This window comes from Aeromonas sp. (assembly GCF_050252055.1).
GTDB lineage: Bacteria > Pseudomonadota > Gammaproteobacteria > Enterobacterales > Aeromonadaceae > Aeromonas > Aeromonas caviae.
Window position 1 is genome coordinate 228,124 of record NZ_JBFWLQ010000006.1, and the last position, 88,439, is coordinate 316,562.

Below are 88,439 nucleotides of genomic sequence, written 5' to 3' on the forward strand. Positions count from 1 at the left end.
CGGAGAAGTAGTCGATCAGGATGTGGGCCTTGGCGGAGATTTCGGGCGCGGCAGGCACCACCATGGGGGCGCTGTTCAAAGTGGGGACCGGCTGGGCACTCGGCAGGGCCGAATCCGGGGTCGGAACAGGCTGGTTGGCCTGAGCGGTGGCGCTTAACAGGGAGGCCAGAATAACGGAGCGGGCAAATTTGGACATCTTGAAATTCCTGGTGCCTGGATGGGATGTACCCAAGTTGAAAAAAAGCGGGCCCCACTATACCAGATGTGCGTGTCGGTCATAGTCCGAGATGCGACCTGGACGGGATTTTATGGGATGGTCCCCGACCTCGCGTCGTATCCCGGCGCGAGGTCGGGGCGGGTATCAGGGCACGATGAAGGCCTGCTCCAACCCACCCTGGCGGATCTGCTCGAGCAGAGGGGCCTGCTTGTCGCTGGCCACGGGTCCGAGCAGGACGCGGAAGACGGCGCCATGTGCCACCACCTGGTACGGCACGCCATAGCGCTGGGTCATCACCTTGCCCATGGCCTCGGCCCGCGCCTGCGAGCCGCTGGCGAGCACCTGGATCATCTTGCCCTGGGTCGCACCGGCCTTGGGGGGGGAGACGGTGGTGGTTGCCGTGGCGGCAGGAGCAGGAGCAGGCGCGGCCTTGGCCGGTGCCGTGGGGGCCGGCGTCTCGTTCACGAAGGAATTGGCTGCTGGCGCCGCAGGCTCCATGGGCGTCATCGGGGTCATGGGCACCATTTCCACCATCTGATCCGGCTGATCGGTGATGAGTTCGAGGCGCACCCGGGCCTCACCCCCTTCCACCATCTCCAGTTGCGCGGCGGCGGCGTGAGAGAGATCGATGAGGCGATCGCTGCCGAAGGGGCCGCGATCATTGACGCGTACTATGGTCTCCAGACCGTTGTCCAGATTGGTGACCCGCACGTAGCTTGGCAGGGGCAGGTTGCGGTGGGCGGCGCTGAACAGGGTGCTGTCCTGCACGTCGCCGTTGGCAGTCTTGTTGCCGTCCAGATCCCGGGAGAGCCAGCTGGCAGTGCCTTCCTCGCTGTAGTGCTTGATGTCGCGCCACACCTCAAACTTCTGCTTTCCGATCCAGTAGTCCCGGTTGCCGCTCTCGCTCATGGGTTCGGGGCGGGGAATGGCGCCGGTCGCCTGGGGGATCTCGATGACCTGGGGCTTCTCCTGGGGGACGGGCTCCGGGGGCAGCGGCTGGGGTTCGGGTTGGCTGCTACAGGCGGCCAGCAACAAGGTCAGGCTGAGGGGAAGAAGTTTGTGGCTGTAATGCATAAGCGTCCTGGATTGCTTGACTGAGTTGATGCACCGCCATCGCATAGAGAGGGCTGCGATTGTAGCGGGTGATCACGTAAAAATTGTGGCGCGCGACCCAGTATTCCGGTCCTTCGGCCTGCTCCATCGCCAGCAGTTTTACCGGCGTCTCGGGTGACGGCGGTGTGGCGACTTCTATGCCCGCAGCGGCCAGCTCTGCCCAGCGGTGTCTTAGCTCGGGCTCGGGTGCAAGCAGGGTACCTACTGGCGCCAATCCGATCAAGGCGGGCTCCACCACCGGCTCGCCCCAGCGCCAGTGGTGCAGGGCGAAGTAGTTGGCCACGCTGCCGATGGCATCTGCCGGGTTGGCGAAGAGATCCCGCTTGCCGTCTTCGTCGAAGTCGACCGCGTAGTGGCGGTAGCTGGAGGGCATGAACTGGCCCATGCCCATGGCGCCGGCATAGGAGCCCTTGAGATTGGTGAGCGGCCACTTCTCTTCCCGGGCAAGCAGCACCAGCTGGGCAAACTCCTTGGCGAAGAAATCCGCCCGTTCGGGGTAGTGGAATCCCAGGGTGTAAAGGCTGTCGAGCACCGGATGGCGGCCCATCTGTCGACCGTAAAAGGTCTCGATGCCGATGATGGCGACGATGAGGGAGGCGGGGACCTGGTAGGTCTGCTCGGCCCGTGCCAGGGTGGCGGCATGGCGCTGCCAGAATCCCACTCCGTCCCGGATGCGCTCCGGGGTGACGAACAGCGGCCTGTAGCGGTGCCAGGGCTTGGCTTCCCAGGGGCGGCGGATGGTGTCCAGCACCTCCTGGCGCAGGCTGGCCTGGGCGGCGGCGGCCTGCAACTCTGCCAGCGGCACCTGCTGCTGCTCGGCCAGCAGGCTGAGCCGGGCCGGCGAGACGGCAGCACTCGCCGTCAGGGTGCACAGAGATAGAGCCAGCCAGCCGAGCCGCATCAGGCGAGCAGCCGCCTGTGGGTCTGGATGGACATCAGAACGCCGAAGCCCGCCATCAGGGTCACCATGGAGGTGCCGCCGTAGCTCACCAGTGGCAGGGGAACCCCTACCACCGGCAGGATGCCGCTTACCATGCCCATGTTGACGAACACATAGACGAAGAAGGTCAGGGTGAGGGCGCCCCCCAGCAGGCGTTCGAAGCTGTTCTGGGCCTGCATGGAGATAAACAGGCAGCGGCTGATGATGTAGAGGTAGATGACCAGCAAGAGGGCCACTCCCACCAGACCGAACTCCTCGCTGAAGACGGCGAAAATGAAGTCGGTGTGGCGCTCTGGCAGGAATTCGAGCTGGGACTGGGTGCCTTGCAGCCACCCCTTGCCGAACACGCCGCCGGAGCCGATCGCAATCTTGGACTGGATGATGTGATAGCCGCGACCGAGTGGGTCCTTCTCCGGGTCCAGCAGCATCAGCACCCGCTGGCGCTGGTAGTCGTGCATCAGGAAGAACCAGAGTACCGGCATGAAGGCGCAGATGAGCAAGACCGCGAGCCCGATGAGCCACCAGCTGATCCCCGCCAGGAAGATGACGAAGAAGCCGGAAGCGGCCACCAGGATGGAGGTGCCGAGATCGGGTTGGGCCGCGATCAGCAGGGTGGGCAGCAGCACCATCACCAGGGCGATCATCACATGGCTGAACTTTGGCGGCAGGGAGTGCCGGCTGAGCCAGGCGGCCACCATGATGGGCATGGAGAGTTTCATCACCTCGGAGGGCTGGAACTTCATGAAGCCGAGATCGAGCCAGCGCTGGGCCCCCTTTCCGATATGGCCGAACACGTCCACCGCGATGAGCAGCAGCACCACCACCGCAAACAGGGGCACCGACCAGCGGGCATAGAGGGAGGGCGGCAGCTGTGCCATGCCGATCATCAGACCGAAGGCCAGGGCGCCGCGCACCAGCTGGCGCACGATGGAGTCGAGATCCTGGCCCGAGGCGGAGTAGAGCACCACCATGGAGAGGGCCATCAGGGTCAGCAGGCCGAGCAGCAGCGGCAGGTCGATGTGCAGCTTGTACCAGATGCTCTGCTGGCGGGCAGAATTACTCATTGGGAAACGACCTCACTCGGTTGGGACGGCTTTTCCGGTGCCGGTGGCAACTGGGGTTCCGGCGGCAGCAGATAGGCATCCAGCATGTGGCGGGCGACCGGTGCCGCCATGGCGCTGCCGCCCCCGGCGTTCTCCAGCACCAGGGCGACCACCGCCTTGGGTGCCTCGAAGGGGGCGAAGGCGACGAACAGGGCGTTGTCGCGGTGCTCCACCTTGGTGGTGGCCGCGTTGTAGACCTGGTTCTCCTTGAGGCCCACCACCTGGGCGGTGCCGGACTTGCCCGCCGCCTTGTAGGGGGTATTGGCGAAGGCGCGGCGCCCCGTCCCTTCGTGGCCGTTGATGACGCGCCACATGCCGTCCTTGGCCACCTGCCAGTAGGTATCGCTCTTGGCGGCGATGGCCACGTTCGGGTTGATGGGGGCGTTGACCACGCCATCGGAGGAGGCGGTGCTCTTGAGGAGGTGCGGCGTCACGTCGTGACCGTTCTGGGTCAGGATGCTGATGGCCTTGGCGAGCTGGATCGGGGTGGCGCTCCAGTAGCCCTGGCCGATGCCGATGGAGATGGTGTCCCCCTGGTACCAGGGTTGACGCCAGCGGGCCATCTTCCAGTCCCGGGAGGGCATGACACCCCGGGTCTCTTCATAGAGGTCCACGCCGCTGTACTGGCCGAAGCCGAACTTGGTCATGTAGCTGTTGATCTTGTCGATGCCGACCCGGTAGGCGAGATCGTAGAAATAAGTATCCGCCGACACTTCGATGGCGCGATAGACGTCGAGCCAGCCGTGGCCCCAGCGGCGCCAGTCACGGAACTTCTTGGTGGTGCCCGGGATGGAGAAGCTGGGCCCGCCGAAGTAGCGGTAATTGGGGGTGATCGCCCCCTCGTTGAGCCCCATCACCGCCATCATGGGCTTGACGGTGGAGGCGGGGGCATAGATGCCCTGGGTGGTGCGGTTGACCAGCGGCCGGGCGGGATCGTTGAGCAGCGCCGAGTAGTTGGCGCTGGAGATGCCGGTCACGAACAGGTTGGGGTCGTAGCTCGGGCTCGACTCCATGGCCAGGATGGCGCCGGTGTTGGGCTCCATCATCACGATGGCGCCCCGGCGGCCGGCCAGCAGCTCCTGGGCTTTCAACTGCAGGCGGATGTCGATGTTGAGGTAGATGTCCTTGCCGGGCTCGGGGGGCTGGAATTTCAGGGTGCGCACCACCCGGCCGCGGTTGTTCACCTCGACCTCCTGATAACCCGCCACGCCGTGCAGCTGATCCTCGTAGTACTTCTCTACCCCCTGTTTGCCGATGTCCTTGGTGGCGGCATAGTTGGCGAGCTTCTCCTCCTTCTCGAGGCGCTCCACGTCACGGGTGTTGATCTTGGCCACGTAGCCCAGGGCATGGGTGAGGGTGTCGCCGAACGGGTAGTAGCGCTTGAGGTAGGCCTCGATGCTGGCCCCCGGGTAGTTATGCTGGTTGACCGAGAAGAGGGCGACCTGGTATTCGGTCAGCTTCTCGAACAGGGGCACGGGCTTGAAGCGGCGCTGACGTTTGACCTCGGCCAGGAACTTCTCCTTGGTCCCTTCCGGCAGGGCCAGCAGGGTGATGAGGTCGTCCGCGGTCTTCTCCAGGTTCTCGGTCTCTTCGGGCACGATCTCCAGGCTGTAGACAGGGCGGTTTTCCGCCAGCAGGACACCGTTGGCGTCGTAGATGAGGCCACGGGGCGGCGCCACCGGCACCACACGGATGCGGTTGTCGTTGGAGCGGGTCTGGTAGGTTTCGTAAGACTCTACTTGCAGGTAGTAGAGGTTAGCCAGCAGCACCAGCATGAGGGTGACCATGCCGATGTAGGCGACCAGGGTGCGCCGGAAGAACAGACGTCCCTCGGCACTGTGATCGCGCATTTCAATGCGATTCTTCAGCATGCCGTTACCTTGTGGCTGACGTGCGGGTGAGAGAGGAGAAATGCATGCTCAGGGTCGGCATGGGTCACTCTCTGTGATAAGGGTGATTGGTAGTGATGCTCCAGGCGCGGTAGAGGCTCTCGGCCACCAGCACCCGCACCAGGGGATGGGGCAGGGTCAGGGGCGAGAGCGACCAGCTCTGTTCCGCGGCAGTCTTGCACTCGGGGGAGAGCCCCTCCGGGCCACCCACCAGCAGCGCCACGTCCCGGCCATCCAGCTTCCAGGCTTCCAGTTGCACGGCGAGCTGCTCCGTGGTCCAGGGCTTGCCCGGAATGTCCAGGGTCACGATGCGGGAGCGGCCGGCGGCGGCCAGCATGGCTTCCCCTTCCTTTTGCAGGATGCGGGGAATGTCGGCATTCTTGCCGCGCTTGCCTGCGCCGATCTCGACCAGCTCGAACGGCATGTCTTTGGGGAAGCGGCGACGGTACTCTTCGAAGCCATGCTCTACCCAGGCAGGCATCTTGGTGCCCACGGCAATCAACTGGATCTTCATCTTTGGTTACGCTGTCGCCCTTTATTGCGAATTGACCTGGGCGGCGCCGCTCCAGAGTTTTTCCAGCTGGTAGAAGTCGCGGTACTCATCCTGCATCACGTGGACGATGACCGACCCCATGTCCACCAGCACCCACTCACCGGTGAGTTCCCCTTCCACGCTCAGCAGGTCAAGCCCCGCATGACGGGCCTCGCTGGCGAGGTTGTGGGCGATGGCACTGACGTGACGATTGGAGTTGCCGGAGCAGATGATCATGGTGTCCGTGATGCTGGATTTGCCGCGCACATCGAGGGTGATGATGTCGCGGCCTTTCATGTCATCGATCTTGTCGACGATAAAGGCGAGCAATTCTTGGCCTTGCAATGTCTTCTCCTATCTTCCGGCGCCAGAGGGCGGCGGATTATATCATGGTCACTCCCGTTTCCCAGCCTGGCAAAGGGAGCGTCGCCCGGGGAGCCGTCCCGTGGGGGAGGGGCCCTTGACGATCACTATAGTGTGCAACCCGGCCTGGCAATAGTCAGGGCCGGGCCCGGTGCGCCCGGACGTGTCGGCTGACCAGCCTGCGTGACGCCGTTTACTGCGTTGCCGATGAGCGGTAGAGCCCGTGGCGCCGGATATAGTCGGCGACCGGGTTGGGCAGCAGGTATTTGGGATCCTGGCCTGCCGCGAGCAGGGCACGCAGCCGTGTGGCCGACAGCTCGACGGGCAGGTTGTCACAAAGCCAGACATGACCGTGGCGCTGGCGATGGAGATCCTGAATGTCCCGGGTCTGGTGGTGGGCCAGCAGCTCGGCCACCTGGACGGGATAATCCGGTTGCCAGCCTGGGCGGCAGCTCACCACCAGGTGGGCGTAATCGAGCAGCTCCTGCCAGCGGTGCCAGCTCGGCAGGCCGAGCAGGGAATCCATCCCCATCAAAAAGCAGAGCGGGGTGTCCGGCAGCTCGCTCCTCAACTCGACAAGGGTGTCGATGGTCCAGGAGGGAGTGTCGCGCCTGAGCTCCCGCTCATCCACCACGAATCCCGGGTTGTCCGCTGCAGCGAGCCGGACCATGGCGAGTCGCTGCTCGCTCGAGCAGAGCGGATTGGCCCGGTGGGGCGGGATATGGTTCGGGAGCAGGCGCACCTCGGCCAGACCCAGGGCGTCCCGGGCCTCGATGGCGGGCCTCAGGTGGCCGATGTGAATGGGATCGAAGGTGCCGCCGAGGATCCCGATGGGCGGTGTCAGCATGATTCCGTCTCCAGCAGGGGGAGCGGGGTACCGTCACGAAAGCCGAGGGCGATGGTTTGCAGCATCAGCCAGGCCTGCTCGGTGTCGAAATGGCGCTGGGCATCGTCCAGCCGGGCCATCAGTTGCCAGAGCTGCCGGATCTTGGGGAAGGGGAGCCGGGTCAGCGCCTGCTGGATGAGCTGCTGGCGACTCTGCCAGATGCGCAGGCGGCTGAAATGCTCCACCAGGGGCTGTCCGGCGCGGGCGGCCAGCGCCAGCTCGGTGAGCTGCTCCAGTTCGCGGCACAGGGTCCAAGCCAGCATGCCGGGTTCGGTGCCTTCGGCGCGCAGGGCCAGCAGGATGCGCTGGGCCCGGTTCACCTTTCCTTCCAGCAGGGTATCGACGAGCTGGAAGGGGGTGAAGTGGGCGTGGCGGATGATGGTCTCTTGCAGATAGGCGACGCTGATGGGCTGGGGCGGCGAGAGCAGGGTCAGCTTCTCGATCTCCTGGCTCGCGGCCAGCAGGTTGCCCTCGTAGGCGTGGCACATGAAGTTGACCGCATCCGGCAGTGCCTTGAGGCCGAAGCGCTGAAAACGGGCGCTCATCCAGCGCGGGAAGAAGCGGGGCTCGGGGTGGTTGACCGGCACATAGGTGCCGTTCTGGCTCAGCTTGTCGAACCAGGCTGCCTTCATCTGGGTCTGGTTTAGGCGATTACCACTCAGGACCAGCAGCAGGTCGGGGTGGAGCTGCTTGCCAATGTCGCTGATGCGGGCGGCGAGATCCTTGTCGATCTTGGCGGGCAGCTCCAGCTCGATGATCTGGCGGGCCGAGAACAGGCTCATGGCCTGGCAGGCATCGTAGACCTGGTTCCAGTCCAGCCCCTGTTCCACCACGAAGCTGTGGCGTTCATCGAAGCCCTGTTTGCGTGCCACCTGACGCACGGCGTCGATGGCTTCCAGCTTGAGCAGGGGCTCGTCCCCAAAAATGAGATAGCAGGGCTTGAGCCCTGCCTTGAGATGGTCCGCAAACTGCTCGGGATAGACTCTCATCAACACCCTCTCATCAAGATACGCGCATCAGAACTTGACCTGACTGAGCTGGCGAATAACCAGGTTGGCGGCCTGCTCCTGCATCTCCTTGCCCAGCTGCTCCTGCTCGCGGGAGGAGGCGAGTGCCGCATCCGGCTTGTTCAGGAAGCTGCGGTTGAAGGTGATGGGGAAGACCTGGGTCGGTTTGCCCGGCATGACCACGGTGAACTGGGTGCTGTAACTGAGCAGGTATTCGCGGTCCTGGCCGATGGAGTCGACGGAGGCGACCTGGCTGCGGCTACGTACCCCGGCCAGGGTCAGCACCGGGATGCCCTCCTTGTCGGCGAGTTCGACGCCAGCGGCCTTGAGACGGGTGGTGACCAGTCGGTAGAAGTCGCTCTTGTTGTCACCGACCACTTTCATGGTCATCAGCTCTGGGGGAATGGCGGTGCCCCGCATCTGAAAACCGCAGGCCTGCAGCAGCAGTCCTGCCAGCACGATGGCCATCCAGCGCGTGAAGATGGTGCCCATAAAAAATCCTCTTTGCATGAAGGGAAGAGCGGCGGGCGCAGGGCCCGCCGTCATCATCCGTGTGTCGTCAGCCCCTGGCCCGGACCGTCGGCCGCCGCCAGGGGAGGCGTCATCAGTTGGCCACGATGTTGAGCAGCTTGCCCGGCACGTACACGACTTTGCGCACGGTCAGACCGTCAGTGAACTTCTGTACGGACGCATCGGCCATGGCCAGCTTCTCGACGTCGGCCTGGCTTATCTCGGCCGGTACGGTCAGTTTGCCGCGCATCTTGCCGTTGATCTGTACCACCACCAGCTTCTCGGTCTCGACCATGGCCGCTTCGTCAGCCACCGGCCAGGCCGCGACATCGATGTCCCCTTCCTTGCCCAGCATCTTCCACAGCTCGAAGCCGATGTGCGGGGTGATGGGGTAGAGCATGACCACGACCGCTTCCAGCGCTTCCTGCATCAGGGCGCGATCCTGAGCGTCGCTGCCCAGTTTTGCCAGGTTGTTCATCAGCTCCATGATGGCTGCGATGGCGGTGTTGAAGGTCTGACGGCGACCCACGTCGTCGCTCACCTTGGCGATGGTCTTGTGCAGCTCGCGGCGCACGGCTTTCTGGTCGCTGGTGAGGGCTGCGACGTCCAGTGCGGCAACGGCGCCACCGGATACGTGCTCGAAGGTGATGCGCCACAGGCGACGCAGGAAGCGCTGGGCACCTTCCACGCCGGAGTCGGACCACTCCAGGGTCATCTCGGCCGGAGAGGCGAACATCATGAACAGACGGACGGTATCGGCGCCGTAACGCTCCACCATCAGCTGCGGGTCGATGCCGTTGTTCTTGGACTTGGACATCTTGGTCATGCCGGAGTGCATCACTTCACGACCCTCAAGGTCGACAGCCTTGGTGATGCGGCCCTTGTCGTCACGTTCCACCTTGACGTCGAGGGGGCTGACCCAGACGTTGCCGCCCTTCTCATCCTTGTAGTAGAAGGCGTCGGCCAGCACCATGCCCTGGCAGAGCAGGCGCTTGAACGGCTCGTCGCTGTTCACGAGGCCCGCATCACGCAGCAGCTTGTGGAAGAAGCGGGCATAGAGCAGGTGCATACAGGCGTGCTCGATGCCGCCGATGTATTGATCCACCGGCAGCCAGTGGTTGGCAGCCGCCGGATCCAGCATGCCCTTGTCGTAGTCCGGGGAGCAGTAGCGGGCGTAGTACCAGGAGGACTCCATGAAGGTGTCGAAGGTATCGGTCTCGCGGAACGCTTCCTGGCCGTTGTAGGTGGTCTTGGCCCACTCGGGGTCGGCCTTGATGGGGCTCTGGATGCCGTCCATCACCACGTCTTCCGGCAGCAGTACCGGCAGTTGATCTTCCGGGGTCGGCACCACGGTACCGTCCGCCAGGGTCAGCATGGGGATGGGTGCGCCCCAGTAGCGCTGACGGGAGACACCCCAGTCGCGCAGACGGTAGTTGACGGTGCGCTTGCCCTTGCCGAGCCCTTCCAGCTTGTTGGCGATGGCATCGAAGGCACCCTGGAAGTCGAGACCGTCGAATTCGCCGGAGTTGAACAGCACGCCCTTCTCGGTATAAGCCGCTTCGCTCACGTCGACGTCGCCATCAACCGGCTTGATCACCGCCTTGATCTCGAGGCCGTACTTGGTGGCGAATTCGTGGTCACGCAGGTCGTGACCCGGTACTGCCATCACGGCGCCGGTGCCATAGTTCATCAGCACGAAGTTGGCGACCCAGACCGGCACCTTGCGGCCATCCAGCGGGTGAATGGCGTAGAGGCCGGTGGCCATGCCCTTCTTCTCCATGGTGGCCAGTTCAGCTTCGGCTACCTTGGTGTTCTTGCACTCTTCGATGAAGGCGGCCAGCTCCGGATTGTTCTGGGCTGCTTGCAGCGCCAGCGGGTGACCGGCGGCGATGCCCACATAGGTCACACCCATGAAGGTGTCCGGACGGGTGGTGTAGACCTCGAGGTGCTCGGCCTGACCGTCGATATTGAAGCTGATGTTGACCCCTTCGGAGCGGCCAATCCAGTTGCGCTGCATGGTCTTGACCATTTCCGGCCAGCCTTCCAGATTGTCGATGTCGTTCAACAGCTCTTCGGCGTAGTCGGTGATCTTGATGAACCACTGGGGGATCTCTTTCTGTTCCACCGGGGTATCACAGCGCCAGCAGCAGTTGTCCACTACCTGCTCGTTGGCCAGTACGGTCATGTCGTTCGGGCACCAGTTGACGGAGGAAGTCTTCTTGTAGACCAGGCCCTTTTCGTAGAGCTTGGTGAAGAACCACTGCTCCCAGCGGTAGTAGTCCGGCTTGCAGGTGGCCAGCTCCCGATCCCAGTCATAGCCCAGACCCAGCATCTTCAGCTGGTTCTTCATGTATTCGATGTTTTCGTAGGTCCAGGGGGCCGGCGCCGTGTTGTTCTTGATGGCGGCGTTTTCTGCCGGCAGGCCGAAGGCGTCCCAACCGATGGGTTGCAGCACGTTCTTGCCATTGAGCCGTTGATAACGGGAGATCACATCACCTATGGTGTAGTTGCGAACGTGCCCCATGTGTAGACGACCAGACGGATAGGGGAACATGGAGAGGCAGTAGAACTTTTCCTTGTCTACTTTCTCCACCGCCTTGAAGGTTTTCTTGGCATCCCAGTGCTTCTGCACTGCTGGTTCTATGGATTGGGGAACGTATTGCTCTTGCATTGGTGACATCCGGATCTGTGAAATGAATAGATAAAACGGCTGGGAAATCCCGATAGAATACCCATATCCTGCGGCGGCAACAACCGCCAGCATCCGCCCGGTCTCGGGCCTGGTCAGGTACCCGCGAGGATTTGCAGCGCCGCAAGAGCCGCAAGAGCCGCAACGAAGTGAGAATGGCAACCGCCGCCCGTATCCGCCGAGCCCGAGGTCAGGGTCTGGCTCGATCGGGATTCAGCAGAGGAGTGATGGCCATGGACAAACGTCGACAAGGGTATGAAGCCTTTATCGCCCAGCTCAAGAAGCAGTGGGAAGAGACGGAAGCGTTTCAGGGAGAGCGCCTCAACCGGATGATCGCCAAGGTGCAGGCCTATCTGGAGGCGGCCGGGGATCTGACCCAGGACGAGCTGGCGCTGATCGCCGAGTATGTGAAGCGGGATCTGGGCAACTATGACGAAGGGCGCAAGGATGAGCAGGTGGAGGAGTCCGCCTTCATGCTGGCGCTCAAGGACACCGCCTGGTCCTGGCTGGCGGACGTGACCGACCGAACCCAGGTGGAGTGGCAGGAGTTGGCGGACGAGCTGGAACACAAGGGGGTCTACCGGGCGGGGGACTGGGTGGGACTCGGGGTGCTGGTGTGCGATCACTGCGAGTGGCGCCATACCGTGCTGCACCCGGAGCAGCTTGCCACCTGCCCCGAGTGCGGGGCCGATGAATATCATCGCGAGCCGCTGTCTCCTTGAGCCGCCAGACTGTGCCAAGCCATAAGCCAAACCATGAAAAGAGGCGCCCAAGGGCGCCTCTTTTGTTTATCGGCGTTGTGTGGTCTTAGCCCTTGCGTGCCCAGGGGTGGGCACGTGGGCGCAGCCACAGGGCCAGCCCCAGCAGGGCGGCGGCCAGGCCATACATGGGCCAGCTGCCAAAACGCAGATAGGGGGTCTGGCCGTGGGCGGGGCGTACCTCGGCACGCAATACTCCAGCCTCGAACTGCGGGATCTGGGCGATGATGCTGCCGTCTATCTCGGTGACGATGGTGATGCCGGTGTTGGTGTCGCGCAGCAGCGGGCGGGCCAGCTCGAGGGCGCGCATGCGGGCGATCTCCATGTGCTGCCAGGGGCCGATGCTGGTGCCGAACCAGGCGTCGTTGGAGACGGTCAGCAGAAAGTCGGTATCCGGCTGCACATTGCGGCGCACCTCGTCCGGGAAGATGATCTCGTAACAGATGGCGGCGGCAAACTTGAGCCCCTTGGCGATCAGGTTCGGCTGCACCTCGTCACCCCGGCTGAAGGAGGACATGGGGAGGTTGAAGAAGGGGGCGATGGGACGCAGCAGATCTTCAAAGGGCACGAACTCGCCGATGGGCAGCAGGTGGTACTTGTAGTAGCGGTTCTTGTGCTCGTAGTAGTAGGACTCCTTGCCTTCTGCATCCTGCACCCCCATGCCGAGCACGGTATTGAAGAAGCGCTGCTGTTTCAGATCGTAATGGATGATCCCCGCCAGCAGGCCGGTGTCGTTCACCTTCATCGCCTTGTCCAGGCTCTCCAGATAGGTACCCATCTCCTTCTCGATGGCCGGGATGGCGGACTCCGGCCAGACGATGATGTCGGCATCCTGGTTCTCGCGGCTGAGATCCTGATACTTGCGCACGGTCGGCACCAGGGCCTCCGGATCCCACTTGAGGGACTGCTCGATGTTGCCCTGCACCAGCGCGACCTTGACCGGCTCACCCCGGGTCACCCAGTTGAGCTGCATCAGCCCCTGGGCGGCGCCCACCAGGGCGACGGGGAGCAGCAGCCAGGCCGGCTTGCGGTGTTGCCATACCAGCCAGAGGGCGGAGGCGGTGAGCAGCAGGGCAAGGGTGATGCCCTGCACCCCGAGAAGGGGAGCGAAGCCCTTGAGGGGGCCGTCTATCTGGGTGTAGCCGAACCAGAGCCAGGGGTAGCCGGTCATCACCCAGCCCCGCAGCCAGTCGGCCATCAGCCAGAGCGCCGGGAAGGCGAGCAGCCAGCGGCTCCAGTGGCGGCCGACAAAGAAGCGAGCGAAGAGCCAGCAAGCCAGGGTCGGGTAGAGGGAGAGATAGGCGCAGAGCCCGGCCAGCAGCACGAAGGCGGCCGGCAGCGGAATGCCGCCAAACTCCGTCATGCTGACGTGGATCCACCACTGCCCGGGCAGGAACAGACCCATGGCGTAGCCGAAGCCGCGCCAGGCTGCCTGTTTGGGGGTGGCCTTGTCCAGCAGGGCGTAAAGGCCGAGCAGGGAGGGGATCACCAGGGGCCAGTAGCCGAAAGGGGAGAAGGCCAACACGGCGATGGCGCCGCTGGCAATGGCAAACAGGCTGGTCAGGAGTTTCGATTTCACGGGGGATCGGGGCTCGAATTGGACTGAATGGAAACACAATGGCCGACATCTTAACCGCAAACCGGGTCAACGGCGAGCCTCGCGGTCGGCGTGGGTCCAGGGGCGGTCGCGCGGCGGGAGAGAGGCAAAAAAAGCGCCCCTGACGAGAGGGGCGCGGGATGTGCGTGGTGCTGGGCGGGATCAGGACTCCGGCTGCGCCGCCGCATGATGCTCGGGGATCTTCACCTGCAACTGTTGCAGGCGACGGCGATCGGCGTGCATCACCTTGAACAGGTAGCCGTCGAGTTCGATCTCTTCACCCTTCTTGGGCAGGTGGCTGAAGGCGTGCATCACCAGACCGCCGACGGTGTCCACCTCTTCATCGCTGAACTGGGTGCCGAAGAAGTCGTTGAAGTCCTCGATCTCGGTCAGCGCGCTCACCGAGAAGACCCGCTTGCTGATGCGGCGGATCTCTTCCGGCTCGTCCTCGATGTCGTCGAACTCGTCGTCTATCTCGCCGACGATGAGCTCCAGAATGTCCTCGATGGTCACGAGGCCAGAGACACCGCCAAATTCGTCCACCACGATGGCCATGTGGTAGCGCTCTTCCCGGAACTCCTTGAGCAGGCGATCGACCCGCTTGCTCTCCGGCACGATCACCGTGGGACGCAGGATCTTCTCCAGCTGGAGCGGCTCGCTGGCATGCTGGCCGCCAAAACCGAACGGCAACAGATCCTTGGCGAGCAAGATGCCCTCCACGTGATCCTTGTCTTCGTTGATCACCGGGAAGCGGGAGTGGCCGGATTCGATGATGACCGGCAGGAACTCGTCCACCGGCTGGGACTTCTCGATGGTCACCATCTGGGAGCGGGGGATCATGATGTCACGCACGCGCAGCTCGGCAATTTCGAGCACGCCCTCGATCATGTCCTTGGTGTCCTGATCGATGAGGTCCCGCTCTTCGGCATCGGCGATGACCTCTACCAGATCATTGCGGTCTTTTGGCTCGCCCTGGAAGAGTTGGCTGAGTTTGTCGAGCCAGGTTTTCTTCGGCGAGCCGGTACTAGGGTGATCGTCGGTCATTTTCTCTCTTGGTTACTCGTATGAACACACTTGAAATCGTTGTGGCTATATGAGGATGGGCATCGGCTGTTTCAAGACGATGACCATCCGGTTCGTTACTCTTCGTCGTTCAGATAAGGATCGGCGAAGCCCAGTTCCTGCATGATGTCGCGCTCGAGCTGCTCCATCTCCTCGGCTTCCTCGTCCTCGATATGGTCATAACCTAGCAGATGCAGACTGCCATGCACAACCATGTGAGCCCAGTGGGCCATCAGGGGCTTGCCCTGTTCGACGGCTTCGGCCTCGACCACCTGGCGGCAGATCACCAGATCCCCGAGCAGGGGCAGCTCGAGACCCGGTGGCGCTTCGAAGGGGAAGGAGAGCACGTTGGTGGGCTTGTCCTTGCCGCGATAGGTGTGGTTGAGCTCGCGGCTCTCCGCCTCGTCCACCAGACGCACCGTCACCTCGGCCTCGGGCTGGAAGCCCAGAATGGTGCCGTCGAGCCAGCCTTGCAGCTGGGCCTCGGTCGGCAGGCCGTCGGGGCTGGCGCAGGCCAGTTGCAGATCCAGGGTCACGCTCATTGGGCACTCTCTTTGCTGGTGTTCTCGTTGCGGGTATTGGATGCGCTCTTCTCGGCCGCCTGCTGGGCGTCGAACGCCTCGTAGGCCTGCACGATGCGGACCACTACGGGGTGGCGCACCACGTCCTTGGACTCGAAGAAGTTGAAGGAGAGGCCATCGACCCCCTGCAACACCTCCAGGGCGTGGCGCAGACCGGATTTGGTGCTGCGGGGCAAGTCCACCTGGGTGATGTCGCCGGTCACCACCGCCTTGGAGTTGAAGCCGATGCGGGTCAGGAACATCTTCATCTGCTCCGTGGTGGTATTCTGGGCCTCGTCCAGGATGATGAAGGCGTCGTTGAGGGTGCGGCCGCGCATGTAGGCAAGCGGCGCCACCTCGATGACGTTGCGCTCCATCAGCTTCTCCACCCGCTCGAAGCCCAGCATCTCGAACAGGGCGTCGTAGAGGGGGCGCAGGTAGGGGTCCACCTTCTGGGAAAGATCGCCGGGCAGAAAGCCGAGCTTCTCACCGGCTTCCACCGCCGGGCGGGTCAGCAGGATGCGGCGGATTTCCTGGCGCTCCAGGGCATCCACGGCGGCGGCCACGGCGAGATAGGTCTTGCCGGTCCCGGCGGGCCCGATGCCGAAGCTGATGTCGTGGCGCACGATATTGGCGATGTACTGGGCCTGGTTCGGGCTGCGGGGCTTGATGAGACCGCGCTTGGTCTTGACCGTGACCTCCTTGCCGTAGGGCAGGGAAGGGGCGGGTTCGTCGTCCTGCTCCAGCACGCGGGACTCCTGCAGCGCCAGGTGCACCATCTCGGGGGTGATGTCGCTCACCTTGCTCCCCTTGAGGGGCTGGGTTTCCACATAGAGGTGCTTGAGGATGACGGCAGCCGCCTCCACCTGGGCCTGCTTGCCGATCACTTGGAAGTGGTTGTCCCGGTAGCTTATCTCGATGCCGAGACGTCGCTCCAGCTGCTTGAGGTTGTCGTCAAAGGGTCCGCACAGGCTGGCGAGGCGCTGGTTGTCGGCAGGTTCCAGATGCAGATTCAGGGTGGAGATGTGTCGGCTCAAGGTGTCCTCTTATCGGTTGTTCCCCCGCCACGGGGCGGGGGAGAGAGTCATCAATGGGGTCTGAAGGCCGCAACGCCCAGATCATCGGGCACGTTGTCAGGACGACGGGCGAGGATCTCGCTCGGGGCCGTGGCGATGCGCAGGTTCATTTCGTCCTCGCCGCGGATGAAGCGGCCGCGCAGGGAGTAGGGGCGTACGTCGGTGATCTCCACGTCGGCGAAGCCGCCGATGAGGCGGTGCGGCCCTTCGAAGTTGACCACCCGGTTGTTCTCGGTGCGGCCACTGAGCTGCATGGGATCCATCTTGGAGGGCCCCTCCACCAGGATGCGCTGCACCGAGCCCAGCATGGCGCGGCCTATGAGCATGGACTGGTGATTGATGCGGTTTTGCAGTCGGGTCAGGCGGGCCTTCTTCACTTCCATGTCGACGTCATCGGGCAGGTCCGCGGCCGGGGTGCCGGGGCGCGGGCTGTAGATGAAGCTGAAGCTCATGTCGAAGTTGATCTCCTCGATGAGTTTCATGGTGGCCTCGAAGTCTTCGTCCGTCTCGTTCGGGAAGCCGACGATGAAGTCGGAGCTCATGGTGATGTCGGGACGCACGGCGCGCAGGCGGCGGATCTTGGACTTGTATTCCAGCACGGTGTGCGGGCGCTTCATCATGGTCAGGATGCGATCCGAGCCGCTCTGGATGGGCAAGTGCAGGAAGCTGACCACCTCGGGGGTATCACGATAGACCTCGATGATGTCGTCGGTGAACTCGACCGGGTGGCTGGTGGTGTAGCGAATGCGGTCGATGCCGTCGATGGCGGCCACCAGGCGCAGCAGCTCGGCGAAGGTGCAGACCTCCCCGTCGAAGGTCGGCCCCCGGTAGGCGTTGACGTTCTGGCCGAGCAGGTTCACTTCGCGCACCCCTTGCTGGGCGAGCTGGGCGATTTCATAGAGCACGTCATCCAGCGGTCGGCTCACCTCCTCGCCACGGGTGTAGGGCACCACGCAGAAGGAGCAGTACTTGGAGCAGCCTTCCATGATGGAAACGAAGGCGGTCGCCCCCTCGGCACGGGGTTCGGGCAGGTTGTCGAACTTCTCGATTTCGGGGAAGGCGATGTCCACCTGGGCACCGCGCCCCTCCTGCACCTGCTTGATCATGGTCGGCAGGCGGTGCAGGGTCTGGGGTCCGAAGACGATGTCCACATAGGGCGCCCGGCTGCGCAGGTTCTCCCCTTCCTGGGAGGCGACGCAGCCGCCCACCCCGATCACCAGCCCCGGTTTTTTCGCCTTGAGCTTCTTCCAGCGACCGAGCTGGTGGAACACCTTCTCCTGGGCCTTCTCGCGGATGGAACAGGTGTTGAGCAGCAGCACATCTGCCTCTTCCGGCTCCTCGGTAAGCGTGTAGCCATTGCTGGCATCCAGCAGGTCCGCCATCTTGGACGAGTCGTACTCGTTCATCTGGCAGCCCCAGGTCTTGATATGAAGTTTCTTGCTCATTGCTTCTCGTGACTGGTTTTGAAATCGGCAGGGTCAAAGGACCGGCCATTTTACTCCGCAATCCCGGTGCTGACCAGTCTGGGGCCGCCCGTCGCCATCAGGGCCGGCTTGTCGTCGGCAATTGCGCATCCCCCTCACTGTTTCTGCCGCCTCCTTGCGTTATCATGCCCCATTCGGTTCGGCCCTTGCCCCTTATCGCGGGGACTCCTTGCAGGAATCAAGTTATGGAACAGTGTGATATCGCCATCGTCGGCGCCGGCATGGTGGGCGCCGCCACCGCCTGCCTGCTGGCGGCAGAGGGGCTCTCGGTACGGGTCATCGAGACCCGGTTGCCCGAGCCCTATGCCCCCGAGCAGCCGCTGGATCTGCGGGTTTCCGCCATCAGTCAGGCCTCGGTGGCGCTGCTGACCCGGGCCGGTGCCTGGCAATATCTGCAGCAGATGCGGCTGTGCCCTTATCGCCGGCTGGAGACCTGGGAGCTGGACGGCTTCGCTACCCGCTTCGACGCGGTGGATCTCGGGCTGCCCCAGCTCGGCTACATCATCGAAAACCGGCTGATCCAGCTCGCGCTCCTGAAAAGGATGGAGGATTTCCCGACCATCCAGACCCATACCCCGGCGGCGGTGACGAGCCTGCGCCAGAGTGCGGATGACGCGGTGCTGACCCTGGATGACGGCACCGAGCTGCAGGCGCACTGGGTGCTGGCCTGCGACGGTGCCGAATCCCACACCCGGCGATTGGCCGGCATCGGGGTGTCGCGTTTCGAGTACCGCCAGCACTGCATGCTGATCAACATCGACACCGATTTTGCCCAGGAAGACATCACCTGGCAGCAGTTCACCCCGAGTGGCCCGCGCGCCTTCCTGCCGCTGCCGGGCCGCCATGGCTCCCTGGTCTGGTATGACAGCCCGGCCCGCATCCGGGCGCTGGCCGCCATGAGCAACGAGGCCCTGGCCGTCGAGGTGCGCCGCCACTTCCCGAGCCGCCTTGGCGGTTTCACCGTGACGGACAAGGGGAGCTTCCCCCTGGTGCGCCGCCACGCCAACGACTATCACGCCGGGCGAGTGGTGCTGCTCGGGGATGCGGCCCACACCATCAATCCGCTGGCGGGGCAGGGGGTGAACCTCGGTTTCAAGGACGTGGCCTGCTGGACCGGGTTGCTCGGCAAGGCGGGGGCACAGTGGCACGATCTGTCGCTGGCCGGGCGTTACGAGGGACGACGCCGCCCTGACAACCTGCTGATGCAGTCGGGGATGGATCTCTTCTACGGGGTCTTCAGCAACGAGATAGGCCCCCTCAGGCTTGCCCGCAACCTGGCGCTGAATCTGGCGGACAAGGCGGGCCCCCTCAAGGAGATGGCGCTACGCTATGCGCTTGGGCTGGTATGAGGCAGTGCGTGGCACTGCCAGGTGCCAATCGGGTGGCATATCAATCCGTGTGATGGTGCCAGCCGGTTTTTTATATGGCCGCGAGGAGTGATCCAGGCGGCGCAGGGGCAAAACGGCCTCAGGCAAGGGGGGAGCACACCATGAACAAGGCATTGCTGGTGATCGATTTCATCAACGACATCGCCCACCCGGACGGGCGCATCGCCGCCTCGGCGGCCCAGGTGATCGAGCAGAACGCCATTGTGCACGCCAATCAGGCGCTGGTTCATGCCCGCGCTCACGGCTGGCTGGTGGTGCTCATCAAGGTGGGGTTTGACGAGGGCTATCTGCTGCAACCCAGGGGTTCCCCCATGTTTGGCCGTGCCCGGCAGTTCGGGGCCCTCTCCCTGGCGGACAGCGGCACCGACTTTCACCCGGATCTCGATGTACAACCCGGGGATCTGGTGCTGACCAAACCCAGGGTCAGCCCCTTCTACGGCACGGCGCTGGAGCCCGCGCTACGGGCCAATCGCATCGAGCATCTCTATGTGTGCGGCGTGAGCACCAGCTGGGCCATTCAGGGGGCGGTGCGAGATGGCCACGATCGGGACTACGCCATCACCATCCTGGAAGATGCCTGTGCGGCGGCGGATGCCGCAGAACACCAGGCTTCCCTGCGCATGCTCGGTCGCATTGCCGAGATCATCAAGGTCGCGGAGCTGGCGGAACGGGACTGAGCCCGGCCATCCTCTCCTGCAGGCATCTCATGCACCTCATGCGGGCTCGGGGTGCGTCTCTCTCACCATGGCGAGGAAGCGATCCCGAATGGGATCGGCAAATTCCGGGTTCCACACCAGGCTGATTTCCCATTCCGACCAGGGGCCGGAGAGAGGGTAGAGGGTCACCTCCTTGCCCGCGATGAACCCTACGCTGCGCGGCAGGATGGCGTTGCCGATACCGGCGGCCACCAGGGCGACCAGGGTCTGGATGTCTTCCGCCTCCTGGATGAGACCGGTCAGCCGGTTGGCGCCGAGAAAGCGGGCGATCTGCTGGCTGAGACCCGGACAGCGATGGCCCACCATCTGCAGCAAGGGATCGCGGATCAGCGCCCGCTCCAGGTCGAAGTCCGGCCCTGCCACCTGGGTGGGGACGGCCAGCACCAGTCTGTCCGTCAGCAACCTGTGTTCCCTCAGCTGCGGCGCATCAGGCCGTCGCATGAAGCCCAGTTGCAGCCTACCCGCCAGCAAGTGCTCCTGCTGGATGGCGGAGGTGGTGTCCCGCAGGTGAACCAGCACGTCGGGGACCTGCTGCTTGAAACGGGCCACCAGGGAGGGGGCCAGTGCGAAGCTGGAGAGCCCGAACCCGATGTTGAGGCGTCCGGCGGCACCGCTTGCCAGCGCCAGGGCATGCCGCTCGAATCCCTTGCCGTGATCCACCAGAGCCCTGGCCTGGGGCAGCAACTGGAGGCCGATGGCGGTCAGCTCGGCCCCGTGGCGGCCCCGGTTGAACAGGGTGCTGCCGAGGGCCTGCTCCAGCCCCTGGATCTGCTTGGTCAGGGCCGGTTGCGTCACAAAAAGCCGGCTGGCCGCCTCCCGGTAGTTGGCACTCTCGGCCAGCATGACGAAGGCCTGCAATTGTCTCAGGTCGAATCTCATTCCATTTGGTTATCCAATGTGGCGATTTATTGATTATAAATTATCTAATCTCCTTGTTCTAATGGTCTCGAAACGGGCCTGCTTGCCCGCTGTTCAGCCACAAGGAGTCATGTCATGTCGAGCGAACGCTATCTGTTTTTGATCAAGGGGAGCCTGGTGATGGCTCAGCCACTGGCCGCACCGGAGACCGGGGAGCTGCTGACCAGCCTGTTGCAGCAGGGGTTCGTCGTCGCCCCCTTGCCGGTGTGGGCCAGCAATGCGGAGCAGGCGCTCGCCTGTTACGAGGCCGCTGCCCAGCGGCAGGTCTTCTCCGATGCGCTGGCGGGGAGAGCCCTGTGAGCGCGGTGCGCGTGAGGGCCGCGGCCCTGCTGCTGGACATGGACGGGACCCTGGTCCACTCCACCGGCGACGTGGAAGTCGTGTGGCGGCGCTGGTGTCAGCACCATGGGCTGGATCCCGCTCCCGTGCTCGCCATGTGTCACGGCGTGCGCTCACGGGAGGTGATAGGGGCCCTGGCTCCCCAGTTGGACATGGCGGTGGAGGTGGCCCTGCTCGACGATCTGGAGATGGAATACGCTGCGGCGCCGATGCCCCTGGACGGTGCCCGCCGACTGCTCGAACAGCTGCCGCCGACGCGCTGGGCGCTGGTGACCTCCGCAAGCCGGAGGGTGGCAGAGCACCGGCTGCTGCACGCCGGATTGCCGCTGCCCCGTCTCCTGGTGTGCGCCGGGGATGTGGTACGGGGCAAGCCGGATCCCGAGCCTTATTTGCTGACTGCCAGCCGGTTGGGACTGGCTCCGGCCGATTGCCTGGTGTTCGAGGATGCGCCAGCGGGCATCGCCAGCGCCCTGCAGGCGGGTTGCCAGGTGGTGCAGATGGGGGGAACAAGGCGGTATGACGACAGGCTCAAGGGCTGGCTGCGGGACTGGCGCGAGATCGAGATCGAGGTGGCATCGGACGGGCTCCATCTTCATCTGCCCGCCCCGCTGCCAGCAGAGGCCGGATGATGACAACAAGAGCCACGCCATTCAGGTGCCGCAAGATTGCCCGACGCTGGGGGAAGCCTGCTCAGGCGAGTAGCGTTCCACCCGGTTGCGGCCATTGTGCTTGGCCAGATAGAGCGCCTGATCGGCGCGAGAGAGCAGCTCGTCCAGATTGAAGGGGCCCTCTCTCTGGGAGGCGATACCGATGCTGACCGTGATGCAGACGGCGGGCTCGGCTCCCTTTTCTTCCCCTGGCTGCGCGACGATTTTTCGCAGCCGCTCGGCCACCGCCATGGCCTGCTCCTCGCTGAGGCCGGGCCAGATGGCCACGAACTCCTCTCCCCCCAGGCGACAGAAGAGATCCCCCGGTCGAAGCTGGTCGCGCACCCGGGCCGCGAAGTTGCTCAACTGGTTGTCACCCTCTTCGTGGCCGTGACGATCATTGATGCGTTTGAAATGATCGATGTCCAGCATGCAGATCGCCACAGGGTAGCGCTGCACCGTGAGGTGCTGGAGCAGTTCATTGGCGGCCGACCAGAAGCCGGCCCGGTTCAGCGCACCGGTCAGGTGATCGTGGTGGGCCAGGTGTTTCATCTCCCGCAGCAGGCTGTTGCGGGCCGCCATGATGCTGGCGGCGGTCAGGGGGGTGAGAGCGATCAACATGACCCCTATCCGGACGGAGAACATCCAGTACTGGGTCTGGACATCGTGATTGATGACGAGGTGGCCGTTTGAGAGGGCGATCAGGATCAGGGTGCTGTAACTCAGGGTCAGCAGGCTGGTGGCGAAGACGGAGTAGGTGACTGCGCACCAGAGCAGCGCCGGTACCGGGAAGGCGATGGATCCCGGCCCCTCGACGAGCAGGGTGAGCAGCAGGGAGGCCACCAGGCTCAGCAGCGGCATCAATCTGGTCCAGGAGAACTCGGTGCGGTAGAGGAGGGTGCGCCAGGGGGGCACGCTGTCATGGGGAGGCAGTGTCAGGAGCACCGGCAGTATGGTCATGTAGTTCACCAGCTCGCTGGCAAACCAGAAGCCCAGCCCGTAGAGCGGGGGGCCCAGAGACAGGATGGGATTGATGATGGCGCCGACCACGCCGGCGGCGAGGGAGGCGGCCAGGGTGTTTCGCAGCAGGAGCACGAGGGAGGTGGGGCGCCTGAGGAGCTTGTCGGCAGGCGCGAGCCGATGCATCAGCAGATACCCGACGCCGATGCCGGCCAGGTTGCCGCAGGTCAGCAGGATGGTTTTGAACAGGGGCTCGCCGGTGAAGAGGGCGGCGAGAAAAAAGCCCAGTATGCCGCCGGCCCAGCCCGCCGGGGTGGCCAGGCGTGGATAGCGCACCATGCAGCCGAGCAGGACCGCATTGGCAGGCCAGAAGGCCGCCAGCAGGTTGGGGGGGCGGGTGAAGATGCCGATCAGCGAGAACAGCAGTACCAGGGCGGCGACACACAACAGAGCGGACAAGGGCGTCAATGTGCATGAGGTACGTTGGCGTGCGATGTCCCCCATGGGGACCTCCTGACAAGAGAGCGTTTGTTCAGAGTATGGCTGGCACGTGACAAGGGTGAACGAGGGGGAGAGAAGAAAACGCCCCCTGGTGGAGGGGGCGTGAAGGCTTACTTGAAGACCCGGAAACGCACGTCGTCGTCGATGAAGGTCTTGTCGCCGGCAGGTTGCTCTATGCTGCCAAAAGGCATCTGGGCACGAAGCAGCCAGCTGGCGGGCAGGTTCCACTCCTTGCGCACCGCATCGTCGATGAGCGGGTTGTAGTGTTGCAGGGAGGCGCCGATGCCCTCCTGGGCCAGGGTGGTCCAGACCGCGAACTGGGCGATCCCGGTGGCATGTTCGGACCAGATGGGGAAGTTGTCGGCATAGAGAGCGAATTTCTGCTGAAGATCCTCGATGACGGCGGTGTCTTCGAAGAAGAGCACGGTGCCAGCCCCGGCGCGGAAGCTGCCGTTGATCTTGGCTTCACTCTGGGGATAGGCCTCCGGCGGCACTATCTTCTTGAGCTCCGCCTTGACGATGTCCCACAGCTTGTGGTGCTGCTCGCCGAACAGGATGACGGCGCGGGAACTCTGGGAGTTGAACGAAGAGGGGCTGTGCTTGACGGCATCCTTAATGAGGGCGGTCAGCTGGGCCTCGGAGTGGGTCACCCGGTTGCCCAGGGCATAGATGGTACGACGTGCTTTGATCTGTTCGATAAACGGACTGCTCATAACATCTCCTTGGTTGATGAATCATCACCGCCAGCGTTGCCGACAAAGGTCATCTGGCTCCGATTTCTCGAGTCATCGACTATAGCACCTTGCGGGCAATAAACCGTCAACGACGAGTAATGACTGTTTCTACTTTTTATGGATATTCACATGACGGATGTGAATATGGCCGTGAGACACCTTGATATCTTTTTTATCATTAGCAGTGGATGTTAATGACTTCAATCAATATCTTTTGCAGATTTTTAATCTATAAAATTCATCCAATATGACATTTTATAGAGAGTGACATGACGGCGGCGCTGATCAAGGAACGCTATTACATACTGACTCCGCTGTCGTTTCTCCTGGGAGGGCTGGTGCTGATCGCCACCCTGTTGCTGGCGGCAGCCAGCTACCTGAGCAGCATCGACAAGACAGTGGCGGGTTACGGTCACATGCTGGCCGCCCTCGACGCCACCCTGCTCCAGGACATGGCGCAGGACAACCGCCGCCAGCTTGGCGTACTGGAGGCGTCCCTGGACAAGCAGGCCATCGCTGCCGGGGCATCGGCCATCAATCCCATCTGGGCCATTGCCCATCAGTTCAAGTACGACGCCCACTTCCTCTATTTCTACAACGCGCGCACCCATCGGCTCGACGGCTATCCCGACTGGCAGCAACCAGAGGGCTACCGGGCACAGGCGCGGCCCTGGTACCAGACCCTGTCCGGTGAGGGCGATGATCTCGTCTGGTTCGGTCCCTACCCGGAGTTCGATTCGGTCCGGCAGGTACTGACCCTCATCAAGCGGGTCAAGGATGATGAGGGGCAACTGCTTGGACTGCTGATGGTGGACATGTCGTTCAGCGCCTTGCAGAGGGCGTTGCACCGGGCGGTGGGTGAGGATCCGGTGGCCCTCTACATCACCGAGCGCAAGGGCGGCAAGCTGGTGGTGGGGCACAATTTGTCGCTGTTGCCGCCCCGTCTCGAGCGGGAGACGCAGGCGGCCGGCCTGGACGGGTTCTGGGAAGGACGCCACCTGCAACACGCTCTGGAGGGGATGGAGTGGGATCTCAACGTCTATCTCCCCCCCTCCCATTTTCATGAAAACCTGCAAGACACCCTGCTGATGGTGGTGCTGCCCGCCCTGGCATTGCTCTGCATCTGGCTGTGCAGCCTGTGGTTTCTGGTGCGGATCTTTCGTCAGGAGCAGGCGCTGGTGCAGGGCTCGCTCAGCGGCCTCATCCGGGATGAGGCGAGAAAGGAGATCCAGCGGCGTCAGCGAACCTGGTTCGTGCACGGCAGCCTGGGGGAGATAGAACAGGTGCGAAACAGCCTGCTGCAAGGGCAGGATGCCCTGCTCCACGACCCTCTCACCGGCATCCTGAACCGGCGAGCCTTCGATCAGCAGCGGGCGGGGCTGGAGCAGGCGGGGAGGCCCTACTGGCTGGTGCTGTTCGATGTGGACAACTTCAAGCGCGTCAACGACAGCTGGGGACACGGTGTGGGGGATGCGGTGCTGTTTCGGGTGGCCACCATCATGGCGAGAACCCTGGGGGATGAGCAGGTCTACCGCATCGGGGGCGATGAATTTGCGGCCTTGCTGCCCTGGGAGCAGGCGGAGGTGGAATGCCGCCTGACCCACCTGCTCGGTCGGGTGAAGGCTCTGAAATGGCGGGAGTTCGCCGACGCCATCACCCTGAGCGCCGGCGGAGCGCGCTATCCGGATGATGCCCTGACGCTGCTTGAGCGGGCGGATGCCTGCCTGTACGAGAGCAAGCACCAGGGGCGGGATTGCTGGCATCTGGCGGCGTCGTCGCCCGTTGACGGGGAGGTTGTGACAGTATCTGTCTGACGGTGATCGCTGCAAAAAAGGGCCTTTGGGCCTAGAAAAGGGTCATGACGGGGATGATTTCTCGTGTGACCTTTTTTTTTGATGTGGTTTCAGGTGGTTAGCCTGCTTTCTTGCATTGTGTCGCGAACCGGAGACAGGGAGGGCTGGCCGTGAGGTGCCCCTTGCGGCAGTGGCGCAGGTCAGGGGGCTTTGTATAGTGCAGGGAAAAATAATCAATCATCAGGTTTGACAGGAGTACCCCATGAAAATGAAACCGTTTGGCATGAGCGCACTGGCGCTGCTGGGGGCGTTGCTGTTGGGCACAGGACAGGTGCAGGCATCCGAGACCCTCAATACCATTCTCGGCGGCGGAGCCGGCGGGGTGGCGGGCACCATGATCGGCAAGGAGCTGGGTGGCGACACCGGCGCCCTGGTGGGGGCAGCCTTGGGGGGCGCGGCCGGTGGTGCGGCCACGGCCAATAGGGGCAACAAGAACGAAGCTGCGCTCGGCGGCGCCGTTGGTGCCCTGGGCGGGGCTGCCATCGGCAAGAGCGTCGGTGGCAGCACGGGCCAGCTGATCGGCGCCGGTATCGGTGGTGCCGGTGGCTCCGCCATCGGAGCCAGGACTGGGGATGGTCACGAGAGCCGCGGCGATCGCTATTACGATGACAGGCGCTATCACAAGCACCACAAGAAACACAAAAAGCACCGCAAGCACAGATGGCATGACGACTGATGCCGCGGCAAGCTGATCGACAAAAAGGGGCCTTTGGCCCCTTTTTTGATCCCGCTGCCGGCCCGTGAGGGGCGGCGAGCGGCCTCTTACACCAGCCGGTGCTGACGCCTGCCAAGGGAGAAGGCGTTGATGTTGTCGATGAGCTGATCCGCGAGGCGCTGCATCGACTCTTCGCTGGCCCAGGCCACGTGGGGAGTCAGGATGAAATTGGGGTAACGCAGGGCCTGCATCAGGGGGTGATCCGGAGGCGGCGGCTCGACGCTCGCCACATCGAAGCCGGCGCCCCCCAGACGGCCGTTGCCGAGGGCTTCGAGCAGCGCCTGCTCGTCCACCAGGCCGCCACGGCCCACGTTGATGAGCAGGGCACCCGGTTTCATCAGGGCCAGCTCCCGCTCCCCGATGAGATGGCGGGTGTAGGGGGTGAGCGGGCAGTGCAGGCTGATCACATCCGAACTTTGCAGCAGGGCATCCAGGGGCAGCCTGTCGTCATCCCCCGGGGAGCCGACCTGGCTCTGGGCATAGTAAACCTCCATCCCGATGGCGTTGGCCCGCTGTCCCAGCGCCTGTCCCAGGGTTCCCTTGCCGATGATCCCGAGGCGCTTGCCATGCAGATCCGTGATGGGGTGGTCGAAGAAGCAGAACTGGCCGCTTTGTTGCCAGCGCCCCTCCAGCAGGGACTGGCGCCAGGCGAACAGGTTGCGCGACAGGGCGAGCATCAGGGCCATGGCGTGCTCGGGGACGGAAGGGCCCGAGTAGTTGCGGATATTGCACACGGCGACATTGGCGGCGCGGCACGCCTCCAGGTCCAGGTTGTCGCTGCCGGTGGCGGCCAGGGCGATCAGGCGCAGTTCGGGCAGCTGGGCCAGTTCATCGGCCCCGATGCGCACCTTGTTGATGATGGCGATGCTGGCGCACTTGAGCCGCTCCACCACCTGATCCGGCGCCGTGGTCGGGTAGCTTTGCCAGTGATGGGGAAAATCGGGGCGGCGCAGATTGATGCCGGTGTCCAGGGTGTCGCTGTCGAGAAACACGATTTGCTGCATGAAGCCTCCTGCCATTGATGAGGCCATCATGCCAAAGATGGGGGCGGGATGACCAGTCCGCTGGCCTGGGGGGCAACTTTGGTTTGGCCCAATCCTTTTGATACTCAGTGATTGGGTCAGATCCAGCCGAGGTGGGTCAGCCAGCCCTGGATGCGGCCCGGCGTCTCCTCCAGATCCATCAGGGCATAGGGGCGGTAGTTGAGCTTGTGGCTGCGGCGGCTCTCGCTTCTGCGGGCTTCGGCCGCCAGCAGGGGCCAGCGTCCTCCCTCCTCCTGATAGAGATCCAGGGTAGGGATGCTGCCCTGGGCTATCTGCTTGGCGAGGGTCTGGTTGCTCAGCTGGTTGGGGAAGAAGCCGTCGAGCAGCACCAAGGCATCGGGGGCGGGCAACTGTTCGCTGGCGATGAGGTTGGCGGCCCAGGCGGCGCTGGTACCCTGGGCCAGCAGCAGCTTGAAGCCCCCCTCCTGCAGCTTGGCATCCCCCAGCTTGCTGATGCGGGAGGCAAACTGCTTGCGAAAATCGTCGATGACCTGCTGTTTCTTCTCGGCGGCGGGGTCGAGCTCGGTCTGCTGCGGCGAGGGGAGCAGCAGCAGGGTATCGAAACCGAGGCGCCCCAGCTCCCGGGTCAGTTGCCACAGCTGGCCGCTGCGCTGCCAGTCGGGCAGCAGGATGACCAGACCCACGTAGTTGTCGCTGTCGTGCTTGGCAAACAGTACCTGTTGCTTGTCCACCCTGGTGCTGTCGGGTATTCCCTGCCAGTCGCTGCTCTGCCAGTAGTCGGGGGGAACCAGGGGGGCTGGATCCGGGGCGGCGCCTGACGGTGCCTGCCCGGCGCCGTGGGCGGCAAAAGCAAGCAGGGTCAGCAGCAGATAGGGGCGAAATGTCATGGGGGATCCTCCAGCACTCCCTCATAGCGGCCTCGCCGGGGGTTTCTTTAGGGCAAGGGGGCACATCGGCATCGGCGGTGGCGAAGAGGGTCTGACCGGCGGGCCGGACACGGGGCCGGGATTGTTCCAAATGGCAAAGCATTCCCGGTTTTGATTGTTCCATCCTGTGACCCATACATGGTTCAGTAAGGGCAGGCAGACAGGGGGGCCGGGGCATGTCGTCACTGGCCGCAGGCGGAGAATTCTCCCCCCTGTCTCGTCAGAACGAGAGATTCACCCTCACTTTCCATCGACAGGGAGCGTTATCGCCATGAGCACCTTGGTTCACTTGCCCATCCTCGACCTGAGGCAGCTGGATGCCTCGCCCGACGCCCGGGCCGATTTTCTGGCATCGTTGCGCGATGCCGCGAGAGAGACGGGATTTTTCTACCTGACCGGCCACGGCATCGATCCCGAGCTGCAGCAGGAGGTGCAGCAGCTGTCGCGGGCCTTCTTTGCGCTGCCTCTGGCGGCCAAGCAGCAGGTCGCCATGATCTACTCTCCCCATTTTCGTGGCTACAACCGACCGGGGGCAGAGCTGACCCGGGGTCAACCCGACTGGCGAGAACAGTTTGATATCGGTGCCGATCGCCCTGCCTTGCCGCGCGCGGCGGGCGACCCGCCCTGGTGGCGGTTGCAGGGGCCGAATCAGTGGCCGGAGGCGCTGCCGACACTGCAACCCGTGCTGACGCGCTGGCGTGGGCAGATGACCCGCATGTCCCGTACCCTGCTCGGGGCTTTTGCCGAGGCGCTCGCACTGTCGCCAGATGCCTTCGATGCCCTGCACGGAGAGCGTCCCAACGAACATATCAAGCTGATCCGCTATCCCGGTGAGCGGGGCGCCACCCAGGGGGTCGGTCCCCACAAGGATTCGGGCTTCCTAAGCTTCCTGCTGCAGGATGACCAGCCCGGCCTGCAGGTGGAGGTGGCGCCGGATCACTGGATCGATGCGCTCCCGCTCCCCGGCACCTTCGTGGTCAACATCGGTGAGCTGCTGGAGCTCGCCAGCAACGGCTACCTGCGGGCGACCGTGCACCGGGTGGTGCCGTCGGCGCCGGGGCAGGAGCGTCTCTCCATCGCCTTCTTCCTGGGGGCCCAGCTCGACGCAGTGGTGCCCGTCTATCCGCTGCCCGAGGCACTGGCCCGTGAAGCCAGGGGGCCTGCCACCGACCCGCACAATCCGCTGCTGCGGGAGGTGGGCTGGAACTACCTCAAGGGGCGGCTGCGTTCCCACCCTGATGTGGCATTGCGCCACCATGCCGATCTGTTGCCGGCGCCGCGGGCGCTGGCGGTCGGCGAAACCACCCATTGATTGCATGGCAAGGAGCACAAGATGAACAAGCACGGACTGTTTTCCCTGAGCGGCCTGGTATTGGCCCTCGGACTCTCTCTCTCCGCCCAGGCAGCCCAGGCGCTGCGGGTTGCCGCGGATCCACTGCCCCATGCGGATATCCTCGGCGAGGTGAAACGCCAGGACCCTTCGCTGGATCTGCAGGTGATCGAGCTCAGCGGCGGCATCAATGCCAATGCCCTGCTGGTGGCGGGTGATGTGGATGCCAACTACTTCCAGCACGTCCCTTACCTGCGGGATCAGGAGAAGGCGCTCGGCACCGAGCTGGTGGTGGCCGCGACCGTACACGTGGAGCCTCTTGGCATCTATTCGAAGAAGTTCAAGCATTTGAAGGAGGTACCGGAAAAGGCGGTGATCGCCCTGCCCAACAATGTCACCAACCTGAGCCGGGCCCTCTATCTGTTGCAGCACGAGGGGCTCATCACCCTCAAGGCCGGCCATGAAGATCCGGCGCGGGATCTGGCGACGGTGCACGACATCGCCACCAACCCCAAGGCGCTCAAGATCCTGGAAATCGAGGCGCCGCAGCTGCCGCGCTCCCTCGACGACGTGGATCTGGCGGTGATCAATGGCAACTATGCCCTGGAGGCGGGGCTGGAGCCTGCTCGCGATGCCCTGGGGCTGGAGAGCGCCCAGAACAATCCCTACGCCAACATCCTGGTGACCACCCCGGCGCTCAAGGATGATCCGCGGATCCGCCAGTTGGCGCGGGATCTGGAGTCCAGGGCGATCGCCGACTTCATTCGCAAGAGCTACAAGGGGTCGGTGATCCCGGTGGCCGGGCGGCAGTCATGATAGTGCTGGAGGGGCTCGGCAAGCAGTACCCGGGGCACGGGCAACCCGCTCTGGAGGGGGTGTCGCTCGAGATTCCGGATGGGGCCATCTACGGCATTCTCGGGCGCAGCGGCGCGGGCAAGAGCACGCTCATTCGTTGCCTCAATCTGCTGGAGAGGCCAAGCCGGGGCCGCATCCTGTTCGATGGCCGCGACATCACGGCCCTGGAGGGGGCGGCCTTGCGCCGCCACCGTCAGGGGACCGGCATGATTTTCCAGCACTTCAATCTGCTGCACGCCCGCAGCGTGGAGGAGAACGTGGCAGTCCCGCTGGAAATCGCCGGAGTGGCGCGCCGGGAGCGGGCTGCCCGGGTCAGCGAGCTGCTGGAACTGGTGGGGCTTGGCGAGCACCGTCGCGCCTTTCCCTCCCAGTTGTCGGGGGGGCAGAAGCAACGAGTGGGCATCGCCCGCGCCCTGGCCGCCAATCCGCGCCACTTGCTCTGTGACGAGGCGACCAGTGCCCTGGATCCGGAGACCACGGAGTCGGTGCTGGCGCTGCTTGCCGACATCAACCGCCGCCTCGGGATCACCATAGTGCTCATCACCCACGAGCTGGAGGTGGTCAGGGCCATCTGCGATCACGCAGCATTGCTTGAACAGGGTCAGCTGGTGGAAAGCGGCGCTCTGGGCACCCTGCTGGCCAACCCCGACTCCCGCGTGCGGCAGGCCTTGTTGCCGGATCCCGAGATCCTGCGGCGTTTCATGGCGCGTCACGGAGTCACAGAGGAGGTGCGTTTATGCAGAGTCGCCTGAGTGCCGATGCCTTGCTCGAACTGATGTATCAGGGGTCGCTCGAAACGCTCTACATGGTGGGAGTGGCGGCCGTGTTCACCCTGCTGCTGGGGCTGCCTACCGGGGTGCTGCTGGTGGTGACCCGTCCCGGGGGCGTGCTGCCCTTGCCCCGTCTCAACATGGTGCTGGGGATCGGTATCAACATCGGGCGGTCGCTCCCCTTCGTGGTGCTCCTGATCGCCCTGATCCCCCTGACCCGGCTGGTGGTCGGCACCTCACTGGGCAGCACCGCCGCCATCGTCCCCATCACCCTGGGGGCCTTCCCCTTCTTTGCCCGGGTGGTGGAGAGCGCCCTCGATGAGGTGGACAAGGGGCGCGTCGAAGCCGTGCTCGCCATGGGGGGCAGCGGCTGGCACGTGGTCGTCAAGGCGCTGCTGCCCGAGGCCTTGCCGGCGCTGCTGGCCGGACTCACCCTGACGGTGGTGATGCTCATTGGCTTCTCCTCCATGGCGGGGGTGGTCGGTGGCGGCGGGCTCGGGGATCTGGCGATCCGCTACGGCTACCAGCGCTTTGACGACAAGGTGATGGCAGGGACAGTGGTCATGTTGCTGCTGCTGGTGCAACTGGTACAGGGGGTGGGGGACAGGCTGGTGCGGGCACTGGCCCATCGCCGCTAGGGGCACGGCTTCTCATCAGGCCGGCCGTGAGGTGCCAGCCAATAAAAAAGCGAGCCTTGGCTCGCTTTTTTTGCAATCACATCAAGGGGTCAACTTAGTTGACGCGACGCTTGAATTCACCGGTACGGGTGTCGATTTCGATCTTGTCACCGATCTCCACGAAGGCGGCAACGGCCAGCTCGTAGGAGGTGCCCTTCAGGCGGGCAGGCTTGGTCACTTTACCGGAGGTGTCGCCACGGGCGGCCGGCTCGGTGTACTCGACTTCACGCACGATGGTGGTCGGCAGTTCTACGGAGATGGCTTTCTCGTTGTAGAAAGTCACTTCGCAGAGGTCTTCCATGCCGTCTACCAGGTAGTTCAGGGCATCACCCAGGTTGTCTTTCTCGACGTCGTACTGGTTGTACTCGGTGTCCATGAAGACATACAGCGGGTCGGAGTAGTAGGAGTAGGTGCACTCTTTACGCTCCAGCTGAACGACTTCCAGCTTGTCGTCGGCCTTGAAGACGGTCTCGGTGGCGCTGCCGTTCAGCAGACCCTTCAGCTTCATCTTGACCACGGCGGAGTTACGGCCGGATTTGTTGAATTCAGCCTTCTGGACCACCATCGGCTCGGTGCCGATCATGACTACGTTACCAGCGCGGATTTCCTGTGCGGTTTTCATGTAAAAAATTCCTGTTCGTGAAACGGACGGATAAAAACTGCCAGATTATATACGGCTTTCTAAAAATTTCACCAACCTCGTGACGAGATCCCCGTCCGCCAGCAGCCTCTGTGGCCAGGTGCGCCCATGTTGCTGCCATATGGCCGCGTATTGCGGCCATTGTGCCCAGAGTTCACCGGTGTGTTCCCCCCGGTTGAGGGCATGGTTGAAGCGGCGCAGCCACTGACCGGCCGGCGCTGGCAAGGGGGAGAGGTAGTGGTCGAGAAAACCGTCCAGCTTGACCATGTGGGCATCCTCTTCCTGCTGGTAGATGTGCCAGAGGAAGGGGCGCCCTGCCCACTGGGCCCGCACGAAGGAGTCCTCCCCGCGCACCAGGTTGAGATCGCAGCTCCACAGCAGGCGATCGTAGCCCCTCTGATCGGTCATCGGCAGCAGCTTGACGGTGAGGTTGCCCGCCTGGAGCAGCGCGCCTGCCTTGGCCGTCGGAATGGCCTCTACCAGCCCTGCGCCGATGAGCACATCGTCGAGGGAGCGCCCCAGCGGCAGCAGCAGGGTGACGGGGGTGACGCTCTGGCGCCAGCCCTCGACCAGGCTCCTGAGCGCCTCGCTCTCGTAGGTAAAGAGGCTGACCCGCAGCTCGTCTTCTCGTTGGGGTGGCAAGCCGAGGCTGGCCCAGTAGGCGGTCAGTCCCGCTTCATCCTGTTGCCAGCGCTCGCGCTCGACGATGAGGCCGTGCTCGCACAAGAGGCCGCCGGTTCTGGCGGTGAAACCCGGGAAGAAGAAGTACTTGTCGAGGCGCCGGCTGCCGACCTGCTGGGGCGAGGCGAGGCCATGGCAATCCTCGACCCAGCTCTCGGCCGAGAGGTATTCGAGGTTGATCCAGCAGGGGGGCGTGGTCTGCTCGGCCATGCGTTCGATAAAGGGGGCGGGCAGCTCGCAGGCAAACGCCTCGATGACCACCCTGGCCGGTGTCATGTCGGCGGGGAGGCGCTCGTGCCAGTGCTGGACATAGATGCCATCGACCCACTGACCGTCCTGTGCGGGGTCGAGCGCCGGGCAGATGCGGGCGAAGCTAGCCAGATCGTCCACCCAGAGCCGCACCTGCACCTCACTCTTCTGCGCCGGGAGCGCGCCTTCCTGTTTGAGCTGGCGGGCGAGTCGCCAGGTGACGCCGATGTCACCGAAGTTGTCGACGACGCAGCAGAAGATGTCCCAGTCGAAGGGGGGGAGAGGGCTTGTCATGGCGCGGGATCCCAGATGCAAAAAAACCGGTGCGCAGGGTAGCACACCGGTTGGTCGGCTTCTAACCGTCAGCGCGTGACGGGGTCTGTGGCAGGTTACTCCTTGCCGTAGACGTTGTTCTCCTGCTCGCGCACCCGGATGAAGGTGGTGCGTTTGGTGAGCTCTTTCAGCTGGCTGGCCCCCACATAGGTGCAGGTGGAGCGCACCCCGCCCAGGATGTCGCGCACCGTGTTCTCCACCGGACCGCGGTAGGGCAGCAGCACGGTTTTGCCTTCGGAGGCGCGATACTCGGCGACACCGCCGGCGTGCTTGTCCATGGCGCTGGCCGAGCTCATGCCGTAGAACTTCATGAAGGGCTCGCCATCGACCTCGACGATTTCACCGCCGCACTCTTCGTGAGCGGCCAGCATGCCTCCCAGCATCACGAAGTCGGCGCCGCCGCCGAACGCCTTGGCCACATCCCCCGGGCAGGTGCAGCCGCCGTCGCCGACGATCTGGCCGCCCAGACCGTGGGCCGCATCGGCACACTCGATGATGGCGGAGAGCTGCGGGTAGCCGACCCCGGTCTTGACCCGGGTGGTGCAGACCGAGCCCGGGCCTATGCCCACCTTGACGATGTCGGCGCCGGAGAGGATCAGCTCCTCCACCATCTCGCCGGTCACCACGTTGCCCGCCAGGATGACGTGGTTGGGGCAGGCGTCACGAATTTTGCGCAAAAACTCGACGAAGTGCTGGGAGTAGCCGTTGGCCACGTCCACGCAGATGAAGCGCAGGGCGCTGGACATCGCGAGGATCTGGCGGGTCTTGGTGAAGTCCTCCTCCGAGGTGCCGGTGGAGACCATTACGTGGCCCAGCAGGGCCGGGTCGGTCTCATTGACGAAGGTTTGCCACTGCGCAAGGCTGTAGTGCTTGTGCACCGCCGTCATCATCTCGAAGCTGGCCAGGGTACGCGCCATGACGAAGCTGCCGACGGTATCCATGTTGGCGGCGATGACGGGCACGCCCTGCCATTGGGTCTGGGTGTGCTTGAAGGTGAACTGGCGGGTCAGGCTGACTTGGGAACGGCTCTTGAGAGTAGAGCGCTTGGGGCGAAACAGGACATCCTTGAAACCGAGCTTCAAGTCTTCTTCGATACGCATTGCGAATTCCTTATTGAGCCTTGTGTGAGAGCTCACTTTGCAGTGGCAACTTTTCGGCAGGCGCAAAAAAACCGGTGGTTTTCAGGCCCTCCGGTTTACAGCAGTGTAGGCAAAAATCCCGTCAGAACAAGACTGATAATTCACGCACCGCTGTGGTAGCCTTTGGCGTCACAACCTGAGGATGGCCGCCAGCGTCATCCAGCACCCTGTTCTCCCCTCGTTTTCCTGCTGCATTCCCCACTCACGCGCCGTGCCCGGCATGGATTGTCGCCTGTTGGCACCGCGTCCAGAGCCAGCTCCCCTGCGCGCCAGAATCCGGTTGACCCGGCAGTTGGCTGTGATACATCTGGGCGCAAGACTGACAAGGCGAGAGAGCATGATGGGCAAGAGAATGGTGGCGGCGGCCATGATGTGGGCGCTGTGCGGCAGTGCGATGGCGGCCCAGACCAGCTATGGCTGGATCGAGAAGGGGGTGCTGATGCCCTACGGGGTGGCGGTCAAGATGAAGCTCGATACCGGTGCCCTCACTTCGTCGCTGGATGCCCGCGACCTGAAGCATTTCAAGAAGGATGGCAAGCCCTGGGTGCGCTTCAACCTGGTGCTGACCGATGCCAATACCGACAAGGTGGTGCGCCGGAGCGTGGAGCGACCGGTGGAGCGCAGCGTGACGGTGCGCGGGGCGGGCGGCATGGAGCAGCGCCCGACGGTGACCATGTCCGTCTGCGTCGGGGACCAGGTCTACAAGGAGTGGTTCACCCTGCGGGATCGCAGCAAGATGATCTACCCGGTGCTGCTGGGGCGCCGTCTGCTGGCGGAGCTGGGACCGGTGGATTCGAGCCGGACCTTCACGGTACAGCCCACCTGCGACTAGGGTGGTGCAGCCATGAAAAACGGGGGCCTGGCCCCCGCTTTTCATGGCGTGCGCAAAGGCTGACCCCTCATGCCTGGCGCGAGGCGGGCAGCAGCACGCTCACTTCGAGCCCCCCTTCAGGCCGATTGTGGATGTCGAGATCCGCTCCGTGAAGCTGGGCGATGCGCGAAACGATGGCCATGCCAAGGCCCACGCCATCCCCCTGCTGGGGATTGACCCGGAAGAAGCGCTCGCACAACCGGGAGAGGGCGGCGGTGGGGATGCCGGGGCCGTTGTCCCGCACATCCACCCGGATCCGGTTGCCCACCTGGTTCACCACCACGGCGACCTCGCCGCCCACCTGGGTGTAGCGCAGCGCATTGTCGATGAGGTTGCCGAACATCAGCTCCAGCAACATCGCCTGTCCCATTACCTGCACCTGTTCGGCGCCCTCCAGGGACAGCTGCTGATCCTTTTTCAGGGCGATGGGGGCCAGGGTCGCCAGGGTGCCCTGCAACAAGGGGAACAAGGGAAGGGCGGTGAGGGCCGGGCTCTGCTGGTTGTCGATGCGGGCCTGGGTCAGCAACTGGCGGATAAGCCGGTCGCTGCGATCGAGGGCCAGGAGCATCTTGCGCAGGGCCTGCTCCCGGCTCTGATCATCCTCGGCCGTCATGGCGTTCTCGCTGTGGATGCGCAGCACCGCGAGGGGCGTGCGCAGCTCGTGGGCGGCCTCGTTGGTGAACTGTTTCTCCCGATCCAGGGTGTCAGCGAGGGCGTGCATCAGCCGGTTGATCTCCCCCACCAGCGGCGTCAGTTCCTCGGCCTTGATGGCGAGATTGAGGGGGCTCAGGTTGGCAGGATGACGCTCGCCGATGGCTTGCGCCAGCTGGTGCAGCGGTGACAGTCCCCGGGTGATCAGCCACCACAGCAGACCGAGCAGGAAGGGCAGGGTGATGAAGAGGGGCAGCATGGTGAGGGTGGCCATCTTGCTGGCCAGCTCGCTGCGTTCGTCATCCCGCTCCGCCACGATGAGCCAGGTCTGTTCACCTTCGTTGTAGAGGGTAAAGGTGCGCCACTCGTGGTGATCCTTGGTCTCGCTGTTGAAGCCCCGCTCCAGGGTGGTCAACGGTTGGGCCGGGGCATTGGGCGAGCGCAGCAGCACGGCGCCCTGCTCGCTCAGCAACTGGAAGTAGAGGTTGTGTTCGAATTCATGGCCATAGGGGGTGAACTCGTTGTCCTGGCCGAACTGGAAGAAGCCGCCCTTCTCGATGTGGGGCGTCTCGGGGACGGCCTGCACCCACTCCTGGTACACGGTGCCGTTGCGCGGCAGCTCGCCGCTCTGCTTGAGATAGCGGCTGAGCAACTGGTTGGTGATGCGGGCGGACTGGGCGAGACGGGCATCAAACAGCTCTTCCATTTCGTGGTTGGCCTGCAGGTAGCCGATAAGGCCGCTGATGGCGAGGCTGAGGCTGACCAGGGCCAGGATGCCGGAGAGCAGGAAACGGCGGATGGAACGGACACGGCTCATGGGGCTGAGGCTCCTCTTGCGCCCTGGACGTCGAGCTGGGGCACGATGTAACCGACGCCGCGAATGTTGCGGATGAGCTCGGGGAAGAATTTCTTGCGCAGGTGATGAATGTGCACCTCCACCGCGTTGCTCTCTGCCCCCTCGTCCCAGCCGTAGAGGCTCTGTTGCAGTTGATCCCGGCTCAATACCCGGCCGCTCTGGGTGATGAGCTCCTGCAACAGCTTGTACTCATGGGGGGTGAGCTTGACCGGCTCGCCCCGATAGGTGACCTGTTGTGACGCGGGGAAGAGCTGCAGCTCCCCGTACTCCAGCACCGCCTGGGCCTGCCCCTTGCTGCGCCGCACTAGGGCGCGCAGCCGGGCGTTGAGCTCCTGCAGGGCGAAGGGTTTGACCATGTAGTCGTCGGAGCCTGCATCCAGCCCCAGCACCCGGTCGTCCAGGGCATCACGGGCGGTCAGGATGAGCACGGGCAGGGTCTGCCCCTCCCGGCGCAACTTGCGCAGCAGGCTGATGCCGTCGATGTCCGGCAGGTTGAGATCCAGGACAAGGGCGGCAAACTCCTCGCTCTTGAGCGCCGAGAGGGCCGGCATCCCCTGCTGGAGCCAGTCCACCGTGTAGCCGCTGCTGCGCAGGGCATCCACCATGCCGTCTCCCAGCATCACATCATCTTCCACCAACAGGATCCGCATTGTTCTCTCCCTCAAACGACACTGCCCACCAGTATGCAAGCTGGTGGGCAGAGTTGAAATAGCGCACTGTGCTGCTTGTGTTTACAGCTTGGCGAGACGCTCGCGAATTTCCATTCTGCGGCCCTCGTCCGCCACCTCGCGACCAGGGCGGGCCGGGGCGGCTAGGGCCTTGTCCAGATAGACCTTCGCCTGTGCCTTGTCACCCTGATCCAGCAGGAAGTCGCCGTAGAAGAAGTTGGGGTCGATGCCGGTGGGATTGATGGCCAGCGCCTGCTTGAGCAGCTTCTCCGCCTTCTCGTCGTCTCCAAAGCCCACCGGCCAGCCCGGCACCTGGTAGTAGAGGGAGCCCAGGCTGGTGTACGCCGAGCCTTCCAGCGCCTTGGGATCCTGCTTGATGGCGATCTCGAGCTTGGCCTTGGCCTCCTTCACCAGGCTCAGGGCGCCGAGGCCGCCCTTGGCCCCCGCCCAGGTGCTCTTGACGATGGCGGACCAGATCAGCAGATCGGTGCGAAATGCCTCCTTGGCGCTCGCCTCATCGGCCTTGGCACTCAGGCTCTCCAGGCAGCTCTCCTTGGCGTTGCCGGTCTGCTGGTACTGACAGTGGGCCCACTCCTGCTGAATGGTGGGCAGGGCATCGGCGGCCTGGGCCAGACCGCTTGCCAGCAGGCCCCCCAGGGCGAGCAACAGGGGGCCGTGACCAAATCGGGGACGGAAAGTGGCGTGCTTCATCTCAATGTTCCTTCTCGTTTGTCGCACAGGCGGGATCGCTCCTGTGATCGGGGGCTGGGGAGGCGGTGCGGCGGGCGTGGCGCTCGATGATCGGGCGCTGTTTGGCCAGGGCCCTGTCCACCAAGGCGGGCAGCAGGCCGTTGAGCCGCACAAAGAGCTTTTCCGGCCAGCCGAGCCAGCGGCGGCGTGTCTCGTTGCACAGGGCGATGACGGCCTCCTCGGCCACGTCCTGCGGGCTGTCGGTCCGGGTGCCGAGCTCGGCATTCATGGCATAAGCCGCCTCGGAGTTGAGGTGGGTACGGGTGGCGCGGGGGGCAAAGTGCAGCACCTTGATGCCGGTTCCCTCCAGCTCCCGCCCTAGGGACTCGCTGAAGCCGCGCATGGCGAACTTGCTGGCGCAATAGACGCTGTAGCCGGCAAAACCGATGGCCCCGAGGCTGGAGCCGATGTTCATGATGATGGCGGGCTTGCGCAGCCGGGGCAGCAGGGCTCGGGTGAGCTGGATGGGCGCCTCGACGTTGAGCAGCAACTGGCGTGTCACCTGCTCGCTGCTCTGATCCTCCAGCCAGGCGAACTGGTTGCAGCCCGCACTGTTGATGAGCACGTCCAGCCCCTCGTCCAGGGCCGGGTGTTGCAGCAGCTGTGCCCGCTCATGGGGAGAGCCGAGATCGGCCGTCACCGTCTGGTGGCGATCCGGATGAGGCAGCTCCCGGCGCAGGCGCTCCAGGGCGCTGGCCCGACGACCGTGCAGTAGCAGATGGGCACCCTGGGCCGCCAGTTCATGGGCCAGGGCTTCACCAATGCCGCCACTGGCGCCAGTCAGCAGTATGCGTTTGCCTTCAAGCTTCATTGGCAGGATCCCGTGAGCTGATAGAGCATGTCGCCATAGAGGCGGTAGACCACCTTGGCGGCGTGAATGATGGCGGCCTGATCGGCGGCATCTTCCACCCGGTTCATCAGGGATTCGAAGAACTTGAGGTGCTCCTGGTCCAGGGCCCCGTGTGAGCTCAGGTAGCTCATGGCCTGGGGCGGCAGACCCAGACCGCTCTTGAGCTGGTCGGCGACGGTCAGGGCGATGGCGACGCTGGTGCCTTCCAGCACCTGCACCATGCCGAAGAAGCCCATGGGGTTGCCGCGCTGGATCTGGTCGTAGAGGAAGGCCACCATCAACTCGATGGGCAGGCCCGGCTGGCCGTGGCGCACCTCCTCGGCATCACCGCCGCAGGCACGGATGTCGTTCAGGATCCACTCCTGATGGCCGTACTCCTCGTCGATGTACTCCCTGATGGCGCCACGCACCCATTCGTACTCCTGCCCCAGCTTGCCGCCGGTGGCCATCAGGAGCGGCACCGTGTGGCGCACGTGGTAGTAGGCCTGTGCCAGGAAGGCGAGGTAGGTGTCACGGCTGATGTCGCCGCGGCGGCAGGCCTCGATGATGGGGGCGTTGAACAGGCGTTCGCGCTCGCAGGCGGTGGCTTGTTGCAGGGTCTGGTAGAAGCTCATGAGGTCTCTCCTGTGAGGCATTGGCTGATCTGCCGGGAAAAATGGTGATAAATCTCGTTGCGACGGGGGCGCCCGTTGGCCGTCAGGAGGCCGGGGAGCTGATCCAGGGCGACCGGCAACCAGTGATGGATGCGGGCGTAATCGGGCAACTGCTGGTTGAGCCGGGCAATCTGCTCTGGCAATTGGGACTGGCTGCCCGGCAGCGGCTGGATAAGGGCCACGTTGGCGGGCTGACCATCACCGAAGATGACGATGCGGGCGATGGCCGGGCAGAGCTGGGCCTGGGCTTCCACCCACTCCGGGGAGAAGTTGCGGCCAAAGGCGGTGATCTGCACGTTCTTCTTGCGCCCCGTGATATGGAGATAGCCCTCCTCGTCGATCCGACCCAGATCCCCTGTGGCGATCTGGCTGCCCGTCTCGCCCTCTTCCCCCAGGTAGCCCAACATGGCGCTGCCGCTGACCATGACTTCGCCGTCTGCGGCGATCGTCACCTGGCAGTGGGGCAGAGGCAGGCCGACGCTGCCGGGACGATCCCCGTGGGGGCCGTTCAGGGCGACCACGGAGCCGCATTCGGAGAGACCGTATCCCTCGTAGACCGGCAGCCCCGCCGCACGGGCGTGAGCGATGAGTTCGGGGGCGACCTTGCCGCCGCCCACGGCGACGAAGCGCAGGGTGCCGAGCTGTGTCGCCAGGGCAGGGGTATTGAGGCACAGGGCCAGCAGCAGGCGCAGCAACTCGGGTACCAGCACCAGGCTGTGGCTGGGCCAGCGCAGCAGTGCCTGGGCCAGGGCTGCAGGATCCAGCTTGCTGGAGCCCGAGAAGCCGAGTTCCCCCAGGGAGGGGATGCGGCTGCAGGCGCCGGTCAGCAGCGGTACATACAAGCCGGTCAGGTTCTCCAGCAAGGTGGTGAGGGGCAGCAGGGTCAGGTGCTTCTCAACCCGGGCAGGGGCCACCCGCAGGGCAAGGGATCCGCAGACCGCCGTCATCTGTTCCAGCGACAGGCAGACGCCCTTGGGTTGCCCCGTGGTGCCCGAGGTATAGGTGATCTTGGCGGTGCCCGCAGGCAGCTCGGGGAGGCGGGCCGGGATGCGGCGCCACAGGGGCACGGCCTGCTCATCGGGCCTGCCTGCCATGAGCACGAGGGGCGAGGCGGCTTGCCACCCCTGGTGCTCCGGGCCGACCAGGGCGTCTGCTCCGCTGCTGTCCAGCAGCCACGTCTGCTGCGCCGGACTGAAGAAGTGGGGAACCGGGATGACCACGATGCCGGCCCAGGTGGAGGCAAGATCGATCAGCGCCCAGGGCAGGCCGTTGTCGAGTTGCAGGGCCAGGCGGCGGATGCCGGCCCCTTGCAGCACTCCTGCCAGTTGCTGGATCTGCTGCCACAGGCTCTGGTAATCCAGCTCACCCTGGCTGCCTAGCAGCGCAGGCTGGCGCGGGGTCTGGCTGGCATGGTGGGCGATGGTGTCGAACAGCGTCATTGCGCGCACCTCCTGTCGATGTCGGCATGGTTAAAAAGGCGGGGCATGGGCCCCAGCAGGTTGAGCAGCAGGCTGCTCTGTGCGAGCACCTCGCGCCCCTGGTTGATGTCGCCTGCCATCACCTTGGGCTGGCAGCGGTAGTATTCGCCCCAGGCGCTGGCATCCTCTCCCACCTGATGGGCCTGGGCGGGGGCCAGCTCCACCGGGTTGAGACGCAGGCGGGTAAAGCTGTTGCGCAGCTTGGCGGTGCCGGTGAACACCACGTAGTCCAGGGCGTTGTCACACAGCAGACGGCACAGCGCGGCAAACATCAGGCGGGCGTGACCCGGTTCGCTGCAGGCAAGATTGCCCACTTCGATGATGCGGTGGCGGGCCGGACGGACCCCGAGACGGGTCTCGATGGCGGCCTCGACAGGCTGCTCCAGATATTGCTCCAGATAGAGCGGTTGCTCGTGCTCGCCATGGCAGGCCTGATTGAGGCCGCAGGCACCGACCAGCACGCCATCTGCCCGGTAGAGCCCGAGCAGGCAGGGCAGAAAATGGGGAATGCGGGCGTTGAACTCGAGGGTGTAGGCGGCCTGGATATAGGTTTGCAGCGCCATGACCTGCTGCGGGGATTCGGCCAGGATCAACCGGTAGGGGGCTTGGATCTCGATGGTCATGGTTGGCTCCTTCTCTTGCGATGGGATGAGAGTAAAAGGGCAAACTTAAGAAACCCTTAAGGCGCAAAAAAAGACGAAAAAAACTGGCGGGGGGTGAACGGGGGTCGATGGGGGCACCAGACAAAACAGTTGCCAGCAGCGGGCGTGGCAGGCAATCTGCCCCGCTGTCGCCACCCGAGGAGCTGCCATGTCATCCCCTGTTCACTGTCCCCTGTGTCTCTCCCCTCGGCACCATGCCCTGCCGGTGGCGGGCAAGGGCTATTACCGCTGCCTGGCGTGCGAGCTGGTCTGGATGGACGAGGCGGACCACCTGGACGAGGGGGCCGAGAAGGCGGTCTATGACGGGCACGACAACCGGGTGGACGATCCCCGCTACCGGGCCTTTCTGATGCGTGCCTTTGGCGAGGTGCTGGCCCGGGTGTCGCCTCCTGCCTGCGGCCTCGATTTTGGCTGCGGCCCCGGGCCTGCCCTCATCGCCATGGGGCGGGAGGCGGGCTTCGAGATGGCGGGCTACGACAAGTTCTATGCCGACGACCCCGAGTGCCTGACAAGGCAATACGACTTCATCACCAGCACCGAGGTGATAGAGCACATCGCCACCCCCCGCGCCGTGCTGGACACGCTCTGGGGCTGTCTCAAGCCCGGCGGGGTGCTGGTGTTGCAGACCCAGCGGGTGCTGGGGGACGAGCGCTTCAAGACCTGGCGCTATCGCCACGATCCCACCCACATCGTCTTCTTCGCCGAGGCCTCGTTCCGTGCCCTGGCGGTCCGCTGGCAGGCAGAGGTCGAGTTTCCTCATGCGGATGTGGCGGTGTTCACCAAACCCTGAGCCGGGCGTTTTCATTTGGCCATGAGTTGGGCATGCTGGTGGCCTGATACCCAGGAACGGATGCCCCTATCTCCATGTCGATCCCCCACCTCTCATTGCAAGACGCCCGCCACCTGCAACTGGCGGCCCAGGGGCTGCTGACCCCGCGCCGCGCCAGAGCAACCCCCGCCGACCTGCTTGCCTGCATTCGCGGCATGGCGTTGCTGCAGATAGACACCATCTCCGTTGTGGCCCGCAGCCCCTATCTGGTGCTGTTCAGCCGCCTTGGCCACTACGATCCGCGCTGGCTGGAACAACTGCTGGCCGATGGTGACCTCTTCGAATATTGGGCCCATGAGGCCTGTTTCGTCCCCCGGGAAGATTTCCGGCTGCTGCGCCATCGCATGCTGGATCCCGCCGCCATGGGCTGGAAGTTCTCCGCCCAGTGGCTCAAGACCCACGGCGGCGAGATAGCGCAGATAGTCGAGCGCATACGCCAGAATGGCCCGGTGCGGGCGGCAGACTTCGAGCGCAAGGGGGACAAGGGCAACGGCTGGTGGGACTGGAAGCCGGAGAAGCGCCATCTGGAGGTGCTGTTTACCGCAGGTCAGCTGATGGTGCGCGAACGGCGCAATTTCCAGCGGGTCTACGATCTCGCCGAGCGGGTCATGCCGGAGTGGAACGACGAGCGGGATCTGCCGAGTCCTGATCTCGCCCGGCGGGACATGGTGCGAGCCAGTTGCCGGGCGCTGGGGCTGGTCAAGACCGGCTGGGTGGCGGATTACTATCGCCTTAAACGGGGGAAATACGACGCCCTGCTCCACCAGATGGCGGATGAGGGGGAGCTGTTGCCGGTTCGAGTGGAGGGGTGGCAGCACGGAGCCTTCGTTCACGCCTCCCTGGCCGATGAGCTGGTCCGGGCCCAGGCGGGCACCCTCAAGGCGAGCCACACCGCCGTGCTCTCGCCCTTTGACCCGCTGGTGTGGGATCGCAAGCGGGCCAGCGAGTTGTTTGGCTTTGACTATCGCATCGAGTGCTATACCCCGGCCCCCAAGCGCCAGTACGGTTATTTCGTGCTGCCGTTGCTGCATCGCGGCAAGCTGGTGGGCAGGATGGACGCCAAGGCCCATCGCAAGGAGGGGGTGTTCGAGGTCAAGAGCCTCTATCTGGAGCAAGGGGTCAGGATCACCCAGAGCCTGGCCCAGGATCTGGGCAAGGCCATCCAGAAGCTGGCGGAGTGGCACCAGACCCCGCTGCTGCGTTATGGCAACGTTCCTGCTCCCTTGTTGGCTCAATGGCAGGAGGTGGCACGCTGAGGAAGGACGCCTACCCTCGCATCAAGCCGGGCAGGACCAGGGCTACGGCGGCGGCGATGCGCGCGCGGATGTCGCTGCCCGGCGCCAGCAAGCCGAGCGCCATCTGGCGCAGCGGCTCCGCCATGGTCATCGCCAGCAGCAGGTCGCTGGTTTGGGCGGTGTCCAGCTCGCGCAGCCAGCCCAGTTGCTGCTGGCGCTGTAGCCACGCCGCCAGCGTCGCTCTGCCGCGGGCAATGCCGTTCTCCTGATAGGCCGCCAGCAGGGCATCGCGCCCCGCGAACTCATGCTGCAGCAGTCGGAACATGCCCACCGCCGGTGCGCTCAGCACCTGGCTGGCAATGGCTTGCAAGCCCTGCACCAGCATCTCTCCCAGTACCTCGGGGTGGGTTGCATCCTGCTCGAAGGCCGGTTGAAAGGCATCGGTCCAGCTGCGCACCGCCTGCGCTACCAGCTCGTCGCGATTGGCGGCGAAGCGGTAGAGGGTCTTCTTGGCAACCCCCGCCTCTTTGGCCACCGCATCCACGGTCGCAGCGCCGTAGCCCCCCTTGAGCAACAAGGTCAGCGTCGCCTCGGCGAGGGCGGCGCGAAGGTCGGCTTCCGGGGTGACCGGACGGCCTCGTGAGCGTGTTTCTTCATCGTTCTGGTGCGACATATGGGCTCCTGGAAAGCATTGACAGACCCAGCATACAGGCATAGCGTAATTTAAGAAACGAACTTCGTTTCCTAAATTTATGGGAGTCATATCATGCATCCTTCTGCCCTGTTTGCCCCTTGGGGCGTCAATGACATCAATGAGTTGCTCAGTCCGCAACCCCTTCGCCTGGAAATGGGTCTGACCCGCAGCACCGACGGCCTGCTGACGGTCGCCATCCGCACCGATCTGCACGGTTGCAAGGGGCGCATGCTGGATTGGTGGTTCACCTTCTTCGAGACGACCCAGCACATCAGGTGGTGGCACCCCCACGATCATGTCGAGCACCGGGGCTGGGATCATCACTGGAAAAAAGGGGAGCGCTATGTGGGAGCCAGCATAGAGGCGGTGGAGTGGCTTGCCGAGCTGCCGCCGGTGGCAGCTCGCCTCAAGTTCCACGGTGCCGAAGAGGTGTTCGCCCCGCAATCGCTACACGAGGCGCGGGAGACGCAGGCTCTCTCTGCCGCCATCTGCGCCCGTATCGGCTTTGGCAACGAGGTGGCGCTGGATGACAACGGTGCGCCGCTGGATGGCGAGATGCTGCACCTGGCGCGCGATACCCCCTATGGCTGTGTGCTGCGCAGTCGTTTTCTGCTGGGCAAAGCCTGCGCCAACCCGTTTGACGAGGTGCCGGACGAGATAGGCTTCAACCTGATGCGCCACTGCTACAGCGAGTTCAGTTATCTGGCGCAGTTTCTGCCGTCGCTCTACTACGCGGAAAACGGCCGTGAACCGGCACCGCGACTCTGGTGACGGATGCCGAACGAGCGCGCAGGCCAGCTGCCGGGTGGAGATGAACCGCGGAAGATGGTCATAAAAAAACCGGGCACTGGGCCCGGTTTGTCATGCAGTCAGGATGTGCTTACTGGAGCACCAGTACCATCAGCAGGCCGACGGTGATGGCGGACACCAGGAAGGCGAAGCCATAGAACACATAGTGGTGCAGCTTGGTGGTGTGGATCCCCAAGTCATGCAGGCCGTGGTAGATGCGGTGCATGCCGTGCCAGACGGGCAGGGCGATGATGACCAGCAGGATGCAGGCACCCCACCAGGAGCTGGCGAATGCCAGCACGCGCTCGTAGCTCATGGTCTCCACGTCCATGATGCCCATGGGCACCAGCAGACCGGTGATGAGGACAATGACCGGCAGCAGCATGGCAACCACCATGCCACCCGCACCAAACAGACCCCAGTAAATTGGCTCGTCAGAACGTCTCATATTTTTTCCTCAAATCATGATTGAGTGATCGTGGCCAACGTTTCTGAGTGAGAGCCCGGTACCAAACAGACACCAATAACCGGGTTCGTCAGAACGTCTTATGGTTTTCTCCTCAGGCCACGATGATCAGGACAAGCAGGGATACCGCCGCCAGCGCCACATACTGGGCGATGACGATCGGCTTCTCCGGCACCAGGTCTTCGCCACGGAAGATGCGCATGGCTTTCGGGGCCAGGGCGAACCAGGTCTTGGCGTGGAACAGGCAGGCAGCCAGGGCGATGACGTGAAACAGGATGGCAATGGGGCTCTGCAGGGATTCCAGCCAGCCGTTGAATGCCTCCTGACCCTGTACCAGGCGCAGCAGACCCCACATCAGCACGACGGCGTAGATGGAGACGAAGATGCTGGTGCCTTCGCGGATCATGTAACCGGTGTAGAAGGCATTCTTCAGCCACCAGTCTTTCTTCATCTCGCGCACGTAAGGCTTACGTTTGCTTTGGGTGTTGTTCATGGTCTCACTCCTGGTCTCAATCCGGCTTGAACATGGCGATCATGTAGTCCTTGGCGCTCTCGACCTTGCCAAGCTGGATGGCGGCGGCCGGATCCACGCCTTTCGGGCACACTTCGGAGCAGTAGCCCACGAAGGTACAGCCCCAGACGCCTTCGTCCTGGCTGATGATCTTCATCCGCTCCCTGGACGCGCTGTCGCGGTTGTCGGCGTTGTAGCGATAGGCCAGCGCCAGTGCTGCCGGACCGGTGAACTTCTTGTTGATGCCATATTGCGGGCAGGCCGCGTAGCACAGACCGCAGTTGATGCACATGGAGAACTGGTGATACTTCGCCATGTCAGCCGGCGTCTGGGTGTACTCGCCATCACACAGGCTGCGCGGCTCGGACGGGATGATGTAGGGCTTGATGCTCTCCAGCTTCTCGATGAAGTCGGACATGTCGACCACCAGATCGCGCTCGATGGGGAAGTTGTTGAGCGGTTCGATAGTCATCTTGCCCGGCAGGTAATCCCGCAGGAAGGTCTTGCAACCGAGTTTCGGAATGCCGTTGACCATCATGCCGCAGGAGCCGCAGATCGCCATCCGGCAGGACCAGCGGAAGCTCAAGGTAGAGTCCAGATGATCCTTGATGTATTGCAGCGCATCCAGCAGGGACATCTCTTTGAGGTAGGGCACCTGGAAGGTCTGCATCCAGGGCTCGTTATCCTGCTCGGGACGGTAGCGCAGGATTTCAATTTCGATCATCTCAGCCATTCTTCTTAGCCTCGTCTTGTTTCTCACCCTCGGAACCGTACACGCGCTTGGCCGGTTGGGATTTAGTGATCTTCACATCGGAATAGTCGATGGTCGGGGCCCCTTCGTCGTTGTAGAAGGAGAGAGTGTGCTTGAGGAAGTTGACGTCATCGCGCTCCTCGTAACCGTCCAGACGCTGGTGGGAACCGCGGGACTCTTTGCGGTTGATTGCGGAGTGCGCCATGGCTTCCGCCACGTCCAGCATGTAGCCCAGCTCGATGGCGTACAGCAGGTCGGTGTTGAAGACCGAGGACTTGTCGTTGATCTTGATCTTTTTGTAACGGGCTTTCAGCTCGTTGATCTTGTCGATGGTGCCCTGCATCAGCTCTTCGGTACGGTAGATACCGACACCGGCTTCCATGGACATGCCCAGTTCGTTGCGGATATCCGCCGGGTTTTCGGTGCCGTCGATGTCCAGCAGGGAGAGGTGCTGCTTGATGAGCGCCTCGGCCTTGGCGACCAGCGCCTGGGTGTTGCCGTGTTGCTGAGTGGCGGCAAACTCGGCTGCCTGCTCACCGGCCACCTTGCCGAAGACCACGATCTCGGACAGGGAGTTGGAACCCAGACGGTTGGCGCCGTGCAGACCGACGGAGGCACATTCGCCAGCGGCATAGAGACCGGCCAGACGAGTGGCGCACTTGCCGTCAGTTTCTATGCCACCCATGGTGTAGTGGGCGGTCGGACGTACCGGAATCGGCTCTTTCACCGGATCCACACCCACATAGGCCTTGGCCAGTTCGCAGATGAAGGGCAGACGCTCTTTCAGGTACTTCTCTCCAAGGTGGCGCAGGTCGAGGTGAACCACGTCGCCCATCGGGCCCTGGATCACGCGGCCTTTTTGCTGCTCCTGCCAGAAGGCCTGGGAGAGACGGTCGCGCGGACCCAGCTCCATGTGCTTGTTCTTCGGCTGGCCGACCGGGGTTTCCGGGCCCAGACCGTAATCTTGCAGGTAGCGATAGCCATCCTTGTTGAGCAGGATGCCACCCTCACCACGACAACCTTCGGTCATCAGGATGCCGGTGCCCGGCAGACCGGTCGGGTGATACTGGACGAACTCCATGTCCCGCAGCGGTACGCCGTGGCGGTAGGCCAGGGCCATGCCGTCACCGGTGACGATGCCACCGTTGGTGTTGTAGCGATAGACACGACCAGCGCCGCCGGTGGCCAGCACCACGGACTTGGCCTGGATGAAGCGGGTGATGCCGTTCTGGATGTCAAAGGTGACGACACCCTGGACGCGGCCATCTTCCACGATGAGATCCAGACAGAAGTGCTCGTCGAAGCGCTTGATGGTCGGGTACTTGATGGAGGTCTGGAACAGGGTGTGCAGGATGTGGAAGCCGGACTTGTCGGCGGCGAACCAGGTGCGGGGGATCTTCATCCCGCCGAAACGGCGCACGTTGGCCTTGCCATCCGGTTTGCGGCTCCAGGGGCAACCCCAGTGCTCCAGCTGGATCATCTCGTTGGTGGCGTTGTTGACGAAGTACTCGACCACGTCCTGCTCACACAACCAGTCACCACCGGAGACGGTGTCGTTGAAGTGGTTTTCCAGGGAGTCGTCATCACGGACGACGCCTGCGGCGCCACCTTCGGCGGCCACTGTGTGGCTGCGCATCGGATAGACCTTGGAGATCAGGGCGATCTCCAGCTCCGGGTGGGCTTCTGCAATGGCGATTGCGGCACGCAGGCCACCGCCACCGGCACCGATGATGGCAACATCGGTCTTGATAATATCCACATCTGCCTCCTTAGGGATAGATTTGCTGGGCACGATTTTGCTCTATGAAAAAAATTCAGGCTTGATGCAAGTCAAACTGCTTTGTTTTAGTGCTTGGCAACGGTGATTTTTATTACAACCACCCCATTCCTTGGATGAAAATGCCGTCATTATCGCCATCCATCAGTGATCTGGATCAGCCGTACTCGCTACTCTGGTGATTTTAACTCCAAGATTATACGTAGTTTTCTTTCAAAAAAATGAGAAATGCCTCTCTTTTTGGGTATTACCCATAAAGTTTTTAAGTTTTTTATCAAAACAGTTTAATGATAACTATTATCACGATGACATATCGAGGTTAGGCATCAAAAAAGTAATGCGAATATAGCCATGACAGACTGGGCCCGTCTCCCACACATGGGAAAAAAGAGATGTCGATCACAGGGTTGAGGGTCTCGAAAGGGGATTATAACCGTTGAAACAAAAAGGGTTTATAAAAAAAGGGGCCTGAACGGCCCCTTTCTTCCCATGGTCGATCAGATGCGGAACATGCCGACCTGATTATTCAATTCACCTGAAATATTTTTAAGCTGGGCCGACAGATTGCGGGAGCTGTCCGCATCCACTGCCAGCTCGTCCGAGACATCCTTGACCGCCTGGATGTTGCGGCTCACCTCGTCGGTGACGGCACGCTGTTCCTCGGCGGCGCTGGAGATCTGGGTCGCCATGTCGGAGATCTGGTTGATGGAGGTGGTGATCTGCTCCAGCGCCTGGGTCGCATCGTTGGCATCTTCCACGCTGTTCTGGGCCAGCAGCTGACCCTCGTGCATGGTACTGACGGCGCCCTGGGTGTTGCGCTGCAGGGTCTCGATCATGCTGCGGATCTCGACGGTGGAGCTGTGGGTGCGCTGGGAAAGCACCCGCACCTCGTCGGCCACCACGGCAAAGCCGCGTCCCTGCTCGCCAGCCCGGGCGGCCTCGATGGCGGCGTTGAGCGCCAGCAGGTTGGTCTGCTCGGCGATGCCCTGGATGGTGGAGAGGATGGTGTTGATCTCCTGGGCGTTCTTCTCCAGTTCCTGAATGATGCCGGAGGCCTGCTTGACCTGGGTGGCGAGATCCGTGATGGAGCGCTGGTTGCGGGCAATCACCTGCTTGCCGTGCTCGCAACTGCTGGAGGAGCTGCGGGCCGCTTCCGCGGTCTGCTCGGCGTTGCTGGCCACTTCGACGGCGGTGGCGGACATCTCGTGCACTGCGGTCGCAATCTGGGAGATCTCGTTTTGCTGGCGGGCCAGCCCCTGGTTGGATTTCTCCGCCATGTCGTGGGAAGACCTGGCCTGCTGGTTGAGCTGGGTGGAGGAGTTGGAGATGTCCTGCACCATGACGTGGATGCGCTCGATGAAGGTGTTGACGTGCTTGGCGACGGTACCGACCTCGTCTTCACGCTCGATCTTGATGCGACGGGTGAGATCGCCGTTGCCGCGGGAGAGATCGGCAATTGCCTCGCCCAGGGTTTTCAGCGGCGCCAGGGAGCCGTTGATGGCGACATAGGAGAAGCCCGCCACGATGAGGATGGTCAGCAATCCCTGAATGAGGGCGGAGGTGACCATGCGGGAGACGGACTGGTAGGCGACCGCTTCATCCACCACGATGCCGAAATACCAGTTGGTGTTGGGGATCTCGGTGAGGTCGAACACGCTCGCCTTGCCGCTGATATCCATCTCGGAGATGGTGTTGTCATGGGCCAGCTCGTTGACCTTGGCTGCCGTCAGTTCCGGAGAGATGGCGGTGGCGGGTTTGAGGGTCAGATCCTTGTCCGGGTGGGCGATGATGGTGCCGTTGCTGTCCACCAGAATGGCATAGGTGCCTTCCGAGTTCATGGCAAGCACGTCTTTCACCAGACCGTCGATGGAGACGTCACCGGCGATGACGCCGTCGGTGTTGCCGCGACTGAAGGGCTCGGCGATGGTGATGATGAGCTGGCCGGTGGTGATGTCGGCATAGGGAGCCGTGATGGCGAGCTTGCCGGCGGCCATGGCGTCCTTGTACCAGGGGCGCTGACGCGGATCATAGCCGGCCGGCAGATCGGTCGGCTTGCTCTGGATCATCCGGCCATCCTTGGTGCCCACGTAGACGAGATCGAAGTTGCCCGCATTCATGGACTGGGCCAGGTGGCTGAGGGGCTCGTCTTCCTTGGCGAAGGCTTCCTTGGTGGCGGTGACGAGATTGATGCGGGCGTCGAGCCAGCGGGAGATCCCCTTGACGTTGGCGACCGAGCTGTCGTCGATGAAGCTCCAGATCAGCCGCTGGGTTTCACTGCGCAACTGGGAGGTGTTGTACCAGACCTGCAGGCCGGTGATGACCAGAATGATGGCCCCGATGGAGAGGACCAGCTTGTTCTTGATGGATAGGTTCATGTTTACATCCTTGTGAGCGTCAGTCAGAGATCCATGGTGTTTGTTATTGTTATGAGCCAACTCTGTATCGGCTGGCTATGGACTTTATGTATCCCGGTGCACCGCATTTTTTCAATTCTTTTCACCTCCTTGTGGCCTGCCAGGCCGCGCCGATACTCAGCTGAATCGATCTGGCCGGTTGGTGAAGATGCCATCGACACCCATGCTGGCGAGGGCGCTCCCATCACTCACTTCGTCGACCGTGTAGACCAGGATCTTGAGCCCCCGGCGATGGGCATCCGCCACCAGGGTCTCGTCGACGAAATCCACGTCGCAGTTCAGTGACCAGGCCCCCAGCGTCTCGGCGAAGGCGGCGCCGTCGAGGGGCAGGCTGGCCGTGAGGGCGCCGATCCTGATTTCCGGTCGCAGTCCTTTGAAGCGTAACAGCTCGGGATGATGAAAGGAGGAAACGATCCAGTGCGCCTGGGTAAAGCCAAGCTCGGCCTCGGCCCGCCTGGTCAGGGCGGCCACCGGCTCGGCGGTGTGGGCACCCTTGAGCTCGATGTGCAGTTCGCAGCGCCCCGCCACCAGTGCCATCACCTGCCACAGGGTCGGGATCCGCTCCTCGTCCCCCGCATCCAGGCTCGCCAGGTACTCCCGGGATTGCCCGGTCAGCACACCCTGGCCGTTGGTGCAGCGCTCCAGTCGCCGGTCGTGGAAGACCCAGAGCTCTCCGTCGGCCCACTGCACGTCCAGCTCGATGGCTTTGGCACCCAGATCCAGCGCCAGGCTCATCGCCTTGAGGGTATTCTCCGGGGCCTGGCCGCTGGCACCGCGATGGGCAATGATCTGCATGATGGCTCCTGTTGTCGTCTTTGGGGGCTTCATCCCCGGCTCATCCGGATGTCGATCTGCTGATGTGGCAGATGCATGCCGACCTGGCCGAGTTTCTCCAGGATCAGAGAATGTACCTCGTGCGTAATGGGCATCCGGTGATCCATGTTGTTGACGTAGAGCCGGATCTCGTAGATGAGGGCCGAGTCGGTGAACTCGATGAGGAACACCTCCGGGGCGGGCGTATCCAGCACCAGGGTGGACTCGCGCACGCTCTGCTCCAGCAGTTGCTGTACCTGCTTGGGATTCTGGGTCAGGCCGATGCGAATGCGCAAGCGGACCCGGGTGATGGCATCGGACAGGGACCAGTTGATGAACTGCTCGGTGATGAAGGCCTTATTGGGGACGATGATCTCTTTCCTGTCCCAGTCCACTATGGTGGTGGCGCGGGTTTTGATCTTGGTGACGGTGCCGGTGAGATCCCGGATGGTGACGGTGTCACCCAGGCGGATCGGTTTTTCGAACAGGATGATGAGGCCGGAGACGAAGTTGGCGAAGATCTCCTGCAAGCCGAAGCCCAGCCCCACGGAGAGTGCCGCCACCAGCCACTGGGTCTTGGACCAGTCGATGCCGAGCATGGAGAAGCCGGTGAGAGCGCCAATCAGCAGTACCAGGTACTTGCTCACCGTGGTGAGGGCGAAGCCGGTGCCGGGGGAGAGGCTCAGATGCTGGAGCAGGGTGAGCTCCATCAACCCTGGCAGGTTGCGGGCGGTGACCACCGTCAGGATGAAGGCGAAGACGGTCAGCATCAGATCCTGCAGGGTGATGGCGGAGAGCTGCTCGATGCCGGCCACCTTGCTGCTCACCTGCCACACCTCGATGCTGCTGAGGAAGCTGAATGCCGAGTTGAGATCCGACCATTGCACCACCACCAGCATGGTGAAGCCCAGCATCAGCAGGGTGCGCACCAGGCCGAGGGACTGGGCGCTGATGGTATCCAGATCCAGCTCGGGCTCCTCCACCACATCGGGGATCTCGGAGCTGAGATCGTCCTCTTCCCGCTCCCGCTGCGCCAGGATCTCGGCCCGCTTCTGCTTGGCGCGATCGAAGGCGAGTCGGCGGCGCTGGATCAGCATCCAGCGGTGGGCCAGATAGTAGACGAGCAGGCAGCCGAGCCCCGCCAGCAGGCTCAGCTCCAGCTGGCGCAGCAGGGTGCGGGAGGTGTAGAAGTAGCCGAACAGGGCGCCCAACACAGCCAGCAGCGGGGCCAGCATCAGGCTGTTCCAGATGAAGTGGTGCAGCAGATGGGGCTTGGTCATGTCTGCCTGACCCCAGGTGAGGGGCAGTTTTTCCCGGTTGAGGCGGGCAAAGAAGAGCAGCAGCCAGAGGGCCCCGATGATGAAGGCGAGGCGTCCCAGGGAGTCGTAGAAGGCGTGCTCCTGATAGCTGCTCGCCATGCCCTGCACGAAGAAGCTCGGGATCAGCACCAGCAGCAGGGTACGAAATTGTCCCCATACTCGCTGCACCCGCTCCTTCTGCCAGCGGAAGTGGAGGATGAGGATCCCCTTCTCCAGAGTGAGGTGGCGCGCCACCAGCAGGGCCAGCAGCAGGAACCAGATTTCACCCAGGCCCCGGGCCACCGCCACCGCGAAGGGATATTGCCAGGCGCCGTCCAGCAGGCCGTGCACCATGAGCACCATGGCGGGCAGCGGCAGGGCGGCGAGCACGGAGCGCACCAGCAACCGGCTAGTGAGGCTGAACTTGTCCTGGGTTACCTTGCCGATGCGCGGGGCAATGTACTGGCTGTATTGAATGAGGTGGCGGGCCAGTTTCAGCCAGCACCAGGCCAGCCCCAGCAGCCCGAGGCCAGCCAGGGTCAGGCTCAGGGGGTTGTTCTCGGCGATGGCCCTGGGCAGTTGCAGCCAGTTGGCCGGGTTGAAGGCAAGGCCGAGGGCGGCCGGGACGCCGAGCAGCACCGCCGGGCTCAGGGGGCGCACGTCCGGCATCCAGAACAGATGGCTGGCGCTGAGTTCGCGGATCTCGTCGATCTTGCTGTTCTGACGGCTGTAGAGCAGCTTGAGGCGGGTCTGCTCCTGAATGAGGGTGTCGGAGGCATCGTTGAGCCGGGTCAGCAGTTGCCGCCTTGCCTTGAGCAGGTTGTCCAGCACGGCGCGCTGGGCCCTGTCCAGGGTGATGCCGTCTCCACTGAGCAGGCTGTTGCGCAGCTGGACCGGATCCTTCAGGGCATCCTGCTCGGTCTCGTACTGGTATTTGGCCATACGCGCCTTGACGATGGCTGACTCCAGCCGCTCCAGCGGGAAGTAGGCGGGCAGATCGGCCAGCTTGCTGCGCAGGTTCTCGCCGTAGGCGTTGCTTATCTGCAACCACTCCAGCTGTTCGCGCACCGAATTGACCAGCTCGTTGAGCCCGGAGAGGGAGGTGTCCACCCCCCGCTGCTCGTCCTGCACCCGTTCAATCTGGTCCTCGAGGGCCCCCAGTTGGAGGGAGAGGGCCTGGTTTTGCTGCTGTTGCTCCTGCAAGAGGGGGAGGTCAGAGGTGAGCTGGCGGCGCAGGCGTTCACTCTCGGCCAGGGCCTGCTCGGTCTTGTCCCGGCGCAGCTGGTTCTGCTGGGCAAGCAGACTGGTCTGCCACTCATCCTCGTCGGTGATGGCGAGGTTGAGCTCCTGCAGCTTGAGCTTGCCCAGATCGTTGCGCTGCTGGGCGGAGAGCTGCTCCAGCTCCAGCATCTGGATCCGGTCGGAGAGGCTCTGCTCTTTGAGTCGGGTGGCCAGTTGCTGGGCCTCCTGCAACCTGTCCGACTCGTTGCTGAAGCTCAGGCGATCGAGCAGGGAGCGGGTCTGGAGCAACTGCTTGCGCAACTCGTCGACCCGCAGGTGATATTCCTGGCCCGTGCTCTCAAGCTGGTTGAGGCTGTCGGTCACCGCCTGACGCTCCTTGCGCAGGTTGAGCTGGCGGTTGCTGCTCAGGCTGATGGCCTGGCGCAGGGCATCCTCTTTGAGGGAGGAGAGGGACGGGCGGGACTGGGGCTGATAGTTGTGCAGCCCCTCCTTGAGACGGGCGGACTCCTTGGGGTAGTCGATGAGGATCTGCTGGTAGGCCTTGCCCTGTTCCCGGTAGCGCTGGGCATCCCGGGCATATTGCAGCGCCTGCTGGTAGCTCTCCCGCAGTTGCTGGTTTTCCGGGGTATCCGTCTTGGGGATGCTTTGCAGCAGCTCCTCTACCTGAGTGATGGCATCATCAGCCTGGACAGCGGAGAAGGGGAACAGGCTGAGACAGAGCATCAGACAGAGCAGGCGTTGCAACATGGCGCACGTTTCCGTTCAGGAGAAGTCGCCCTAGCCTAAAGCAGGGGCCGGGGCGGGTAAAGCCCTCAAGATGAATGATCCACGGCACAAATAACGGGTGATCTGGGTCTTGTTTGGCTATTATTCTGGCCGTTCCCCTTCATTGAGCAATTTATGTCCTCCGTCGATCTGGGCACGGCCCCCCTTTCCCGCCTCTTCTTGCGTTACGTCACCCCCACGGTGGCCGCCATGCTGGTCACCGGCATCTATGTCACCATAGACGGCATCTTCGTCGGCCATATCCTGGGCCAGGACGGGCTGGCCGGCATGATGCTGGCGTACCCCATCTGCGCCGTGCTCTACGCGGTGGGTGCCCTGATCGGCATGGGATCCTCGTCGCTGGCCTCCTTCTATCTGGGCAAGGGGGAGCAGGCCAGGGCGCGCCACATCGTCGGCAATGCCCTGGTGATGGTGCTCATCGCTTCTGCGCTGCTCGCCTTCATTGGCATTCGTTACGGCAAGGCCATGCTTGTCTGGATGGGGGCGCAGGGGGTCATCTTCGACGCAGGCTTCGCCTATCTGCAGTGGTACGCCTGGCTCGGGGTGTTCGCGGTGCTCTCCATGGCCTTTACCGCCCTGCTGCGCAACGACGGGCGACCCGGCCTCACCACCTGGATCCTGGTGGGGGGCGGCGTGCTCAACGTGCTGCTCGACTACCTGCTGATGGCGGTGATCCCCTGGGGGCTGGCGGGGGCCGCCATCGCGACCATGCTCTCCCAGGCGGTCACCGGAGGCCTGTGCCTGTGGCACTTCTTTACCCCCCGCAGCCAGTTGCGCATTCGCTGGGATACCCTGGTGCCCGACTGGCGGCTGATGGGGGAGACATTGCGACTCGGGGTGTCGAGTTTTCTGATGTACCTCTACCTCTCGGTGGTGCTGGCGCTGCACAACAAGGCGCTGCTCTCGGTGGGCACTTCGCTGCACGTTGCCGCCTATGGGGTCATCAGCTACAGCGAGGCCTTCTTCTATCTCATCTTCGAGGGGATCGCCATGGGCATCCAGCCCATCGCCAGCTTCAATGCCGGGGCGGGCAACTGGTCGCGAGTGCTGCGGGTGCGCAACCTGGCATTGGGAGTGACCATGGCGGTGGCACTGTGCGGGATGATCCCGCTGTATCTGTGGCCAGAGGCAGTGGTTTATCTGTTTGCGGGGGACAATGCTGCCCTGTTGCCGGTGGCGACCCTCGGTATCTGGCTCTACTTCTGGGGGCTGCCCATGGAAGGCTTGCTGCTGGTGGGGGCCACCTACTTCCAGGCCATCAACCGGGCCCGCATCGCTTCCCTGCTCACCGGCGGCAAGCTGGTGCTGATCGGCGGTTTCCTGTGGGGCTTCTCCTCCCTGTGGGGAGTGGCCGGTGTCTGGCTGGCGCTGCCCACTTGCAGCACTCTGCTGGTCCTGGTGATGTGGCGGGCGATGAACAGGGAGGGGCGCCAGCACAGCGCTGCCTGAGATGTGGTCATGCGTCCATGAAAAAGGCAGCCTTGGCTGCCTTTTTCATTTTGAGTGCCCCTGCCTGTGGGCGGCAGGTCGCCGGCCTCAGGGCTTGAAGGCGCCGATAAAGATGGCGGGGTCGACGCGGGCGTCGTTGAGGCTGACGTTCCAGTGCATGTGGGGACCGGTGGCGCGGCCGGTGGCGCCGACCCGGCCGACGATGCCGCCGCGGGGCAGGCTCTGGCCCAGCTTCACGTCCACTTTCGACATGTGACAGAACATGCTGATGAGGCCCTGGCCGTGGTCGACGAACACCGTATTGCCGTTGAAGAAGTAGTTGCCGATGAGGATGACCTTGCCAGCGGCTGGTGCCTTGATGGGAGTGCCGGCTCCGACCGCGAAGTCGAGGCCGGAGTGGGGATTGCGCTCCTCGCCGTTGAAGAAGCGGCGCAGCCCGAAGGGGCTGGAGAGCGGGCCCTGGACCGGCTTGTCAAACAGCAGGTTGCTCGGCTGAGCCGGGCTGAAGGTCTGGTAGGCGCGGGTCTGTTCGGCAAGCTCCCGGTTGATGCGGGTCATGTCTTCGGCCAGCGGATTGACCTGGCGGCTGTTCTTGAGCTTGATGTGCTGCTCACGGTAGTGCTTGGTGCCGACCGTGAAACTCAAGGTGCGGCCATCGCTGGTGGTTACCTGATGGGGGCCGGGCGCGCTCTTGAGCGGGATGCCGACGATGGCGATCCACGTCTTCCCGTCTTCCTGTACCACCAGCACAGGCTTGTCCTGATAGCGCACTGCGGGTGCCTTGGCCCCGCTTCCCAGTGGTACCACGGCCACGCCCCCCGGCACCGGGTGGTTGAGCAGGCGGCTGATAAACCCCGGTTCGGCGTGAAGCGCAGGGCTGCCGAGCAGCAGGAGAAGAAAGAAGAGGCGGCGCATGATGACTCCATCGGATCAGGGGGAAAGCAAGAGGGGGGAGATGATGCCACATTCTGGCGGTGCTGTCCGTCAACCGTGGCCGATAAACTCGTCGGCTGCGGCCCAGAAGGACGCAACGGACACGCCATTGCAGCGAGGTGAATGCTCTGGTTGCGGGGATCCGCTTTCCCTTCGACCTTGCCAGCCTGAGCAGGGGGCCGCTGCGCTACCGCATCTTGGGGGCGCTCGCGAGCGACAACCGTTTCATCACCACCAGCCTGGTCGGGGTCGGGGTGGGCATGGCCGGACAGGGGCCCTGACCCCTATTCCATTCGATACCGCCATCGCGGTACCCTACTCGGCGGCGACCCAGGTCACCGACTGTAAGATGAGGCTCTCCCCGACCCGGTTGCCGGGCCAGGTAGTACGCACCGGCCCCATCATGGTCACGGTGAGCGTGTCCTGAGGAGACGCCGCTTCGCCCCTATTTTTCGACGAGGTCAATGATGAACAGTGACAGGGCCCTGCGCCGCGAACCCAAACGCCATGGCATAGGACAGGGCTGGATCTGGATCCGCACCGGATTCGACATCTTCAACAAGGGGATGGGTGCCAGCGTGGCCATGATAGTGCTCTGGTTTGTGGTGGGCATCGTGCTGGATCAGCTGCCGGCGGGGGGCTTGATCTCCCAGTTGCTCTATATGGTGTGGGGGGCTGGCTGGGTGGCGGTGGCGCGGCGGGGTCACCATGGGGAGGCGCTGCAATTTGGCGACTTCTTTGCCGGTTTCCGCCATCGGTTGACCCCCTTGATGCTGGGGGGCCTGATGGTGCTCGGCCTCATCATGGGGATCCTGATGATCTGCGTGTTCCTGCTGCACCAGTGGGGACTCACCGGCCTGTTGTCCGCGGATCCGGGCTCCCTGGCGCTGACCCCGGAGCAGGCACAGGGCTTCCTCGTCTGCGCCCTGGTGGGATTGGCACTGTTCGTTCCCGTGCTGATGGCCATCACCTTCGCCCCCGCCCTTATCCTCTTCCATCAGGTCGGGGTCTGGCAGGCAGCCAGGCTCAGCTTCAAGGGATGTCTGCGCAACATGTGGCCCTTCCTCTGGTGGGGGCTGCTCGGGGCTGTGCTGATCTTCTTTGGCGCACTCCTGATGCTGGTGGGCTTGCTGGTGGTGCTGCCTGCCATCAACTACTCCATCTATGCCGCCTATCACGACATCTATCTGGAGGATCAGGAGGCCGAGGAGGGAGAGACCCCGGTCAAGGCATTCGGTTTCGAAGCCTGACCGGGCACAGGATGGAGCAAAGAGGGGCCGCGAGGCCCCTTTTTTGTGCGGCTCGCAGGGATCAGAGAGGGGGAGGGGCTTCTTGCCACAGGGGATCGTCCGCCATTCGCTCCACGAGAAAGTCGAGGAAGCTGCGCAGCAAGGGGGACATCTGTTTGCGGGTGCCATAAACGGCATAGACGCCGAGGCGCTTGGGCTGCCACGGGGTGAGCAGGGGGACCAGGGCGCCGCTTGCCAGATGGGGCTGAACCGAGTAGGCGGGTTGCAGGCTGATCCCCGCCCCGTCCAGGGTGGCGGCCAGCAGCAGGTTGGAGATGTTGGCGCTGAGGTTGCCGCTCACCGGGACGGATTCGGGACCATCGGGCCCCAGAAACTCCCACAGGCTCTTGCCGAAATAGGTGTAGGTGAGGCAGTTGTGCAGTGCCAGATCCTGCACCTGCTGCGGCGGAGCATGGCGGGCCAGGTAGGCTGGGCTGGCGCACACCACCGAGTGGCAGGTGCCGAGCCTGCGGGCCACCAGGTTGGGATCGAGGTCGTTGGTGATGCGCAGGGCGAGATCGATTCGCTCCTCCACCAGATTGACCGTCCGGTCCAGCAGCAGGATGTCGATCGCCGTGCCGGGGTAACGGGCCAGGTAGTCGTTCGCCGCCCCGACCAGCAGGGCTTCGGAGAGAGAGTAGCTGCTGGTTATGCGCAGTTGCCCCTTGGGGGCCTCGTCATGGCGGATGGCCAGGTGTTCCATCTCTTCCCCCAGGGCCAGCATGGCTCTGGCCCGGTTCAGCGCCTCTTCTCCCGGCCCGGTCAGGCTCAGCCGGCGGGTGGTGCGGTGCAGCAATCTGGCCCCCATCCAGCGTTCCAACTCGGCCAGGTAGCGCGACACCATGGCGCGGGACATCTCCAGTTTCTCCCCGGCGCCGCTCAGGCTGCCCTGTTCCACTACGCAGACAAAGACCCGCAATGCGGTCAGCCTATCCATCTTGTGCCCCTATATGCTCGATTTGTGCAACAGTGATGCGCCCATTATGCGGTATTTGTATCGATGGTGATGCAATAAACTGCGCTCATTCCATTAATCCACACCGATGAGCGTTATCTGATGAACAACACACTGCGTACCCTGACCCTGACCAGCCTCCTGATGACGGGTTCCGCCCTGGCGGCCCCCCTGACCGTGACCGTCTACAACCCCGGCGAGAAGGCCATCTTCCCCGTCTCCTCCTCACTGGTAACCGGTGACAAAGAGGCCATCCTGATCGATGCCCAGTTCGATGTGCAACATGGTCAGGCGCTGGTGGACATGATCAAGAAGAGCGGCAAGAAGCTGACCACTGTCTATATCAGTGCCGGTGACCCCGACTTCTACTTCGGTCTGGAACCCGTCATGGCTGCGTTCCCGGATGTCAAGGTGCTGGCCGACCAGCATGTGGTCGACCATATCAAGCAGACCAAGGATGCCAAGCTGAGCTACTGGGGCCCGATCCTGGGCAAGGATGCGCCCAAGAGCCTGAGCGTGCCGCAAGTGATGACGGCCAGCCACCTGACCCTGGATGGCGAGAAGATTGAAATCAAAGAGATGAACACCCCGAATGCCTACCTCTGGGCCCCTTCCATCAAGACGGCCTTTGGCGGTGTGCCGGTCTACAGCGGCGTGCACGTCTGGATGGCGGACAGCCAGTCCAAGGCCGCTCGCAGCCACTGGGTCAAGGCGCTGAACAATCTGCTGGCGCTGAAACCCGAGCGCGTGGTGCCGGGTCACTTCCTGGGGACTGCGCCCAAGGGTACCGAAGCCGTGACCTTCACCCGTGACTACGTGCAGCGCTTTGAGCAAGAGCTGGCCAAGACCAAGCACTCCGGCCAGCTGATTGAAGCGCTGAAGAAGGCTTACCCCTCCCTGCCGGTCGACGATGGCCTGGCCATCGGTGCCAAGGTCAATACCGGCGAGATGAAGTGGTAACTCCCTGACGCCTACATCCCTGTGTTTTTTTCCGGGCCCGAGGGCCCGGTTTTTTATCCAGCATTGAAGCGAGAATGATGATGAACGAAGCGCAAACAACCCTCCATTATGTCTATGACCCCCTCTGTGGTTGGTGCTATGGCGCCGCCCCCCTGCTGAAAGCCGCTGCCGAGATCCCGGGCCTTCGTATCGAACTGCATGGGGGGGGCCTCTGGATGGGCGCCAGGCGCCAGGCCATGGGACAGCCCCTGCGGGACTATGTGCGCCCCCATGACGAGCGCATCCATGCCCTCACCGGACAGCGCTTTGGTGAGCGCTACTTCAACGAGCTTCTGCTCAACGAGTCACTGCTCCTCGACTCCGAGCCGCCCATACGCGCCGTTCTGGCGGTGAGCGAGCTTGGCGGCGACGGCCTTGCCTTGTTGCACCGCATCCAGGAAACCCACTACCGGGATGGGGAATGGGTCGGTTCCCCGACACGGCTGGCGGCGCTCGCGCGGGAGCAGGGGCTGACACCGGAAGCATTCGCCCTGGCCTTTGGTCGGGTCGATCTTGTGGGCCATCTGGCCACAAGCCAGGCGTGGCTGCGCCGGCTCGGCGGGCAGGGGTTCCCGACCCTGGGATTGATGCAAGGGGAGCGCGTCGTTGCGCTGCCTGTCTCCTCCTATCTGGGAGAGCCAGCGGCGTTCGCGGATCACATCACCTCCCTGATGGGGTGAGTCTCTCGCCCATCGCCTGCGGCTTGTCAAAGGAGAGGGAGAGGGCAGACCCGTCTGCGCGCCTCCCTTGTCCCCCGCACCGTTCTTGTGCATGCTATCGGCCTCATTGAACGGCAGGATGCAGTACCTATGAACCTTCGCGATCTCGAATATCTGGTAGCGCTGGAAGAGGAGAAACACTTTCGCAAGGCAGCGGAGCGCTGCTTTGTCAGCCAGCCGACCCTGAGTGGCCAGCTGCGCAAGCTGGAAGATGAACTGGGAGTGATCCTCATCGAGCGCACCTCCCGCAAGGTGCTGTTCACGCCCGCCGGCGATGCCATGGCCCGTCAGGCGCGCAAGGTGCTCAAAGAGGCGCGAGAGCTCAAGAGCATAGGCCAGCACTTCGCCGAGCCCATGTCCGGCGAGATCCACATCGGTTTCATTCCCACCGTGGGCCCCTACCTGCTGCCCCACATCATCCAGGATCTGCGTGAACACTTCCCCAAGCTGGAGTTCTACCTCTACGAAGATCAGACCCAAGTGCTGCTCAAGCGGCTGGAGGAGGGGGAGCTGGATTGCCTCGTGCTGGCGGAGCTGGAAGGGATGGAGGGGTTTGGCGCCATCCCCCTCTATCAGGAGCCCATGTGGCTGGCCGTGCCTCAGCATCACCCGGAGGCGAGCGCCAAGGCGGTGCCCCTGCACAATCTCAAGGGCAAGAAATTGCTGATGCTGGCCGACGGTCACTGCCTGCGGGATCAGGCGATGGGTTTCTGTTTTGCCGCGGGCATCGGTGAGGATCAGCGCTTCAAGGGTACCAGTCTGGAGACCTTGCGCAACATGGTCGCCGCTGGCAGCGGTATGACGCTGGTGCCCAGGCTCGCCGTGCCCGCCAACCCGGAGGAGGGGGGCGTCAGCTATCGCCCGGTGATCAACCCCGTGCCGGGGCGCACCATCTCCCTGCTCTATCGTCACTACTCGGTTCGCCGCCCCTGCTTCAATGAGCTGGCGGCCCGCATCTCGAGTCTGATGAAAGCCCTGCTGGGCTGACGCAGCCCGCTCGTCATCCCGAAACAAAAACCGGCGCCTGGGCGCCGGTTTTTGTTGTTTCCAGGGGGACCTAGAAGATGTCGTCGGTGGAGACGGGACCGTCTGTGGTCGCATCGTCACCGCCATACACCTGGTTGCCATCGGAGATCTGGCTCGCGTAGCGGGTGGGCTCTGTGCCCTCTTTGAAGAACTCCTCTGTGGTACTGCCATCGGCGCGATTGGTCAGCAGACCGGTTTCACGATCGATGCGGACCTGCATGATCCCTTCGGGGACCGGCATCTTGCGCTCGGGCACCTGTTGCAGAGCCGTCTTCATGAAGTCAATCCAGATGGGCTGGGCGGCACCGCCGCCAAACTCGGCCCGGCCCAGACCGCGCTGGTGGTTGTCAAAACCGATCCAGGAGGTGGCCACCAGATTTGGGGTATAGCCGGAGAACCAGGCATCCCGGGATTCGTTGGTGGTCCCCGTCTTGCCCGAGATGTCGTGACGCTTGAGGTCACGGGCTGCCCGCCAGCCGGTACCACGCCAGCCATTGCCACCCCAGATGGCGGTGGTCAGGGTGTCGGTGATGAGGAAGGCGCTCTGGGCACTGATGGTCTGCGGTGCCATGTTGTTGGGCACGACAGGATCGATGGGGCACTGGGCCTTCCAGTCTGCCGTGGTATTGGCATAGGCATCCGCGCTGTCGAGACCGGCGGCGGCCAGCACGCCGCAGTCGCGGCAGGCGGCGGCCGGGTTGGCCTCGAACAGGGGGGTGCCGAAGCTGTCGGTCACTTCGGTGATGAAGTAGGGGGTGACCTGGAAGCCGCCATTGGCCAGCACCGAGTAGCCGCGCACCACTTCCAGCGGGGTGAACTCCGCCGCACCCAGCGCCAGGGATTCGTTGGCAGAAATGTGATCACGGGCGAAGCCGAAGCGGGTCAGGCCGTCGATATAGGTATCCAGCCCGATGGCGCGCATCAGGCGGACCGACATCACGTTCTTGGACTTGGCAAGGCCGAGGCGCAAGGTGGTCGGCCCTTCATAGATGGCGGGCGAGTTCTTGGGCTGCCACATGGGGCCCTTGGCAGGATCCCACTGGTTGATCGGTGCATCGTTGATGAGGGACGCCAGGGTATAGCCCTGCTCCAGCGCGGTGGCATAGAGGAACGGTTTGATGTTGGAGCCGACCTGACGACGGGCCTGATCGACCCGGTTGAACTTGGAGAGCTCGAAGCTGAAGCCGCCGACCAGGGCCTCGATGGCGCCGTCTTGCGGGTTCATGGCCACCAGGGCGGCGTTGACGTCGGGGATCTGGGAGAGCAGCAACTCTTCCCCTTTCTCCCTGACCCAGATCTGGGCGCCGACTTTGAGTACATCCCGCGCCGATTTCGGGGCAAAGCCCTGGCGATCGTCGGTGATGAAGGCACGCGCCCACTTGATGCCATTCCAGCCCAGTTCGGCCTGTTTGCCATTCTTGAGCACCAGGGTGGCGCTCTTGTCGCCTAGCTGGGTGACCACGGCGGCCATCAGGGGCTGATAGGTCGGCTGCTTGGCCAGATGGGCCATGATCTGCTCGTAGTCCCAGGCTGTTTCACCGGCTTTCCACAGCAAGGCGGTCGGGCCACGGTAGCCGTGGCGGGTGTCGTAGTCGAAGACACCGTCCAGCAGCGCCTGATGGGCGGCGCGCTGACGCTTGGCGGTGACAGTGGTATAGACGTGCAGCCCCATGGTGTAGGCATCTTCACCAAACTGCTCCACCATCTTCTGGCGCACCATCTCGCTCAGATAAGGGGCGTTCAGCGTGGTCTCGGCACCGTGAAAACGGGCCTTGACCGGCATCTTGGAGGCTTCGTCATACTGGGCCTGGGTGATTTTGCCGGTTTCCAGCATGCGACCCAGCACCACGTTGCGGCGGGCGAAGGCGCGCTCCGGGGAACGGATCGGGTTCAGCATGGAGGGTGCCTTGGGGAGACCCGCGATGATGGCGATCTCGTCCAGGGTCAGATCCTTGACCTCCTTGCCGAAGTAGACCTGGGCGGCCGCGCCGACCCCGAATGCCCGGTAGCCGAGGGGGATCTTGTTGAGATAGAGGGTGAGGATCTCGTCCTTGGAGAGGTTCTGCTCGATGCGCCAGGCGAGGAACACTTCCTTGATCTTGCGTACCAGGGTCTTCTCGTTGCTCAGGAAGAAGTTGCGGGCCACCTGCTGGGTAATGGTACTGGCGCCCTGACGCGCCTGGCCGGAGACGGCCCAGACGGTGGCGGCACGGATGATGCCGATGGGATCTATGCCCGGGTGCTCATAGAAGCGGGCATCTTCGGTGGCGAGTACGGCATCGATCATGGACTGGGGAATTTCGTCCAGCCGCAGAGGGATGCGACGAATTTCGCCAAACTGGGAGATCAATTCCCCGTCCCGGCTGTAGACCTTCATGGGGGTAGCCAGTTTGACATCGCGCAGGGCGCTGACGTCCGGCAACTGGGGCTTGATGTAGAAGTAGATGCCGATGAGGCTGGCAACGCCCAGCACAGCACCCAGCATCATGACAATAAACAGGCGAACGAGCCATTTCAGCATGGAAGAACTACCAATCGTCTTAAAATTAGCCAACGGGCGCAGAGTATAGCCTTTTTACCCTCGCGGATTCGAGGTTTTCCTGTCCGCAAACAGGCGACCCCGAGAAGAGGCGGGAGGGTAGCACTCCAGGGCACAATTACCAAGGGGGCCGCAATCAAGGCCGAAAGGAGAGGGGCGTCAACTTTTGACACAAACTTTATGACATTGATAGATAGAGCATTATATTGAGTTAAGCCGTCACATCATGACGCGCTGTCCTACAATAAGTCCGAAAACCCAATAACGCATGGATGTGTATATGTTTGGGCTATTAAGTAAGGGATCCCTCGTCTCCATGGCGGGCATTGATTTTGGCAGTCAAACCATCAAGGCCGTCACCATCAGCGGACGTCCCGGCAAGGTGCACCTCGGTTCGGTTGCCGAGATCCCCATGCCAAGAGGAACGCTGGTCGACTATCAACTTCAGGACATTGAACGGGTCAGTCAGTCCCTCAAGTCGCTCAAGCGGCTCGTGCAGGGGGATTGCCAGAACGTGGCCACGGCCGTGACCGGTTCCAACGTCATCACCAAGATCATTCAGGTCGATACCAACATCAACGAGAGCGAGCTGGAGAACCAGGTTCACCTGGAGGCAGAGCAGCTCATCCCCTTTCCCCTCGATGAAGTGAGCCTGGATTTTGAAATCCTCGGCATGGCGGGCGACAACGGGCGTCAGGAGGTCCTGCTCAGTGCCGCGCGGACCGAGAGCGTCAGTGGCCGGGTCAGTGCCCTGACGGAGGCAGGCATGACGACCATGGTGGTGGATGTGGGGGCCCATGCGCTCGGACGCGCCGTGCTGGCCTGCCTGCCCGACCTGCAAACCTCGGAGAAACCGGTTGGCATCGTCGACATCGGTGCCAGCGCCCTGACTTTCGCCGCCCTGCTACGGGGCCAGGTCATCTATTCCCGGTTGCAGAATTTTGGTGGTGATCAATACAGCCAGGCATTGGCCTCTTTTTACAGCATGAGTATGGAAGAGGCGGAACTGGCCAAGCTCCAGGGCTCCCTGCCTGCGGATCATGAGGTGGATGTCCTATTGCCTCATCTCAGCACCCTGGTGTTGCAGATACGGCGCAACGTGCAGCTGTTTTGCAGCTCTTCGGGGAACAAGGAGCTCTCCAGGCTGGTGCTGACCGGGGGGGGGAGCCTGCTGCCGGGGCTGGCCGGACAAATCGGCAGCGAGCTCAACTGCGAGGTGCTGCATCCCGATCCCTTTGCACTCTTTGGTAAGCCGCAGGGAGAGGGAGGGCTGACTCATGGGGCCAAGTACATGACGGCGCTCGGGCTGGCACTGAGGAGCTTCACACCATGTCAAATATAAACCTTCTGCCTTGGCGGCAGGCTCGGGCGCAGCGTCAGAAGAAACAATTCGGTATCCTGTTCGGTCTGTTCCTGGCGGGGACGGCAGCCATCGCCTTTGCTGCAGACTGGCTGGTGCAGCAGCAGATCGGCTACCAGCAGCAGCGCAATCAGCGGTTGCAGCAGGAGATGGCAACCCTGGACACCCAGCTTGGGGAGATCAGGCTTCTCAAGGAGCGGCGCAAGGAGTTGATTGACCGCATGCAACTCATCGAGCAGTTGCAGATGCGCCGCAACATCCCTGTGCGTCTGTTCAATCAGCTGCCGGTGCTGGTCCCCAATGGGGTGTATCTTGATAGCCTTGCCTTGCAAAACAACAAGATAGACGTGAAGGGAAAGACCGAAGCCTATGGCAGGGTGGCCAGCATGATGCGCCGAATCGACGGGTCCGGCTGGCTGACACAATCCCAGCTCAGCACCATTTTCACGGCCGAGGTGGCCCCCATCGCCCTGAGCCAGTTCTCCATGATGTTCCAGATTGCCACGGCGCTACCCAACGTGGCTAAGGGGCAAAAATGAACCTGCAACAACTCAACGACCTGGATCTCAATGACATTGCCCGCTGGCCGCCGATCGCCAAGGGCATCTTTGTCTTCTTCTGCTGTGCTCTGCTTGGCGGGGCACTCTATTACTACGTGATTGCCAATTCCCTGGCGGCCCTGGGTCGTGAAGCCGCAAAAGAGACTGAGCTCAAGGGACAATTCGAGAGCAAGGCCATGCTGGCCGCGAACCTGGAAGCATACAGAAAGCAGATGGTCCAGCTGGAACATCTGGTCGACACCCAGCTCAAGCAGCTGCCCAACACCCACGAAGTCGCCGGTTTGCTGGATGACATCAGCTTCATTGCCACCGACAACGGTTTGACATTGAACAGGATCAACTGGGAGCCAGAGGTGAAACACGAGTTCTCCACCGAGCTGCCTATGCGCATCGAGGTCGTGGGCACCTATCACGAACTTGGCAAGTTCACGGCGGACATGGCTGCCCTGCCCCGTATCGTGATCCTGGATTCTTTCCAGCTCAGCCAGGGGAAGGGCGGTGAGCTGATCGGTATGTCCATGCAGGCCAAGACCTACAAGTACAACGGCAAAACCGTGGAGAAAAAGCCATGAGCATGAGAGCGGGCGTACTTCTCTTGTCGGCACTGCTGTTGACGGCCTGTGGGGGACAGGAGGACATGGATGAGTATGTCAAACAGACCAAGGCCAGAAAGCCGGTACCGATCGAATCTTTGCCGGAGATAAAGCCCTTCTCTCCCATGGTCTATCAACGCAGCGATCAGCGCAGTCCGTTCATTGCACCCCAGCCGGAAACCAGTTCCAGGCTGGATGCCAAGGCCAAGCCGGACTGTGCCCAGATAGTGGCCAATCGGGAAAAGGAGGTGCTGGAACGCTACTCGCTTGCCAGCCTGAGCATGAAAGGCTCCATCGGCAAGCAGGGGCAGTTGTGGGCATTGATCAAAACCCCGGACGGGCAAGCCGTGCGCGTCGGGCTCAACCAGCACATGGGGCTGGATCAGGGCAGGGTCATCAAGATAACGAACACGCATGTTGACTTGATGGAGACGGTACCGGATGGCAAAGGATGCTGGGTCACCCGAGAAACCCAGCTGGCCATGGCCAATCTCGACGCAAAACTATGATCAGGGATGAGCAGAGATGAGAACAACAATAAGAAGGATGACCGGTGTGGCGCTGCTGTGGCTGGGCGGATGCACTCAGGTGTGGGCAGTACCCGCGTTGCAGGAGGTCAAGGTGAATCCCCTGCTGGCCGATCAACTCCTGCTGGAGCTCAGCTTCAGCGAACCGGTCAGCGGTTTTACGGACAGGTTGACCTATGAACCCAATCAGCTTCTGCTGCACGTACCCGGGGCCATCGGTGCCCTGACGGTCAATCCCCTGCCCATCAAGCAGCAAGGGGTGAACAACCTCCTGGTGGAGGGGAAGGGGCAGGGGCTCGACATCAAGATCGCCCTCGATCAGCTCACCCCCTATCAGGTCCATCAGCAGGGCAATAAATTGCTGGTGGCGTTGGGAGACAAGGCAGGGCAGCCGGTCGCTTCCTCGGCGGCGCTTGTTGCAGCCAGCCAGTCTGCGCTCGTCAGAAGCCAGCCGGTGACTCAGTCTGCATTGATTGACACCCAGCGAGTTGCCCAGAACCAGTCCCAGTATCAGGCTCAGCCGGCCATGGTTTCCACACCTACTGTGGCTCCTTCGCCCGTTGCCCCCGGCAAGCCGGTGTTGTCCGTGTCTCAGGCAAACATGGGGGGCGCCTACTTCAACTCGGTCAAGGGCGTGGATTTTCGCCGTGGCAAGGAGGGGCAGGGGGAGTTCCTCGTGACGCTGGACAACAGTTCGGCGGCGGTGGATGTCAGCAGCCGTGGTCAGAAAGTGCTGGCCAAGTTCCACGGTACCCGGGTGCCTGATGATCAGCTCAACCTCATCAATGTGCAGGACTTTGCTACCCCGGTCTCCCAGGTGGAGGTGTTCCGCCAGGGCAATGACACCCTGTTCGAGCTCTCGGTGAACGGTCAGTTTGACTACCGTTACGATCAGGCCGACAAGATGTTCATCATCGAGGTGAAAAAACGGGTGGCCACCACGGCGGCGAAGCAGTACCAAGGCAAGCCCATCTCATTGAACTTCCAGGATATTCCTGTTCGTACCGTGTTGCAGATCATCGCCGATTTCAACAATCTGAACCTGGTGACCACGGACTCGGTCTCTGGCAACATCACGCTGCGTCTCGATGGCGTGCCCTGGGAACAGGCGCTGGACATCATCCTCAAGGTCAGAGGGCTGGACAAACGGCTGGACAACAACATCCTGCTGGTGGCGCCGGCGGACGAGATTGCCGCTCGCGAGAAACAGCAGATGGAGAGCCGCAACCAGGTGGCGGATCTCGCCCCCCTCTACACCGAGTATCTGCAGATCAACTATGCCAAGGCATCGGAAGTGGCGGCCCTGCTCTCCTCCGAGAGTACCAAGCTGCTCTCCCCCAGAGGGGCGGTCAGCGTGGATGAACGTACCAACGTGCTGGTGGTCAAGGACACGGCGGATGTCATCAGCAACGTCAAGCGGATGCTGGATATCCTCGATATCCCGGTCAAGCAGGTGGTGATCGAGGCGCGCATGGTGACCATTGATGATGGCTTCGATGAGGCTCTGGGGGTGCGCTGGGGGGTGACCAAGACAGACGGTCATGGCAACGGCACCTCGGGCACCATAGAGGGTAATGATGGCGCCGGAAACAATGATGGCAGTTCCACCATCACTCGCCCCAACGTAGAAGACAGACTCAACGTTAACCTGCCGGTGACCAACGCGGCCGGCACGCTGGCGTTCCAGGTCGCCCGTCTTGCCAATGGTACTCTGCTGGATCTTGAACTCTCGGCTCTGGAAAAGGAGAGTAAGGCCGAGATCATCGCCAGTCCGCGTGTCACCACGGCCAACCAGAAGCCGGCCCTGATCGAGCAGGGGACCGAGATCCCCTATGTGGAGTCCTCTTCCAGCGGGGCGACCTCGGTCACCTTTAAGAAGGCGGTACTGAGCCTCAAGGTCACGCCGCAGATCACCCCGGACAACAGGGTGATCCTGGACTTGACCGTGACTCAGGATACCAAGGGGGAAACCGTGCCGACCGGGACCGGGGATGCGGTGTCCATCAACGCCCAGTCCATCACCACCCAGGTGTTGGTCAACAACGGTGAAACTCTGGTGCTTGGCGGCATCTATCAACAGACCATCAAGAGTGATGTCAGTAAGGTGCCGCTGCTGGGGGATATCCCCGGGTTGGGCTATCTGTTCAAGAAAACCACCAGTGAAAACAAGAAGCGTGAACTGCTGATCTTCGTGACCCCGAGGATAGTGACCGACGCCCTCTGAAAACTTTACTTGTGAGAGTAAAACACATATAACCTTACGCCCCGATGAGGCTGGGGCGTAAGGGCTGCGGTTGCCAGTCCTGGTTTCTACTGAGATAATCCCCCTCCTGATCCATCGCAAGATAAGGTTCATAGGTACCCCGGTCGAGTGTTTACCGGGGCCATACAGTTTGTAATTACTAACGAAAAGACATGGCTGAGAAACGCAATATTTTCCTGATAGGTCCCATGGGTGCGGGCAAGAGCACCATAGGTAGACATCTGGCAGAACAACTGCACATGGAGTTTTTCGACTCAGATCATGAGATTGAGCGCCGCAGTGGTGCCGATATCGGCTGGGTGTTCGATGTTGAAGGCGAAGAAGGCTTCCGGATCCGCGAAGAGAAGGTGATCGGTGAGCTCGCCGAACAGCAGGGTATCGTGCTGGCAACGGGTGGCGGTGCCATCAAGAGCCGTGAAACCCGCAACAAACTCTCCGCACGCGGCATCGTGGTCTACCTCGAAACCACCATTGAAAAGCAATTGGCGCGAACCCAGAGAGACAAGCGTCGTCCCTTGCTGCAAACCGAAGAGCCGCCCCGTGAAGTGCTTGAGCGTCTTGCGCAAGAGCGCAACGCCCTGTACGAAGAGGTTGCCGATTTTGTCATCCAGACGGATGACCAGAGTGCCAAAGTTGTCGCTAATCAAATCGTCAAGTTGATTGGTATGTAATTCATTAGAGGACATCCATGGAAAGGTTGAAGGTCGAACTGGGTGAACGCAGCTACCCGATAGAGATAGCTGCCGGTCTGTTGCAACGCCCCGAGGTACTGGCGCAGACGATCAAGGGCAAGCGGGTCATGATTGTGACCAATACCGTGGTCGCGCCCCTGTATCTTGAACAGATCATTCAGTTGCTGTCCGGTTTTCAGGTGGAACACCTGATCCTGCCCGATGGCGAGGCCTACAAAACCCTGGCGACCTTCGAGCGGATCATGTCTGCTCTGCTGGAAACCAGCCATGGCCGTGATACCACTCTGATCGCTCTGGGGGGCGGTGTGATAGGTGATGTTGTCGGCTTTGCTGCGGCAAGCTACCAACGAGGCATTCCGTTTATTCAGGTGCCTACCACGCTGCTCTCCCAGGTTGACTCTTCCGTCGGCGGCAAAACCGCCGTCAACCATCCCCTCGGCAAGAACATGGTGGGTGCCTTCTATCAGCCCAAGCATGTGATCATCGATACCGACTGCCTCAAGACCCTGCCTGCCCGGGAATTTGCCGCCGGCATGGCCGAGGTGATCAAATACGGCATCATCTGGGATGCCGCCTTCTTCTCCTGGCTTGAAACCAACATGACCCGCCTGCAGCGCCTCGACGGTGATGCACTCTCCTATGCCATTCGCCGCTGCTGCGAGATCAAGGCCGATGTGGTCGGTCAGGACGAGACCGAGCACGGCGTGCGCGCCTTGCTGAACCTGGGACATACCTTCGGCCATGCCATCGAGGCGGAGAAGGGTTATGGCAACTGGCTGCACGGTGAAGCCGTGGCGGCGGGAACCATGCTGGCGGCCGAGACGGCCCTGGCCCGTGGCGACATGACGGCGCAAGAGGTGGCACGAGTCCGCGATCTGCTGTTGGCCGCCGATTTGCCGGTCAAGGCACCGTCCGATATGGATTTTGCCGCCTTCATTCGCCATATGCGCCGTGACAAGAAGGTGCTGGAAGGCAAACTGAGGCTGGTGCTGCCGATCGGGATCGGACAGGCCCAGGTCGTGGCCGATGTGACAGACGAGCAATTGATGGCGGTGATCGAGTCTGGTCGTGACCACTAATAAATTGCTCAAACTGCCTTCTCAGCGGCAGTTGGTTGACCGGCTGCTGCACCTGATCGAGTTCAACCACCCCTTTGTTTTTCTCTCCGGCAAGCCAGGCAGTGGCCGTGGCACACTGTGCGAGTCGCTGCTTGCCCAACTGCCCGATGCGGTGCGGGTGGCCAGCCTCATCGGCAGCCCGTCCATGAAGATGGCGGATGTGCGCCAGTTGCTGTTGCAGCAGGTGGTGGCACGTCCCCTGTTCAACGCGCAGGATGCCCTGGCGGACAGCTTCTTTCGCATGGTGGGTGACAAGCCTGCCAGACTGCTGCTCATCATCGAACGTGCCGATACCTTGCCTGCCGAGCTAGTGGGGGAGTTGTGGGCGCTCTGTCGTCACAACGATACCCTGGCATCTCCTCATAAACTGGCCATCCTGCTCTCGGGTGATGACGCCTGGTGTCGCAACCAGAAGGCGCTCCTCAAGGGACGAGCCATGCCAGCCCTCGAGCTGGAAGTCGCGCCACTGAGCGCTCCTGAGCAACGTATCTTCTTGTATGAGAAGGCCAAAGAGCTCAAGATCCCGACTGCCCTCTTGCCCAAGCCGAAAGTGGAAGAGATCCTGAATGGGGCGGGCGGACATCCGTCAGCCATCATGCAGTTACTGGAGGATACCATGACCGACAGAAGGCCCAAGAAACGTCAGGCCGAGTTGCCCGTCAAGAAGATAGCGATCGTGCTTGCCCTGGTGGCGGGCGGGTTGCTGGCCCTGAGCTATCTGCCCCTGTTCGACAGTGCAGGCCAGGACCCCGCCCAGGCTCCGTCCCAGGGGATGGCGTTGCCCGATCCCGTCTCAAGCGATCCTGTGAACGTCGGTGCGGCGAGCGGGGCTTTGGGTACTCAGGCGAACAGTGGCGCCGCTGCCATCCCGTCAGGGAATCAGGTTGCCCGCGATTGGCAGTCCGATGCCAAGCCCTTGCCCAAGAAGGTCGAGAGCGAGACGGTCACCACGGAGTCAACCAACTATGAGGGGCGCCGGGTCGTCATCTCCGACGAAGTGGTCGAGAAATTGATGAACCAGCCGAACGTCAGCGGCGCCTTGCCCACGGCCGTGGTGGATGAGCTGGTGGGGAGCGGTTCCCGTGCGGTCCCGACCGGAACGACGGCCCAGGTCAAGAATCCGGCCCCGAACAGTGTCCCGGCCCGGACAGAGGCTCAACCGGCCAGTGGCGCGCAGACAGCACCGGTCGCGGCACCGGCGGCCAAGGTGGCGTTGACGCCGGTGGCGACTCTCAACAAGAAGCCGAAGAATCACTACAGCATCCAGTTGATGGGGGCGAGCAATACCAAGGCGGTAGACAGCTTTGTGGCCGAGCATGGCTTGGCGGGCAAGGTGTGGGTTTACAAGACCCGCTTCCGTGGCAGTCCCTGGTATGTGGTGGTGCAGGGAGACTACGCCAGCAGTGCCCAGGCCAAGGCGGCCATTCGCAAGCTGTCGCCTGCCTTGCTCAAGGGACAACCCTGGCCCAAGTCATTCGCCCAGATACAAAAAGAATTGAAGCAATAGCCAGCCACCCGAAGAAGGGGGTAGAATCACCCCCCTTTTTTGGGCATAGCCTTGTCAACACCGGACTTCCATGAAAAAAACACGCGCGTTTTTAAAATGGGCCGGGGGAAAATACTCCCTGGTCGAAGAGATCGCCGAGCGTTTGCCGGCCGGGCGTGTGTTGCTGGAGCCCTTCGTCGGGGCGGGATCCGTGTTTCTCAACACGGATTACGACGCTTATGTGCTCAACGACATCAATCCGGATCTCATTGGCCTCTACAACCACCTCAAGCAGCAGCCGGACAGCTTCATCAGCGAGGCCCGCAAGCTGTTCGTGGCCGAGCACAACCACAAGACCGCCTATTATCGGCTGCGTACCCAGTTCAACCAGACCGCGGTCGGGTTTGAACGGGCTCAGTTGTTCCTGTTTTTGAATCGCCATGGTTTCAACGGCTTGTGCCGTTACAACAAGAAGGGGGGGTTCAACGTTCCCTTCGGTTCCTACAAGAAACCCTACTTCCCGGAGAAAGAGCTGTGGGCGTTTGCCGAGAAGGCGCAGAAGGCGACGTTCATCTGTGAAAGCTATGCCGACGCCATGGCCCGTGCAGAGGAAGACTGGGTGATCTACTGCGATCCGCCCTATGCCCCCCTCTCCACCACGGCGAGTTTTACCACCTATTCGGCAGGCGGTTTCACCCTGGACGATCAGGCGCTGCTGGCCAGGCTGGCTCGCCACACCGCCGCCCATAAAGGGGTGCCCGTGCTCATCAGCAACCATGACATCGAGTTGACCCGCGAGCTCTATCGTGGCGCCCGGCTCGACGAGATCCTGGTCAAGCGCACCATCAGCCGCAACGGCGGTGGTCGCAACAAGGTGGCCGAGCTGCTGGCGCTCTATCCGCCCGGCATCGAGCCCGAACAGGGCTATTATCCCGGTGAGGCGGAGCTGGTTGCCGTCGGCTGAGTGAACAACGGTCCCTGAGGGGCCGTTGTCATTTCTGATGCGGCCTCTGGCGATCCCGCTGGCATTCTGTGAGACGGGCCTGGCATCGTGTGCCAGCCATGGTGCCGGAGCGGCGTGTTCTGTAGATGCGGGTCGTTTTCATCGCCCTTTTGCGATAAAATTGCGCCGTTTTTTCTGCCACGCTGCCAATGGATGACGCTGATGAAAGACTTTCTGATTGCCCCTTCTATCCTCTCCGCCGACTTTGCCCGTCTGGGTGAGGATGTGGCCAAGGTGCTGGCCGCCGGGGCCGACGTGGTCCATTTCGATGTGATGGACAACCATTATGTCCCCAACCTGACCATAGGCCCCATGGTTTGTCAGGCGCTGCGCGATTACGGCATCGAAGCGCTCATCGACGTGCACCTGATGGTCAAGCCGGTGGATCGCATCGTGCCTGATTTTGCCAAGGCCGGTGCCAGCCTGATCACCTTCCACCCGGAAGCCTCCGATCACGTGGATCGCACCCTGGGCCTCATCAAGGAGCAGGGTTGCCAGGCCGGTCTGGTGCTGAACCCCGCGACCCCGCTCACCTGCCTGGAGTACGTGATGGACAAGCTGGACGTGATCCTGCTGATGTCGGTCAACCCGGGTTTTGGCGGTCAGAGCTTCATCCCCGGCACCCTCGACAAGCTGCGCCAGGTGCGTCGCCTGATCGACGAGAGCGGCCGCGACATTCGCCTGGAAATCGATGGCGGGGTCAAGGTCGACAACATTCGCGAGATTGCCGAGGCGGGTGCCGACATGTTCGTGGCGGGCTCTGCCATCTTCGGCAAGCCGGATTACAAGGCGGTGATCGACCAGATGCGCGCGGAGCTTGCCCATGTCCGTCGCTGATCGCCCCTTTGACCTGGTGCTGTTCGATCTGGATGGCACCCTGATTGACAGCGCCCCGCAACTGGCGCTGGCGGTCAACCGTACCCTGGCGGAGCTGGGGTTGGCCGAGGCCGACGAGTCCGTGGTGCGTACCTGGGTCGGCAACGGCGCCGACAAGCTGATCCAGCGGGCTCTCGATTACCGCGACGCCCCGGAGCAGTTTGCCAAGGCCCGCCCCCTGTTCGACCGTCACTATCAGGCCTGTCTGCTGGAAGGCCTGGCCATGTATGACGGAGTGGCCCGTAGCCTGCGCCGTCTGCAGGGGCTGGGTTACCAGCAGGCCGTGGTGACCAACAAACCGAGTCACTTCGTGCAACCCATTCTGGAGGCCCTCGGCATCAGCGACTGTTTCGCACTCTGGCTCGGGGGCAACTGCGTACCCGTCAAGAAACCGAGCCCGGAGCCGCTGTTGCACGCCTGCCACGAGCTGGGTGTCAGCCCGTCCCGCACCCTGATGGTGGGGGATTCCGAAAATGACGTGCTGGCCGCCCAGGCCGCCGGCATGAAGGTGGTGGGGCTCACCTATGGCTACAACTATGGCCGTCCTATCGCAGACTCCCGCCCCGACTGGGTTTGCGAGCAGTTTGCCGAACTCGACGCCCTGCTGGTCTGATCCCGACCGGGCTGGCGGATAACAAGGATTACTACTCTGATGACTAAACCAATCGTATTGAGCGGTGCCCAACCCTCGGGCCAGCTGACCATCGGCAACTACATGGGAGCCCTGCGTCAGTGGGTCAGCATGCAGGATGACTTCGACTGCCTCTATTGCATCGTCGATCTGCACGCCATCACCACCCGCCAGGATCCGGCCGCCTTGCGCAAGGCGTGCCTCGACGCCGCCGCCCTCTATCTGGCGGTGGGCATTGACCCGGCCAAGAGCACCGTCTTCATCCAGTCCCACGTGCCCCAGCACGCCGAGCTCGGCTGGATCCTGAACTGCTACACCCAGATGGGCGAGCTGTCGCGTATGACCCAGTTCAAGGACAAGTCCGCCCGTTTCGAGAACAACGTCAACGTCGGCCTGTTCGGTTATCCGGTGCTGATGGCGGCCGACATTCTGCTTTATCAGGCCAATCAGGTGCCGGTTGGCAATGACCAGAAGCAGCATCTGGAGCTGACCCGCGACATCTGCACCCGCTTCAACAACCTCTATGGCGAAGTCTTCACCCTGCCGGAACCCTTCATTCCGACCGAAGGGGCCCGGGTGATGAGCCTGCAGGACCCGACCAAGAAGATGTCCAAGTCCGACGACAACGAGGCCAACTTCATCGGCTTGCTGGAAGATCCCAAGCAGATCGTCAAGAAGATCAAGCGGGCGATGACCGACTCCGACGAGCCGGCCGTGGTGCGTTTCGATCCCGAAAACAAGCCGGGGGTCTCCAATCTGCTGACCCTGATGTCCGGTGTGACCGGCCGCTCCATCCCGGAGCTGGAGCAGCACTTCGAAGGCAAGATGTACGGCCACCTCAAGAGTGAAACGGCCGATGCCGTGGTCGCCTTGCTGGAACCCATCCAGGCGCGCTTCCGTGAGCTGCGTCAGGATGAGGCCCATCTGCAGGCCATTTTGGCGGCTGGCGCACAAAAGGCGCGTGAAAGGGCTGAAAAAACCCTGATCAGCGTATATGATGTCGTCGGCTTCGTTCCTCGAGCCTGACATACTGGGAAGGTGTAGTAGAAGAGAGCTGGGTGGATGCCTGGCTTTCTTTGTTTTACACCTTCCGGTTTGTCGCAACCTCCCCCAATGTCAAACACGGGCTTTGCCCCAAGAGAAAGCATGTCTGTCGAATCACAAACCCTGAGTGAAGAGTTGGGTGACAAGGGTCACTGGCTGCGCAAGTTTCGCAAGGCCAAGAGCCTCAATACCTTGCAGTTGATGGTCTCCAACGCCATTGACAAGCACCACAAGACTCCGGCCATCGCGGCTGCCATCTATCTGGCCGAGTGCCAGCGGGAACGGGAACTGGAACAGGGCCGTTATCTGGACCGCTGAGGTCCGTTGCCAGCCCTTGCCAAGGTGACTCCTTCCCATCTGCCTGTCACGTCCTGTGCCCTTTTCCCGGTCGCCTCCCGTCTCTTTTACCTTGCCATCCTGACATGGAGCGGTTGATGCTGCCCGGTCGGGGACAGGCCCACCGCGGGGTGGGGTCGACAGGCCCGGATCGCCATTGAAGAGCGAACAGACTGCACAGCAGGTGAGGTGATCGCCGGTTTATTAACGCAAAGAGACATGCCAGAATGCGCGGCGTTTGTCTGCCCGCGCTCGCAACGGGCTGTCCGATCACCGTCTCTGTCTTATTCCCAGGGTTTTTGCATGCTGCTACTCATCGACAACTACGACTCCTTTACCTGGAACCTGGTGCAATACTTCGGCGCTCTGGGGCAAGAGGTGGTGGTCAGGCGCAACGATGAGCTGAGCCTGGAGGAGATAGCCCGGCTTGCCCCCCGCCATCTGGTGATCTCTCCCGGCCCCTGCACGCCAAACGAGGCGGGCATCTCTTTGGCCGCCATCTCCCGTTTTGCCGGCGAGATCCCCATCCTCGGCGTCTGTCTCGGCCATCAGTCGCTGGCACAGGCCTTTGGTGCCCGGGTGGTGCGTGCCCGTCAGGTGATGCACGGCAAGACTTCTCTCATTCGTCACAAAGGGGAGGGGGTGTTCAAGGGGCTCAACAACCCGCTGCGGGTGACCCGCTATCATTCTCTGGTGGTGGAGGCGGCGTCGCTGCCCGACTGTTTTGAGGTCACCGCCTGGAGCGAACATGCCGACGGCAGCCAGGACGAGATCATGGGGCTGCGGCATAAAACGCTGGCACTGGAGGGAGTGCAGTTCCATCCGGAGAGTATTCTGAGCGAACAAGGGCACCAGTTGCTGGCCAACTTTTTGGCCGTTTCCTGAAAAAATTGCGATGTTTGTCTCAAAACCGTCATGAGGCAAAAAAAAATTTCCCTGAGACTTTATTCACCCTCCTCCCTGTCCAAATTATCTCTTGCCAACACCCCCTGAGCCGTTATGCAATGCGGTTGCCTAAAATCTCAAAGGCAATCGAACATTGTTCCTTATAGGCGGTTAAGTTACAGACTTTTTACTTTTTTTCTGTGATAATTCCGCCACGTTTACACGGATTTAACTTTTGGGCGGTGGATTATTCTGCCGCGAGATAGCAGGAGAGCAATATGTCAGAGTTGTTGGCAGTGACACGTGAAGTGTTTGATGAAGTGATGGTTCCCAACTATGCGCCGGCCAAAATCATCCCGGTGCGCGGCGAGGGGTCACGTGTCTGGGATCAGGAAGGCCGCGAGTATGTGGATTTCGCGGGCGGGATCGCGGTCAATGGCCTGGGCCATTGCCATCCCAAACTGGTCGAGGCCCTGAAATCCCAGGGTGAGAAGCTGTGGCACCTCTCCAACGTGATGACCAACGAGCCGGCCCTGCGCCTGGCCAAGAAACTGGTCGCCGCCACCTTCGCCGAGAAGGTCTATTTCTGCAACTCCGGTGCCGAAGCGAACGAAGCGGCCCTCAAGCTGGCCCGCCGCTACGCCATCGAGAAGTTCGGGGCCCACAAGACCCAGATCATCGCCTTCCACCAGGGCTTCCACGGCCGTACCTTCTTTACCGTCAGCGTCGGCGGCCAGGCTGCCTACTCCGATGGCTTCGGTCCCAAGCCTGCCGACATCACCCATGTCGCCTACAACAACCTGGAGGAGCTGGCTGCCGTCATCTCCGACAACACCTGCGCCGTGGTGATGGAGCCGCTGCAGGGCGAGGGTGGCATCATCAGCCCCACCGACGAGTTTGCCAAGGGGGTGCGCGAGTTGTGCGACAAGCACAACGCCCTGCTGGTTTATGACGAGGTGCAATCCGGTGTCGGTCGAACCGGCGAGCTGTTTGCCTATATGGGCCTGGGCATCACCCCGGACATCCTCACCAGCGCCAAGGCGCTGGGCGGCGGCTTCCCCATCGGGGCCATGCTGACCACCACCGAGATCGCCTCCCACCTGAAAGTGGGCACTCACGGCTCCACCTACGGCGGCAACCCGCTGGCGTGTGCCGTGGCCGAGGCGGTGATTGACGTGGTCAACACCCCGGCAGTGCTGAGCGGCATCAAGCAGCGCGAGCAGCTGTTCCGCGAAGGGCTGGAAGCCATCAACGCCAAGTACCACTGCTTCAGCGAAGTGCGCGGCAAGGGCCTGCTGCTGGGCGCCGTGCTCAACGATGACTTCAAGGGCCGCTCCCGCGACTTCCTGCTGGCCTCCATCGATCAGGGTCTGATGGCGCTGGTTGCCGGTACCAACGTGGTGCGTTTTGCTCCCTCCCTGGTGATCCCGGAAGCGGACATCAAGGAAGGGCTGGCCCGGTTCGAGAAAGCGGTCGCTCAGGTGGTCAACGCCTGATCCAAATTGAGGTGGGGAGCCCTCCCGGCAGGAGCCGGGACCCCACCTGTCGTCAATGAAAGGGAGTTGTCATTTATGTTGGTTATCCGTCCTATCGAGCAGCGCGACTTCGCCGGCCTCAAGACCTGTGCCATCGAATCCGGCACCGGCATGACATCCTTGCCGGTCAACGACGAGCTGCTGCAACGCAAGATCGATGCCTCGACTCAGACCTTCCTGGACAAGCCCGCCGGCAAGGGCGAGTGCCTCTATTTCTTCGTGGCCGAGGATCTGGAGACCGGGGAGATGGTCGGTACCTGCGCCATCGACGCGGCGGTCGGCCTGTCCCAGGCGTTCTACAACTATCACATCGGCAAGGTGGTGCACTCCTCCCCCAAGCTCGGCATCTACAATGTCGTGGAAACCCTCACACTCTCCAACGACTACACCGGCAATTCCGAGCTCTGCACCCTGTTTCTGCGTGAATGCGCCCGCGAGGGGCTCAACGGCCGTCTGCTCTCCAAGCACCGTTTCCTGTTCATGGCCGAACACCCCGAGCTGTTTGACAGTACCGTCTTTGCCGAGATGCGTGGTGTCTCCGATGGCAACGGCCACAGCCCCTTCTACGAGTGGCTGCAAAAACATTTCTTCTCGATGGATTTTCCCACCGTCGACTATCTGACCGGCATCGGCAAGAAGCGCTTCATCGCCGAGCTGATGCCCAAGTACCCCATCTACGTCAATCTGCTGAGCAACGAGGCGCGCGCCGTCATTGGCAAGACCCACGAAAAGACCCGGCCTGCCCTCAAGATGCTGCAGGATGAGGGGTTCGTGAATCGCGGTTATGTCGACATCTTCGACGCCGGCCCCACCGTCGAATGCGAGGTGAAGAACATTCGCAGCGTGCGCCGCAGCCAGAAGCTGGCGGTGCTGGTGGGTGAACCCATCGGCGGCCATACCTACCTCATCTGCAACGCCAGGTTCGAGCAATACCGCGCCTGCTACGGCAACATCCGGGTCGATCTGGACAAGCACGAAGCCATCATTCCGCCCAAGATGGCGGCCGCCCTCAAGGTGGAAAATGGCGACATGGTGCGCGTCGTCGATCTGGATTGACCCGCCCCGCAGCACAGCATTGAGACAGGCTGCCGAGGTGGCCTGCGTACCCACAGGGAGTGAATTGATGATGTCTTTAGTCCAGTGTATCGATGGCCAGTGGCTGGCCGGTGAAGGCAAGCCGTTCGAATCCATCGACCCGGCCAAAAACGAGGTGATCTGGCGTGGTGAGGCGGCAAGCCAGTCCCAGGTGGATGCGGCCGTCAAGGCGGCCCGCACGGCCTTCTACCATTGGTCCGATCTGGCCCTTGAAGAGCGCCTTGCCATCGTGCGCCGCTATGCCGACCTGCTCGGCGAGCACAAGGAGGCGCTGGCCCTGACCATCGCCCGTGAAACCGGCAAGCCCCTGTGGGAGACCCGCACTGAAGTGGCGGCCATGCAGGGCAAGATTGCCATCTCCATCCGTGCCCATGACGAGCGTACCGGCACGGTGGAAAACCCCATGCCGGGCGCCAAGGCGTTCGTGCGCCACAAGCCCCATGGCGTCGTGGCCGTGTTCGGCCCCTACAACTTCCCGGGCCACCTGCCCAACGGCCACATTGTGCCGGCGCTCATCGCCGGCAATGCGGTCGTGTTCAAGCCTTCCGAGCTGACTCCCATGGTGGCTGAAGCCATGGTCAAGGTGTGGCAGGAGGCGGGGCTGCCCAAGGGGGTGCTCAACCTGGTGCAGGGGGAGGTCGACACCGGCAAGGCGCTGGCCGGCAACCCGGACATCGACGGCCTCTTCTTCACCGGCTCCTCCCGTACCGGCCACTTCCTGCATCAGCAGTTTGCCGGCCAGCCGGGCAAGATCCTGGCACTGGAGATGGGGGGCAACAACCCGCTGATCGTGAAAGATGTGAGCGACGTCGACGGCGCCGTCCATGCCATCGTGCAGTCCGCCTTCATTACCTCCGGCCAGCGCTGCACCTGCTCGCGCCGTCTGTTTGTCGAGCGCGGCGAGCGGGGCGATGCCCTGGTCAAGCGCCTGGTGGAGGTGGTCGGCAAGATCAAGGTCGGCCTCTATGACGCCGCCGAGCAGCCGTTCATGGGCGCCATGATCAGCGAGAAGGCCGCACTGGGTATGGTCGAGGCGCAAGCAAACCTGCAGCGCCTCGGTGGTGAAAGCCTGCTTGCCCTCAAGCACCTGGAAGCGGGCACCGGCTTTGTCTCCCCGGGCATCATCGACGTGACCGCGGTCAGTGCGCTGCCGGATGAAGAGTACTTCGGCCCGCTGCTGCAACTCGTCCGCTACGACGACTTCGATGTGGCCATCGAGAAGGCGAACGCCACCAGTTTCGGTCTCTCGGCCGGTCTGCTCGGTGACAACGAAGCGGACTGGAACCACTTCTTCAAGCGGATCCGTGCCGGTATCGTCAACTGGAACAAGCCCATTACCGGCGCCTCCAGTGCCGCCCCCTTCGGCGGCATCGGTGCCTCCGGCAACCACAGGGCGAGCGCCTACTACGCCGCCGACTACTGTGCTTACCCGGTCGCCTCCGTCGAAGACAGCAAGGCTGCTATGCCGGATCAGCTGTCTCCCGGTCTGACCTTCTGATAACAAGAAAATAAAAGAGGGGCACTGAACAGGTGCCCCTGTCTGTACCCGCAATCAAAGGAAAGAGAGATGCAAAAGGATATCGACACCCTGTTTGGCCATCTGTGGGACAACTACATTCAGGTCACCCCCAGTGCTCACAAGGTTCATCAACTGCTGGGCGGCGGTGCCCCCATCATCAACGATCACGTGGCGTTTCGGACCTACAACCTGCCCAAGCTCGGTCTCGAGAAACTGGCGGCCCACTTCCGCGCCCTGGGGTACGAAGAGAAGGGCGAGTATGTATTCAAGGCCAAGAAGCTCTATGCCAAACACTTCGAGCATAAAGATCCTGATGCGCCCAAGGTGTTCATCAGCGAGCTGAAGGTGGAAGAGCTCTCCGAAGGTGCCCAGGCCATCATCCACAAGCTGGTGGATCAGGTACCCGATCACCTCACCGACACCCCGGCCTTCCTCTACGCCGGCGCGCCCTGGCAGGTCTCTCACACCGACTACCAGACCCTGCTGGCAGAGAGCGAGTATGCCGCCTGGATGGCCGCCTGGGGTTATCGTGCCAACCACTTCACCGTCAACATCAACCGCCTGAAGGACTTCGACACCATCCAGCAGGTGAATGCGGCGCTCAAGGCGGCAGGCTTCGTGCTCAACACCGTTGGCGGCGAGGTGAAGGGCGATCCCGAGGTGATGCTGGAGCAATCCTCCACCATGGCAGACAAGGCCGAGGTGCCCTTCAGCGACGGCGTGCGCACCATCCCGAGCTGCTTTTACGAGTTTGCCCTGCGCTACCCGCAGGCCGACGGCGTGCTCTACCCTGGCTTCGTCGAAGCGTCGGCCGACAAGATCTTCGAATCCACCAACGCCATGTAATGGCCGCCATGAAAACAACGCCCCGCCTGGGGCGTTTTTATTTTGGATTAAATACGGTCAAATTATTGCTGTGGTGTAGTGCCCTGTCGGGCTAAGCGCTTGCCCAAAAGAATGAATAAAGTCATTTGATATACATCATTGAAATATTCCATTAAAGAGATGATGCCAAAACGAAATGCTGAAATGTGTCTGTAGCATGTGACTGATTTTTAAGTGAGAGTATTTTATGCGATTTTTAATTTCCCCCTTTGTGGGGGCAGGGAAAATCAAGTTTGGCATGACTCCTGACCAAGTGAGATTATTATTAGGGGAAGTATTTGATTCTTTTAAAAGAACGGAGGAGTCTGTGTTCCCATGTGATTACTTTGAGAATTTAGGCGTGTTCGCATATTACAACGCCTCTGGCGTTTTGGAGGCGATAGAGTTTACTGAACCAGCGGTTCCAGAGTTCGAAGAAATGGACTTGCTAAAAATTCATTTCAAGGACTTGATCACGTATCTTTCAGATAAAGACAAAGGCCTAGAAGTAGAGTCTGCATCGCTAACATCCCATGTGTTGGGTATAGGTGCATACGCTCCTGATTCAGATGACAATACACCATCATCTGCCGAAAGTATTATTGTCTTTGAAAATGGCTATTGTGATTGATTAGAGTCAGTTGATATTTCGATAAGCATTTGTTTAATCCTATGATTATTAAGATAAGTGTAAAAGTTAGCTAGGCTGTAATCAATATGTTCATGTTACAGAATTTTACTTGGAAGATAGATGAAGAGTCGGTGGAGGAACATCGAATTAAGAACCGTGGGTGGTATGCTTGCCCATTTCTCTAAAACGTATCAAACAAAATCTATCCCATTGTCATAAACAGGAACTAATTCTTTGATAAATAATGAAAAATATTTTATCGATGAGGTTGAAAATGGAATGGGACGTTGCCTTGTCTTGGCAGCTCCTTGGTCGGATAGTTTTAAATCAATAATCGATAAAGAAAATATTTCAGTGCTCCGTTTAAGTCAATCCGCAGGCTGGAATGGAAATGACATTTCATTTATAAATTACTTGCCTTCTCTTTCTGGTGTTGAAATTTATTCTTGGGGTGTCAAGGATATCACTCCATTAGAGTCTATCAGTAATCTTGAATATTTAGGATTACAGTGTGAGTTTACGAAGGCCCCTGATTTTTCCAAACTAAAAAAATTAAAAGTACTTAAGATGCTGTGGAGGCCTGAAGCGAAGACGATTTTCTCTTGTGATGAATTGAATCTGCTAAATATTGTTAACTATCCTTCAGAGAACTTGAAAGAGCTTAATAAAATGTCTTTATTAAGACATCTACAACTAACCTCCAAAAAAATAAAATCATTGTCAGGAATAGAGGAACTTAGCTCGTTATCCATTCTAGATTTGGCCGACTGTCCTAAGCTAGAAGATCTTTCAGGCATAGATAAGTGTCAGCAGATAGAGATTGTAGAAATTGAAAACTGTAAAAGAGTTTATGATATAGCTATTTTGAGTGAGCTAAAAAACCTCAAAGAGATTGTATTAACTGACTGTGGGACAGTTAAATCTTTGAGGCCACTTGCACACAGCCAATCATTAGAAAGTATCATCTTTATAGGGGACACAACCATTGAAGATGGAGATCTGACTTCCTTATTGGATATTCCAACGCTAAAGAAAATGTGGTTTGCTAATAAACGTCACTACACCCATACCCGAGAACAGGTGATGGAAGTGTTATCTTGAGTAATCAATCATGAATGATATTCATGCATTTTTTTGAGGGTAGCTTACAACCCGGAAGAAAAGTTATGTATGTCAAGATTGCTCACAATCTTATCTTGCCGATTATCTGCTGAGCATGTTGCCAACACTCGAACTGGTATCAGAAATCTTGTCAATGACGTTGTTCGGAAAATAAGAATAACCGTGATGATGCCAGCCCCCTTCGTACCTGCTTGCTGGGGAGGCTACTAGTGTTGCAGTCAAGGAAGAGAAATCAGCTGAGTTGAAAAGAAGTACACTGAGATGCGATTATGAGTACTTAAAATCAGTTTCTCTATCTGATTCAGAATGCGGACACCGATAGTGAAAAGAAAGACATCATCGGTCAGTGACTTAATGAAAGTAGTGCTTCCCATGGAGTCAATTATCAACTTGAAGATGATGGCTCATCAACTGAATTTGGAGCAATATCCAGGGAAGGAAAAATCCACTTTGAAGAAGGCATTCGCCAACCAGAGTATGAACTGCCAGATCAAAAAAGGCCAAACAATATAGGTTTGTATGGATATGAAACTGACAGAATTTAGTTTGTGGGCATTTAAACTTGAACTTGGTTTGGCACGAAAATTCACGCTGTTCAGCAGATGTGTTTTTGCCCATTTTGAGCGCCACTTTGATCCTATAGAAACAGATGGTGTTTATAGGGTTGTTGTGAAACTTTGTGGGCTAGATGAAAGAGTTGGTACCACTGAGTTAAGTAGTTCAGTGATTAAGTATTATAAGACGTTCGATTTTGACTATTTTGAGGGGTTGAATATAATCGCCAAGAAAAGGTTTCTTCTTGATGCACTATACAGCTCACTTATTTCATTGTGCGATATGGAAGGATGGCCGAAGAGCCCCTTTCATGATGCGTACGAGATGGTTGTTCGAGAAAACTTTGTCAATGTATACACAATCAAACGTAAGTTAAGTCGGAATAAAAGCATGTCAGCTGAGTTGGTTGGAAGTCATGATGAAGAAGCGTTTAACTGTTTCATTGTGATAAAAGATAATGTTGGTAAAGAGCTTCTTAATGAACACCTTTTCTCTGAAGAACCGGATGAGTTTTTATTTAATGCTCGTATTGGTGATATTAGATGGGTTGACAAAACGACTGTTCGATATCAATCAAAGGATAAGCAGGAATTAGGTCTGTTTGATATTGGAGATGTAACATCCGATTAAATGACATTGCAAAGAGTTACGATGATTGTGCAGATATAGTTATCACTAAAGTAATTCACGAAAAGAAAGATCACTGTGATTATGGCAAGATGCCTCCATTTCCTATTCTAGGAAGCGAGAATCGAGTTGGTTGGGTGTAGTTGAAAATCTGGTTGATGCCTGACTCTATAGCATTCAACGTGATATATGAGTCACTGCTCTTGAGTAGTATCGGCAGAGCTTCTCTCCCGCAGGGCTGGATTCAGGAGCCAAAATGCTTCATATTGGTTTCATCGATAAAGGCTACCGAATCAACGGTGAGTGCTGTTAAAGTTACCACCAAGGCAGAGGAGACTCTGGGGGGTTGTAAAGGGGGAAGACGAAATTGGAACAATCTCCACTCGCACCACAAAAAATACATTCTATTAGGTGGTCAACCAGGTGAGTTTGGAGTTAAGATTACATAAAAAGATGGCTCTGAGTTCGATATGACAAAAACTCGTGTTAAAGAAACGGAAGTAAATCCCTAAAAACCAGATCGTACGAGACCTAAACGGAATTAAGATGTTTTAGTACGAAAATAGCCCCAGCCCAGGAAGAACTAGGTTGGTTTAAGAGTATTGATTGGTAAGGCTATGATTGATTCAAAAACAGGTGAGCGAATAGTTGTATTGATCAACGATGATTCAGGTCCATACATCAGAGTATCAACTTGGAATGATGCCGATGGGTTGGAGGATTTATTGTCAGGAAAATATGATGTCCTTTATGAAATGAAAACTCCTGAAGAATTTAAAGCTGACGGAGGAAAAGAGTATTATTTTGGTAATGCTGCTGATCCCGATAAGCTTCAAAGAATTCTTGATGATATTAACCTGTAGTTATTAAAGCTCATATGTACAGATCTAGTTATCACCTGACACCGGCCTCAAACCGGTGTCTTGTTTACGCTACTTTAGTGCGCACTTCCTTCGGTATCAATTTCAGACCCTTTTTGAACATGCTGTAGGGAGTCTGTCCT

The 88,439-nt window shown here is 61.6% G+C and carries 85 protein-coding genes (1 of these 85 running past the window's edge); 43 read left to right on the forward strand and 42 right to left on the reverse strand.

What is annotated here, in order from left to right; all coding sequences use genetic code 11:
- The 11 genes from AB7E19_RS12970 to leuS all read right to left on the reverse strand — a co-directional run.
- Nucleotides 1-196 carry the beginning of a serine hydrolase gene (locus tag AB7E19_RS12970; protein ID WP_427935530.1) on the reverse strand. It extends 1,034 nt beyond the left edge of the window, so only the first 196 of its 1,230 coding nucleotides appear in the window; it begins with the start codon at nucleotides 194-196; its stop codon lies beyond the left edge, outside the window.
- Between the two features lie 165 nt (nucleotides 197-361).
- A complete protein-coding gene (locus tag AB7E19_RS12975) occupies nucleotides 362-1,291 on the reverse strand; it encodes a septal ring lytic transglycosylase RlpA family protein (RefSeq protein ID WP_219596688.1) in 930 nt (309 codons plus the stop codon).
- Nucleotides 1,233-2,231: a lytic murein transglycosylase B gene (mltB, locus tag AB7E19_RS12980; protein WP_427935532.1), complete on the reverse strand. Its 999-nt coding sequence runs from the start codon at nucleotides 2,229-2,231 to the stop codon at nucleotides 1,233-1,235. Before mltB ends, AB7E19_RS12975 begins: the two co-directional genes overlap by 59 nt.
- On the reverse strand, nucleotides 2,231-3,334 hold the full coding sequence (rodA, locus tag AB7E19_RS12985) for a rod shape-determining protein RodA (protein WP_010673760.1): 1,104 nt from the start codon (nucleotides 3,332-3,334) through the stop codon (nucleotides 2,231-2,233). Before rodA ends, mltB begins: the two co-directional genes overlap by 1 nt.
- Complete coding sequence (mrdA, locus tag AB7E19_RS12990; RefSeq protein ID WP_010673761.1) at nucleotides 3,331-5,244, reverse strand: penicillin-binding protein 2; 1,914 nt, start codon at nucleotides 5,242-5,244, stop codon at nucleotides 3,331-3,333. Before mrdA ends, rodA begins: the two co-directional genes overlap by 4 nt.
- 64 nt (nucleotides 5,245-5,308) lie before the next feature.
- Nucleotides 5,309-5,776, reverse strand: a complete 468-nt coding sequence (gene rlmH / locus AB7E19_RS12995) for a 23S rRNA (pseudouridine(1915)-N(3))-methyltransferase RlmH (RefSeq protein ID WP_042078906.1) — start codon at nucleotides 5,774-5,776, stop codon at nucleotides 5,309-5,311.
- Nucleotides 5,777-5,797: 21 nt separating this feature from the next.
- The gene (gene rsfS / locus AB7E19_RS13000; protein WP_010673762.1) at nucleotides 5,798-6,139 is read right to left on the reverse strand and encodes a ribosome silencing factor; all 342 of its coding nucleotides are present in this window, start codon (nucleotides 6,137-6,139) and stop codon (nucleotides 5,798-5,800) included.
- A gap of 211 nt (nucleotides 6,140-6,350) precedes the next feature.
- Nucleotides 6,351-7,004, reverse strand: a complete 654-nt coding sequence (gene nadD, locus AB7E19_RS13005; RefSeq protein WP_427935536.1) for a nicotinate-nucleotide adenylyltransferase — start codon at nucleotides 7,002-7,004, stop codon at nucleotides 6,351-6,353.
- A complete protein-coding gene (gene holA / locus AB7E19_RS13010; protein WP_322131782.1) occupies nucleotides 6,998-8,032 on the reverse strand; it encodes a DNA polymerase III subunit delta in 1,035 nt (344 codons plus the stop codon). Before holA ends, nadD begins: the two co-directional genes overlap by 7 nt.
- Nucleotides 8,033-8,059: 27 nt before the next feature.
- A complete protein-coding gene (gene lptE / locus AB7E19_RS13015; protein WP_043153202.1) occupies nucleotides 8,060-8,542 on the reverse strand; it encodes an LPS assembly lipoprotein LptE in 483 nt (160 codons plus the stop codon).
- A gap of 112 nt (nucleotides 8,543-8,654) precedes the next feature.
- Complete coding sequence (gene leuS / locus AB7E19_RS13020) at nucleotides 8,655-11,231, reverse strand: leucine--tRNA ligase (RefSeq protein WP_322131783.1); 2,577 nt, start codon at nucleotides 11,229-11,231, stop codon at nucleotides 8,655-8,657.
- 251 nt (nucleotides 11,232-11,482) lie between these two features.
- On the opposite strand from leuS, the gene AB7E19_RS13025 reads away from it, so the two are divergent.
- Entirely contained in the window at nucleotides 11,483-11,971 is a 489-nt protein-coding gene (locus AB7E19_RS13025) for a zinc ribbon-containing protein (protein WP_160838694.1), read from the forward strand.
- Nucleotides 11,972-12,056: 85 nt separating this feature from the next.
- Here AB7E19_RS13025 and lnt read toward each other — a convergent pair whose 3' ends face one another.
- The 5 genes from lnt to miaB form a co-directional block, all read right to left on the reverse strand.
- The gene (gene lnt, locus AB7E19_RS13030; protein WP_160837071.1) at nucleotides 12,057-13,586 is read right to left on the reverse strand and encodes an apolipoprotein N-acyltransferase; all 1,530 of its coding nucleotides are present in this window, start codon (nucleotides 13,584-13,586) and stop codon (nucleotides 12,057-12,059) included.
- 180 nt (nucleotides 13,587-13,766) lie between these two features.
- Nucleotides 13,767-14,648, reverse strand: a complete 882-nt coding sequence (corC, locus tag AB7E19_RS13035; RefSeq protein ID WP_010673769.1) for a CNNM family magnesium/cobalt transport protein CorC — start codon at nucleotides 14,646-14,648, stop codon at nucleotides 13,767-13,769.
- Nucleotides 14,649-14,743: 95 nt separating this feature from the next.
- Nucleotides 14,744-15,208 carry an rRNA maturation RNase YbeY gene (gene ybeY, locus AB7E19_RS13040; protein WP_039041101.1) on the reverse strand — a complete coding sequence of 155 codons (465 nt, stop codon included), beginning with the start codon at nucleotides 15,206-15,208 and terminating at the stop codon, nucleotides 14,744-14,746.
- Nucleotides 15,205-16,263 carry a PhoH family protein gene (locus tag AB7E19_RS13045; protein ID WP_319896411.1) on the reverse strand — a complete coding sequence of 353 codons (1,059 nt, stop codon included), beginning with the start codon at nucleotides 16,261-16,263 and terminating at the stop codon, nucleotides 15,205-15,207. The genes ybeY and AB7E19_RS13045 overlap by 4 nt, the downstream gene beginning before the upstream one ends.
- 50 nt (nucleotides 16,264-16,313) lie before the next feature.
- Nucleotides 16,314-17,747: a tRNA (N6-isopentenyl adenosine(37)-C2)-methylthiotransferase MiaB gene (gene miaB, locus AB7E19_RS13050; protein WP_010673772.1), complete on the reverse strand. Its 1,434-nt coding sequence runs from the start codon at nucleotides 17,745-17,747 to the stop codon at nucleotides 16,314-16,316.
- A gap of 224 nt (nucleotides 17,748-17,971) precedes the next feature.
- Between miaB and AB7E19_RS13055 the strand changes: the two genes are divergently transcribed.
- Together AB7E19_RS13055 and AB7E19_RS13060 are read left to right on the forward strand one after the other, a co-directional pair.
- Nucleotides 17,972-19,135, forward strand: a complete 1,164-nt coding sequence (locus AB7E19_RS13055; protein WP_043153194.1) for an FAD-dependent monooxygenase — start codon at nucleotides 17,972-17,974, stop codon at nucleotides 19,133-19,135.
- 140 nt (nucleotides 19,136-19,275) lie between these two features.
- The gene (locus tag AB7E19_RS13060; protein WP_427935542.1) at nucleotides 19,276-19,851 is read left to right on the forward strand and encodes a cysteine hydrolase family protein; all 576 of its coding nucleotides are present in this window, start codon (nucleotides 19,276-19,278) and stop codon (nucleotides 19,849-19,851) included.
- 36 nt (nucleotides 19,852-19,887) lie between these two features.
- On the opposite strand, the gene AB7E19_RS13065 is transcribed toward AB7E19_RS13060, so the two are convergent.
- Nucleotides 19,888-20,769, reverse strand: a complete 882-nt coding sequence (locus AB7E19_RS13065; protein ID WP_427935544.1) for a LysR family transcriptional regulator — start codon at nucleotides 20,767-20,769, stop codon at nucleotides 19,888-19,890.
- Nucleotides 20,770-20,883: 114 nt separating this feature from the next.
- Here AB7E19_RS13065 and AB7E19_RS13070 point away from each other — a divergent pair, with 114 nt between their 5' ends.
- Together AB7E19_RS13070 and AB7E19_RS13075 are read left to right on the forward strand one after the other, a co-directional pair.
- Nucleotides 20,884-21,108 carry a hypothetical protein gene (locus AB7E19_RS13070; RefSeq protein WP_302097669.1) on the forward strand — a complete coding sequence of 75 codons (225 nt, stop codon included), beginning with the start codon at nucleotides 20,884-20,886 and terminating at the stop codon, nucleotides 21,106-21,108.
- Complete coding sequence (locus AB7E19_RS13075) at nucleotides 21,105-21,776, forward strand: HAD-IA family hydrolase (protein WP_322131784.1); 672 nt, start codon at nucleotides 21,105-21,107, stop codon at nucleotides 21,774-21,776. Before AB7E19_RS13070 ends, AB7E19_RS13075 begins: the two co-directional genes overlap by 4 nt.
- Nucleotides 21,777-21,797: 21 nt before the next feature.
- Here AB7E19_RS13075 and AB7E19_RS13080 read toward each other — a convergent pair whose 3' ends face one another.
- Together AB7E19_RS13080 and AB7E19_RS13085 are read right to left on the reverse strand one after the other, a co-directional pair.
- A complete protein-coding gene (locus tag AB7E19_RS13080; RefSeq protein ID WP_322131785.1) occupies nucleotides 21,798-23,258 on the reverse strand; it encodes a diguanylate cyclase in 1,461 nt (486 codons plus the stop codon).
- Between the two features lie 107 nt (nucleotides 23,259-23,365).
- Nucleotides 23,366-23,968, reverse strand: coding sequence for a nitroreductase family protein (locus AB7E19_RS13085; RefSeq protein WP_322131786.1), 603 nt, complete (start codon nucleotides 23,966-23,968; stop codon nucleotides 23,366-23,368).
- A gap of 290 nt (nucleotides 23,969-24,258) precedes the next feature.
- On the opposite strand from AB7E19_RS13085, the gene AB7E19_RS13090 reads away from it, so the two are divergent.
- Together AB7E19_RS13090 and AB7E19_RS13095 are read left to right on the forward strand one after the other, a co-directional pair.
- The gene (locus tag AB7E19_RS13090; protein WP_322131787.1) at nucleotides 24,259-25,803 is read left to right on the forward strand and encodes a diguanylate cyclase domain-containing protein; all 1,545 of its coding nucleotides are present in this window, start codon (nucleotides 24,259-24,261) and stop codon (nucleotides 25,801-25,803) included.
- Nucleotides 25,804-26,044: 241 nt separating this feature from the next.
- Nucleotides 26,045-26,518, forward strand: coding sequence for a YMGG-like glycine zipper-containing protein (locus tag AB7E19_RS13095; protein ID WP_039041096.1), 474 nt, complete (start codon nucleotides 26,045-26,047; stop codon nucleotides 26,516-26,518).
- Nucleotides 26,519-26,604: 86 nt separating this feature from the next.
- On the opposite strand, the gene AB7E19_RS13100 is transcribed toward AB7E19_RS13095, so the two are convergent.
- Both AB7E19_RS13100 and AB7E19_RS13105 read right to left on the reverse strand, forming a co-directional pair.
- On the reverse strand, nucleotides 26,605-27,561 hold the full coding sequence (locus tag AB7E19_RS13100) for a D-2-hydroxyacid dehydrogenase (protein WP_322131788.1): 957 nt from the start codon (nucleotides 27,559-27,561) through the stop codon (nucleotides 26,605-26,607).
- Nucleotides 27,562-27,677: 116 nt separating this feature from the next.
- A complete protein-coding gene (locus AB7E19_RS13105; RefSeq protein ID WP_039041094.1) occupies nucleotides 27,678-28,448 on the reverse strand; it encodes a DUF3530 family protein in 771 nt (256 codons plus the stop codon).
- Nucleotides 28,449-28,758: 310 nt separating this feature from the next.
- On the opposite strand from AB7E19_RS13105, the gene AB7E19_RS13110 reads away from it, so the two are divergent.
- Genes AB7E19_RS13110 through AB7E19_RS13125 form a run of 4 tightly spaced genes read left to right on the forward strand, consistent with a single transcriptional unit; the run spans nucleotide 28,759 to nucleotide 32,080 of the window.
- Nucleotides 28,759-29,799, forward strand: a complete 1,041-nt coding sequence (locus AB7E19_RS13110; protein WP_322131789.1) for an isopenicillin N synthase family dioxygenase — start codon at nucleotides 28,759-28,761, stop codon at nucleotides 29,797-29,799.
- A 21-nt stretch (nucleotides 29,800-29,820) separates the two neighbouring features.
- Complete coding sequence (locus AB7E19_RS13115) at nucleotides 29,821-30,633, forward strand: MetQ/NlpA family ABC transporter substrate-binding protein (protein WP_143237191.1); 813 nt, start codon at nucleotides 29,821-29,823, stop codon at nucleotides 30,631-30,633.
- On the forward strand, nucleotides 30,630-31,424 hold the full coding sequence (locus AB7E19_RS13120; protein ID WP_128273433.1) for a methionine ABC transporter ATP-binding protein: 795 nt from the start codon (nucleotides 30,630-30,632) through the stop codon (nucleotides 31,422-31,424). The genes AB7E19_RS13115 and AB7E19_RS13120 overlap by 4 nt, the downstream gene beginning before the upstream one ends.
- Nucleotides 31,409-32,080: a methionine ABC transporter permease gene (locus AB7E19_RS13125; protein WP_041212539.1), complete on the forward strand. Its 672-nt coding sequence runs from the start codon at nucleotides 31,409-31,411 to the stop codon at nucleotides 32,078-32,080. The genes AB7E19_RS13120 and AB7E19_RS13125 overlap by 16 nt, the downstream gene beginning before the upstream one ends.
- 94 nt (nucleotides 32,081-32,174) lie before the next feature.
- Here AB7E19_RS13125 and efp read toward each other — a convergent pair whose 3' ends face one another.
- From efp to AB7E19_RS13140, 3 genes are all read right to left on the reverse strand, one after another.
- Nucleotides 32,175-32,741 (reverse strand): elongation factor P, encoded by a 567-nt coding sequence (gene efp / locus AB7E19_RS13130; RefSeq protein ID WP_010673788.1) that lies wholly within the window; start codon nucleotides 32,739-32,741, stop codon nucleotides 32,175-32,177.
- Between the two features lie 45 nt (nucleotides 32,742-32,786).
- On the reverse strand, nucleotides 32,787-33,983 hold the full coding sequence (gene earP / locus AB7E19_RS13135; protein WP_319910389.1) for an elongation factor P maturation arginine rhamnosyltransferase EarP: 1,197 nt from the start codon (nucleotides 33,981-33,983) through the stop codon (nucleotides 32,787-32,789).
- Between the two features lie 95 nt (nucleotides 33,984-34,078).
- Nucleotides 34,079-35,122, reverse strand: coding sequence for a GMP reductase (locus AB7E19_RS13140; RefSeq protein ID WP_427935551.1), 1,044 nt, complete (start codon nucleotides 35,120-35,122; stop codon nucleotides 34,079-34,081).
- Nucleotides 35,123-35,498: 376 nt separating this feature from the next.
- On the opposite strand from AB7E19_RS13140, the gene AB7E19_RS13145 reads away from it, so the two are divergent.
- Nucleotides 35,499-35,993, forward strand: a complete 495-nt coding sequence (locus AB7E19_RS13145) for an ATP-dependent zinc protease family protein (protein ID WP_010673791.1) — start codon at nucleotides 35,499-35,501, stop codon at nucleotides 35,991-35,993.
- Nucleotides 35,994-36,060: 67 nt separating this feature from the next.
- On the opposite strand, the gene AB7E19_RS13150 is transcribed toward AB7E19_RS13145, so the two are convergent.
- The 7 genes from AB7E19_RS13150 to AB7E19_RS13180 all read right to left on the reverse strand — a co-directional run bounded on the left by AB7E19_RS13150 (nucleotide 36,061) and on the right by AB7E19_RS13180 (nucleotide 42,561).
- Nucleotides 36,061-37,500, reverse strand: coding sequence for an ATP-binding protein (locus AB7E19_RS13150; RefSeq protein ID WP_221436666.1), 1,440 nt, complete (start codon nucleotides 37,498-37,500; stop codon nucleotides 36,061-36,063).
- Entirely contained in the window at nucleotides 37,497-38,189 is a 693-nt protein-coding gene (locus AB7E19_RS13155) for a response regulator (RefSeq protein ID WP_041215642.1), read from the reverse strand. Before AB7E19_RS13155 ends, AB7E19_RS13150 begins: the two co-directional genes overlap by 4 nt.
- Nucleotides 38,190-38,270: 81 nt before the next feature.
- Nucleotides 38,271-38,918 carry a tetratricopeptide repeat protein gene (locus tag AB7E19_RS13160; protein ID WP_266109727.1) on the reverse strand — a complete coding sequence of 216 codons (648 nt, stop codon included), beginning with the start codon at nucleotides 38,916-38,918 and terminating at the stop codon, nucleotides 38,271-38,273.
- Between the two features lies 1 nt (nucleotide 38,919).
- Complete coding sequence (locus AB7E19_RS13165) at nucleotides 38,920-39,768, reverse strand: SDR family oxidoreductase (RefSeq protein ID WP_427935554.1); 849 nt, start codon at nucleotides 39,766-39,768, stop codon at nucleotides 38,920-38,922.
- Entirely contained in the window at nucleotides 39,765-40,421 is a 657-nt protein-coding gene (locus AB7E19_RS13170; protein WP_042865119.1) for a TenA family transcriptional regulator, read from the reverse strand. Before AB7E19_RS13170 ends, AB7E19_RS13165 begins: the two co-directional genes overlap by 4 nt.
- The gene (locus AB7E19_RS13175; protein ID WP_427935557.1) at nucleotides 40,418-41,899 is read right to left on the reverse strand and encodes an AMP-binding protein; all 1,482 of its coding nucleotides are present in this window, start codon (nucleotides 41,897-41,899) and stop codon (nucleotides 40,418-40,420) included. Before AB7E19_RS13175 ends, AB7E19_RS13170 begins: the two co-directional genes overlap by 4 nt.
- Entirely contained in the window at nucleotides 41,896-42,561 is a 666-nt protein-coding gene (locus AB7E19_RS13180) for a thermostable hemolysin (RefSeq protein WP_042014526.1), read from the reverse strand. Before AB7E19_RS13180 ends, AB7E19_RS13175 begins: the two co-directional genes overlap by 4 nt.
- A gap of 187 nt (nucleotides 42,562-42,748) precedes the next feature.
- Here AB7E19_RS13180 and AB7E19_RS13185 point away from each other — a divergent pair, with 187 nt between their 5' ends.
- Nucleotides 42,749-43,390 carry a class I SAM-dependent methyltransferase gene (locus AB7E19_RS13185; RefSeq protein WP_221436672.1) on the forward strand — a complete coding sequence of 214 codons (642 nt, stop codon included), beginning with the start codon at nucleotides 42,749-42,751 and terminating at the stop codon, nucleotides 43,388-43,390.
- 74 nt (nucleotides 43,391-43,464) lie between these two features.
- Nucleotides 43,465-44,685: a winged helix-turn-helix domain-containing protein gene (locus AB7E19_RS13190; RefSeq protein WP_427935560.1), complete on the forward strand. Its 1,221-nt coding sequence runs from the start codon at nucleotides 43,465-43,467 to the stop codon at nucleotides 44,683-44,685.
- A 10-nt stretch (nucleotides 44,686-44,695) separates the two neighbouring features.
- On the opposite strand, the gene AB7E19_RS13195 is transcribed toward AB7E19_RS13190, so the two are convergent.
- Nucleotides 44,696-45,337, reverse strand: coding sequence for a TetR/AcrR family transcriptional regulator (locus tag AB7E19_RS13195; protein WP_202042872.1), 642 nt, complete (start codon nucleotides 45,335-45,337; stop codon nucleotides 44,696-44,698).
- Between the two features lie 93 nt (nucleotides 45,338-45,430).
- On the opposite strand from AB7E19_RS13195, the gene AB7E19_RS13200 reads away from it, so the two are divergent.
- A complete protein-coding gene (locus AB7E19_RS13200; protein ID WP_322131573.1) occupies nucleotides 45,431-46,129 on the forward strand; it encodes a DAPG hydrolase family protein in 699 nt (232 codons plus the stop codon).
- Nucleotides 46,130-46,238: 109 nt separating this feature from the next.
- Here AB7E19_RS13200 and frdD read toward each other — a convergent pair whose 3' ends face one another.
- From frdD to mscM, 7 genes are all read right to left on the reverse strand, one after another.
- Nucleotides 46,239-46,595 (reverse strand): fumarate reductase subunit FrdD, encoded by a 357-nt coding sequence (gene frdD / locus AB7E19_RS13205; RefSeq protein ID WP_010673803.1) that lies wholly within the window; start codon nucleotides 46,593-46,595, stop codon nucleotides 46,239-46,241.
- A 112-nt stretch (nucleotides 46,596-46,707) separates the two neighbouring features.
- Nucleotides 46,708-47,106, reverse strand: a complete 399-nt coding sequence (locus AB7E19_RS13210) for a fumarate reductase (RefSeq protein WP_049636550.1) — start codon at nucleotides 47,104-47,106, stop codon at nucleotides 46,708-46,710.
- A gap of 16 nt (nucleotides 47,107-47,122) precedes the next feature.
- A complete protein-coding gene (locus AB7E19_RS13215; RefSeq protein ID WP_042065016.1) occupies nucleotides 47,123-47,857 on the reverse strand; it encodes a succinate dehydrogenase/fumarate reductase iron-sulfur subunit in 735 nt (244 codons plus the stop codon).
- Nucleotides 47,850-49,634 (reverse strand): fumarate reductase (quinol) flavoprotein subunit, encoded by a 1,785-nt coding sequence (gene frdA, locus AB7E19_RS13220; protein ID WP_069652131.1) that lies wholly within the window; start codon nucleotides 49,632-49,634, stop codon nucleotides 47,850-47,852. The genes AB7E19_RS13215 and frdA overlap by 8 nt, the downstream gene beginning before the upstream one ends.
- A 515-nt stretch (nucleotides 49,635-50,149) precedes the next feature.
- Nucleotides 50,150-52,027 (reverse strand): methyl-accepting chemotaxis protein, encoded by a 1,878-nt coding sequence (locus AB7E19_RS13225; protein WP_010673807.1) that lies wholly within the window; start codon nucleotides 52,025-52,027, stop codon nucleotides 50,150-50,152.
- A 156-nt stretch (nucleotides 52,028-52,183) separates the two neighbouring features.
- On the reverse strand, nucleotides 52,184-52,861 hold the full coding sequence (locus tag AB7E19_RS13230; RefSeq protein WP_427935565.1) for a glycerophosphodiester phosphodiesterase: 678 nt from the start codon (nucleotides 52,859-52,861) through the stop codon (nucleotides 52,184-52,186).
- A 29-nt stretch (nucleotides 52,862-52,890) separates the two neighbouring features.
- Entirely contained in the window at nucleotides 52,891-56,166 is a 3,276-nt protein-coding gene (mscM, locus tag AB7E19_RS13235) for a miniconductance mechanosensitive channel MscM (RefSeq protein WP_045525588.1), read from the reverse strand.
- Nucleotides 56,167-56,319: 153 nt separating this feature from the next.
- Here mscM and AB7E19_RS13240 point away from each other — a divergent pair, with 153 nt between their 5' ends.
- Nucleotides 56,320-57,654 carry an MATE family efflux transporter gene (locus tag AB7E19_RS13240; RefSeq protein WP_052814495.1) on the forward strand — a complete coding sequence of 445 codons (1,335 nt, stop codon included), beginning with the start codon at nucleotides 56,320-56,322 and terminating at the stop codon, nucleotides 57,652-57,654.
- A gap of 87 nt (nucleotides 57,655-57,741) precedes the next feature.
- Here the strand turns inward: AB7E19_RS13240 and AB7E19_RS13245 are convergent, their stop codons facing one another.
- Complete coding sequence (locus AB7E19_RS13245; protein ID WP_039039573.1) at nucleotides 57,742-58,569, reverse strand: M23 family metallopeptidase; 828 nt, start codon at nucleotides 58,567-58,569, stop codon at nucleotides 57,742-57,744.
- A 137-nt stretch (nucleotides 58,570-58,706) separates the two neighbouring features.
- Here AB7E19_RS13245 and AB7E19_RS13250 point away from each other — a divergent pair, with 137 nt between their 5' ends.
- Together AB7E19_RS13250 and AB7E19_RS13255 are read left to right on the forward strand one after the other, a co-directional pair.
- Nucleotides 58,707-58,868, forward strand: coding sequence for a hypothetical protein (locus AB7E19_RS13250; RefSeq protein ID WP_180911452.1), 162 nt, complete (start codon nucleotides 58,707-58,709; stop codon nucleotides 58,866-58,868).
- Nucleotides 58,869-59,054: 186 nt separating this feature from the next.
- On the forward strand, nucleotides 59,055-59,837 hold the full coding sequence (locus AB7E19_RS13255; RefSeq protein WP_069652133.1) for a BPSS1780 family membrane protein: 783 nt from the start codon (nucleotides 59,055-59,057) through the stop codon (nucleotides 59,835-59,837).
- Nucleotides 59,838-59,898: 61 nt separating this feature from the next.
- On the opposite strand, the gene AB7E19_RS13260 is transcribed toward AB7E19_RS13255, so the two are convergent.
- Nucleotides 59,899-60,813, reverse strand: a complete 915-nt coding sequence (locus tag AB7E19_RS13260; RefSeq protein ID WP_427935569.1) for a LysR family transcriptional regulator — start codon at nucleotides 60,811-60,813, stop codon at nucleotides 59,899-59,901.
- Between the two features lie 120 nt (nucleotides 60,814-60,933).
- On the opposite strand from AB7E19_RS13260, the gene AB7E19_RS13265 reads away from it, so the two are divergent.
- From AB7E19_RS13265 to oxyR, 3 genes are all read left to right on the forward strand, one after another.
- Nucleotides 60,934-61,791 (forward strand): Vmh family MBL fold metallo-hydrolase, encoded by an 858-nt coding sequence (locus AB7E19_RS13265; RefSeq protein WP_368223943.1) that lies wholly within the window; start codon nucleotides 60,934-60,936, stop codon nucleotides 61,789-61,791.
- 74 nt (nucleotides 61,792-61,865) lie between these two features.
- Nucleotides 61,866-62,510, forward strand: coding sequence for a DsbA family protein (locus tag AB7E19_RS13270; RefSeq protein ID WP_043155970.1), 645 nt, complete (start codon nucleotides 61,866-61,868; stop codon nucleotides 62,508-62,510).
- 129 nt (nucleotides 62,511-62,639) lie between these two features.
- Nucleotides 62,640-63,536 carry a DNA-binding transcriptional regulator OxyR gene (gene oxyR, locus AB7E19_RS13275; protein ID WP_010673817.1) on the forward strand — a complete coding sequence of 299 codons (897 nt, stop codon included), beginning with the start codon at nucleotides 62,640-62,642 and terminating at the stop codon, nucleotides 63,534-63,536.
- A 70-nt stretch (nucleotides 63,537-63,606) separates the two neighbouring features.
- Here the strand turns inward: oxyR and AB7E19_RS13280 are convergent, their stop codons facing one another.
- Nucleotides 63,607-66,096 carry a penicillin-binding protein 1A gene (locus AB7E19_RS13280; protein WP_010673818.1) on the reverse strand — a complete coding sequence of 830 codons (2,490 nt, stop codon included), beginning with the start codon at nucleotides 66,094-66,096 and terminating at the stop codon, nucleotides 63,607-63,609.
- 298 nt (nucleotides 66,097-66,394) lie between these two features.
- Here AB7E19_RS13280 and tapM point away from each other — a divergent pair, with 298 nt between their 5' ends.
- From tapM to AB7E19_RS13390, 22 genes are all read left to right on the forward strand, one after another.
- Nucleotides 66,395-67,456 (forward strand): PilM family type IVa pilus assembly protein TapM, encoded by a 1,062-nt coding sequence (tapM, locus tag AB7E19_RS13285; RefSeq protein ID WP_041212565.1) that lies wholly within the window; start codon nucleotides 66,395-66,397, stop codon nucleotides 67,454-67,456.
- Nucleotides 67,444-68,013 carry a PilN family type IV pilus biogenesis protein TapN gene (gene tapN, locus AB7E19_RS13290; RefSeq protein WP_039039579.1) on the forward strand — a complete coding sequence of 190 codons (570 nt, stop codon included), beginning with the start codon at nucleotides 67,444-67,446 and terminating at the stop codon, nucleotides 68,011-68,013. Before tapM ends, tapN begins: the two co-directional genes overlap by 13 nt.
- A complete protein-coding gene (tapO, locus tag AB7E19_RS13295; RefSeq protein WP_041212566.1) occupies nucleotides 68,010-68,606 on the forward strand; it encodes a PilO family type IV pilus biogenesis protein TapO in 597 nt (198 codons plus the stop codon). Before tapN ends, tapO begins: the two co-directional genes overlap by 4 nt.
- A 2-nt stretch (nucleotides 68,607-68,608) precedes the next feature.
- Nucleotides 68,609-69,136, forward strand: a complete 528-nt coding sequence (locus tag AB7E19_RS13300; RefSeq protein WP_029314119.1) for a pilus assembly protein PilP — start codon at nucleotides 68,609-68,611, stop codon at nucleotides 69,134-69,136.
- Nucleotides 69,137-69,152: 16 nt separating this feature from the next.
- Nucleotides 69,153-71,378: a type IV pilus secretin PilQ gene (locus tag AB7E19_RS13305; RefSeq protein WP_266109719.1), complete on the forward strand. Its 2,226-nt coding sequence runs from the start codon at nucleotides 69,153-69,155 to the stop codon at nucleotides 71,376-71,378.
- A 191-nt stretch (nucleotides 71,379-71,569) separates the two neighbouring features.
- Nucleotides 71,570-72,088 (forward strand): shikimate kinase AroK, encoded by a 519-nt coding sequence (aroK, locus tag AB7E19_RS13310; RefSeq protein ID WP_010673824.1) that lies wholly within the window; start codon nucleotides 71,570-71,572, stop codon nucleotides 72,086-72,088.
- 17 nt (nucleotides 72,089-72,105) lie between these two features.
- Complete coding sequence (gene aroB / locus AB7E19_RS13315; protein ID WP_039039582.1) at nucleotides 72,106-73,188, forward strand: 3-dehydroquinate synthase; 1,083 nt, start codon at nucleotides 72,106-72,108, stop codon at nucleotides 73,186-73,188.
- Nucleotides 73,178-74,734: an SPOR domain-containing protein gene (locus tag AB7E19_RS13320; protein WP_266109718.1), complete on the forward strand. Its 1,557-nt coding sequence runs from the start codon at nucleotides 73,178-73,180 to the stop codon at nucleotides 74,732-74,734. The genes aroB and AB7E19_RS13320 overlap by 11 nt, the downstream gene beginning before the upstream one ends.
- 70 nt (nucleotides 74,735-74,804) lie before the next feature.
- Nucleotides 74,805-75,677, forward strand: coding sequence for a Dam family site-specific DNA-(adenine-N6)-methyltransferase (locus tag AB7E19_RS13325; RefSeq protein WP_244053460.1), 873 nt, complete (start codon nucleotides 74,805-74,807; stop codon nucleotides 75,675-75,677).
- Between the two features lie 201 nt (nucleotides 75,678-75,878).
- Nucleotides 75,879-76,553: a ribulose-phosphate 3-epimerase gene (gene rpe, locus AB7E19_RS13330; RefSeq protein WP_010673828.1), complete on the forward strand. Its 675-nt coding sequence runs from the start codon at nucleotides 75,879-75,881 to the stop codon at nucleotides 76,551-76,553.
- The gene (locus AB7E19_RS13335; RefSeq protein WP_010673829.1) at nucleotides 76,540-77,205 is read left to right on the forward strand and encodes a phosphoglycolate phosphatase; all 666 of its coding nucleotides are present in this window, start codon (nucleotides 76,540-76,542) and stop codon (nucleotides 77,203-77,205) included. The genes rpe and AB7E19_RS13335 overlap by 14 nt, the downstream gene beginning before the upstream one ends.
- Before the next feature lie 39 nt (nucleotides 77,206-77,244).
- A complete protein-coding gene (gene trpS, locus AB7E19_RS13340) occupies nucleotides 77,245-78,249 on the forward strand; it encodes a tryptophan--tRNA ligase (protein ID WP_010673830.1) in 1,005 nt (334 codons plus the stop codon).
- 120 nt (nucleotides 78,250-78,369) lie between these two features.
- A complete protein-coding gene (locus tag AB7E19_RS13345; RefSeq protein ID WP_010673831.1) occupies nucleotides 78,370-78,585 on the forward strand; it encodes a hypothetical protein in 216 nt (71 codons plus the stop codon).
- A 321-nt stretch (nucleotides 78,586-78,906) separates the two neighbouring features.
- Nucleotides 78,907-79,488 (forward strand): aminodeoxychorismate synthase component II, encoded by a 582-nt coding sequence (locus tag AB7E19_RS13350; protein WP_041215622.1) that lies wholly within the window; start codon nucleotides 78,907-78,909, stop codon nucleotides 79,486-79,488.
- A 278-nt stretch (nucleotides 79,489-79,766) separates the two neighbouring features.
- Nucleotides 79,767-80,984 (forward strand): aspartate aminotransferase family protein, encoded by a 1,218-nt coding sequence (locus tag AB7E19_RS13355; RefSeq protein WP_039039586.1) that lies wholly within the window; start codon nucleotides 79,767-79,769, stop codon nucleotides 80,982-80,984.
- Between the two features lie 75 nt (nucleotides 80,985-81,059).
- The gene (astA, locus tag AB7E19_RS13360; protein ID WP_010673834.1) at nucleotides 81,060-82,079 is read left to right on the forward strand and encodes an arginine N-succinyltransferase; all 1,020 of its coding nucleotides are present in this window, start codon (nucleotides 81,060-81,062) and stop codon (nucleotides 82,077-82,079) included.
- 67 nt (nucleotides 82,080-82,146) lie between these two features.
- Nucleotides 82,147-83,616: a succinylglutamate-semialdehyde dehydrogenase gene (astD, locus tag AB7E19_RS13365; RefSeq protein ID WP_053288711.1), complete on the forward strand. Its 1,470-nt coding sequence runs from the start codon at nucleotides 82,147-82,149 to the stop codon at nucleotides 83,614-83,616.
- 69 nt (nucleotides 83,617-83,685) lie between these two features.
- On the forward strand, nucleotides 83,686-84,483 hold the full coding sequence (locus tag AB7E19_RS13370; protein WP_039039589.1) for a DUF1338 domain-containing protein: 798 nt from the start codon (nucleotides 83,686-83,688) through the stop codon (nucleotides 84,481-84,483).
- Nucleotides 84,484-84,709: 226 nt separating this feature from the next.
- Nucleotides 84,710-85,132: a hypothetical protein gene (locus AB7E19_RS13375; RefSeq protein ID WP_322131578.1), complete on the forward strand. Its 423-nt coding sequence runs from the start codon at nucleotides 84,710-84,712 to the stop codon at nucleotides 85,130-85,132.
- Between the two features lie 234 nt (nucleotides 85,133-85,366).
- The gene (locus tag AB7E19_RS13380) at nucleotides 85,367-86,233 is read left to right on the forward strand and encodes a hypothetical protein (protein WP_322131579.1); all 867 of its coding nucleotides are present in this window, start codon (nucleotides 85,367-85,369) and stop codon (nucleotides 86,231-86,233) included.
- A gap of 546 nt (nucleotides 86,234-86,779) precedes the next feature.
- Nucleotides 86,780-87,439 carry a hypothetical protein gene (locus tag AB7E19_RS13385; RefSeq protein WP_322131580.1) on the forward strand — a complete coding sequence of 220 codons (660 nt, stop codon included), beginning with the start codon at nucleotides 86,780-86,782 and terminating at the stop codon, nucleotides 87,437-87,439.
- 614 nt (nucleotides 87,440-88,053) lie between these two features.
- The gene (locus tag AB7E19_RS13390; protein WP_139737944.1) at nucleotides 88,054-88,299 is read left to right on the forward strand and encodes a hypothetical protein; all 246 of its coding nucleotides are present in this window, start codon (nucleotides 88,054-88,056) and stop codon (nucleotides 88,297-88,299) included.
- Nucleotides 88,300-88,439 lie beyond the last annotated feature (140 nt).

Coding starts and splice junctions, on each gene's coding strand:
- AB7E19_RS12975 (WP_219596688.1), bottom strand. CDS start 1,291: ATGCATTACAGCCACAAACTTCTTCCCCTCAGCCTGACCTTGTTGCTG.
- mltB (WP_427935532.1), bottom strand. CDS start 2,231: ATGCGGCTCGGCTGGCTGGCTCTATCTCTGTGCACCCTGACGGCGAGT.
- rodA (WP_010673760.1), bottom strand. CDS start 3,334: ATGAGTAATTCTGCCCGCCAGCAGAGCATCTGGTACAAGCTGCACATC.
- mrdA (WP_010673761.1), bottom strand. CDS start 5,244: ATGCTGAAGAATCGCATTGAAATGCGCGATCACAGTGCCGAGGGACGT.
- rlmH (WP_042078906.1), bottom strand. CDS start 5,776: ATGAAGATCCAGTTGATTGCCGTGGGCACCAAGATGCCTGCCTGGGTA.
- nadD (WP_427935536.1), bottom strand. CDS start 7,004: ATGCTGACACCGCCCATCGGGATCCTCGGCGGCACCTTCGATCCCATT.
- holA (WP_322131782.1), bottom strand. CDS start 8,032: ATGAGAGTCTATCCCGAGCAGTTTGCGGACCATCTCAAGGCAGGGCTC.
- lptE (WP_043153202.1), bottom strand. CDS start 8,542: ATGGGCACCATCTTCACGCGCTGGATGGCCATCGTGCTGGCAGGACTG.
- leuS (WP_322131783.1), bottom strand. CDS start 11,231: ATGCAAGAGCAATACGTTCCCCAATCCATAGAACCAGCAGTGCAGAAG.
- AB7E19_RS13025 (WP_160838694.1), top strand. CDS start 11,483: ATGGACAAACGTCGACAAGGGTATGAAGCCTTTATCGCCCAGCTCAAG.
- corC (WP_010673769.1), bottom strand. CDS start 14,648: ATGACCGACGATCACCCTAGTACCGGCTCGCCGAAGAAAACCTGGCTC.
- ybeY (WP_039041101.1), bottom strand. CDS start 15,208: ATGAGCGTGACCCTGGATCTGCAACTGGCCTGCGCCAGCCCCGACGGC.
- miaB (WP_010673772.1), bottom strand. CDS start 17,747: ATGAGCAAGAAACTTCATATCAAGACCTGGGGCTGCCAGATGAACGAG.
- AB7E19_RS13055 (WP_043153194.1), top strand. CDS start 17,972: ATGGAACAGTGTGATATCGCCATCGTCGGCGCCGGCATGGTGGGCGCC.
- AB7E19_RS13060 (WP_427935542.1), top strand. CDS start 19,276: ATGAACAAGGCATTGCTGGTGATCGATTTCATCAACGACATCGCCCAC.
- AB7E19_RS13065 (WP_427935544.1), bottom strand. CDS start 20,769: ATGAGATTCGACCTGAGACAATTGCAGGCCTTCGTCATGCTGGCCGAG.
- AB7E19_RS13070 (WP_302097669.1), top strand. CDS start 20,884: ATGTCGAGCGAACGCTATCTGTTTTTGATCAAGGGGAGCCTGGTGATG.
- AB7E19_RS13080 (WP_322131785.1), bottom strand. CDS start 23,258: ATGGGGGACATCGCACGCCAACGTACCTCATGCACATTGACGCCCTTG.
- AB7E19_RS13085 (WP_322131786.1), bottom strand. CDS start 23,968: ATGAGCAGTCCGTTTATCGAACAGATCAAAGCACGTCGTACCATCTAT.
- AB7E19_RS13090 (WP_322131787.1), top strand. CDS start 24,259: ATGACGGCGGCGCTGATCAAGGAACGCTATTACATACTGACTCCGCTG.
- AB7E19_RS13095 (WP_039041096.1), top strand. CDS start 26,045: ATGAAAATGAAACCGTTTGGCATGAGCGCACTGGCGCTGCTGGGGGCG.
- AB7E19_RS13100 (WP_322131788.1), bottom strand. CDS start 27,561: ATGCAGCAAATCGTGTTTCTCGACAGCGACACCCTGGACACCGGCATC.
- AB7E19_RS13105 (WP_039041094.1), bottom strand. CDS start 28,448: ATGACATTTCGCCCCTATCTGCTGCTGACCCTGCTTGCTTTTGCCGCC.
- AB7E19_RS13110 (WP_322131789.1), top strand. CDS start 28,759: ATGAGCACCTTGGTTCACTTGCCCATCCTCGACCTGAGGCAGCTGGAT.
- AB7E19_RS13115 (WP_143237191.1), top strand. CDS start 29,821: ATGAACAAGCACGGACTGTTTTCCCTGAGCGGCCTGGTATTGGCCCTC.
- AB7E19_RS13120 (WP_128273433.1), top strand. CDS start 30,630: ATGATAGTGCTGGAGGGGCTCGGCAAGCAGTACCCGGGGCACGGGCAA.
- AB7E19_RS13125 (WP_041212539.1), top strand. CDS start 31,409: ATGCAGAGTCGCCTGAGTGCCGATGCCTTGCTCGAACTGATGTATCAG.
- efp (WP_010673788.1), bottom strand. CDS start 32,741: ATGAAAACCGCACAGGAAATCCGCGCTGGTAACGTAGTCATGATCGGC.
- earP (WP_319910389.1), bottom strand. CDS start 33,983: ATGACAAGCCCTCTCCCCCCCTTCGACTGGGACATCTTCTGCTGCGTC.
- AB7E19_RS13140 (WP_427935551.1), bottom strand. CDS start 35,122: ATGCGTATCGAAGAAGACTTGAAGCTCGGTTTCAAGGATGTCCTGTTT.
- AB7E19_RS13145 (WP_010673791.1), top strand. CDS start 35,499: ATGATGGGCAAGAGAATGGTGGCGGCGGCCATGATGTGGGCGCTGTGC.
- AB7E19_RS13150 (WP_221436666.1), bottom strand. CDS start 37,500: ATGAGCCGTGTCCGTTCCATCCGCCGTTTCCTGCTCTCCGGCATCCTG.
- AB7E19_RS13155 (WP_041215642.1), bottom strand. CDS start 38,189: ATGCGGATCCTGTTGGTGGAAGATGATGTGATGCTGGGAGACGGCATG.
- AB7E19_RS13160 (WP_266109727.1), bottom strand. CDS start 38,918: ATGAAGCACGCCACTTTCCGTCCCCGATTTGGTCACGGCCCCCTGTTG.
- AB7E19_RS13165 (WP_427935554.1), bottom strand. CDS start 39,768: ATGAAGCTTGAAGGCAAACGCATACTGCTGACTGGCGCCAGTGGCGGC.
- AB7E19_RS13170 (WP_042865119.1), bottom strand. CDS start 40,421: ATGAGCTTCTACCAGACCCTGCAACAAGCCACCGCCTGCGAGCGCGAA.
- AB7E19_RS13175 (WP_427935557.1), bottom strand. CDS start 41,899: ATGACGCTGTTCGACACCATCGCCCACCATGCCAGCCAGACCCCGCGC.
- AB7E19_RS13180 (WP_042014526.1), bottom strand. CDS start 42,561: ATGACCATCGAGATCCAAGCCCCCTACCGGTTGATCCTGGCCGAATCC.
- AB7E19_RS13185 (WP_221436672.1), top strand. CDS start 42,749: ATGTCATCCCCTGTTCACTGTCCCCTGTGTCTCTCCCCTCGGCACCAT.
- AB7E19_RS13190 (WP_427935560.1), top strand. CDS start 43,465: ATGTCGATCCCCCACCTCTCATTGCAAGACGCCCGCCACCTGCAACTG.
- AB7E19_RS13195 (WP_202042872.1), bottom strand. CDS start 45,337: ATGTCGCACCAGAACGATGAAGAAACACGCTCACGAGGCCGTCCGGTC.
- AB7E19_RS13200 (WP_322131573.1), top strand. CDS start 45,431: ATGCATCCTTCTGCCCTGTTTGCCCCTTGGGGCGTCAATGACATCAAT.
- frdD (WP_010673803.1), bottom strand. CDS start 46,595: ATGAGACGTTCTGACGAGCCAATTTACTGGGGTCTGTTTGGTGCGGGT.
- AB7E19_RS13210 (WP_049636550.1), bottom strand. CDS start 47,106: ATGAACAACACCCAAAGCAAACGTAAGCCTTACGTGCGCGAGATGAAG.
- AB7E19_RS13215 (WP_042065016.1), bottom strand. CDS start 47,857: ATGGCTGAGATGATCGAAATTGAAATCCTGCGCTACCGTCCCGAGCAG.
- AB7E19_RS13225 (WP_010673807.1), bottom strand. CDS start 52,027: ATGAACCTATCCATCAAGAACAAGCTGGTCCTCTCCATCGGGGCCATC.
- AB7E19_RS13230 (WP_427935565.1), bottom strand. CDS start 52,861: ATGCAGATCATTGCCCATCGCGGTGCCAGCGGCCAGGCCCCGGAGAAT.
- mscM (WP_045525588.1), bottom strand. CDS start 56,166: ATGTTGCAACGCCTGCTCTGTCTGATGCTCTGTCTCAGCCTGTTCCCC.
- AB7E19_RS13240 (WP_052814495.1), top strand. CDS start 56,320: ATGTCCTCCGTCGATCTGGGCACGGCCCCCCTTTCCCGCCTCTTCTTG.
- AB7E19_RS13245 (WP_039039573.1), bottom strand. CDS start 58,569: ATGCGCCGCCTCTTCTTTCTTCTCCTGCTGCTCGGCAGCCCTGCGCTT.
- AB7E19_RS13255 (WP_069652133.1), top strand. CDS start 59,055: ATGAACAGTGACAGGGCCCTGCGCCGCGAACCCAAACGCCATGGCATA.
- AB7E19_RS13260 (WP_427935569.1), bottom strand. CDS start 60,813: ATGGATAGGCTGACCGCATTGCGGGTCTTTGTCTGCGTAGTGGAACAG.
- AB7E19_RS13265 (WP_368223943.1), top strand. CDS start 60,934: ATGAACAACACACTGCGTACCCTGACCCTGACCAGCCTCCTGATGACG.
- AB7E19_RS13270 (WP_043155970.1), top strand. CDS start 61,866: ATGATGATGAACGAAGCGCAAACAACCCTCCATTATGTCTATGACCCC.
- oxyR (WP_010673817.1), top strand. CDS start 62,640: ATGAACCTTCGCGATCTCGAATATCTGGTAGCGCTGGAAGAGGAGAAA.
- AB7E19_RS13280 (WP_010673818.1), bottom strand. CDS start 66,096: ATGCTGAAATGGCTCGTTCGCCTGTTTATTGTCATGATGCTGGGTGCT.
- tapM (WP_041212565.1), top strand. CDS start 66,395: ATGTTTGGGCTATTAAGTAAGGGATCCCTCGTCTCCATGGCGGGCATT.
- tapN (WP_039039579.1), top strand. CDS start 67,444: ATGTCAAATATAAACCTTCTGCCTTGGCGGCAGGCTCGGGCGCAGCGT.
- tapO (WP_041212566.1), top strand. CDS start 68,010: ATGAACCTGCAACAACTCAACGACCTGGATCTCAATGACATTGCCCGC.
- AB7E19_RS13300 (WP_029314119.1), top strand. CDS start 68,609: ATGAGAGCGGGCGTACTTCTCTTGTCGGCACTGCTGTTGACGGCCTGT.
- AB7E19_RS13305 (WP_266109719.1), top strand. CDS start 69,153: ATGAGAACAACAATAAGAAGGATGACCGGTGTGGCGCTGCTGTGGCTG.
- aroK (WP_010673824.1), top strand. CDS start 71,570: ATGGCTGAGAAACGCAATATTTTCCTGATAGGTCCCATGGGTGCGGGC.
- aroB (WP_039039582.1), top strand. CDS start 72,106: ATGGAAAGGTTGAAGGTCGAACTGGGTGAACGCAGCTACCCGATAGAG.
- AB7E19_RS13325 (WP_244053460.1), top strand. CDS start 74,805: ATGAAAAAAACACGCGCGTTTTTAAAATGGGCCGGGGGAAAATACTCC.
- rpe (WP_010673828.1), top strand. CDS start 75,879: ATGAAAGACTTTCTGATTGCCCCTTCTATCCTCTCCGCCGACTTTGCC.
- AB7E19_RS13335 (WP_010673829.1), top strand. CDS start 76,540: ATGTCCGTCGCTGATCGCCCCTTTGACCTGGTGCTGTTCGATCTGGAT.
- trpS (WP_010673830.1), top strand. CDS start 77,245: ATGACTAAACCAATCGTATTGAGCGGTGCCCAACCCTCGGGCCAGCTG.
- AB7E19_RS13345 (WP_010673831.1), top strand. CDS start 78,370: ATGTCTGTCGAATCACAAACCCTGAGTGAAGAGTTGGGTGACAAGGGT.
- AB7E19_RS13350 (WP_041215622.1), top strand. CDS start 78,907: ATGCTGCTACTCATCGACAACTACGACTCCTTTACCTGGAACCTGGTG.
- AB7E19_RS13355 (WP_039039586.1), top strand. CDS start 79,767: ATGTCAGAGTTGTTGGCAGTGACACGTGAAGTGTTTGATGAAGTGATG.
- astA (WP_010673834.1), top strand. CDS start 81,060: ATGTTGGTTATCCGTCCTATCGAGCAGCGCGACTTCGCCGGCCTCAAG.
- astD (WP_053288711.1), top strand. CDS start 82,147: ATGATGTCTTTAGTCCAGTGTATCGATGGCCAGTGGCTGGCCGGTGAA.
- AB7E19_RS13370 (WP_039039589.1), top strand. CDS start 83,686: ATGCAAAAGGATATCGACACCCTGTTTGGCCATCTGTGGGACAACTAC.
- AB7E19_RS13375 (WP_322131578.1), top strand. CDS start 84,710: ATGCGATTTTTAATTTCCCCCTTTGTGGGGGCAGGGAAAATCAAGTTT.
- AB7E19_RS13385 (WP_322131580.1), top strand. CDS start 86,780: ATGAAACTGACAGAATTTAGTTTGTGGGCATTTAAACTTGAACTTGGT.
- AB7E19_RS13390 (WP_139737944.1), top strand. CDS start 88,054: ATGATTGATTCAAAAACAGGTGAGCGAATAGTTGTATTGATCAACGAT.